The organism is Bacillus haimaensis (assembly GCF_048270625.1).
GTDB classification, from domain to species: Bacteria; Bacillota; Bacilli; order Bacillales; family Bacillaceae_I; genus Sutcliffiella_A; species Sutcliffiella_A haimaensis.
On sequence record NZ_CP158164.1, the window covers coordinates 3,398,580 to 3,513,922 of the forward strand.

Annotated in this window: 117 protein-coding genes, 1 pseudogene and 1 other annotated feature (2 of these 119 cut by a window edge); of the genes and pseudogenes, 27 read left to right on the forward strand and 91 right to left on the reverse strand. The window is 43.1% G+C overall.

Going from position 1 to position 115,343, the window contains the following annotated elements:
- Window positions 1-179, reverse strand: partial view of a DHA2 family efflux MFS transporter permease subunit gene (locus ABN702_RS17280; protein WP_417897999.1) — the 5' portion only. The gene continues 1,363 nt to the left of window position 1, outside the view; the window shows 179 of its 1,542 coding nt (coding positions 1-179); its start codon is at window positions 177-179; its stop codon lies off the left edge, out of view.
- A gap of 185 nt (window positions 180-364) precedes the next feature.
- Here ABN702_RS17280 and ABN702_RS17285 point away from each other — a divergent pair, with 185 nt between their 5' ends.
- On the forward strand, window positions 365-1,258 hold the full coding sequence (locus ABN702_RS17285) for a TetR/AcrR family transcriptional regulator (protein WP_417898000.1): 894 nt from the start codon (window positions 365-367) through the stop codon (window positions 1,256-1,258).
- Window positions 1,259-1,276: 18 nt separating this feature from the next.
- Here the strand turns inward: ABN702_RS17285 and ABN702_RS17290 are convergent, their stop codons facing one another.
- On the reverse strand, window positions 1,277-1,702 hold the full coding sequence (locus ABN702_RS17290; RefSeq protein ID WP_417898001.1) for a hypothetical protein: 426 nt from the start codon (window positions 1,700-1,702) through the stop codon (window positions 1,277-1,279).
- Window positions 1,703-1,911: 209 nt separating this feature from the next.
- On the opposite strand from ABN702_RS17290, the gene ABN702_RS17295 reads away from it, so the two are divergent.
- The 4 genes from ABN702_RS17295 (at window position 1,912) to ABN702_RS17310 (ending at window position 13,105) form a co-directional block, all read left to right on the forward strand.
- A complete protein-coding gene (locus ABN702_RS17295; protein ID WP_417898002.1) occupies window positions 1,912-2,979 on the forward strand; it encodes an AI-2E family transporter in 1,068 nt (355 codons plus the stop codon).
- Window positions 2,980-3,531: 552 nt separating this feature from the next.
- Window positions 3,532-7,272: a S8 family serine peptidase gene (locus ABN702_RS17300; protein WP_417898003.1), complete on the forward strand. Its 3,741-nt coding sequence runs from the start codon at window positions 3,532-3,534 to the stop codon at window positions 7,270-7,272.
- A gap of 42 nt (window positions 7,273-7,314) precedes the next feature.
- Window positions 7,315-8,541, forward strand: coding sequence for a helix-turn-helix domain-containing protein (locus ABN702_RS17305; protein ID WP_417898004.1), 1,227 nt, complete (start codon window positions 7,315-7,317; stop codon window positions 8,539-8,541).
- 814 nt (window positions 8,542-9,355) lie between these two features.
- Complete coding sequence (locus ABN702_RS17310; RefSeq protein WP_417898005.1) at window positions 9,356-13,105, forward strand: S8 family serine peptidase; 3,750 nt, start codon at window positions 9,356-9,358, stop codon at window positions 13,103-13,105.
- Window positions 13,106-13,160: 55 nt separating this feature from the next.
- On the opposite strand, the gene ABN702_RS17315 is transcribed toward ABN702_RS17310, so the two are convergent.
- From ABN702_RS17315 to ABN702_RS17330, 4 genes are all read right to left on the reverse strand, one after another.
- Window positions 13,161-14,405: a helix-turn-helix domain-containing protein gene (locus ABN702_RS17315; protein ID WP_417898006.1), complete on the reverse strand. Its 1,245-nt coding sequence runs from the start codon at window positions 14,403-14,405 to the stop codon at window positions 13,161-13,163.
- A gap of 166 nt (window positions 14,406-14,571) precedes the next feature.
- Window positions 14,572-15,357 (reverse strand): cupredoxin domain-containing protein, encoded by a 786-nt coding sequence (locus ABN702_RS17320; protein ID WP_417898007.1) that lies wholly within the window; start codon window positions 15,355-15,357, stop codon window positions 14,572-14,574.
- Between the two features lie 374 nt (window positions 15,358-15,731).
- Entirely contained in the window at window positions 15,732-16,547 is an 816-nt protein-coding gene (locus ABN702_RS17325; protein WP_417898008.1) for an EcsC family protein, read from the reverse strand.
- A gap of 190 nt (window positions 16,548-16,737) precedes the next feature.
- The gene (locus ABN702_RS17330; RefSeq protein ID WP_417898009.1) at window positions 16,738-18,027 is read right to left on the reverse strand and encodes an MFS transporter; all 1,290 of its coding nucleotides are present in this window, start codon (window positions 18,025-18,027) and stop codon (window positions 16,738-16,740) included.
- 128 nt (window positions 18,028-18,155) lie between these two features.
- Between ABN702_RS17330 and ABN702_RS17335 the strand changes: the two genes are divergently transcribed.
- On the forward strand, window positions 18,156-19,382 hold the full coding sequence (locus ABN702_RS17335) for a helix-turn-helix domain-containing protein (RefSeq protein WP_417898010.1): 1,227 nt from the start codon (window positions 18,156-18,158) through the stop codon (window positions 19,380-19,382).
- Window positions 19,383-19,487: 105 nt separating this feature from the next.
- On the opposite strand, the gene ABN702_RS17340 is transcribed toward ABN702_RS17335, so the two are convergent.
- The 11 genes from ABN702_RS17340 to ABN702_RS17390 form a co-directional block, all read right to left on the reverse strand.
- Entirely contained in the window at window positions 19,488-20,525 is a 1,038-nt protein-coding gene (locus ABN702_RS17340; RefSeq protein ID WP_417898011.1) for a helix-turn-helix domain-containing protein, read from the reverse strand.
- Between the two features lie 171 nt (window positions 20,526-20,696).
- Window positions 20,697-21,479, reverse strand: a complete 783-nt coding sequence (locus ABN702_RS17345; RefSeq protein ID WP_417898012.1) for an SDR family oxidoreductase — start codon at window positions 21,477-21,479, stop codon at window positions 20,697-20,699.
- 92 nt (window positions 21,480-21,571) lie between these two features.
- Window positions 21,572-22,546, reverse strand: a complete 975-nt coding sequence (locus ABN702_RS17350) for an exonuclease domain-containing protein (RefSeq protein ID WP_417898013.1) — start codon at window positions 22,544-22,546, stop codon at window positions 21,572-21,574.
- 88 nt (window positions 22,547-22,634) lie between these two features.
- Complete coding sequence (xylF, locus tag ABN702_RS17355) at window positions 22,635-23,699, reverse strand: D-xylose ABC transporter substrate-binding protein (RefSeq protein ID WP_417898014.1); 1,065 nt, start codon at window positions 23,697-23,699, stop codon at window positions 22,635-22,637.
- A gap of 24 nt (window positions 23,700-23,723) precedes the next feature.
- Window positions 23,724-25,265, reverse strand: a complete 1,542-nt coding sequence (locus ABN702_RS17360) for a response regulator (protein ID WP_417898015.1) — start codon at window positions 25,263-25,265, stop codon at window positions 23,724-23,726.
- The gene (locus ABN702_RS17365) at window positions 25,262-26,704 is read right to left on the reverse strand and encodes a sensor histidine kinase (protein ID WP_417898016.1); all 1,443 of its coding nucleotides are present in this window, start codon (window positions 26,702-26,704) and stop codon (window positions 25,262-25,264) included. The genes ABN702_RS17360 and ABN702_RS17365 overlap by 4 nt, the downstream gene beginning before the upstream one ends.
- Window positions 26,701-27,678: a sugar ABC transporter substrate-binding protein gene (locus ABN702_RS17370; protein WP_417898017.1), complete on the reverse strand. Its 978-nt coding sequence runs from the start codon at window positions 27,676-27,678 to the stop codon at window positions 26,701-26,703. Before ABN702_RS17370 ends, ABN702_RS17365 begins: the two co-directional genes overlap by 4 nt.
- Window positions 27,679-27,854: 176 nt before the next feature.
- Complete coding sequence (locus ABN702_RS17375) at window positions 27,855-29,027, reverse strand: sugar ABC transporter permease (protein ID WP_417898018.1); 1,173 nt, start codon at window positions 29,025-29,027, stop codon at window positions 27,855-27,857.
- A gap of 12 nt (window positions 29,028-29,039) precedes the next feature.
- Window positions 29,040-30,560, reverse strand: a complete 1,521-nt coding sequence (locus ABN702_RS17380) for an ATP-binding cassette domain-containing protein (protein WP_417898019.1) — start codon at window positions 30,558-30,560, stop codon at window positions 29,040-29,042.
- A gap of 104 nt (window positions 30,561-30,664) precedes the next feature.
- Entirely contained in the window at window positions 30,665-31,774 is a 1,110-nt protein-coding gene (locus ABN702_RS17385) for a sugar ABC transporter substrate-binding protein (RefSeq protein ID WP_417898020.1), read from the reverse strand.
- Between the two features lie 441 nt (window positions 31,775-32,215).
- The gene (locus ABN702_RS17390; RefSeq protein WP_417898021.1) at window positions 32,216-33,181 is read right to left on the reverse strand and encodes a DUF4145 domain-containing protein; all 966 of its coding nucleotides are present in this window, start codon (window positions 33,179-33,181) and stop codon (window positions 32,216-32,218) included.
- Between the two features lie 191 nt (window positions 33,182-33,372).
- Between ABN702_RS17390 and ABN702_RS17395 the strand changes: the two genes are divergently transcribed.
- On the forward strand, window positions 33,373-33,858 hold the full coding sequence (locus ABN702_RS17395; RefSeq protein ID WP_417898022.1) for a hypothetical protein: 486 nt from the start codon (window positions 33,373-33,375) through the stop codon (window positions 33,856-33,858).
- Window positions 33,859-33,908: 50 nt separating this feature from the next.
- Here the strand turns inward: ABN702_RS17395 and ABN702_RS17400 are convergent, their stop codons facing one another.
- Window positions 33,909-34,331, reverse strand: coding sequence for a VOC family protein (locus ABN702_RS17400; protein WP_417898023.1), 423 nt, complete (start codon window positions 34,329-34,331; stop codon window positions 33,909-33,911).
- 158 nt (window positions 34,332-34,489) lie between these two features.
- Here ABN702_RS17400 and ABN702_RS17405 point away from each other — a divergent pair, with 158 nt between their 5' ends.
- On the forward strand, window positions 34,490-34,765 hold the full coding sequence (locus ABN702_RS17405) for a hypothetical protein (RefSeq protein ID WP_417898024.1): 276 nt from the start codon (window positions 34,490-34,492) through the stop codon (window positions 34,763-34,765).
- 152 nt (window positions 34,766-34,917) lie between these two features.
- On the opposite strand, the gene ABN702_RS17410 is transcribed toward ABN702_RS17405, so the two are convergent.
- The 3 genes from ABN702_RS17410 to ABN702_RS17420 form a co-directional block, all read right to left on the reverse strand.
- Window positions 34,918-35,325 carry a hypothetical protein gene (locus ABN702_RS17410; RefSeq protein ID WP_417898025.1) on the reverse strand — a complete coding sequence of 136 codons (408 nt, stop codon included), beginning with the start codon at window positions 35,323-35,325 and terminating at the stop codon, window positions 34,918-34,920.
- A gap of 160 nt (window positions 35,326-35,485) precedes the next feature.
- Window positions 35,486-36,952 (reverse strand): protein adenylyltransferase SelO, encoded by a 1,467-nt coding sequence (locus ABN702_RS17415; RefSeq protein WP_417898026.1) that lies wholly within the window; start codon window positions 36,950-36,952, stop codon window positions 35,486-35,488.
- Window positions 36,953-37,069: 117 nt separating this feature from the next.
- Window positions 37,070-38,293, reverse strand: coding sequence for an NRAMP family divalent metal transporter (locus ABN702_RS17420; protein WP_417898027.1), 1,224 nt, complete (start codon window positions 38,291-38,293; stop codon window positions 37,070-37,072).
- Between the two features lie 165 nt (window positions 38,294-38,458).
- Here ABN702_RS17420 and ABN702_RS17425 point away from each other — a divergent pair, with 165 nt between their 5' ends.
- Window positions 38,459-38,950, forward strand: a complete 492-nt coding sequence (locus tag ABN702_RS17425) for a hypothetical protein (protein ID WP_417898028.1) — start codon at window positions 38,459-38,461, stop codon at window positions 38,948-38,950.
- A gap of 44 nt (window positions 38,951-38,994) precedes the next feature.
- Here the strand turns inward: ABN702_RS17425 and ABN702_RS17430 are convergent, their stop codons facing one another.
- The 6 genes from ABN702_RS17430 to ABN702_RS17455 form a co-directional block, all read right to left on the reverse strand.
- Complete coding sequence (locus ABN702_RS17430) at window positions 38,995-39,888, reverse strand: DMT family transporter (RefSeq protein ID WP_417898029.1); 894 nt, start codon at window positions 39,886-39,888, stop codon at window positions 38,995-38,997.
- 75 nt (window positions 39,889-39,963) lie between these two features.
- Window positions 39,964-40,680, reverse strand: a complete 717-nt coding sequence (locus ABN702_RS17435) for a helix-turn-helix domain-containing protein (RefSeq protein ID WP_417900948.1) — start codon at window positions 40,678-40,680, stop codon at window positions 39,964-39,966.
- A gap of 71 nt (window positions 40,681-40,751) precedes the next feature.
- Complete coding sequence (locus ABN702_RS17440; RefSeq protein ID WP_417898030.1) at window positions 40,752-41,825, reverse strand: Gfo/Idh/MocA family protein; 1,074 nt, start codon at window positions 41,823-41,825, stop codon at window positions 40,752-40,754.
- A 233-nt stretch (window positions 41,826-42,058) separates the two neighbouring features.
- Window positions 42,059-42,610 (reverse strand): hypothetical protein, encoded by a 552-nt coding sequence (locus tag ABN702_RS17445; protein ID WP_417898031.1) that lies wholly within the window; start codon window positions 42,608-42,610, stop codon window positions 42,059-42,061.
- 184 nt (window positions 42,611-42,794) lie between these two features.
- Window positions 42,795-44,540, reverse strand: coding sequence for a sensor histidine kinase (locus ABN702_RS17450; protein ID WP_417898032.1), 1,746 nt, complete (start codon window positions 44,538-44,540; stop codon window positions 42,795-42,797).
- Window positions 44,537-45,250, reverse strand: coding sequence for a response regulator transcription factor (locus ABN702_RS17455; RefSeq protein ID WP_417898033.1), 714 nt, complete (start codon window positions 45,248-45,250; stop codon window positions 44,537-44,539). The genes ABN702_RS17450 and ABN702_RS17455 overlap by 4 nt, the downstream gene beginning before the upstream one ends.
- A 152-nt stretch (window positions 45,251-45,402) precedes the next feature.
- Between ABN702_RS17455 and ABN702_RS17460 the strand changes: the two genes are divergently transcribed.
- Window positions 45,403-46,581: a DUF418 domain-containing protein gene (locus ABN702_RS17460; RefSeq protein ID WP_417898034.1), complete on the forward strand. Its 1,179-nt coding sequence runs from the start codon at window positions 45,403-45,405 to the stop codon at window positions 46,579-46,581.
- A gap of 54 nt (window positions 46,582-46,635) precedes the next feature.
- Here the strand turns inward: ABN702_RS17460 and ABN702_RS17465 are convergent, their stop codons facing one another.
- The 3 genes and pseudogenes from ABN702_RS17465 to lepB form a co-directional block, all read right to left on the reverse strand.
- On the reverse strand, window positions 46,636-47,157 hold the full coding sequence (locus ABN702_RS17465) for a DUF1456 family protein (RefSeq protein WP_417898035.1): 522 nt from the start codon (window positions 47,155-47,157) through the stop codon (window positions 46,636-46,638).
- A 108-nt stretch (window positions 47,158-47,265) separates the two neighbouring features.
- Window positions 47,266-47,646 (reverse strand): VOC family protein, encoded by a 381-nt coding sequence (locus ABN702_RS17470; RefSeq protein ID WP_417898036.1) that lies wholly within the window; start codon window positions 47,644-47,646, stop codon window positions 47,266-47,268.
- Window positions 47,647-47,805: 159 nt separating this feature from the next.
- Window positions 47,806-48,144, reverse strand: a pseudogene (gene lepB / locus ABN702_RS17475) (signal peptidase I); the annotation flags it as partial.
- A gap of 999 nt (window positions 48,145-49,143) precedes the next feature.
- On the opposite strand from lepB, the gene ABN702_RS17480 reads away from it, so the two are divergent.
- Both ABN702_RS17480 and ABN702_RS17485 read left to right on the forward strand, forming a co-directional pair.
- Window positions 49,144-50,046, forward strand: coding sequence for a macrolide 2'-phosphotransferase (locus tag ABN702_RS17480; RefSeq protein ID WP_417898037.1), 903 nt, complete (start codon window positions 49,144-49,146; stop codon window positions 50,044-50,046).
- A gap of 19 nt (window positions 50,047-50,065) precedes the next feature.
- Window positions 50,066-50,704 (forward strand): GNAT family N-acetyltransferase, encoded by a 639-nt coding sequence (locus ABN702_RS17485; RefSeq protein ID WP_417900949.1) that lies wholly within the window; start codon window positions 50,066-50,068, stop codon window positions 50,702-50,704.
- A gap of 62 nt (window positions 50,705-50,766) precedes the next feature.
- On the opposite strand, the gene ABN702_RS17490 is transcribed toward ABN702_RS17485, so the two are convergent.
- From ABN702_RS17490 to ABN702_RS17510, 5 genes are all read right to left on the reverse strand, one after another.
- A complete protein-coding gene (locus tag ABN702_RS17490; protein ID WP_417898038.1) occupies window positions 50,767-51,360 on the reverse strand; it encodes a YdeI/OmpD-associated family protein in 594 nt (197 codons plus the stop codon).
- An 82-nt stretch (window positions 51,361-51,442) separates the two neighbouring features.
- On the reverse strand, window positions 51,443-51,661 hold the full coding sequence (locus ABN702_RS17495) for a cyclase (RefSeq protein WP_417898039.1): 219 nt from the start codon (window positions 51,659-51,661) through the stop codon (window positions 51,443-51,445).
- A gap of 301 nt (window positions 51,662-51,962) precedes the next feature.
- Window positions 51,963-52,571 (reverse strand): TasA family protein, encoded by a 609-nt coding sequence (locus ABN702_RS17500; protein ID WP_417898040.1) that lies wholly within the window; start codon window positions 52,569-52,571, stop codon window positions 51,963-51,965.
- An 84-nt stretch (window positions 52,572-52,655) separates the two neighbouring features.
- Window positions 52,656-53,201, reverse strand: coding sequence for a signal peptidase I SipW (gene sipW, locus ABN702_RS17505; protein ID WP_417898041.1), 546 nt, complete (start codon window positions 53,199-53,201; stop codon window positions 52,656-52,658).
- Window positions 53,195-53,668 carry a DUF4047 domain-containing protein gene (locus ABN702_RS17510; protein WP_417898042.1) on the reverse strand — a complete coding sequence of 158 codons (474 nt, stop codon included), beginning with the start codon at window positions 53,666-53,668 and terminating at the stop codon, window positions 53,195-53,197. The genes sipW and ABN702_RS17510 overlap by 7 nt, the downstream gene beginning before the upstream one ends.
- 307 nt (window positions 53,669-53,975) lie before the next feature.
- Here ABN702_RS17510 and ABN702_RS17515 point away from each other — a divergent pair, with 307 nt between their 5' ends.
- Window positions 53,976-55,679 (forward strand): M4 family metallopeptidase, encoded by a 1,704-nt coding sequence (locus ABN702_RS17515; RefSeq protein ID WP_417898043.1) that lies wholly within the window; start codon window positions 53,976-53,978, stop codon window positions 55,677-55,679.
- Between the two features lie 102 nt (window positions 55,680-55,781).
- On the opposite strand, the gene ABN702_RS17520 is transcribed toward ABN702_RS17515, so the two are convergent.
- Together ABN702_RS17520 and ABN702_RS17525 are read right to left on the reverse strand one after the other, a co-directional pair.
- Window positions 55,782-57,020 carry a helix-turn-helix domain-containing protein gene (locus ABN702_RS17520; RefSeq protein WP_417898044.1) on the reverse strand — a complete coding sequence of 413 codons (1,239 nt, stop codon included), beginning with the start codon at window positions 57,018-57,020 and terminating at the stop codon, window positions 55,782-55,784.
- A gap of 338 nt (window positions 57,021-57,358) precedes the next feature.
- Entirely contained in the window at window positions 57,359-58,699 is a 1,341-nt protein-coding gene (locus ABN702_RS17525) for a sodium-dependent transporter (RefSeq protein ID WP_417900950.1), read from the reverse strand.
- A gap of 54 nt (window positions 58,700-58,753) precedes the next feature.
- Window positions 58,754-58,973, reverse strand: a binding site (T-box leader).
- A 277-nt stretch (window positions 58,974-59,250) separates the two neighbouring features.
- Between ABN702_RS17525 and ABN702_RS17530 the strand changes: the two genes are divergently transcribed.
- Together ABN702_RS17530 and ABN702_RS17535 are read left to right on the forward strand one after the other, a co-directional pair.
- Window positions 59,251-59,796 carry a PadR family transcriptional regulator gene (locus ABN702_RS17530; protein WP_417898045.1) on the forward strand — a complete coding sequence of 182 codons (546 nt, stop codon included), beginning with the start codon at window positions 59,251-59,253 and terminating at the stop codon, window positions 59,794-59,796.
- A gap of 2 nt (window positions 59,797-59,798) precedes the next feature.
- Entirely contained in the window at window positions 59,799-60,299 is a 501-nt protein-coding gene (locus ABN702_RS17535; protein WP_417898046.1) for a DUF4188 domain-containing protein, read from the forward strand.
- A gap of 77 nt (window positions 60,300-60,376) precedes the next feature.
- On the opposite strand, the gene ABN702_RS17540 is transcribed toward ABN702_RS17535, so the two are convergent.
- From ABN702_RS17540 to ABN702_RS17555, 4 genes are all read right to left on the reverse strand, one after another.
- Window positions 60,377-61,123, reverse strand: a complete 747-nt coding sequence (locus ABN702_RS17540; RefSeq protein WP_417898047.1) for a phosphotransferase family protein — start codon at window positions 61,121-61,123, stop codon at window positions 60,377-60,379.
- A 99-nt stretch (window positions 61,124-61,222) separates the two neighbouring features.
- Window positions 61,223-61,774, reverse strand: coding sequence for a thioredoxin family protein (locus ABN702_RS17545; RefSeq protein ID WP_417898048.1), 552 nt, complete (start codon window positions 61,772-61,774; stop codon window positions 61,223-61,225).
- A gap of 126 nt (window positions 61,775-61,900) precedes the next feature.
- Entirely contained in the window at window positions 61,901-63,151 is a 1,251-nt protein-coding gene (locus ABN702_RS17550) for an MFS transporter (protein ID WP_417898049.1), read from the reverse strand.
- A gap of 80 nt (window positions 63,152-63,231) precedes the next feature.
- Window positions 63,232-64,299, reverse strand: coding sequence for a P1 family peptidase (locus ABN702_RS17555; RefSeq protein WP_417898050.1), 1,068 nt, complete (start codon window positions 64,297-64,299; stop codon window positions 63,232-63,234).
- Between the two features lie 178 nt (window positions 64,300-64,477).
- Between ABN702_RS17555 and ABN702_RS17560 the strand changes: the two genes are divergently transcribed.
- Both ABN702_RS17560 and ABN702_RS17565 read left to right on the forward strand, forming a co-directional pair.
- Window positions 64,478-66,526, forward strand: coding sequence for a S9 family peptidase (locus ABN702_RS17560; protein WP_417898051.1), 2,049 nt, complete (start codon window positions 64,478-64,480; stop codon window positions 66,524-66,526).
- 546 nt (window positions 66,527-67,072) lie between these two features.
- Window positions 67,073-67,465: a RidA family protein gene (locus tag ABN702_RS17565; protein WP_417898052.1), complete on the forward strand. Its 393-nt coding sequence runs from the start codon at window positions 67,073-67,075 to the stop codon at window positions 67,463-67,465.
- Between the two features lie 56 nt (window positions 67,466-67,521).
- Here ABN702_RS17565 and yiaA read toward each other — a convergent pair whose 3' ends face one another.
- The 17 genes from yiaA to ABN702_RS17650 all read right to left on the reverse strand — a co-directional run bounded on the left by yiaA (window position 67,522) and on the right by ABN702_RS17650 (window position 82,028).
- Window positions 67,522-67,983, reverse strand: a complete 462-nt coding sequence (gene yiaA, locus ABN702_RS17570; protein WP_417898053.1) for an inner membrane protein YiaA — start codon at window positions 67,981-67,983, stop codon at window positions 67,522-67,524.
- Between the two features lie 137 nt (window positions 67,984-68,120).
- The gene (locus ABN702_RS17575; protein ID WP_417898054.1) at window positions 68,121-68,606 is read right to left on the reverse strand and encodes a methylated-DNA--[protein]-cysteine S-methyltransferase; all 486 of its coding nucleotides are present in this window, start codon (window positions 68,604-68,606) and stop codon (window positions 68,121-68,123) included.
- On the reverse strand, window positions 68,599-69,507 hold the full coding sequence (locus tag ABN702_RS17580) for a DNA-3-methyladenine glycosylase family protein (RefSeq protein ID WP_417898055.1): 909 nt from the start codon (window positions 69,505-69,507) through the stop codon (window positions 68,599-68,601). The genes ABN702_RS17575 and ABN702_RS17580 overlap by 8 nt, the downstream gene beginning before the upstream one ends.
- Window positions 69,504-70,079 (reverse strand): bifunctional transcriptional activator/DNA repair enzyme AdaA, encoded by a 576-nt coding sequence (locus tag ABN702_RS17585; RefSeq protein ID WP_417898056.1) that lies wholly within the window; start codon window positions 70,077-70,079, stop codon window positions 69,504-69,506. The genes ABN702_RS17580 and ABN702_RS17585 overlap by 4 nt, the downstream gene beginning before the upstream one ends.
- Before the next feature lie 178 nt (window positions 70,080-70,257).
- Window positions 70,258-70,653: a VOC family protein gene (locus tag ABN702_RS17590; protein WP_417898057.1), complete on the reverse strand. Its 396-nt coding sequence runs from the start codon at window positions 70,651-70,653 to the stop codon at window positions 70,258-70,260.
- 102 nt (window positions 70,654-70,755) lie between these two features.
- Entirely contained in the window at window positions 70,756-71,679 is a 924-nt protein-coding gene (locus tag ABN702_RS17595) for a VanW family protein (protein ID WP_417898058.1), read from the reverse strand.
- Between the two features lie 181 nt (window positions 71,680-71,860).
- Window positions 71,861-72,868, reverse strand: coding sequence for a DUF3231 family protein (locus tag ABN702_RS17600; RefSeq protein ID WP_417898059.1), 1,008 nt, complete (start codon window positions 72,866-72,868; stop codon window positions 71,861-71,863).
- A gap of 105 nt (window positions 72,869-72,973) precedes the next feature.
- The gene (locus ABN702_RS17605; RefSeq protein WP_417898060.1) at window positions 72,974-73,660 is read right to left on the reverse strand and encodes a DUF4386 domain-containing protein; all 687 of its coding nucleotides are present in this window, start codon (window positions 73,658-73,660) and stop codon (window positions 72,974-72,976) included.
- 219 nt (window positions 73,661-73,879) lie between these two features.
- Entirely contained in the window at window positions 73,880-74,779 is a 900-nt protein-coding gene (locus ABN702_RS17610; RefSeq protein ID WP_417898061.1) for an NAD(P)/FAD-dependent oxidoreductase, read from the reverse strand.
- 83 nt (window positions 74,780-74,862) lie between these two features.
- Window positions 74,863-75,288: an RrF2 family transcriptional regulator gene (locus tag ABN702_RS17615; protein WP_417900951.1), complete on the reverse strand. Its 426-nt coding sequence runs from the start codon at window positions 75,286-75,288 to the stop codon at window positions 74,863-74,865.
- 178 nt (window positions 75,289-75,466) lie between these two features.
- Window positions 75,467-75,649 (reverse strand): hypothetical protein, encoded by a 183-nt coding sequence (locus ABN702_RS17620; RefSeq protein ID WP_417898062.1) that lies wholly within the window; start codon window positions 75,647-75,649, stop codon window positions 75,467-75,469.
- Between the two features lie 99 nt (window positions 75,650-75,748).
- Window positions 75,749-75,937, reverse strand: coding sequence for a hypothetical protein (locus tag ABN702_RS17625; RefSeq protein WP_417898063.1), 189 nt, complete (start codon window positions 75,935-75,937; stop codon window positions 75,749-75,751).
- A gap of 155 nt (window positions 75,938-76,092) precedes the next feature.
- Window positions 76,093-76,650, reverse strand: a complete 558-nt coding sequence (locus ABN702_RS17630; RefSeq protein ID WP_417900952.1) for an isochorismatase family protein — start codon at window positions 76,648-76,650, stop codon at window positions 76,093-76,095.
- Window positions 76,651-76,903: 253 nt separating this feature from the next.
- Window positions 76,904-77,359, reverse strand: a complete 456-nt coding sequence (locus ABN702_RS17635; RefSeq protein WP_417900953.1) for a GNAT family N-acetyltransferase — start codon at window positions 77,357-77,359, stop codon at window positions 76,904-76,906.
- A 105-nt stretch (window positions 77,360-77,464) separates the two neighbouring features.
- Window positions 77,465-78,061, reverse strand: coding sequence for a class I SAM-dependent methyltransferase (locus tag ABN702_RS17640; RefSeq protein WP_417898064.1), 597 nt, complete (start codon window positions 78,059-78,061; stop codon window positions 77,465-77,467).
- 110 nt (window positions 78,062-78,171) lie between these two features.
- Window positions 78,172-79,971, reverse strand: a complete 1,800-nt coding sequence (locus ABN702_RS17645) for a YhgE/Pip domain-containing protein (RefSeq protein WP_417898065.1) — start codon at window positions 79,969-79,971, stop codon at window positions 78,172-78,174.
- Complete coding sequence (locus ABN702_RS17650) at window positions 79,971-82,028, reverse strand: efflux RND transporter permease subunit (RefSeq protein WP_417898066.1); 2,058 nt, start codon at window positions 82,026-82,028, stop codon at window positions 79,971-79,973. Before ABN702_RS17650 ends, ABN702_RS17645 begins: the two co-directional genes overlap by 1 nt.
- Before the next feature lie 256 nt (window positions 82,029-82,284).
- Between ABN702_RS17650 and ABN702_RS17655 the strand changes: the two genes are divergently transcribed.
- The gene (locus tag ABN702_RS17655; RefSeq protein WP_417898067.1) at window positions 82,285-82,839 is read left to right on the forward strand and encodes a TetR/AcrR family transcriptional regulator; all 555 of its coding nucleotides are present in this window, start codon (window positions 82,285-82,287) and stop codon (window positions 82,837-82,839) included.
- A 38-nt stretch (window positions 82,840-82,877) separates the two neighbouring features.
- Here ABN702_RS17655 and mscL read toward each other — a convergent pair whose 3' ends face one another.
- From mscL to ABN702_RS17670, 3 genes are all read right to left on the reverse strand, one after another.
- Entirely contained in the window at window positions 82,878-83,327 is a 450-nt protein-coding gene (gene mscL, locus ABN702_RS17660; RefSeq protein ID WP_417898068.1) for a large conductance mechanosensitive channel protein MscL, read from the reverse strand.
- Between the two features lie 559 nt (window positions 83,328-83,886).
- Window positions 83,887-84,354 carry a hypothetical protein gene (locus ABN702_RS17665; RefSeq protein WP_417898069.1) on the reverse strand — a complete coding sequence of 156 codons (468 nt, stop codon included), beginning with the start codon at window positions 84,352-84,354 and terminating at the stop codon, window positions 83,887-83,889.
- A 259-nt stretch (window positions 84,355-84,613) separates the two neighbouring features.
- Window positions 84,614-85,069 (reverse strand): hypothetical protein, encoded by a 456-nt coding sequence (locus ABN702_RS17670; RefSeq protein ID WP_417898070.1) that lies wholly within the window; start codon window positions 85,067-85,069, stop codon window positions 84,614-84,616.
- Window positions 85,070-85,329: 260 nt separating this feature from the next.
- Between ABN702_RS17670 and ABN702_RS17675 the strand changes: the two genes are divergently transcribed.
- On the forward strand, window positions 85,330-86,529 hold the full coding sequence (locus tag ABN702_RS17675; RefSeq protein WP_417898071.1) for an MFS transporter: 1,200 nt from the start codon (window positions 85,330-85,332) through the stop codon (window positions 86,527-86,529).
- A 139-nt stretch (window positions 86,530-86,668) separates the two neighbouring features.
- Here the strand turns inward: ABN702_RS17675 and ABN702_RS17680 are convergent, their stop codons facing one another.
- The 4 genes from ABN702_RS17680 to ABN702_RS17695 all read right to left on the reverse strand — a co-directional run bounded on the left by ABN702_RS17680 (window position 86,669) and on the right by ABN702_RS17695 (window position 90,050).
- Window positions 86,669-87,565 (reverse strand): sensor histidine kinase, encoded by an 897-nt coding sequence (locus tag ABN702_RS17680; protein ID WP_417898072.1) that lies wholly within the window; start codon window positions 87,563-87,565, stop codon window positions 86,669-86,671.
- A gap of 21 nt (window positions 87,566-87,586) precedes the next feature.
- A complete protein-coding gene (locus ABN702_RS17685; protein WP_417898073.1) occupies window positions 87,587-88,336 on the reverse strand; it encodes an ABC transporter permease in 750 nt (249 codons plus the stop codon).
- Window positions 88,329-89,252 (reverse strand): ATP-binding cassette domain-containing protein, encoded by a 924-nt coding sequence (locus ABN702_RS17690; RefSeq protein WP_417898074.1) that lies wholly within the window; start codon window positions 89,250-89,252, stop codon window positions 88,329-88,331. The genes ABN702_RS17685 and ABN702_RS17690 overlap by 8 nt, the downstream gene beginning before the upstream one ends.
- 105 nt (window positions 89,253-89,357) lie before the next feature.
- On the reverse strand, window positions 89,358-90,050 hold the full coding sequence (locus ABN702_RS17695; RefSeq protein ID WP_417900954.1) for a response regulator transcription factor: 693 nt from the start codon (window positions 90,048-90,050) through the stop codon (window positions 89,358-89,360).
- 169 nt (window positions 90,051-90,219) lie between these two features.
- Here ABN702_RS17695 and ABN702_RS17700 point away from each other — a divergent pair, with 169 nt between their 5' ends.
- Window positions 90,220-90,924, forward strand: a complete 705-nt coding sequence (locus tag ABN702_RS17700) for a DUF421 domain-containing protein (protein ID WP_417898075.1) — start codon at window positions 90,220-90,222, stop codon at window positions 90,922-90,924.
- Between the two features lie 48 nt (window positions 90,925-90,972).
- Here the strand turns inward: ABN702_RS17700 and ABN702_RS17705 are convergent, their stop codons facing one another.
- The 4 genes from ABN702_RS17705 to ABN702_RS17720 are packed head-to-tail and all read right to left on the reverse strand — an operon-like array spanning window position 90,973 to window position 92,337.
- Entirely contained in the window at window positions 90,973-91,227 is a 255-nt protein-coding gene (locus tag ABN702_RS17705; RefSeq protein ID WP_417898076.1) for a zinc ribbon domain-containing protein, read from the reverse strand.
- Between the two features lie 12 nt (window positions 91,228-91,239).
- Complete coding sequence (locus ABN702_RS17710; protein ID WP_417898077.1) at window positions 91,240-91,596, reverse strand: hypothetical protein; 357 nt, start codon at window positions 91,594-91,596, stop codon at window positions 91,240-91,242.
- The gene (locus ABN702_RS17715) at window positions 91,571-91,873 is read right to left on the reverse strand and encodes a hypothetical protein (RefSeq protein WP_417898078.1); all 303 of its coding nucleotides are present in this window, start codon (window positions 91,871-91,873) and stop codon (window positions 91,571-91,573) included. Before ABN702_RS17715 ends, ABN702_RS17710 begins: the two co-directional genes overlap by 26 nt.
- Before the next feature lie 8 nt (window positions 91,874-91,881).
- Window positions 91,882-92,337, reverse strand: coding sequence for an RNA helicase (locus ABN702_RS17720; RefSeq protein ID WP_417898079.1), 456 nt, complete (start codon window positions 92,335-92,337; stop codon window positions 91,882-91,884).
- A 148-nt stretch (window positions 92,338-92,485) separates the two neighbouring features.
- Here ABN702_RS17720 and ABN702_RS17725 point away from each other — a divergent pair, with 148 nt between their 5' ends.
- Genes ABN702_RS17725 through ABN702_RS17740 form a run of 4 tightly spaced genes read left to right on the forward strand, consistent with a single transcriptional unit; the run spans window position 92,486 to window position 94,486 of the window.
- Window positions 92,486-92,824, forward strand: coding sequence for an aminotransferase yhxA (locus ABN702_RS17725; protein WP_386640104.1), 339 nt, complete (start codon window positions 92,486-92,488; stop codon window positions 92,822-92,824).
- A 5-nt stretch (window positions 92,825-92,829) separates the two neighbouring features.
- Window positions 92,830-93,852 carry a glutathionylspermidine synthase family protein gene (locus ABN702_RS17730; protein ID WP_417898080.1) on the forward strand — a complete coding sequence of 341 codons (1,023 nt, stop codon included), beginning with the start codon at window positions 92,830-92,832 and terminating at the stop codon, window positions 93,850-93,852.
- Window positions 93,783-94,082, forward strand: a complete 300-nt coding sequence (locus ABN702_RS17735; protein WP_417898081.1) for a glutathionylspermidine synthase family protein — start codon at window positions 93,783-93,785, stop codon at window positions 94,080-94,082. Before ABN702_RS17730 ends, ABN702_RS17735 begins: the two co-directional genes overlap by 70 nt.
- 5 nt (window positions 94,083-94,087) lie before the next feature.
- A complete protein-coding gene (locus ABN702_RS17740; protein ID WP_417898082.1) occupies window positions 94,088-94,486 on the forward strand; it encodes a DUF350 domain-containing protein in 399 nt (132 codons plus the stop codon).
- Between the two features lie 212 nt (window positions 94,487-94,698).
- Here the strand turns inward: ABN702_RS17740 and ABN702_RS17745 are convergent, their stop codons facing one another.
- The 3 genes from ABN702_RS17745 to ABN702_RS17755 all read right to left on the reverse strand — a co-directional run bounded on the left by ABN702_RS17745 (window position 94,699) and on the right by ABN702_RS17755 (window position 97,594).
- Window positions 94,699-95,892, reverse strand: a complete 1,194-nt coding sequence (locus ABN702_RS17745; RefSeq protein WP_417898083.1) for a M14 family zinc carboxypeptidase — start codon at window positions 95,890-95,892, stop codon at window positions 94,699-94,701.
- Window positions 95,893-96,182: 290 nt separating this feature from the next.
- Window positions 96,183-96,842, reverse strand: coding sequence for a Type 1 glutamine amidotransferase-like domain-containing protein (locus ABN702_RS17750; RefSeq protein WP_417898084.1), 660 nt, complete (start codon window positions 96,840-96,842; stop codon window positions 96,183-96,185).
- A 221-nt stretch (window positions 96,843-97,063) separates the two neighbouring features.
- Window positions 97,064-97,594, reverse strand: coding sequence for a hypothetical protein (locus ABN702_RS17755; RefSeq protein ID WP_417898085.1), 531 nt, complete (start codon window positions 97,592-97,594; stop codon window positions 97,064-97,066).
- Between the two features lie 285 nt (window positions 97,595-97,879).
- Between ABN702_RS17755 and ABN702_RS17760 the strand changes: the two genes are divergently transcribed.
- Complete coding sequence (locus tag ABN702_RS17760; protein ID WP_417898086.1) at window positions 97,880-98,161, forward strand: hypothetical protein; 282 nt, start codon at window positions 97,880-97,882, stop codon at window positions 98,159-98,161.
- A gap of 90 nt (window positions 98,162-98,251) precedes the next feature.
- Here the strand turns inward: ABN702_RS17760 and ABN702_RS17765 are convergent, their stop codons facing one another.
- From ABN702_RS17765 to ABN702_RS17790, 6 genes are all read right to left on the reverse strand, one after another.
- On the reverse strand, window positions 98,252-98,722 hold the full coding sequence (locus ABN702_RS17765) for a peptide-methionine (S)-S-oxide reductase (protein ID WP_417898087.1): 471 nt from the start codon (window positions 98,720-98,722) through the stop codon (window positions 98,252-98,254).
- A gap of 37 nt (window positions 98,723-98,759) precedes the next feature.
- Window positions 98,760-99,746 carry an MBL fold metallo-hydrolase gene (locus tag ABN702_RS17770; RefSeq protein ID WP_417898088.1) on the reverse strand — a complete coding sequence of 329 codons (987 nt, stop codon included), beginning with the start codon at window positions 99,744-99,746 and terminating at the stop codon, window positions 98,760-98,762.
- Window positions 99,747-99,848: 102 nt separating this feature from the next.
- Window positions 99,849-100,232 carry a hypothetical protein gene (locus tag ABN702_RS17775; protein WP_417898089.1) on the reverse strand — a complete coding sequence of 128 codons (384 nt, stop codon included), beginning with the start codon at window positions 100,230-100,232 and terminating at the stop codon, window positions 99,849-99,851.
- A gap of 493 nt (window positions 100,233-100,725) precedes the next feature.
- The gene (locus ABN702_RS17780) at window positions 100,726-101,223 is read right to left on the reverse strand and encodes a CBO0543 family protein (RefSeq protein WP_417898090.1); all 498 of its coding nucleotides are present in this window, start codon (window positions 101,221-101,223) and stop codon (window positions 100,726-100,728) included.
- The gene (locus ABN702_RS17785) at window positions 101,220-101,702 is read right to left on the reverse strand and encodes a hypothetical protein (RefSeq protein ID WP_417898091.1); all 483 of its coding nucleotides are present in this window, start codon (window positions 101,700-101,702) and stop codon (window positions 101,220-101,222) included. Before ABN702_RS17785 ends, ABN702_RS17780 begins: the two co-directional genes overlap by 4 nt.
- Before the next feature lie 211 nt (window positions 101,703-101,913).
- Entirely contained in the window at window positions 101,914-102,342 is a 429-nt protein-coding gene (locus ABN702_RS17790) for a 2-oxoglutarate dehydrogenase E1 (RefSeq protein WP_417898092.1), read from the reverse strand.
- Between the two features lie 455 nt (window positions 102,343-102,797).
- Between ABN702_RS17790 and ABN702_RS17795 the strand changes: the two genes are divergently transcribed.
- Window positions 102,798-103,895, forward strand: coding sequence for an L-dopachrome tautomerase-related protein (locus tag ABN702_RS17795; RefSeq protein WP_417898093.1), 1,098 nt, complete (start codon window positions 102,798-102,800; stop codon window positions 103,893-103,895).
- A gap of 302 nt (window positions 103,896-104,197) precedes the next feature.
- Here the strand turns inward: ABN702_RS17795 and ABN702_RS17800 are convergent, their stop codons facing one another.
- The 5 genes from ABN702_RS17800 to ABN702_RS17820 all read right to left on the reverse strand — a co-directional run bounded on the left by ABN702_RS17800 (window position 104,198) and on the right by ABN702_RS17820 (window position 108,409).
- Entirely contained in the window at window positions 104,198-104,569 is a 372-nt protein-coding gene (locus ABN702_RS17800) for a hypothetical protein (protein ID WP_417898094.1), read from the reverse strand.
- 25 nt (window positions 104,570-104,594) lie between these two features.
- The gene (locus tag ABN702_RS17805; RefSeq protein ID WP_417898095.1) at window positions 104,595-105,110 is read right to left on the reverse strand and encodes an acyl-CoA thioesterase; all 516 of its coding nucleotides are present in this window, start codon (window positions 105,108-105,110) and stop codon (window positions 104,595-104,597) included.
- A gap of 215 nt (window positions 105,111-105,325) precedes the next feature.
- Window positions 105,326-106,228, reverse strand: a complete 903-nt coding sequence (locus tag ABN702_RS17810) for a LysR family transcriptional regulator (RefSeq protein WP_417898096.1) — start codon at window positions 106,226-106,228, stop codon at window positions 105,326-105,328.
- 174 nt (window positions 106,229-106,402) lie between these two features.
- On the reverse strand, window positions 106,403-107,536 hold the full coding sequence (locus ABN702_RS17815) for a zinc-dependent alcohol dehydrogenase (protein ID WP_417898097.1): 1,134 nt from the start codon (window positions 107,534-107,536) through the stop codon (window positions 106,403-106,405).
- Between the two features lie 27 nt (window positions 107,537-107,563).
- Window positions 107,564-108,409, reverse strand: a complete 846-nt coding sequence (locus tag ABN702_RS17820) for an MBL fold metallo-hydrolase (protein WP_417898098.1) — start codon at window positions 108,407-108,409, stop codon at window positions 107,564-107,566.
- A gap of 231 nt (window positions 108,410-108,640) precedes the next feature.
- Between ABN702_RS17820 and ABN702_RS17825 the strand changes: the two genes are divergently transcribed.
- Entirely contained in the window at window positions 108,641-109,006 is a 366-nt protein-coding gene (locus tag ABN702_RS17825) for a hypothetical protein (RefSeq protein ID WP_417900955.1), read from the forward strand.
- A gap of 104 nt (window positions 109,007-109,110) precedes the next feature.
- On the opposite strand, the gene ABN702_RS17830 is transcribed toward ABN702_RS17825, so the two are convergent.
- From ABN702_RS17830 to ABN702_RS17865, 8 genes are all read right to left on the reverse strand, one after another.
- On the reverse strand, window positions 109,111-109,410 hold the full coding sequence (locus ABN702_RS17830) for an iron-sulfur cluster assembly accessory protein (protein WP_386640171.1): 300 nt from the start codon (window positions 109,408-109,410) through the stop codon (window positions 109,111-109,113).
- 131 nt (window positions 109,411-109,541) lie between these two features.
- Window positions 109,542-110,564, reverse strand: a complete 1,023-nt coding sequence (locus tag ABN702_RS17835; protein ID WP_417898099.1) for an LLM class flavin-dependent oxidoreductase — start codon at window positions 110,562-110,564, stop codon at window positions 109,542-109,544.
- Between the two features lie 40 nt (window positions 110,565-110,604).
- A complete protein-coding gene (locus tag ABN702_RS17840; protein WP_417898100.1) occupies window positions 110,605-111,570 on the reverse strand; it encodes a TIGR03571 family LLM class oxidoreductase in 966 nt (321 codons plus the stop codon).
- 11 nt (window positions 111,571-111,581) lie between these two features.
- Window positions 111,582-111,833, reverse strand: a complete 252-nt coding sequence (locus ABN702_RS17845) for an ArsR/SmtB family transcription factor (protein WP_417900956.1) — start codon at window positions 111,831-111,833, stop codon at window positions 111,582-111,584.
- Between the two features lie 342 nt (window positions 111,834-112,175).
- Window positions 112,176-112,505 carry an MBL fold metallo-hydrolase gene (locus tag ABN702_RS17850; protein WP_417898101.1) on the reverse strand — a complete coding sequence of 110 codons (330 nt, stop codon included), beginning with the start codon at window positions 112,503-112,505 and terminating at the stop codon, window positions 112,176-112,178.
- Window positions 112,506-112,707: 202 nt separating this feature from the next.
- Complete coding sequence (locus ABN702_RS17855) at window positions 112,708-113,532, reverse strand: creatininase family protein (protein WP_417898102.1); 825 nt, start codon at window positions 113,530-113,532, stop codon at window positions 112,708-112,710.
- 119 nt (window positions 113,533-113,651) lie between these two features.
- The gene (locus tag ABN702_RS17860; RefSeq protein ID WP_417898103.1) at window positions 113,652-114,836 is read right to left on the reverse strand and encodes a M20 family metallopeptidase; all 1,185 of its coding nucleotides are present in this window, start codon (window positions 114,834-114,836) and stop codon (window positions 113,652-113,654) included.
- Window positions 114,837-114,846: 10 nt separating this feature from the next.
- Window positions 114,847-115,343, reverse strand: the end of a protein-coding gene (locus ABN702_RS17865; protein WP_417898104.1) for an ABC transporter ATP-binding protein. It continues 502 nt past the right edge of the window; 497 of the gene's 999 nt are visible here — the last part of the coding sequence; its start codon lies off the right edge, out of view — the gene reads right to left on this strand; it ends in the stop codon at window positions 114,847-114,849.

The window sequence follows — 115,343 nt, forward strand, 5'->3', positions numbered from 1 at the left end:
AGCATGAACCCTGTGGTGAGCCATTGGACGGTCGAAGGACCCACTTCAAGCTCCGTCATGATGGACGGCAGGGCTATATTCAGTAATGTATTATTTAAAAAAGCAATAAAAGCGCCAATCATCAGGATAGCCAATATCCCGTATGGCGGTCGCTGTGTGGATTCTGTTTGTTGTTGCATGTTGTTTCGCTTCCTCTCTCTTTATACTACAAGTTCATAATTTTGTACTATCGTTTCATAAAGTCCATCTTATACCATCGGTTCAATTTTTTCAATAAAAAGAAGCTGTTATTTATTGGGGGTTTGTGTAAGCTGCGAAAATAAGGTAGTATGAAAATTATACTATCAGTCTAAAAGGTGATAAGATGAATGAACGAAAATTACAGGTAATCAAGAAGGCCCATCAGCTGTTTATCGAAAAAGGATTCCAAGCTACATCCATCCAGGATATCCTCGATTTCAGCGGTATTTCAAAGGGCACCTTTTATAATTATTTTTCTTCCAAAAATGAACTGCTTATCGAGCTGTTCAAGACCATCTATACGAAGCTTGAAAAAGACCGGGCAGACCTTTTGATTGGAAAGGACCCAGCTGATATCAACATCTTCATCCAGCAAATCGAAATGCAGATGCATACAAACCGTACCAATAAGCTCATCTCGCTTTTTGAAGAGGTCTTTTTCTCCAAGGACGAAGAACTGAAGGAATTCATCAAGCGGGGGCAATTGCGGATGATTCGCTGGATCTATGAGCGCTTCATTGATCTTTTCGGAGAAGCAAAAAAGCCTTATCTCCTTGATTGTTCCATTATGTTCATGGGGATTTTGAACCACAATATCAAATTCAATTTGATGGGACAGGAAAGCGGAAACGCAAGCATTCATCGTGTGGTGAAATATAGCGTGGAGCGTATCGTACAGGTGGTAAACGAGGTCGCAGAAACGAAGGATCAGCTGATAGCACCGGAAAGACTGGAGCAGTGGTTTCCGGAAAACAGGGACGGCATCCTTGCACGCAAGCAGTCTCTTATCACGTTTCTCGATTCCTTGAAAAGTAAGCTCAGCGGAACACCGTATGTAGAGCTCTTGGATTTCATCCAGGAAGAGCTGCTGGAGGCTAAAAGCCCCCGAAGGTTTCTATTGGATAGCATGATCTGCTCGTTAAAAGAAAGTCCTTCCGTAACGGAGTCCGATATTTCCGAACTGGAAAACATGATACATTCGTTTTACAGCAAACCAGTACCACCTGCCGCTTCTTAGGGCAAGGTGGCACTGGTTTTATTTATGGTTTTGTTTGTTATGCTGGCTAATTCTGTTGCCTTTTTGTTGGTTGTTGCTGTGTTGGTGCATGTTTCTTTGCTGCTTGCTGCTCCCCGGATGGGATGGAGCTTTATGCGAAGGAGTGAATTCTTCGGCAATTTCGGTGACAGCAGCCATGTTCGTTGGATTCGCAAGACCTTTAGACTGGAGTGTCTTCATGATATCAGTAGCGGAACGATGCTTCTGCATAGGTCTTGATTGTTCCTTACCAGGCATTGCGTTTCCACCATTTCGACCATACATGATCGCCGCTGCACTTAAGCCTATCCCCAGCAAGGACGCGAACGTTCCCAAGTTTCTCTTCTTCCTCGGTTTGTAGCCGAACCTCTTCAAGAGATTTTGAGCTGTGGCCAACTTTAATATGGAATTTACCCAATTATTCATGGTTACACACTCCTTTTTAATGTCTTACTTTTGTATTTTGCTCCCTTTTTGATGCAAAAATGCTGGTAAACAGTGGGGTCAGGTCCCACGTGTTTCATCTGAAGTTTGTGCGTTTGTGCGTCCATTGGGATACTGTACCTGTCCCCATGTGTCAATTTCCGCTTGAAAGGGAATGAAAACTTATATTCTTTTTCATTGGGGGGATAATATTGTGGATTAGACATCCTTTTTTTAAGTATCTGACAGGGATTGTTTTGGTATTGTTGGTTATTTTTCTATTGACCGAGGTTCAGTTTCTGGTCAATCCTATCCTCAGTTTGATTGCGACGCTCTTTTTCCCGTTGATTTTTGCCGGATTTCTGTTTTATATTTTGAAACCGGTTGTGGAGTTTCTTTCGAGATCCAAATACATTCCCCGGGTTTTAGCCATTTTTATCGTTTTTTTCGTGATTATTGGGGGAGCAGTCTTGGGTGGGTTTACACTTGGCGGCAAAATTGAAGAACAGGTAATGCAGTTTGCGAAGGATGTTCCTTCTATTGTGGAAAAAAACGAAGAACAGACAAAGCAGGTTATTAATGAAAATAATTTCGGCCTGATGTCCTATGAAGAAGCAAAGCAAAAGCTCTTGACCTTCATGAAGGACCAAGGGGAACGGATTGGGAAAAATGTTGCTGTTATCATTTCTTCTATTACAAGCTTTGTAACGGTACTCGTAATTGTCCCGTTTATCGTATTTTATTTTTTGAAAGACGGGCACAAGCTTCTGCCTTTCATCCTGAAGTATTTACCTCAAAAACATCGGATAGAAGGACGGAGAATCCTGACTGATATTGATAAGGCGCTCTCCACCTATATAGGCGGGCAGATGATAGTGGCATTGGTGAACGGATTCCTGATGTATATCGGCTACCTGATAATCGGAGTCGAATACTCGTTAGTGTTGGCTTTATTCATTGTCATCACCGCGGTAGTCCCCATCATCGGACCGGCACTTGGGGTGCTCCCTGCGCTGGTTATCGGCCTGATGACCGATCCATTCATGGCAGTAAAAATCCTGATTCTCTTGACCATCGTCCAGCAGATCGAAGGAAATCTCGTCTCTCCTTTAATCATTGGGAACAAGCTGTCCATCCACCCGCTCACCGTCATCCTCCTGCTCCTTGTCGCTGGAAAGCTCTACGGATTCATCGGCATCTTGCTCGCAGTGCCACTCTACTCTGTGCTAAAAGTCCTGATAAAGAACTTTTACCGGCTGTATCAGCTGCGGCATGCGTGAGGGATGAAATGGTTGGGGCCTGACCCGCTCCCTATTAAAGTGGTAAAGGATTATTATATAGATATGTAAATGTAAGCAATTCTTCATTTGGAATAACCGGATTCGGTTATTCCTTTTGCTATGTTCAAATAGTTTTTCTGTTACCCTTTTTTTCTTAGGGGCCTGCCCCCCCTTTATCCCCATTCAAGCTCCAATAAACAAAACCCCAATTACTTTTATCCCTTTTCAGTAGTTTTAGATTATATTTTCGGCTTTTTACTCCCTTATTATCGGGTTTCGACACTCCTTTCTGGTTCCTAAGTCCCTATAAAAACACCATTTGTCAGAATATTTCGCCTGCCTTACAATTCTACTTACACAAGAATAACTTCAACATGAAACTACTTCACCTATGAGCAAAACCACTATATCAGGAGGTGATGACAAGTTTGATTCTGGTAGTCTTTTTAACATCAATAATATGAGACTACATATCTTCTTAATTTTTACCTCAGCATGAGTTTCCTCCGTATAGCAGACCAATTTATCATGAAACAGAATAGGAGAATGTAAATGAAGAAGTTGACCATGAAGACAGTTCTAGTTAGTTCCATTGCAGCCTCGATCGTTTCTGGATCCATTTTCCAGACAAATGCACTTGGGGCTTCCACCAATGGGACGCAAATTGATAATAATTCCATTGTTTCAATGAGTAAAAGTATAACCGGGGAACATGTCATTACTCTCATTACCGGGGATGTCGTCAAGGTGTCCACCTTGGGGAACGGAAAGCATATCATCAATGTTGAGCCAGCCCAAAAGAATGGCGATGGAGTCAGAGTCATAACAGCCGGGGAAGATACTTTCGTATACCCGAACTCTGCCATGCCTTATCTAGCAGCTGGAAAGCTCGATCAGGACTTATTCAATATTACTAAATTAATCGAATACGGCTATGATGACAAGAACTTGAAAGCCCTGCCGGTCATTGTCGAATATGACCAGACTAAAGCACGTTCCCTTTCATCAAAAGGCAGCCAAGCTCCAAAAGGATCCAAAAAGCTAAGGGAATTGGAAAGCATTCATGCAGCGGCACTATCAGCTGACAAAAAATCTGCCGAAGCATTCTGGGAGGACGTCACTGTCACTCAAGAAGACTCCGATATAAAGGACCCGGAATCCGCCCTATTCGAATATGGTGTGGAAAAAATCTGGCTGGATGGACGTGTTGACGCGGCACTTCATCAAAGTGTCCCTCAAATCGGATCACACACCGCATGGGAAGCAGGTTTTACCGGGGAAGGTGTGAAGGTTGCCGTGCTTGATACCGGAATTGACGCGCAGCACCCGGACATTGCACCTCAACTTGATGAAGCGGTGAGCTTCGTACCCGGAGAAGAAGTAAATGACAAGAACGGCCACGGTACACACGTTGCCTCCACTGTACTTGGTACTGGTGCGGGTGATGGAAAGTCAAAAGGCGTTGCTCCAGATGCACGCTTATTGGTAGGGAAAGTACTGAGTGATGAAGGATTTGGAATGGACTCCTGGATCATTGACGGAATGGAGTGGGCATCCGAGAATGCAAAAATCGTCAATATGAGTCTAGGAAGCTCAGAGCCTAGTGACGGTACAGACCCGATGGCACAAGCTGTTGAAAGGCTCAGTGAAGAGAATGGCACTTTATTCGTCATCGCTGCCGGCAATAGTGGCGGGGAAGGCACGATCGGTTCTCCAGGTGCTGCTGAATCAGCATTGACAGTCGGAGCTGTGGATAAGACGGACGAGCTTGCCTGGTTCTCTTCCAAAGGACCTCGATACGGAGATATGGGCTTGAAGCCTGACTTAACGGCTCCAGGTGTAGGGATCAATGCAGCCCGTTCCCAATATTCTCCTGGCAGCGGACAATACAAAAGTTTGGATGGTACTTCCATGGCTACCCCGCATGTTGCCGGTGCAGCAGCCATCTTAGCAGAGAAATATCCGGAATGGAACGGACAGCAAATTAAAGAGGCTTTAATGAACACCACGCAGAAGCTGGAAGGTTACCAGCCTTACCACGTGGGAACAGGACGTGTGGATATTGCTGCTGCCTTGGAAACTAAGGTAAGAGCAACTGGCTCAGTTTCATTCGGCTTCTTCCAATGGCCGCATGACGAGGCTGCTCCTGTAGAAAAAACAGTAACGTATTCAAATGATAGCGACGAAGCTATCACACTGGAATTGGAAGCGACATTTACAAATGCTGAAGGTGAAGCTGCTCCTGCAGGAATCCTGAATCTATCTGCAAATTCTATCACAGTACCAGCTGGTGGGACTGCGGATGTAAACATTACACTCGATTCCAAGCTTGGAGAAACCGGCTCCCGCTATCAAGGATTTTTAACAGCAAAAGCTAACGGTGATGCGGTTGTACACACTACCATGTCCATGATAAAGGAAGAAGAAAGATATCCTTTGACATTGAATGCCACAGACCGTGACGGCTCCCCTGGACTTGCCTATGTAGTAGTATTCAGCGAGAAAATGGATCCATGGGTTTATACAGTCAATGGCACATTAGAACTTCGCCTGCCACCGGGAACCTATTCCGCCATGTCCCTGATGGATGTGGATGTAAATACAGACCACGCTGGTGCAGCCCTTGTGGGTGATCCCGAAGTGAAGCTTAATGGTCCAAAAACAGTGGAACTCGATGCAAGTAAAGCAAAAGAAATTTCTGTAGAGGTACCAAAGAAAGCAGAGGCCAATTATCAGAGATTGGAATATCATCGCACACTTGGAGATATGCCAATGACCAGCCTTTATTTAATGCCGGTTTGGATCGATAAGATGTACGCTGTTCCGACTAAACAGGTCAAAGAAGGAAACTTTGAACAACTTACCCGCTGGCGCCTTGCGAAACCACTCTTGACTATCAACTTTAATGGCAAGGAACTCGATGATATTCCATTTGCAGGAAGCACATTATTGAATGGAAAATTCAATCTATCCACCGTCTATGCAGGCAAAGGCAGTGCAGCTGACTTCGACCGCCTTAAAGCAAAAGGAAAGGCCGTTGTAGTAGATAGAAATGATGAGGTAACAGTGTCCGAGCAGGCTACTGCTGCTGCAGCCGCCGGTGCAAAGCTATTAATCATCGCGAACAATGAAGATAAAGAATTCAGTGTTTACGCCGGTACTTCCGAATATACAGACAACCCGATTGCTGTTGCGGGGATCAGCAAAAAAGAGGGAGACAAGCTTATTAAAGCAGTCCGTTCCGGCAATGTGAAGCTGAAAGTAGAAGGAGCAACCGACTCCCCATTCGTCTATGATCTGATGGATGTCCATGTCGGTTCTATACCAAAATCTTTATCCTACGCACCTAAGGGTAAAGATTTAGCAGTCATCGATACTCGCTACAATTCCCATATTGGAACAGATGGCGGGGAATTCCGATACGACTTGCGTCCACATACCTTCGGAGCTGTTGGCTTCCTACAAAGGCTATCCTTACCAAGTGCCCGCACGGAGTATGTTTCGGCACTTGAGGATACTAGATGGTATCATCAGGCAAATGTGCTGGATGCAACGTGGGAGATCCGTCAAGATGTGGCTACTTATACAAAAGGGCAAAAATTAACAGAGAACTGGTTCTCTCCAGTTGTACGTCCAAGCTTGGGTAATGGCTACTGGGCTCCATACCGCCAAGGCAACTCCTTAAGCATCAACTTACCTGCCTGGGCTGATGCCGGAACAGGCAACACCGGTGGAACCGATTGGAATACTTCTTTTGAAAATCAGACGATCAAGTTGTACCAAGGCAATACATTATTGAAAGAAGGCAAAAGTCAAGCGCTTAATGCTTGGGACGTGGCACCAGCGGAACGTACGCAATTCCGTGTCGTGACCGAGGCAAAGCGTGATCCTGAACGCTGGAATACTTCGGTCCGTACAAATACAGAATGGACCTTCTGGACTCAAGCATCCGAAACTTGGGGTGAGGAACTTCCATTCCTTTCTTTAGATTACAAAGTGGACACCGATGTGAATGGGGATGCATTGGCAAACCGTCCTACTGATCTTAAGTTATCCGTTACCAAAGTTGAAACAGGAGTAGGATATGGAAATGTGGAAGGCGCTACTTTAGAAGTATCATTTAATGAAGGAAAAACATGGAAGAAAGTAAAACTTACTAAAGATGGCGACTCTTTTGCAGCAACTATTCAAAATGCAAAGAATGCTGAATCCGTTTCACTCAGAGCAAGCGCTTGGGATGATGAAGGAAATAAAATCACTCAAGAAATCATTAAGGCTTACGGTTTAAGATAAGCTTAATTGAAGACTTCCTTACTAACCAGAGGAGAGGTAATTGTGACAACAGGGGAAATTATCAGATTCTATCGAATAATGGCCGGGCTGACACAGTCGCAATTGGGAGATGGAATCTGTACAACTACACATATTAGCAAGATCGAAAGAGGAAAAACAGCTTGTTCCGAAGACATGATTGCCATGTTTTCGGAACGGCTGAATATTAACTTCCAAAAGGAAATGGCTTATCTGCGCGAGCTCAAGCATCGTCTCAGGGATTGGCATAATGCCATGATCATGCAGTGTGCACTTCAAGTGGAAGCATTGAAAAAAGAGCTTGAACAATCCACGATTGTTCAAGCTTCAAAATTTGCAGTGCGTTATCAATTACTGACTGCAAGATACCACCTGTTTCGCAAAGAAGTCAATAAGGCGAATCAACTTTTAATGAAAATGGATGCAGATGATAAGGATTTAATATCGTTTGACCGTCATTTGCGTCTTCACGTTCTAGGGATTTATTACATAGAAACATCAAAAAATGATTCCTTTCACAAAGCGATTCAAGTCCTAAATCAGATTAACATGATGGAATACGGGAACAAGGAATATTACTATCATCTTTCACTTGCCTATTATTATAGTGGTTCAAAAGTGAAAGCATTCTTTTATATCGATAAAGCCCTCCGCTATTTCAAAGAAACCAACAACCATGTACAGGCTATCAATGCGGAGTCGATGGTACTGCAACAGCTGAGCAAGGATAGCCATATGGACTTTGATTATATTGTTCAGCGGTATCAGAGCTTGATAAATAAATGCGAACAGTTTGGGGATACGGAGAGCAAGGGGTTCCTGTTAAATAGTCTTGGTTGTGAGTACTATGATAGGAAAAGATTCTGGGAAGCGCATCCGTATTTTGAAAAAGCTGTAGAGCTTGCCGGCAAAGATTCCAAAGAATACTTGATCAGACTGTATAACTTTATTGACTGTAGCATTGAAGGGGATTTTTCCAAGAAAAGATTCTTGCAAAGAAAAGTGAAAGAAGGATATCTGTTAGCCAAGGAAAATCACAACACCCTGCATCAAACATTGTTCAAACTCCTTGATTACCGTCTAGGAAAAGATCCCGAGGCCTATTACCAGTTTCTCGAGGAAGTGGCCATCCCTCATTTCCTTTCAGGGAAGCACCTTGATTTGATAAGGCGCTACGGGAAGCTTTTGTTTATTTATTATGTTGAATGCAAACAGCATGAGAAGGCTGCGGCGGTATCTGTGTATATTTGATTAGCTAATAGGAGAAATCTCGTCGCCTCTTCCACTCCAGCTCGTTGGAAACTTTTAAAAAAGATGCCCAGCTTTTTCACGATAAAAGCTGGGCATCTTTTTATCGTTTCTGGAAGATTACTGCATCCGAAAGACCACCTTCCACCCGCTTCAATCCGATCGGCTCCTCCGCTTTATCTCCCTGCTTAAAGTCCTATCCAAGAACTTTTACCGTTTGTATTAATTGCGACACATAAAAAAGAAATTTCATTGTGGCCTGACCCTCACTTTACTAAAGCGGTAAAGGCTTGTTATAGCAGTATGTTTACGAAATGTCGCTTTACCAGGAATAATTGAATTAGGCTATTCCTTTTGTTATGTCTGTATAGTGATGTTGACGCCACATTTATGGAGAGGGTCTGACCCCCATCATTTTACCATCACTCCCCCATCGTCTCCTTATTATCTGCTTTCGCTCAAAACCCCAACTCCCCGCATTCTTTTTTGGGATTATCGGAGTATTCCTACATGTTTTTTCGTCATGCCTTAAGGTTTCATCATTCACGAACTAGTCCTAAAGACCTTAACAAAACACCAATTGTCATAATACTTTGCCGGCCTTACAATTCAACTAAATCCGCTGTACATCCATCCATAGAGTTTTTATCACCGTATAAGGAAAAGCCACTTTTCCAGGAGGTGAAGGAACGTCGAATCTCGTAATCTTTTTCACCAAGATTAAGAACCACGTAGTAATATTTGTTTTTACTTCAGCAAGATTCACCTCAGATAAGGCATGAGCAATTTATCTCGAAACAGAATAGGAGAATGCTAATTGAAGAAGTTGACCATGAAAACGGTATTGGCCGGATCGATTGCCGCCTCTTTACTATCTGGATCCCTATACCAGGTACAAGCACTCGGGGCTTCGACCGATAATGCCTCAAAAGAAAATCCATCCATCGTATCCTTTGACAGCAGCATAACAGGAGATCATACCATCACCCTTATCACCGGAGACGTTGTAAAGGTTTCCACTCTTTCGGACGGCAAGTATGTCATCAACGTCGAGCCTGCCCAAAAGAATGGGGACGGGGTCCGGATCATCACCACAGAAGAGGATACCTTTGTATTCCCGAACACCGCCATGCCCTATCTTGCAGCCGGGAAGCTGGATCATGACTTATTTAATATTACTAAATTAATAGAGTACGGATATGACGATAAAAGCCTCGCTTCCCTGCCGGTGATTGTCGAATACGAAGAGAGCAAGGCAAGATCTTTTTCCTCAAAGGGTGCACCTGCTCCTAAAGGCTCAACAAAAACAAAAGAACTTGAAAGTATCAACGCTGCCGCCCTGTCTGCAGATAAAAAATCAGCTGAAGTATTCTGGGAGGATGTTATTGTCCAAACAGCCGCTTCCAGCATAGAAAAGCCGGAAGATGCCCTCTTCCAGCATGGTGTGGAAAAAATCTGGCTAGATGGACGTGTGGAAGCATCCCTTCATCAATCCGTTCCACAGATTGGAACTAACACAGCCTGGGAATCCGGCTTTACAGGTGAAGGCGTAAAGGTCGCCGTGCTAGACACAGGAATTGACGCCCAGCACCCAGACATTGCCCCTCAACTGGACGGAGCGGTGAGCTTTGTACCCGGCGAAGAAGTAACGGATAAAAATGGTCACGGAACACACGTAGCCTCTACGGTGCTTGGAACAGGTGCTGCAGACGGAAAGTCAAAGGGTGTGGCTCCCGATGCTCGTTTACTTGTCGGAAAAGTATTGAGCGATGCTGGATCCGGCCTTGAATCATGGATCATCGACGGCATGGAATGGGCATCCGAGAATGCGAAAATCGTTAATATGAGTCTTGGAAGCTCTGAGCCTAGTGATGGAACGGATCCGATGGCACAGGCAGTCGATAGACTCACAGAAGAAAATGGCACATTATTCGTCATCGCTGCAGGAAATCGAGGCGGCGAAGGAACGATTGGTTCCCCAGGTGCAGCTGATGCGGCATTGACAGTCGGGGCTGTAGACAAGGCGGACAAGCTTGCCTACTTCTCTTCCAAGGGACCGCGCTATAAGGACATGGGATTGAAGCCTGACTTATCCGCTCCTGGTGTAAGTATCAACGCAGCTCGCTCCCAGTTCTCTCCTGGCAGCGGAAGCTACAAAAGCTTGAATGGAACATCCATGGCTACCCCTCACGTAGCAGGTGCAGCAGCCATCCTGGCACAAAAATATCCGGAATGGTCCGGGCAACAAATCAAAGAGGTGTTGATGAACACAACAAAAAAACTTGATGGCTATCAGCCGTACCATGTCGGGACAGGTCGTGTGGACATCGCAGCTGCCCTTGAGACTCAAGTAAGGGCCACGGGCTCCATCTCATTCGGCTTCTTCCAATGGCCGCATGACAATGCAGCCCCTGTCGAGAAAACCGTGACGTATACCAATGACAGCGAAGCAGATATTACGCTGGATTTGGAATCAACGTTTACAAATGCAGAAGGAAAAGCTGCTCCATCCGACATGCTGACTCTATCGGAAAATACCATCACCATTCCAGCAGGCGGGACTGCAGATGTACACGTGACCCTCGATTCCAAGCTTGCTGAAACTGGTTCCCGCTACCAAGGCTTTATTACGGCAAAAGCTGCTGGAGAAGCAGTCGTTCACACTACGATGGCGATGGTGAAGGAAGAGGAAAGATACACCCTCACTTTAAACGCCAAAGACCGTAAAGGCGAACCGACAACTGCCTATGCTGTACTTTTCAGCGAAACCATGCAACCTTGGGTATATGCTGTCAATGGCACGTTGGAGCTCCGCCTTCCACCTGGAACCTATTCCGCCATGTCCCTGATGGATGTGGATATGGACACAGACCATGCCGGTGTGGCACTCGTAGGAAATCCTGAAGTGAAGCTCAATGAGGCGAAAACCGTTGAACTGGACGCAAGTAAAGCAAAAGAAATAACTGTAGAAGTACCGAAAAAAGCCGAACCGATGTTCCAACGTATGGAGTATCACCAAACAATCGGTAATATGCCGGTGACAAGCCTGTATGTGATGCCTGTCTGGATCGATAAACTGTATGCTGTCCCAACGAAAGAAACCAAGTCCGGATATTTTGAGATGCTCACTCGTTGGCGCTTGACCAAGCCTATGTTGACCATTAACTTCAATGGCAAGGAATTGGATGATATCCCGTTGGCAGGAAGCACCCGATTGGATGGAAAATACAATCTTTCCACTGTCTATGCAGGGAAAGGTGCTCCAGCTGACTTTGAACGCCTTAAAGCAAAAGGCAAAGCGGTTGTTGTAGACCTTAACAGCGAGGTATCCGTATCCGCTCAGGCTACTGCTGCTGCAGCCGCCGGAGTAAAGCTTCTTATCATCGTCAACAATGAAAATAAAGAATTCAGTGTCTATGCCGGTACTCCGGAGTATACGGACAATCCTATTGCCGTTGCCGGTATCAGCAAACAGGAAGGCGACAAGCTTGTAAAAGCTGTACGCTCAGGTAATGTCAAGCTTCAAGTCGAAGGTGTAGTGGATACTCCTTATGTATACGACCTTGTGGATGCGCATGTAGGCTCCATACCAAAAGACTTGAAGTACGCTCCAAAGAACAAGGAATTAGTGACAATCGACACCCGCTATAATTCCCATGTCGAAGCGGCAGGTGGCGAATTCCGATATGACCTACGTCCTCACACAAGAGGCGCTGTCGGGTTCCTTTTCAAAGTAAATTACCCGACAGCCCGTACGGAATACGTATCCGCAACCGAGGGTACCAGCTGGTATCACATGGCAAAGTTCCTGGATACCCCTTGGGAAATCCGCCAGCCGCTTGCCACATACACTGGCGGACAGAAAGTGGTGGAAAACTGGTTCTCCCCTGTTGTCCGTCCAAGTCTTGGTACAGGATACTGGGGTCCACACCGCCAAGGAAATTATCTTCAATTCAATTTCCCTGCATTTGCTGATGGCGGTGTTGGAAATACCGGAGGGGCAGACTATAACTACTCCGTCCAAAATCAGACAATAAAGCTCTACAATGGCGATACATTAGTGAAGGAAGGCAAGGGCCAAGCGTTACAGTCCGGGATTATCGCTCCTGTTGAGCGCACCCAGCTCCGTGTCGTGACAGAAGCGAAGCGTGATGCAGAACGCTTCAGGACTTCCACCCTCACCAATACGGAATGGGTCTTCTGGACCAAGAATAAAGAGGGAGAGAACCTCTGGAAGCACGATCTTCCATTCCTGTCGCTCAACTACAAGGTGGACACAGATGTAAATGGGGATGCATTGGCAAACCGTCCAACCGACCTTGAGATTTCCGTGACAAAATTGGAAACTGCACTGGACTATGGAAATGTCGAAAATGCAACATTAGAAGTTTCCTTCAACGAAGGGAAAACATGGAAGAAAGTGAAGCTCACTCGCGAGGGAGACTCATTTACAACTTCCATTCAAAATCCTAAGAATGCAAAATTTGTCTCCCTAAGAGCAAGCGCATGGGATGATGAAGGGAACAAGATCACGCAAGAAATCATTAAGGCATACGGATTAAGATAAATCTCAAAAAGGAAGCCGCCTGCATAAAGGGGATGCGGGCGGCTTTGCTTTTATCTCAAACAAATTGATTGTTTCTCCTGAATTTCTCGACGAGCGCACCCGCATAGCGGTTTGCATTCGCCATATCGTTTTTGGACATGTAATAATCAAACAGCTTCACAGCATAATGCTCCTTCGTCATGACATAGCCCTTTTTATCAAAATGCGGGAAAGCCCGCGACTCGAGATAGTGATAATACTGCTCTTCTTCCCCTAAAATGGAAAACTGGTGCATCGTAAAGAGATGATTAAAGGTCGAATCCGTAAAATTCCTGCATAACGCCAGACCCTCTTCCACCAGCTTCAGCAGCTTTTCCTTCGTCGTCTTCCCTTCTTTTGTCAAGGAATTGATGTACCCTTCGAGCGAACCGAGGTATCTTGAATCAGAGGTATCCCGCGAATCCATTGATTTTTTGTAATATCGGCCCGCCTCCGTGAAAAAGCCATGACGCAGATTCAGATAGCCAAGATTATGATGCAGCATCGCTTTCTGATGCTCCAGGCCATAGTCCCCTGTCATATCGATCAAACGATGATATTCACTGCTTAGAAATTGATAATCTTCCGACTGCTCCAACTGAATGAGCATCAGCATTTCCGCCTCCACAATCCGGGAAAAGCTTCTTATTTTAGTGAAAAATGCCAGCGCCTTATTCGCATTGAAAAATGCAAGCACCTTTGAATTGAGGGAACTGTATGCTAAGGCGAGATCAAAGTAATATTCCTGATTCGGGTAATGCTCCAGACTGATTCGGTCAAGAAAAGAAATAGCCGTGACGTAATCGTATTTTACGCCTAAGTGATAGATCCCCTTAATGTGCAAAAGCATATTTTCCTCATAATCGGATAGACCGGTCCATACGTCCATTTCCGCTAGCAACGCCTGTGCTGCGTCGGACTTTCCGATAGACAAATAATACCTAGTGAGCACGAGTGTATAGGAACGGTAGAAATCCTGGCTATGCAATAGATGGATGCCATCCAACTGCTCTTTGATGGAGTCCGCTTTGGATTTGAGCTTCTTTACGATCGCGGCATGCCAGTCTTTTAACAGCAATTCGACCCTTCGATAGTTCTCCAGCTCCTCCTCCATCCTGATGCCCAATCTTTTCGATAACAATAGAATGGTTTCCTCAGAGACCTCTGTGAGACCCCTCTCAATTTTGCTGATATGTGTACTTGAACAAATCCCTTCTCCTAAATCCTTCTGTTTTATTTCATTTAGCTCACGATAGAATTTGATTATCTTACCTTCCAGCATGATTCCCATCCCCTATGTTCTATCAAACTAATTTTTTCTTATCCTACCATAATTTCCGCCTAAAAAACCTTGAAAAAAATAATATTTTAGGAGTAGTTTTATTGCGCAAAATATGATAGAAACCTGAAAAACCCAACCTGGAAGTGGGCTGGATTTCCCGAAAGAATTATTTTGGGTGGACAGTCAGCATCCCTTTAATGTTTTCGTTCACATAATCATGGTGTGGCTTGCATTGGTACGTATAGGTTCCCGGCTCCGGATCGATGACAAGCAGCCCGGTACGATCCCGTTCCATATGCACACTTGCATCAAGCTCCGGAAAGCTGAAAATATGACAGGCGTTGTCGGATTCGTTGATGATACGGAGAACAAGCGGCTCACCTTCTGTTATTTCCATCGTCGCAGGTTCGGCTGAGTCCGGCTTCATGACGATAGTCGGCAGTTGCTCGATGGTAGAGGCATTAACACCGGTGACCCAATGCAATTGAAGGTAAATACTTGCAAGAAGTGCCATGGTGGTAGCTCCATATAGAGCAGCCTTTAGCTTAGGAAACCATGACGGATCTTCAGTCATTCTGCCCTGGTTGGCAAGGAGCCCGGCAATAGAGCTTATCAGGACTGTGAGAACGAGCAATGCCGTCAAAAAGCTGATACCGAAGAACGGATTGCTTGCCTCCCTCATCGCATTGTACTCCGGGTCGATACTGCGGAACATCGAGATGATGAAACTTGGCACAGTAAGAATAGAAAATAAAAGTCCATAGAGAATGCCAAAGATCGGGGTCCACTTCCATTTTGCTTTTAGTAAAACGGCAGCAATGATGATGGCAATGACTCCATTCATCACATGGATGGGCGGAAAATGTTTCAGCACGAACGCGCCGGAGATTGCAATGGTTACAACTTGTAGCATGAGGACCGTCGCGGCGAACCTTGTGTAGCTGTTTATCATGTTATACTTTCTCCTCCTTTTTTGGTGATGTGAAAATATTCCTCCTTCTTAGCTATATTACTCACCGAGCAAAACATTTCCTTTTTTAGTAAATCTTCTTGATGGAGAGTGCATTCCTTGTCTTTCTTGATATTATTTATGTCGATTTTTATCGAATGTTGCGTTTTGTGCATAGAAGCTCATTTTTTCATCGCAAAAAAAGTTTTTGTGCATAATTTTTTTTTGCACGAAAACCTGTCAGAATTCATCGTATATCCAAATTTTTGAGCACAACGATATTTGCTGTCTTACGTAACGGTGAGAAAATACGGTAAGCCTAGGAAAAATCAGGGACCAAAAAAAATCCCCATCAATTGGACGGGGATTTTCCTCTTTTATTCGCTCACTGGACTCGAAACCTTCTCAAGCCTCTCCAAAATTCTTCTCTTTTGATATAGCATCGTCCCGGTTTCGGACAAATCACTGATCATTGATCGATTGGCAAACGCACCGAAAAGTATTCCGGCAACCGGTACCATCTGAAAAAGCTTCTTCCAGCCGAAGGACTCCGTAAAAGTCAATGTCACCTCTCGCCAGCCCTGGAGCTGGGAAATGACTTCGCTTGATTTCCGTTCGTCGTTTCTGAAATCTGCCAACTCATTTAGAATGGCACTCTTCCCGACATAATCAGCTGTGGAAAACTGAAGGCATTTTAGAATGAAGACCCTCTCCTTTTTGTCGTTAGGGTCGTACCCATGAATGACCGCAATCTCCTGAAGGGTCTTCAAGGATATCGCAAGGATTGCCGGAATGTCGATGGCAAGTGTAAAAAAACCACCTATTCCGGTGCTTGCCCCCTGTAGCGTGGCAGCCGTCTTTCTTCTACTTGAGAGCTCAAGTGACACCTGTTTCATCTCGCTGACAGGTGCAGCTTGAATGTCCGATAGCTCATTTGTATTGCGCCCCGTTTTCTTTTCATAAAATTGCAGCACCGACTTTTCACTCGTCAAATACTGCCCGCCATTTTGGATATAGCTCCCAAGCTCATCCAGGAGGCTCCCGATCTTCGTTTGGATAAATTTCGGCGTCACCTTATCAAGCAGCTTGAATGGCAGACGAGTCAACCGTTCCCAAAACCATATGCCCTTTTGATCTTTTTCCCATTTCTCGATAACCTTCAATTCATTCAAAAGGAAGTCCCTTGTTTCCATCTTTTCATCACCTATCGCCATTAATAATTTATATATATTATACACCAGAGGGACAGGTCGGATGGTCCTTAACTAGGTGGCGGGGTCTGTCCCCTGTATTCATGTTTGGAATAGAAAAACGCCTGCTCACATTGCTATTATGCAAGGAGCTGGCGTTCATAGTGTGGATGGGACAAGGGACCTGTCCCCGTCAGGCGACGCTTTCCCTGTTTTTGACCATCACTTCTGGGTGTGCTTTGCGGATGACGGATGGTCTTGCCATGATGAGTACGACGGTTACGAGCATGCTTGCCGAAAGGAGCAGTACCCATTGTCCTGGAAAGATGTCATAGAGTATGCCATAGATGACCATGCCGAGTGGGATGAGTGCCATTGCCATTGTTTCGATGATGGAAAAGACCCGTCCTTTGTATTCGTCGTCGATCGTTTTTTGCAGCATGACTTGAATTGGGGTGTTGACGACTATAATCATGGAACCAAAGCAGAACATGAGCAGCATATAGTAAGAAAATTGTATCCAATATGACATGGACAGTACAAGTGGCAGAGAAATGCCTCCCATGATGACGCCAAGTCCGACTATCCCCCATTTGGAGACTATAAGTGGATAGCGAACTTCTTTTCTGGCAGAAAAATAGATGGACAGGAGCAGCATTCCAAGGGAGAACGCCCCCTGGGTCAAGCCGAAGTGCTGGGACTCCACACTCAATTTTTCAATCAGGATATAGGAGTACCCGACTTCAAATGCCCCAAAAAGGAAATTGATGAGCAAACTGATCCAAAGCATGATCATGATGACAGGCTTCAGGCGCAGATAGCCTATTCCAGCTTTTATGCTTTGCCACATGGTCTCTTTCACGGTTTCTTCAGCTTCCTTTTTCTGTCCGGCAGTGAATAGTCGGAAATTCATCGTTGATTCAAGGATGACGGCAATGATGGAAGCCATGATATAAATAATTAGAAATACCGGAATGGATACGGTCCCATACAATAATCCGCCTACCGCAGGGCTACCGATCGCGGCAAAGGAGATGGACATTTGATTAAGGGCCATTGCCTTCTGGATTCGATCTTTATCAATGAGTCCTGTAATGGATGAAGTGAATGCAATACCGGAAAACATGGAGGTAAGCGACAAAATACATGTAGTGACATAAACAGCCGGGAGGGAGAGTCCTGATGCAAGGATAAAAATAAGAAGACCTGTTATCGCCAAGGTGGTGGCAATCTGCGAGACGATGACAATCTTTTTTCTAGAATATCGGTCTGTGATGACTCCGGCAAATGGAGCTGCCAGTGTACGGGGGAAAATATTGCATATCAGGTTCGCCGCAAAGCTCGTTGCCGATCCCGTTGTCTGTAAAATGTAAAAACTGATTGCGAATGTATAGACCTGAGCACCAAATGAAGCAACAAGCTTACTGATCATAAACGTATAAAGATGATAGGTTGCCCTTTTTAATTTATAGCTTTCCTCCATTAACAACACCCCAATTTTCAAAAAGTTTAATTTCATTAAACAAATCATATCACAAACCGCTCTTCCCTTTCAAGCAAAAGTTTAATATAATTAAACAAAATAGGCGATAGAAGGAGTGCTTCATCCGAATGCTTGGAGATCGAATACGAAAAATTCGTAAACAGAAGAAAATGACCCTGGATACACTAGCTGGGACAGGACTTACAAAGGGAATGCTCAGCTTGATTGAAAATAATAAGGCGAACCCTTCCATGGAGAGCCTCACCTATATTGCCGTGCAGCTTGGCGTGGAAATGACAGATCTCTTGGAGGAAGTAAGTTCCGAGGAGCTGAGAAGTGTTTTGGAGCAAGCGGAGAAAATCCATAATACACCGCTTGCTGTTCTACCAGATAAATCTATGCAATTGATCGAACTGATAGCACCAATCGTTGACAAGTTAACGCAAGGGTTCGAAGGTGCCCGACTATTGGAGATTTATAGCTATGCCCTTCAACGTGAAAAGAAGCCAGACTGGCAGAAACATTTGAAAAGGGCAACTGACCTTTTTGATCAGATGAATATCTCCTCCAACCGGACCGCAATCGGGATATTCCTATCGAATATTTCGTTTCAAGAGCATGACTACAAAAAGGCTCTCGAAACTTTCATGACCGAAAGGAAGGAAATCGAAAAGAATCATGTCTATATTGAACCATTGGCAAGGCTTGATTTGGACTATCATGAAGCAATCCTGTTGTTTGCTGTCGGGGAATACGAAGCTGCTGTAGGCGCAATGGAAAAAGCGCTCTCCTTCTCCAAGGAAAAGCGGATTTTCTATCTGATCGACGACCTGTACCGGCTTGCTGCGGCACATGCATGGATGGACGGTAATAAAAGAAAGATGGACTATTATTTAAAAAAGCTGAAGCAATACGGGGAATTTGCTGATCACTCATCCTCCATCTACTTTTACAGATTGTTTCAAATCATTGAACTGATATCGGAAAAAAAGGAATACAACAAAGCGCTCGATAAAGCAGAGAGCTTCCTATCCGATCCCAAACGAGTGAAGGACTATGATACATGGTTCAACCTAGAAAAAGGAAAGGCCCTCTATTATCTCGGGCGTTATGACGAGGCCCTGCAAGCAATAGAAAAGGTGGGCTCCATAGATAACCACCACCCAATCGACCTGACCAACCACTATATCAAGGACACCTTCAAAGCACTGATCCTAGCGGAACTAGGCAGTCCCAAAGAAGCCATCACCGCTGCAGAAAAAGCTGTAGAGAACCTTGACCCAATGCCAGACTCACAGCTGAAGAGATTCAGTCAGGAGGCTTTGGGGAAAGTGCGAGGGGACAGGTTTCTGTGACCCTACTAAAGAAGGGGCCAGACCCCCGTTACGTTAATGCGTTAACGCAGCGAGGGTCAGGCCCCTGTGAATTCGTTTAGTGGGCACTGGACCTGTCCCCACTAATCATTTCTGCTGTAAAAATGGGGCAAGTCTAGTCATTTGCACCGGATCTACTTCTTCTATTTCCATGGCCTTGATGACTAATTCTGATAGTTTTGTTTTTTCTAGAAAGGGACCAAGCTTCACCAGGTGCTCGATTCTGACAGATTGGAAATCCAGCTTCTCGAGTAATTCACCGAGTATTTCCCTTTTTACAAAAGGAGCTATTTTCACCACATCAGATCCATCTGAACCTGTGACATTTAGACGCGCTGCGACTTTATGGCTGTTCTCCCCTAAAAATGGTGCGATTGACTTGAATTGCTGCAGGGAAATTCCTTCCTCTTCTGTTCTTTCAATGAGGATGAATAGACCTTCCTCGGACAGGAACGGTGCAAGAATCTTCACATGCTCCCAGGTCACATCAGCAAGATCCGTCCTCTCTACCAGCTCATCCACACCGCTACCGATAAATGGCGCAAGAGTTATCACATCCTGGATGCTTGGAGGGTTTTCACTGCTAGCCATCAGCTTTTGTAGAAGCTCTTTTTCAACAAAAGGTGCCAAGGAACGGATCTGCTTCCAGGTAACGTTCTCTATTTGCATTTTTCCGGCAGCCTCAGTGAAGGTTTCTTTTTCCAGAAAAGGAGCTAGGCCAATCAGGTGGTCCAACGAAAACTTATTCCCATCCACTTTGCTGATGACTTTTTCCATCAAGCTTCCTTTTACGATTGGTGCAATGGAGACCAAGCCCTCGAGGTCGGATTCCCCCTGGTTGATCAGGTCTGCGGCAGCTGCCGGTTCATTGAAGGACAGCCTCTCTACCACTCCTCCTATTCTCGATTGCCCGTTATCTCCACCTTCCAGGATCCTATCGACACTTGTATCAAATATTCTGCTGAGCTCCACAAGCGTCCCGATATCCGGAATGCTTTCTCCGCGTTCCCATTTTGAAACCGCCTGATGGGATACGTTGACCTTATCCGCCAGCTCCACCTGTGTAAAATCCCTCTCCTTGCGCAAAGATGAAATAAAACTCCCAATCAACTGTGTATTCAACATTACCTATCCAACAACCCCCTTCAATTCGAATTACAGAGCGCCCTGTTACAATCATCATAGCATCAGGGTGGATTTTAGCATATCAACTCTTGGTTGAATAGAAGGGGCCTGACCCCCGCCACGTTAAAGCATTAACGCACCGGGGGTCAGGCCCCTTCTTTATTTATTCATTCAAATCTCCATTCCCCACCGCTCCTGCTCTGTTTCCTTCAGATGCTTTTCTGTTTCTTCCGGATGGACGGTGCGGAATTTGTGGTGATCTGCTGGGATGATTTCCACCATGACATCGATCATATCCTGTGGATCGAATTCTTTTAGTTGTTTTTCCTGTTCTTTCATATCTTCTTTTCTGGTAAAATGCTTCTCTTCCTCGTACCATTTCCATTTTTCTTCTGCTGCCCTTTTATTGAAGCCAGTTGCGTATGGACCTGGATTGATGGTTGCCACCTTAACCCCGAACTCTGCAAGCTCCGATTTCATCGTTTGGGCAATCCCTTCAATCGCATGCTTGGTTGCCGTATACGGCCCTACATATGGGGTTGCAGAAATGCCGGCCATGGAGCTCATGAAGACAATCTTCCCAGATCCTTTTTTCACCAGCTTACGGGCCGCATACTGAACAGTCTCAAGGGTGGCAAATACATTCACCTCAAACAACGCGCGAAACCTTTCCATCGGCACTTCCCCAAGCGGTCCACCTTCATTGATTGCAGCGTTGGCCACAAATACATCAAAATCATACTTATCGATCTCCTCCAAGTCGAGCCGGTTCGTGATATCGAGCTTAAAAACCTCCATATCCAGCCCCTTTTCTTCCGCCTCGCGCATAAGATCCGTCTTCTGGGAAGTCAGCTCCGTCGTCGCAATCACACGATGGCCGTTCCTGGCAAGGACAAGTGCAGCTCCCCTGCCAAGGCCTGTACCGGCACCTGTTATGAAAATCGTTTTGCTCATATTGTTTTCCTCCTCACAAAGTTCGCTATCGTTCTTTGTTCCCGCTAGGAGGATGTATCAAACGTAATTTGGGGACAGGTCACTCGTCCCATTCAGTGGGACACGGAACCTGTCCCTATCAACTTCAAAAACTCTTCTTCTTGTAAAATTTTTATCTTGCTTTCCTTTTTCATCAATTCGTGGGCTTTTCTTTCCTTCGTGCTGAGTCCGTCAGGGCCAACGATCGTAGGGTCCTGCTGTCCTACAATGAGGTAGTCGGTCTTGCCGCTGACTCCGCTTTTGATGACGGCACCTTTATCAACCACCAGTTGCATGGCCTCCGCACGGTCAATGCTGGTCAGTTCGCCCGTGAAGACGAGGTTCTTTTCAAAAAGCGGATGCTTGTCATCAAATGCAGTGGCGGTAGGGGTGATATCACTTACCGAAACAGCGTTGAATGTTTTCCTCACATTCGACCTTCTTGTTCTTGTTTTTGTGTAAAAACTCGTCTGAGGTTTCAACTCTACAAAGCTCTTAACCGGAATCGATGAGTACGTGCTGCAGAAGCTTTGGAGCGACTTCCGTTTTTTCATGTCCACACATCGCAAGACCACTTCCGCACATGCCCTTGCATCGGACAGGGCATTATGATGATGGTCAAGCTCCACACCAAAATGCTCGGCTCTTGCCTTCAGCGATCCCCCCACCTTGAATCCGTTCAATCCGCGCGTGCTTATCGGAATGCTGCAGGCATATTTGAATTCCGGCATCTCCAAGGAGTAGTGAAGCAGGGTGGTTTTTAAAACACTCATGTCAAAATAGGCGTTGTGTGCAACAACCAAGGTATCCGAATGAAAGAACCCGCTGATTTCAGCCCATACTTCATCGAATGTCGGCGCATCCTTCAAATCCTCTTCCGTCAATCCGTGCACCTTCGAGAAGGATTTATCCACCTTCATCCCTGGTGGTTGAATCAAAAAGTACTTCTCGTCCACAATCCTGTTCTGATCCACAAACACCATCCCAATGGAACAGGCACTGCTCAAATCATTGTTTGCTATCTCAAAATCAAGCGCAATAAAGTCCATTGTCGTCTCCTCCTTTTCCCACTATCATAACACGGGGACAGGTCCCTCGTCCCGGCCTAGGGCGGGACATGGGACCTGTCCCCCTGTCTCATCGATACACGTCTTCACGCGTGTGAAATCCGTCTCGGATGACCGTTTCATCCATATTCTTTTTGTCCACCGCTATCGGTGCGAGCAGGACGGATGGGACTTCTATCTTGCCGTTGTTGACTTTACGGTCGGTGTCGATGTATTCGCCTTTGGCCATGCGCACTGACAGCTCGGCAACCTCTTGGGCCAATGTTTGGATTGGCTTGTAAACAGTCATCGTCTGTGTTCCTTGGACGATCCGCTGCGCCGCCATGAGCTCCGCATCCTGGCCGGCAACAGGAATCTTGCCTGCGAGTCCCTGTTTTTCCAGTGCTTCAATGACCTTTCCAGCTGTGGCGTCATTGGCGGCAATGACGGCGTCAATGTCATTATTGTTGGCTGCTAGCGCCGCTTCCATGTTGGCAAAGGCGTTTTCAGGCAGCCAGTTTTTCGTCCACTGGTCATACACCACCGTAATGTCGCCCTTGTTAATCAGTGGCTGCAACACATTAAAGACGCCTTTTTTGAACAGATGTGCATTGTTGTCCGTCTCCGCCCCGCCAATGTAGACATATTTGCCTTTAGGGACGAGCTTCGTGATCGCCTCTGCCTGCAGCTCTCCCACCTTTTCATTGTCAAAAGAAACATACAGGTCGATATCCGAGTTTTTCACCAAGCGATCGTAGGAGATAACCCTTATACCGGCGAGATGCGCCTTGTTGACGATGGCTGCGGTCGCCTCGGCATTATGCGGCACCACCACTAGCAAGTCGACACCTTCTGCGATTAGCTTTTCGGCCTGCAGCACCTGTTCGGCGTCATCCCCGTTTGCCGCGAGTATCTTCACTTCCGCTCCCAAGGCCTCCACCGCCGCCTTGAACAGATCCCTATCCCTCAGCCAACGTTCTTCCTCAAGTGTATCCATCGAGAAACCGATTTTGATTTTGCCATCATCGACCGTTTCTTTTTCAGAAAGCTTAGTAGGAACCACCGGCTTCAATGTTGTCACTGTATTTTCGCAAGCAGAGGCAACACTGACAAGCGCCAGTGCCAACATGAAAAATAAAACACGCCAAAAACCCATTTGCCTCTCCTCCTTTTATCCTGATCACACTTTATTGCCAAGCAATGTTTTCCTATATTCCTTCGGAGACATTTGGCACATTTTCTTGAACACCTTAGAAAAATAGTTCGGATCGTGATAGCCGACCTCAAAGGTGATTTCCTTGATGCTTCTCTCCGGATCCCCCATCAGCCTCTTCGCTTTTTCGATGCGGCATTCTGTAAGAAAATCAATATAGTTGACGCCTAGCTTTTCCTTGAACATTTTACTGATATAGATCGGGCTGAGTCCTACTTTATCCGCCAGGGCATCAAGTGTGATGTCCTCATGGGAGTGTTCCATGATAAACTGCTTCAATTGGTGCATCGTGTCCGCTTCCATGCGAGCGTAATGCCCGATATAGGCCTGCCTCATACGATCCAGAAGCTGCCCCGTTTCTGTCCGAAGTTGACGGTAGTCCAATAGGTTAAAAGAATACATCGGCGTACCGATCTCCATCCCCATTTCACTCAGCACTCGTGAGGCCACCCATAGCACCTCCTGCACCCGTTGCTGTGTATGCAATAGCTCAGCCCGCTCCTTCTCCAAGCATTGAATCATGTTCGTTACATAAGAACGGATCTCGTCCCACTGTCCAAGCCTGACTTCATCGGCAAATTCTTTTTTCTGATGCCTGTTCAGGTCCGCCTCACTGACTGCCCCCATGACCGGAACATCCGAAAAAAACCGATACTTCACAGGCAGTCCTGTATTGACTGTTGCCATGAGCGCATCATGATAGGATTCCCGTATCCGATTCAGCGAGTCACACACGCTTCCGATCCCCACAAACAAGCCTTTTCCGGGATCGGCACTTCCTAAAGCCAGGATTTCTCGAGCAAGTGCTGTCGCCTGCGTCCGGTACGACCTCGACCGATCACGAAATACGATAACCGGAAGCTGCAAACCGTACAATGCTCCGATCCATCCGCTCTTTGTCGCCCTCACCTTTTCCTTCACAGATGGATAAAGATACTCTGAACCTTCAGGCAGCATCAAGAGCATCACAAACATCTCATCTGTCGACGGCGTATCTAGCATCTCGACCAGCATATCCAGATGTACTTCATGCACATGGTCGAACAGGAGCTGAGTCACGACGTCCGTTTCTACAAGCGACAGGGTTTTCTGCAACGCTTCCTGCTGCACCCTGCTTTCTGCCAGCTTTGTCTGCTCCTCTTTGATCTGGCCGATCACTTTTCCGACTGTCACCACGATTTCGCTTGCTTTGCTCGGTTTTAGTACATAGTCCTTTACACCAAGCTTGATTGCCTGCTTCATATAGTCAAAGGTGTCGAACGCGGTGACCATGATGAATTTCACTGCAGGATGGTCGGCACTGATCAGCTCCACCGCCTCAAGTCCGTTCATTCCTGGCATTTTTATATCCATTAATATCAAATCAGGCTGGAATTCCACCGCCATCTCCACTGCCATTCTACCGTTTTTGGCCTGCCTGATTACAATTCCGGGAAACCCTTTTTCCAGAATGGCTTGCATACCTTCGCGTTCTATTTGTTCATCATCCACGATCAGGAGTTTTATCATGCCGCATCGACTCCTTGTTTTTTTATTTTCAAAATGACCTTCGTACCCCGGCCTTCCGTGCTTTCGATATCGATGACATCCTCATAGCCGTAGAAAAGGCGGAGGCGTTTGACGACGTTGCTGAAGCCGATTCCTGTTGAATGGCCTTCTGATAGGACCGGCGTTTCGTTGATAATCTGCAGTCTTTTTTCTTCCGACATTCCCATTCCATCGTCCTCGATTTCAATGCGGACGTGGTCCACTTCATCCATCACTCTAAACCAGATGACGCCACCGTCCTCTTTCGGCTCGACTGCATGAATGACGGCATTTTCGATAATCGGTTGAAGTGTCAGCGCGGGAATATTCATTCCGAGACAAGTTGGATCGACTTCCATATGCAAGTGGAGTCGGTCTGTGAACCTGGCTTTTTGGATATCCATGTACTGCTTTAGAACGACCACTTCTTCATGTAGCGTCACCGAACGATCCAATTGCTTCAGGTTGTAGCGCAGGATGCCCGCCACACTCACCAGGAGATCGCTCGTTTCCTCCGAGCCTTCGAGGTACGCCTTTTTTGACAAGGTATTTAATGTGTTAAAAAGAAAGTGCGGGTTGATCTGGCTTTGCAGGCTGCGAAATTGGCTTTCCTGCAGGAGCAACTTGCTCTCCTGGAGTTCGCGCTCGAGCTGGGCCTTATGCTTGATCTCCGAAATTAGATTGTTGATGTTGATCCGCATCCGGTCGAAGGTTTTTGCCAAAAAGGCGATTTCATCATTCGTATCGACCTTGACCGGCTGGCCGAAATTCCCCTTGGAGAGCTCATTGGCCGCTTTCGTCAGCTTGTATACCGGCCTCGTAATACTCAACGAAAACCAGTACGTCACAAGCAGAAGTACGCATGCAATCAAAAGTAACACCCAAATTCCGAGCTTCATGACCTCTCCCGATTGCTCGATAATCCCTCTGTAAAAGCGGTTGTACGTCTTCAGCTCCGTATCAAGGAGTGCGAGTGACATTTCCGACATATATGTGGAGATTCGCGTCGCTTCGGTAAATTCATTTGCTGAGGCTTCACTGTCATTTTCCGAGTGGAACAGAAGCAGGCGGTCGGTCGTTTCTATAAAGCTATCAATCAGGTTGATGTAGTTCGTCAGGGTAAAATTGTTTTCCGTGTTCCGCAGCTTGGAGACGTCATTTTTCGCCTGTTGGATCTTCTCCTTGCTCTCGTCCAGCCGCTCTCGGTTCCCTCTGGAGGGCTGTATCATATAGTTGTTGAGATCGGTAATGACCTGCTGGCTCGCGGTCGTCACCTCGTTCATGCTTAAATACCGCTGCAGGATCTCATTGTACTGCTGTTGGGTTTTATGGTTGTAGTATGTAAGCGCTAACCAAATTACCGACATGATGACCAGTACAACCGAGGTGAGCGTCAATATTTTCTTTTGGATACTGGTCATTGCACATCCGCCGCTTTCAGGATTGTAATCTCCGTTAAATATCCGCTTTTATCAAGTGGCACGGTCACGCCATTCAGCCATTCCATCATCAGCTGCACACTGACCTGCCCCATCATTTCCGGCGACTGCTCGATCATTCCGTCAAGCTTCCCCTGCCTCAGCAAAGTCAATGACTCCGGTCCATCGTCAAAGGAATAGATGTGATACGGTTCAACCTGAGAGCGCTTACCAATTTCCTTGATCATGGCCCCCGCCACATTGGCATTGACCGCAATGAAGGCTTTTGCATCCGGTTCCTTGTTCAGCACGTCCCTGGTGGAAGCGGTGATATGCTCCCGGGTATCTTCGGTTGCTGCATGAACCATCTCGATGTCAGGGTAATACTGCAGTACTTCCTCGATTCCTTTCAAACGCTCCTGTTGGTAAAATTCCTCCTGTCTGTCGTACATGAGCACGACACTGCCTTCCTCTCCCATCTCGGCTAAAAGCTCGCGGGCTATCATTTTTCCGGCCAGATATTGATCCGAACCGACATACGTTCTGCGAAGGCTCTCATTCATCGGCACATCATTCGCAACTGTGATGATGGGAATACCATAAAAGGAGGCCTTGATTTTCGTGAGGTCCTTGAACTCCTCGGTGTCGAGTCCTTGTATGATAATGCCATCCACTTTTGACTGAATGGCTATTTCGATGCTTTTCAAAAATTCTTCCTCGTTCTTTCCGTAGCTTCCCCAGACCTCCAGGCTTGCCCCTTCCATCTGGGCTTGCCTCATCGCACCGCTCGCGACCTCATCCCAGAAGGGTGTCTCCCTATCTTGCGTAATGATGACGAGGCGATGCTGCTCCTCGCTCTCGGTTACCTTCGGAGGCATTTTCCAATCCGAGCGAAAAACTTTGTTGGCGGATACGAGGGTAAAATTACATAGAATTGCAATCAAAATGCATAGCACAATAATACTAGTTTTCCGCAAGAGATCTGTCTCCTTCCCCTCCATGATGCTAATTTCATCATATCATCTATTCAAAATTGCACAATACTTGCTGATAGAACCAATGATTGGCAGATTAAAAGTTTTTGTAGGATATTTTGCTAGAGGAAACGAAGGAGATAAAAAAGCAGAGGGACCAGTTACAGCCCCTCAAACTATTAACGTTTTTTACGAGTCATCACATCAAAGATTACTGCTCCAGCAAGCACTCCACCACGGATCATATACTGATACGAGATGCCGACACCAAGCAGGTTCATCCCGCTTGATAAGGACGCCATTACGATTGCACCGATAATGGCACCTGTCACTTTTCCGACTCCCCCTGCAGAGGATACGCCCCCAACATAGGCTGCCGCGATGGCATCAAGCTCGAAAAGCGTTCCTGCAGTAGTTGTTGCCGATTGCAGACGTGCCGTGAAAAGGATACCGGAAAGTGCAGCAAGCATTCCCATCGAACCGAACACGATGTAAGTAATCTTTTTCACGTTGATCCCACTAAGGTGAGCAGCTTCCGGATTGCTTCCGACCGCATAGATATGGCGGCCAAGCACTGTTTTCGTAGTAAGGAAATGGTAGACGATAACGACCAATAACATGATAATAACAGTCCAGGAGAAGCCGTTATAGCCTGCCAAGATCCACGTAATGTAACCAATGATTCCGGAAACAAACAACAGTTTTAATGCGAAAATCGGCTTTGACACCACTTCAAAGTTATATTTAATCTTATTTTTACGATTTGAGAATTCACTGTAAATGTATAATAGAATACCAACAACTCCAACGAGCAAGGTTAATAAGTGCAGACCGTTCACCTGCACAAGGGAAGGTATAAAGCCGTTCCCGATCGCATTGAATTTGTCATCCTGGATGATGATGGTTCCTGTCTTTTCCGTCACCTGCAGGAGGGCACCTCGGAAAATGAGCATCCCCGCAAGCGTGGCAACGAAGGAAGGAATTCCGATCTTCGCAACCAGCACCCCGTTGAACAGTCCGATTGCCACACCTAATACTAGAATGATAGGAATCGTCACAAATACCGGTACACCATTTTGTGTCAAAAGAATAGCGGCAATCGCCCCGAGGAACCCGGCAGCATACCCCACAGACAAATCGATATGACGGATGACGATGACGAGGGTCATCCCGACCGCAAGCACTGCGATATAACCTGCAGAATCAAGCAGGTTACTGATATTACGGGAACTCATGAAGAGTCCGTCCGTCATGATGGAAAAAGTAAGAATAATAACGAATAGCGCGATGTACATGCCATAGTCGCGAATATTTTCATGGATCAACGTTCTTGCTTCTTGTATTACTTTCATTCTATTAACCTCCTAAAGCGTTGCGAGCTGCATGATTCTTTCCTGATCAGCATCCGCAATCGCAAGCTCCCCTTTTATTTCTCCCTGTGCCATGACATACACCCTGTCACTCATACCAAGCACTTCTCCAAGCTCGGATGAAATCATGATGATGCTAAGGCCAGTATCGATCAGCTTGTTCATCACGGTATAGATTTCAAACTTCGCCCCAACGTCGATACCGCGAGTCGGCTCATCGAGGATCAGCAGCTTCGGTCCGACAAAAAGCCATTTTCCGATCGACACCTTCTGCTGGTTTCCACCGCTCAGGTTTCCAACAAGCTGTTCGAGCGAGGAAGCTTTAATATGAAGGGAATCCTTATACCCATCGGCCACCTTGATCTCCTCGTTATCATTGATGACTCCGCTTGAAGCGATGCCCTTCAGATTGGCAGCGGTAATGTTACTCTTTATATCCTGTAAAAGAAACAGCCCATCACCCTTCCGATCCTCTGTTACGTAGGCGATTCCCGCTTTGATGGCATCACTCGTATGCTTCAGCATCGAGGAATTGCCGTCCCAGACTATATCCCCCTGCAATTTATAGCCCTTGGCATTGCCGAAAATGCTCAAGGCAAGCTCTGTTCTTCCCGAGCCCATCAACCCTGCGATTCCGACAATCTCGCCTTTTTTTACATGCATATTCACGTTTTTCACTACTTGTCTGCCAAGCTGCGGATCATAGGCGGACCAGTTGTGCAGCTCGAGAATTTTCTCACCAATTACCTGGTCGGGTCGTTTCGGATAGATATCCGCAATCTCGCGTCCCACCATGTTTTTGATGATGACACTTTCGGTGATTTCCCCTTTTGCCCCGTCAAGCGTACAAATGGTCTTTCCATCGCGGATAACGGTCGCCTTGTCAGCAATCGAGATGACCTCTTTCAGCTTGTGGGAGATCATGATGCAGGTGATTCCCTGCTTTTTCAAATCTCTCAATAGGTCAAGCAGGTTTTCGCTGTCGTCCTCATTAAGTGCGGCAGTCGGCTCATCCAGAATCAATAGTTTGACGTCCTTACTGAGTGCCTTTGCAATTTCGACCAGCTGACGCTTTCCGACACTCAAATCCTTCACAAGCGTGTCCGGTGTAATGTCCAGCTTCACTTTTTCAAGGAGCTTTTTCGCTTCGACAATCGTCTTGTTCCAATCGATAAAGCCGCCATGCTTCACTTCATTTCCGGCAAAAATGTTCTCATACACCGTCAGGTCCGGAAACAGAGCCAGCTCCTGATAGATGATGGCGATGCCTGTTTTCACACTGTCACTGATTTTGTTAAACTGCTGTACATCGCCTTCAAACACGATATCGCCCTCATAGGTTCCATACGGATACACCCCGCTCAGCACCTTCATCAGCGTGGACTTGCCCGCACCGTTCTCCCCTATCAAGCAATGAATTTCGCCTGTTCCCACCTTGAAATTCACATCGCTAAGCGCCTTCACTCCCGTAAATTCCTTCGAGATCTGATTCATCTCCAAAATAAATTCACTCATGCTTATCCCCCCTTAACAAAAGCCCATTTTCTTGTGAAAAGAGCCTAACAAAAGCACTGACAATGACGGGATAGCGGTTAAGAACCACTATCCCGCAACCTATCTTATAGTCCAGTAAACTCGCTTGCTTCGTAGTACTCGGAATCGATCAGTTCCTTCTTCACATTCTCCTGATCCACCACGATAACATCCGTCTGCTTCGCTTTAACTTCTTTATTTCCGTTATCATAAGCACCAGTTGTTTCCGGAGTTTTTCCGTCAAGGATCTCAATAGCGATTCCCATTGCATCCTTCACCAACGTACGAACATCCTTGAATACTGTCATGGATTGCTTGCCATCAATTACATATTGGATGGAAGCTTTTTCCGCATCCTGACCTGTTACAAGGAAGCTTGATATGTCGCCATCTGTTTCAAATACGTCCGCGATTGAACGAGCTGTTCCATCATTCGGAGCAAGTACTGCCACATCACCTTTAAGATCTGCACCAGCAGCAGTCAAGTGAGTTTGCGCTTTGTTCTTCGCTTCGTTTGGATCCCAGTTAGTTGTTACCTGACCTAAGATCTTACCCATTTCATCGCGAGTAAGCTCCGCTTTACCTTTTAGCTTTTCCGCTTCACTGGAGTTGGCAATCTTGAAAGTACCATCCGCGATCTTCGGTTGAAGCACGCTCCATGCACCCTCGAAGAATAGGAATGCGTTATTATCAGAAGCTGCACCAGCGTACAGGTACAATGGAACATCCTTGCCTTCTGAGTTATCGATCAAGTATTGCCCTTGTGCCGCACCAACTGCCACACTATCAAACGTTACATAATAATCCACTGCATCTGTGTTCGTAATCAGACGGTCGTAAGAGATAACCGTTACGCCTTCTTTTTTCGCCGCTTCCACAGCAGAAGCTGCCGCAGCACCATCATGAGGAGTGATAATCAATACCTCAATCCCTTTATTCAACAATGTTTCCACGTTCTCTTTTTCCTTAGCGGAAGAACCTTGGCTGAACAGAATCTCCGTTGTATATTTCGAATCGGACAAAGCATCCTTGAAACGTTGCTCATCCTGAACCCATCTAGGCTCGTCCTTCGTAGGCAAAACAATCCCGACACTCACCTTACTGCTACCCCCACTGCTGTCGCTGCATGCTGCCATCAAAGCCGTGACCAGCATCACAACAAGTAAAACCGATAAAGACTTCCACGTTCTCTTCATCACTTAAATCCCCCTTTAAATTGTCATCCATATGATTACAACTTAATTATATTGCTGGGATGATTGTATTGTAAGCGCTATCACTAGCACTCTTTTGGTATGTTCTGTACTTTTTTAAGGTATCTATTCTTTGTTACCGTCACAGGACTTTTTTCCTCTTGCTCGCGGTACGATTCCTTCGCTTTTGTGACGTCACCGCACCTTTTTCTGCTTACTCGCGGTACGATTCCTCCGCTTTTGTGCCGTCACTTCACCTTTTTCCTCTTGCTCGCGATACGATTCCTTTGCTTTTGTGACGTCACCGCACCTTTTTCCTCTTGCTCGCGGTACGATTCCTTTGCTTTCATACCGTCACAGGACCTTTTTCAACTTGCTTTAGGTAGACAAGGGGACAGGTCCGTCGTCCCACTAAGTGGGACGAGGAACCTGTCCCCATCGGTTTCAAACCAGATTATTCACTTTCTGCAAAATCTCATTCAACTCATTCGCCTGTTCGACTTTAAATGGGTATCCAAAGTTAGATGTCTGTTTCCCGTCCTTTTGTCCTCTTGGAAATCGTCTAAGTGCTGTGCTGGCACGCGGCTTTTCTGGAATATTAAATGAATCTGAATTTGCTTGGACCAATTCAGGGTGAAGCACGATGGTTGGAACTGAGTTATCCAGAAGATAGATCACCTGATTATTCTCCTCGTGCACAAACTCCACTGCTTTTTTGGTCGTGTTCGTTTTCTCGTAGTTGTTCTGTTGAAACACAGCCAGGATTTCTTCACTTAAAGGTACTGTGCGGTTCACTGTTTTCTTGGTATGTACTTGCAAATCTGATGTGGCAGCCACTTCAGACTCCGCTACTGCATCAGCCGCTTTCTCCTGCTTCAGCAAATCCAATTGCTCCTGGATATCCAACAACTTATTAAGAGTATCTTGGAGATACGGCTCCATTAATTTCTTCAGCTCATCCTCTTTCAAGACCTTTTCTTCTTGCACCTGTTTAACAGGAAGCTGATAGACTGGAGCTTCAAACTCATGGCTTACATAGATTTCCGCATACCAGACACTTAGGTCAAAAAGAAATTTGTGAGCTTGAACAGCTTCCCCTAGCTCCACTTCTTTTACCTGATGTGTGGCTACATTCCCTTTCTTTCTGAGCCATTCCAGCTTGGTATATACCTCATCCGTAATAAGGTCCTGTTTATATAATCTATTAATCTTCTCAAATGGCTTAAGTGGATAGACCTCCTCAACCCCCTCTTCCTCACAGATCATTTTCACCAAAATCTCGCTATAAAGTCGAGCTTGTGTCAACGTAGCTTGAGGCTGCTCCATCAATAAAGCCTCCACACGTCCAGCCAGCTCACCCAGCACAGCAGAAAATTTCCCTACAAAATCAAACAAAGTAGAATTACTCATCAGCTTCAATCTCCTATGTATGTAGTTTTCTATTAGTTTAGCATAAAACAATGGGGACAGGTCCGTCGTCCCACATATGAAACGAGGAACCTGTCCCCTTGTAAATAGACCAACTTGTGTGTCGACTGGCACCCAACCAATACGCCAGCATATGATATCTCATCCACAAACACCCAGGAGGATGAGCAAATATGTTTTCGAATCATTACCCCTACCAGTATCAGTACATCAACCAATACCGCCAGACTCTCGATACTTATGGTGCAAAGGGGGCATTAAATGCTACCTCTTTAACACTGCGTGAAATGCTTACCTATGCCCTTCAGGATGAATACCTGGCACAAACAAGATACAACAAGATACTTGGCACCTTTGGCTATATCCGGACTTTCGCAAGAATACAGGAAGCGGAACTCAGACATATTTCCGCATTGCTTCAACTTTTTAATCGATATCAAGTACCAGTACCACAAGACATATCACCACAATTCGTCACTCCCCCTGCAACGATAAAGAATGCATATGCAGCAGGTGTAGAAGGAGAAATAGAAAATATCGCGATGTATGAAAAATTCCTTGATTTTGATATACCTACTGACATCCGAAATGTATTTACCAGATTAAAAGATGCTTCCTTGAATCACTTAGCCGCATTTGAGAGAGGGCTGGCTAGATAATTATAGGGACAGGTTCCTCGTCCCACAATGGGACGAAGAAACTGTCCCCGTTAATTCGGTCCTATCCCCGCCGTATTCTGCAACACTACGCGCCACCCATCCGGATCCTCAAATGTAATCCCTCTCTTGCCCCAATAAGGATTTTCAGGCTCAACCGGCAAATAACCCATCGTCTCCAAGTTCCCTGCAATCCGGTCTCTCGCTTCTCTGTCGGGAATATAAAACACCAAAAGATTATCCTCGGTTGGCGCTGGGCACGGGCTTCCATCCTTATGCTGGGTGAACTCCAAGTGATAAGCAAAACCAGGCAACCCAAGCATCACCCCGTCATAACCGTCGTGCTCATTAAAGGAGCCGATAACCTTCAACCCCACCCCTTTCATATAAAACTCCACAACTTTATCCAGCTGATCTGTCGGTCTTGCAATGCGGAACTGCACGACAGGCATTTCTTCAGACCACTTTTGTCTCATTTTGAACTCCTCCTCATATGTCTATTGACCAATTCGTCAAAGGTCGCAAAAATCCTTCCGGGGACAGGTCACGTGCCCCATCCAGTTCTTTTCACCGTCCCATGAACATACGAATATAGCGTTGATTTCTTTTATGGCACACCCAAGGAGCGTGCATCATGGAGAAACGGCAACAATTGGGTAATGCGCCTTCAAGTTATGAGATGGATTGGTACTGGGTTGGATTTCTGGTATTGGTTGGGCTTTGGATTATCAGTTTTGGATTTGCCAGTTTGATTGAACCATTAGAACTTCTGCAGCTTCGTTTGGCGCTAAATGGAGTGGCCGTTGCCTATTTTCTGGTCGTCCACATCATCTACCAATATTTATCCTGGAAAAATTCATCGACATACGTTATTATTCGGTTCAACGGAAAAGAGGTCGGGAGAATGTAATCTCCCGACCTCTTTTTTCTTTAACAGTCTAATACCCATGGAATCAGGGCTAAGTTCCTATCATGATGAAATTAGTGAAATGATCTAAACCTGCAGTGTTATGTGGATTTAAAATGGAGTTTTAAGATATGAGTATTCTATAAACCTGTGGATTAGACATCGGTGTTTTGTAGCTCAAATTGCTTTTTGAAAACCGCAAATTCCCTTTCATTTTTAACGGTTTTCTCCCATGTGTGTTCGTGGTCCGCTTCTAATGTGTGAAAGCGATTCATAACCTCTGAATGCCGTTTTTCATTTTCTACCCGCATTAACTTCATTTCTTCTTTCATAATAAAAGTTTCTGTCTTCATCTCTACTTGTTCTGCTTTCATTTCGGAGATATCTTTTTTCATTTCTGAAATATCTTTCTTCATTTCCATTTGCTCAGTTTTTATTTCAGAAATGTCTTCCTTCATCTCCATTTGCTCAGCCTTCATCAATTTTTGTTCACTGTTAATATTCCCAACTATAGAGATTAGACTAGTAAGCATTTCCTCCATACGGTCCAATTGTTGTTGCATCTTTTCCCACCTCTTTCAACATAATCTTACATCTTTCTGCCCAAAAAGCCAATGAGTTTTACGGTGAGGGGTAAGGGGCCAAGTGCAGCTTTCCCCTTGGCCAAAACTTTGTCCCTCCGACCTGACCGCGCCCGCAGCAAGCGGGACAACGGACCTGTCCCTACGTCCCACAATAAGTCCGATAATCCCCCGCCGAATCTCCAGGCACCGCACAATAATCTTCCTGCTCTTCCGTATGCGCAAATGGATATTTCAGAATCTTTAGCAGATTCTCCATCACTCCATAGTTCCCGAACTCCACCGCTGCTTCAAGTGCTGCCTCGACCCGGTGGTTGCGCGGTATTACCGCAGGATTGCTGCGCTTCATCAGCGTATGAACAGCTTCTTTCGATTCCTGTTGTCTTTCAAGCCTAGTTTGCCATTTCCCATGCCACGCATCAAACTCAGGTTTCCCGGACAACGCATCCATTGTGTTATCTAACGTCAACATCCGGAACGTATTCGTAAAGTCAGCAGAATGCTCCTTCATCAAACCGAGCAATTCATCAATTAGTGCTTCGTCTTCTTTCTCTTCATTAAAAATTCCCAACTTCGCTCTCATACCCGCAAGCCAATGACTCTTATACAGTCCGGAATATTCATATAGTGCCTCTTGAGCAATCTCCACCGCTTTTTCCTGTTCCTGGTGAAGCAACGGCAAAAGCGCTTCCGCAAAGCGCGCCAGATTCCACCCGCCAATACGAGGCTGGTTCTCATACGCATAACGCCCTTGAGCATCAATGGAACTGAAAACTGTCTTCGGGTCATACACATCCATGAATGCGCAAGGTCCATAATCAATCGTATCTCCGCTGATTGTCATATTGTCCGTGTTCATTACCCCATGGATAAAACCGACCAGTTGCCATTTTGCAATCAGTGCAGCCTGACGCTTCATCACCGCCTTGAAAAAGTCCAGGTAACGCTCTTCCACTTTTCCTATCTCCGGATAATGCCGCTCTATTGCATAATCAGCCAAGGCCCGAAGCTCCTCCACAGAACCCCAGTTCGCCGCATACTGGAATGTCCCGACTCGCAAATGACTGGAAGCCACCCTTGTCATGATCGCACCAGGCAGCAACCGTTCCCGCATGATTCTTTCTCCAGTAGTCACGACAGCCAGACTGCGTGTCGTCGGAATGCCAAGTCCATGCATCGCTTCACTGATGATATACTCCCGAAGCATCGGTCCCAGTGCCGCTCGACCGTCTCCCCCACGGGAATATGGCGTCCGCCCCGATCCCTTCAATTGGATGTCAAACCGTTCGCCACCAGGAGTGATCTGCTCCCCTATCAACAAAGCGCGACCGTCACCAAGCATCGTAAAGCCTCCAAATTGATGACCTGCGTAGGCCTGCGCCAATGATGCCCCTTCTGGAGGAACTTCATTTCCAGCTAAAACCGCCAATCCCTCTTCTTCCTGTAGCGCTTCCCCATTTAACCCGAGAGATTCCGCCAAAGAGTGATTGAAAATAATCATCTTAGCCGAAGATACAGGATTTGGATCTATCGTAGAATATAACTTTTCCGGCAGTCGGCTATACGTATTGTCGAAATTCCAGCCTAATTTTGCAGTATCGATTGTCATTTTATCCCCTTCTTATTCAGTAGTACCTTTATTATAACCTTATCTACACGGCATAATCTAATTCCCGGCACCACTTCTCCAAGCAAATAAAGAGAGCTAAGATCAGCTCTCCTACATTTACGAAAATAATTTGGGCACCTGATTTATTAACGTCACGCCCGCAAGATACGCAGTTGCCAAAAAGACGATACCCCCAAAAATGGTCAGCCACAACGGATGCTTATAATCGCCCACAATGGATTTTTTATAGGCCGCAATCAGCAAGGTCCCTAGCGCAATCGGTAGAATCAATCCGTTAAAGGCACCTGCTAAGATAAGAAGTAACACCGGTTCTCCAATTAGTACAAAAATAATGGTGGAAACAACTATGAAGCCGATAATTACCTTCGTATTATTACGGTCGATTTTATCTGATAAGGTTCGTAAAAAGGATACCGAGGTGTAAGCGGCACCGACAACGGAAGTAATACCTGCTGCCCAAAGGACTAGCCCGAACATTTTATACCCGATAATCCCTGCTGCCTGCTGAAAAACAGATGCCGCAGGATTTTTCGGATCCAGCTCAAATCCTGTAACCACTACCCCTAATACGGCTAGGAAAAGAAATATCCGCATGATGGAGGCGATAACAATTCCGGAAACCGAGCTCTTGGTCACTTGATGGAGGTTTTCTTTACCGCTGATCCCAGCATCAAGCAGGCGGTGCCCTCCCGCAAACGTGATGTAACCACCCACCGTCCCTCCGACTAGTGTAATAATGGCGAACACATCTATCGTTTCAGGCGCAAAGGTGCGCATCACCGCTTCCCCAATCGGCGGATTGCTTTGGAATGCTACAAAGAGTGTCAGCAGGACCATCATCAGCCCCAATACCCTGGCAATCAGGTCCATCGCCACCCCTGCTTCTTTCGATAGGAAGATCCCGATGGCAATGGCCGCAGTGATAATCGCGCCAATGCGCACATCCAGCCCAAACAGCACATTCATCCCAAGGCCCGCTCCACCTATGTTACCTATATTAAAAGCTAGGCCACCTAACGAGACGGCAAACGCCAAAAAATAGCCCAGACCCGGTAGCACCATATTCGCAATGTCCTGTCCCCGCTTTTTCGAGACTGCAATAATCCTCCAAACATTTACCTGAACCCCGATATCCAAAATAATGGACATCAAGATGACAAAACCGAAGCTTGCCAATAACTGTTCCGTAAAAACGGCAGTCTGCGTAAGAAATCCTGGACCGATTGCCGAAGCTCCCATTAAGAAAGCGGCCCCAAGCAGGACACTCCAATTGCTTTTTTGCTTATCCAGCGTATTGTATGTATTCTTTTGTTTTGACATTTCCGTCACCACCCTATGTATTATGATTCAATAATCAAAATGCAATTATTCCACAATAGTATCAGAAAAGAGGATGAAGTGTTACCTACTTCAGACCTGTTCTCATTTTGGCGCTAAATGAATATGAATATAGTTGAAGAATTATGTAATCTTGGAGGAATGCATATGATAAGCTTTGCTTTTTTCCGTGGAATCGTCACCATGATCAGCGATTTTCCCATCAGTCCGAATGGCGAAGGAGAAGGCTGCTATAAATTGTTTTCCGTAGAAGATGGTGCAGGTGCAATGGTCAATTTTGTCGTGGCCCCCACCACTTATTTCATCGATCAATCACGAGTATCAGTAGGAGATGCCATTACAGGCTATTATGACGCAAATGCTCCGGTCCCTTTTATCTACCCTCCCCAATACAACGCTATTATTATTGTAAAAGATAACAATAGCCAGAATGTTAAAGTCGACTACTTCAACGACCAGCTGGTGAGCAGTGACGGACAGTTGAAACTGAACCTCTCCCCGTACACCCAGATCCTATTAGCCAACGGTCAGCCTTTTACAGGAAATCCTGCCAACCGCAACCTGATAGTGATCTACGGCCCCGCCACGAAAAGCATTCCAGCACAGACCATGCCTTATAAAGTAATTGTTTGGTGCTGAGCAAGAAATCGAAAAAAGAAGCAGGCTACCAGGTTAGCCTGCTTCTATTTACTTCCAATGGTATGGCCAAGGGGCTCTTTTTTTCTAGGAAAACCAATCAACAACGCAATCCCTAGCATGAGCAGGGAAATACCAATCCAAGAAGTGAAATCGAGCTTTTCCTTCAATATGAACACTCCGAATATTGCTGCGGTTAAAGGCTCCCCCAATGAGAGGGTCACAGCCGTGGAGGAAGGGACAGTTGCGAGTCCTTTGGCAAAAAGCAGATAGGCGATACCGGTCGTCACGATTCCTAAGTGGAGCGTTACCACAACACCACTGAATTCCATCATCCAAGACATGTCATAGATGAACAGAAATGGAGATAGGCATATGGCACTGAGAGTGAACACGACGGCAACGACGGATAGGGAAGAGTGATTTTCAATCAGTTTTCTGCTGACTAATGCATAAAAAGCAAACGCAAGCCCTGCTCCAAGTGCCATAAGGATTCCATATGGATCAACATGGACAGATCCTTTGTTTAGAGAAAGCAGGAGACATCCAATAATGGATAGGCCAGTCGAGTACCTCCATATTTTTGAAGGGCTTTTTTTCAAAAAGAGCCACTCCAGGATGCCGGAAAGAATCGGGGCGCTTCCGATTGTGATCACTGTCCCAATCGCCACCCCGGTGATGGTAACGGCCGAAAAAAACAACGGCTGAAAAATCGCCATACTGATGGACGCCACTAAAGTCTCCTTAATCGGCCAATTTTTCATGTTCCATTTTCCAAAGAGGAGCACAATGAGTAACAAAGAGATTCCTCCGACCGCCAAACGGGCGGCGCCTATCGCAATGGGATGGGCGGTTTCCGGTGCAAAGGTTTGTGCAGTCCCGGTGGTACCCCAGAGGAATGCTGCGAGTAAAATCCAAAGTGCACCCCACGATGGTTTCATAGGATTTCCCCCTATCAAAATAAAGAACCTGTAACATGAGTATAGAAAAATCCAGCCGACTTTTCTTTACCATGTTTAAGGTTCTTTTTTTCCATTATTCATCATTCTGTATTTTTGCGGTGGCATGCACTCGGATTTCACAAACCATCTCGTAAAGGAGGAGGAGTTTTCAAAACCAACCTCTTCACTGATGCGTGAAATCGACCAGGTGGAGGTTATCAGCAATTGCTTGGCATATTTCAAGCGCAAATCCGCGATATATACTTTCGGGCTTTTCCCCGTTTTCCGTTTAAACCAAGAGGAGTAATAGACCGGATGGTAGTGCTCCATTTCCGCCAAGGTCTGCAAGCTGATGGGTTCCTTGAAATGGCGATGAATATAGTCAATGGAAGCTGATACGGAGATCTGCAGCTTACTCGTCACATACCTGGTCAAATCCATTAAAGCTGCAGAATCATTCCCTTTACTACCCGCTTCTTCCAAAAGCAGAAATCGAATGGAAGACCATTGTTGATCTAACAGTGAATACATACTTTCTGTATCCTCCGGTAAAAAGTGAGTGGGAATATCCAAAATAAGAAATTCATTCCGATCCCTAGAGTGGAATACATGATTATGCCTAGGTGGAAGGTAAAAGCAGTGATCCGGTTCAAGCATGATGTCTTGGCTCGCTGTTTGCATTTGCAGGGAGCCTTGCAACGGAAAAAGAAGCTGACCGAAATCATGATCGTGAGACAAAAGCTCTCTCGTATACGACCTTTTTTCACAAACTACCCTATTCAGACTTTTCACCATCACCCATCCCCCTCTCTAACATCCATTATATAGGGAAGTGACGAGAGGATAAAGAGTCTGAAGAAGGACTATCCGATAACAATCCTTCTTCCTTCCTCATGAGACTGCTTGATCGCATCCAGTATCACCTGTACATGATGACCATCCTCAAAAACAGGCAGATCCGCATGCATGTCACCATTCGCCACTGCATGATATACCTGGTCAAGTGATCGGTAGAAAGCATTATAATAGCCGGCAGCAATCTGATTCATCCCCTCCGGAATGTCGAGTGCTCTCTCAATCTCCACTTCTTCCATTGGTTCGTTTCCTACTCCAAGAAGTACTTTGTTGTCCTGTGACATCTTCAGCGTGCCTTCCGTTCCGTAAATCTCAAGCTCCCAGCCGAACGCGTGACGCACTGCGATGTTTGAGCCGATCGTGAATGTTCCTCCACCGACAAAATTCCCCATAGCCTGGAATGCATCATCTGCCGTGCGGACTTCCTTTACCCCATTTTCATCTGTGAACTCCGGTACGTGCGTGGTCAACTGACCGGAAATGGACTCCACCCGTGTACCCGTCCACCAAAGAAGCGAATCAATCAGATGCGAGCCGACCGCTCCAAGCATTCCTCCTGCCTGGTCCTTTTGGCTGAGCCATCCTCTTTTTGCGGTAGCGTAACGCTCATAGCCAGCAATATTTAATGAAAAGTTTACATGCATCACCTTTCCGATTTTCCCGCTCGCAACGATTTCTTTTACTTTTTGTCTTGCAGGCAGGAAACGGTATTCAAAATTGATCAAACCCAATTTTCCCGCTTCATCCCTTGCCTTGATCATATTTTCTGCCTCTCTTGCATCAAAGGACATCGGCTTTTCACATAATACGTGACGGCCTTTTTCAAACGCCTTCACTACCATGTCATGATGAAGTAAAGGTGCGGACGCAACCGCAACCAGGTCCAGTTCCTCCTGATCCAGCATGTCCTGCCAATTGGCATACACATTAGACACACCGGTCTCTTCTTTGATTTCATCCAGTCTACCTCTTGCTACACTTGAAATCGAAACAACTTCAAAGCCCGGATGACTCTGCATAACCGGTGCATGCACTTTCGCTCCGAACCCTGTTCCGATGATTCCTACTTTGATTTTGTTCATGATAGTAGATCCCCTTTTTCTATGAGTTTAAAGTTATGTACTCTCCATCATTTCGACAAAAAACAGCACTATTCCTTCTTGGGGGAATGTGCTGTATTAGTTCAAAGATTGAGGAAACCACTGTTCAGTTACTGTTTTTACCTCTTTACCAAAGAGTAATATATTTAATAAAAATAACACCTGACTATCTAGCAATCCTTAATCCCTTAGCAGAAGTTCTTTTCCTGTGATCATCACAGATTATTAATTACTTTTTTCAAAGTTTCATACGTACTCGGTTTTGCTATTCTTTTTAATGAAGATAAAGAAACTGTTTTTTGGTGGGGGAAATACTGATCCAATTCTGTCGTTAAGGTCACGTAAAATTCCCATTGTGTTAGATTTAACGGGTCTATTAATTCTATATTTTTTTCTTTATGCACACAAAAGACATATATATCAGCTTGCCGCTTTACTGTTGGGCTGAATTGATTCGTTTCATAATCATATTCTCTTGTTGCCCCAATACCAAAGCTGATGTTCGAGAATTTATCTTTATGCCAGGCTTGGATATACGCAGAAGATTTCACTTCCACTTTCATCTCATTATAGATTAGATCAAAAGCATCCCATTCCACACGAGGTTGGTTAAGGCACCCAAGAGCTGTTCCAACAATAAATTCAGCAAGTATTCCCCTTAGATTGTTAGTTCGTAAATTCGAAAATCCCCACTGCCAAAAATCCAATATGGTCTGATTTGTTCCCATTATTTTGCTTTCCGGTTTAAGCAGAAATTCATCACTCACTTTATTCTCACTTCCTAACAAATATTTTAGGAGATCTAGCTAAGTTCCTATATATTTTTAGCTTCCCAATTATTGATCATTTAAACCAAAGCCACGTTACTCTAGATAGAGATTGTACAATGTTAACACTCCTAATTTCTCTTATTAAATTGCTTGCTTTAAAGATGGGACATTATTGTATACCTTACTCCCCCCCAACAGGCAACACAATCTCCACAACCGTCCATCTGCCAACAACTGATTCCACCGACACTGAGCCTTTATGCAGCTTGGCGATTTGCATGGCGATGCTCATGCCAAGGCCGGAACCTTCTGTGCGGGCTTCGGTATGGGTTCCGCGGTAGTAGCGGTTGAACAGATTTTTACGGGTTTCCTCGTCCATTCCTATTCCATCGTCCTCAATCACAATTTTCAGGTGTGAAGGGTCTGCTGTTTCCAGCTTCACTTTGATTGTGGTACCGGCCGGGTTATGGTTAATCGCGTTGTAAATCAGATTATCCACCATCCGCTCGAACCATCTCTTGGCTATTGGCAATTTAAAAGAATAGCCCAGGGGCTCCAATGATAGATGATAGTCTGATAGGGTTCGATCCTCGTGAAACTTTTCTAAGATAGTCTCCATCACACCATTGATTTCCGTTGGCTCGAAATTGGCGATGCTGGTGTCATTTTTCAATTGAAAGCTTAGGGAAAAATCCTCTATCAGACTTAACATATACTTGCTCTTGTCATCGATTGTCTTCCCTATTTCCTCGAGCTCCTGCTTGGACCAATCGTATTGCCCGCTCTCCAATAAGGTCCCATAGCCCTGCATCGTGGTTAAAGGTGTGCGCAGGTCATGCGAAAGGCCGGTCATCCATTCCTCTCTTGTCTTTTCCAGTCTTTCTCTTTCTTTTTTAGATTGATCCAGCTTTTCCGCCATATCATAGAATGCCTGGAAAACCTCGGCATAGAGCCTGTACTTCATTCTGACCTTGCCGTTTTTCTTGAAAATCAACTTCTTCTCTTTCTCGGTCAAGACCTCTTCATACTGTCCGTTCCCCATTCGGCTGAGCCAGCTGGTGAAAATGAACAGCGGATTCCCGTATCGGAAGCCGTTCCAGAAGGAGAGCATGATGGCCAACAGGAGAAAGATCGCGACCGAAATGGCAAAGGCCATGATTATTTCCTGAAGCGAAGTCAATTGAAGCTCTTTTTTGTGCTCATTAGGTGTATAGAGCACCCATAAATGTCCTGTTTCCTGATCTCGATGGAACGAAGCTTTTGAAGAATAAGTATCAGGTTTGATGTTCCGGATATAGATATCAAGCGGAAGATCCTCTTTTGCGTTCGAGCTTTTCCCTATGGATTGCAGGAGCTGATTATTCTCATCCCATATTTCCAGATAGCCGTCCATCGGCTGTAACTTTTCCGCTATTTCCCCAACTCGTGCTTGATCAACGATATCTTCAGAGCTGTAGTCATCTTTAAGCTGCTGCAAGAGCGTGTGCGCTTTTTCTTTTTTCCCCAATACAAACAGGTGAGGCTCATCATAGGTGGTTTCCAGATAAAAATAGAGGGAGTATCCCAGCAGCTCCTTGTCGTGCTGCATCCTGTATAGATCATGCTGGCCGTAAGAATCAGGAAAATCGGATGGCACATTGCTTGCATCAATCACTTCCCCATGATCATTGATGATTTGCACCCAAACCTCCTCTTCCGCTAAATTTTCATCCCAACCCTCTGCCATTTTCAATATGTTGATGCTATTCCCGGTATCCATGGCCACACTTTCCACTTTCGCCTGGTAGTAGTTGACCTCCGCTTCATGTTTAGTCATCACCCCAACCAGGATCAGCATAAGCAGCACGAAAAGAACGATCATCCCCACTGCAAGGGAAATGAACTGAAAGGAAAAGTGGAGAAATAGCCTTCTTCTTAAGCGCTTCATGATGCGCTTCCCTTCACAAGCTTATAACCCAGTCCTCTCACTGTGACCAAATACTCAGGATTGCTTGGATTTCTTTCGATTCGTTCTCTTATTCTCCTAATATGTACAGATACCGTATTGTCATCTACATAATGGTCAAATCCCCAGACCGCTTCAAGAAGACGGGTTTTGGAAAGCACCATATTCGGATGTTTACAAAAATAGAGCAGAAGCAAATAGACCTGTGTCGGACACGGCACCGATTGGCCATCGACAATCAGATCTCCAGCTTCTTCATTTAACATAAACCTGCCGAAGTCGTACTTTTTTTCCGTTTTGGTTGGAGCAGGGATTTCCATACTTGGGGTACGTCGAAGATAAGCTTTGATTCTTGCGGCAATTTCCAGAGGGTTAAAAGGCTTGGTGACATAGTCATCTCCACCTGTCGCGAACCCTGTCAGCACATCCAGGTCTGATACCTTTGCCGTCAAAAACAGGATATAAGCGGATGATATCTGCCGGATCTTCGGACAAAGGTCAAAGCCGCTGCAGTCGGGAAGCATGACATCAAGAACAATGACATCCACCTTCACCTTTTCCAAGATCGTAAGCGCCTGTTCGCCATTATGTGCCGTATATATATGTTGAAAGCCTTCTTTGTTCAGCATGATTTCGAGCATCTTCACAATTGCCTTTTCATCATCCACGATCATGATGTTTTTATTTTCCATGTATATCCACCTCGTACATATCTTAGCATAGCAACTTTACGAACAGTTGAACAAATACGAAATTATTTATCTATTCGTAAAGTAGCGGTAAAACGTCAGACACGAGCCTCAGATATAGTGAAACTATGAAAAGAGTGAGAGGAGAAAACAAGATGAGCACAAGAGTAAAACTGATAGATGGGATGCGGGGCTTCAGCCTGATCGGGATCCTGATGGCGAATATGCTTATTTTTCAATATGGGATGTGGGGAAAGGATGATCTTCAGCATTTTCAGCTATTTTCAGGAGATAGCGTCGCAAACACCTGGTTGAGGATTTTCGTGGAGAGCAGCTTTATGCCGATCTTCATGTTCCTGTTCGGATATTCGATGATCAAATTCAAGGAAAAGCTCGAATGTGACCGCAAGAAAGTGAAACGCCATTTTGTGCGCCGTTCCTTCCTGCTTCTGGGACTCGGATTGCTCCATTCCATTTATATCTGGGAAGGGGATATATTGTTTACGTATGGCTTTATCGGACTGATCATGCTGATTTTCATCAATAGAAAAAAGAAAACGATGCTAGTTTGGGCTTCGGTGCTGCTCGTTTTGACCTCCCTTTTAGGTCTCGGTACGATGGAGCCGACAAAGGAAGAAGCGCAGAACATGACCTCCTATGTGGAAAAGGCAACTGAAATATATGCAACTGGAAGCTACACAGATATCAAGGAATTCCGAAACAGTGCAGAGGATCCACTTGGACTTCCTCCTGCAGCATACTTCCTGCTTTTCCTGCTTTCACCGTTTATCCTATGCCCGATTTTCCTGCTTGGTATGTATGCGGCAAAAAGCAACTGGTTCACCAATCCTCAGCAGGAAAGAAGAGGATATATCCTCGGCTCGATCGTGTTGGTGCCGCTAGGCCTCTTATTGAAAAGCGTAGCATATGCGCTGCCGGAAGCCTACTTCTCAGGAGTGGCCGGGATGTTCGGGGCTCCATTGCTTTCCTTGGGCTATATCTTTTCCTTTGCCCTTCTGTACACGATGGAATTCAACCCACTCCTGGCACTATTTGAAAAAGTCGGGCGCCTGTCCCTAAGCAACTATCTGCTCCAAAGTGTCATCTGTACGACCATTTTCTACGGCTACGGATTTGGCCTGTTCGGTAAAATCGGAATCTTGAACGGAATCCTGCTTGCTATTGTCATCTACAGCACCCAAGTGGCCCTGAGTCATTGGTACCTGAAATATCGCAAGGCCGGACCAGTCGAAACGCTGATGCGGATCGGCACATATTGGAAATGGAAGAAAAACAAGAAACAGGCAGTGGCACCTGGAGTAATGGCGAAATAAGTAAAGGGGTCGGGCACCACGGCTCAATGCCGCAGTGCCCGACCCCTTTACTATTCAATGACGGTATTTAAAAGCCAATCCTTTCAAAAAGTTCCTGGCGTACTTATCCATGAAGACTTTATAGTTTTTATGGCCGTTTTTTCTTAGAAATGCGCCGAGCTCACTTTTGGAAATGGTGACTCCCGCTTCATCCAATATGTCTATGATATCCTCTGTCGTAAGGCTGAGGGCAATCTTCATCTTCTTCAGCAGGATGTTATTGGCCGGTTCATTGGAAAAAGGCGGCTTCTCAGGCTGTCCAGACTTCGGCTCCTGTCTACCCCTTTTGAAAATGATGAAGCCATTAAGAAAGGCCTCCAGCTTGTTGTTATTGATTGGAAGGATTTCTTCCTTCTCAAGCGCTTGCTCATACTCTTCTTCGGAATCAAAATCGTAGCTTTCCACCGGCTTGGTGAGTATTTTCTGCACGTCTTCCTTTGTCATATCCACGTCCCCAAGCTGAAATATCTCCACCATATCGTTATCTTTGATATCCAGGGCGTACCTCAGTCTGATCAGAATATCGTTGTTCGTCATCTATTATCCTCCTAGAACACATGCTATATAAGTTCATCTAGTATATCATATTTGAAAAATAAAAATAAAAAGCCCAACTTCTCAACAGAACTTGGACTTTCACAAAACCTATTCACTCTTTTCCATCACTGCAAAATAGTTCTCTTCCCCATCGGCAAAGTTGAAAACCTTCATCGGCCCCATATTCACCATTTCCCCTACCTTTACCCCTTTTTCAGATAGATGGCGGTAAAACTGCTCCAGATCTGGCGTAGAGAACATGAGAGAAGGAGTGCCAAGGTTCAATTCCGGCGACATTTTTGCAATAACTTCCTTATCATGCAGGATAATGCTCGTTTCTCTTTCTTTAGCAGGCGCTACTTCAATCCATCTCATATGACCGTTGTTTTCTTCTGCAATGACCTCAAAACCGACCTTTTCCGTCCAGAATTTCACTGCCCCATCCTGATCGTCGACATACAGCATGACTTGCGAAAGCTTATTGATCATGATTATTCCCTCCTGAATTGGGTATCGTGTTCCTTCATTACTTCTACAAGGGGGACAGATTTTCCTTTCTATAGGAAGGAATTGGGGTCAGAGCCCCTTTGACGCACAGGATGTAATGGTGAATGCAATTATCATCAAGAACGCCTCACCCTTATCCGTTTATTTCCCTATTATCCTCATCTCACTTAATGGCCAGTACACTACATTTGTTGTTCCAATTACTTTATCCATGGGAATCGCCCCAATGTCCCGGCTATCATCACTAATTCTCCTATTGTCACCCATCACAAAAATATGCCCTTCAGGAACTGTTTCACTCTTCACCGCCTTATCCAAGAGAGTAAATGACTCCGTTAACGGAGCATCTATTATGCCGGCTTTTTGTTCATCCAGATAGGGTTCCTCATATGCTATACCATTCACATATAAGATATCGTCCTTATATTCAATGCGGTCCCCCGGCAAACCTATCACTCTTTTTATGTAGTCCTTCTCCTCGGTTTACATATACGACATAGCAAGCAATAATCCTGTAAAGATAAATTGGGACAGGCCCCTCGTCCCCATGGCCTTAAACAGCTGAACGAAGCAATGAAATGCTTCAACTGGGAGCCCGAGCTCCGACCCACAGACACCCGCTCCATTTGGCCGACCAAGCTCTATTTAGAGCTGGGGGAGGAAGAGGAATTAAAATCCTATCAGTATAAGTATGATAATCTGCAGAAGGGCTCTTGAGGATTGGTTCTAAATGAAAAAACTCGTCAATTTGACGAGTTTTTTCCGTTTCAGGCTATGTTACAAACGTATTTTTGTGTCCCGAAGTGGGATATCAACGAAAATTTTAATATATCGATGAATCCGTTCACGATATCAACGAAAATTTGCAAATATCAATGAAAATTTTAATATATCAACGAAAACAGGGCAAATATCGATAAAACGCATATTTCGACAAAAACCATCAGCTCGGGCTAAAAAAGTTTGCGGAGTCTGTCCCCATGAACTTCCTCATCTTGGTTGTTCACATACACCATCACTTGTCCGAGCTTATTGATCATGGTTTTTCCCTCCTGATTTCAATTCCTCTACAAGTTCTACCTGGACTGTACGTTATCCTTTTTAATCTTGAACACTCCCTTCATCCATGTTAGACTATACCTAACTTTTAAAGAAATGGAGGTTTTCCTAGTGACTGCAAGTATGCGACTTCGTTCCCAAGCTTTGAACCGTTAATTGAATACGGTCAATGGCTCTGCCTGTGTGCAGGGTAAATGGGATTGGTCTGCCTACTTTTAGGAAACCTTTATTTTACGATATGTGATGTGAAAAAGAGGGGGGACTTAGTCTGTCCTCTTTTTTGTTGTGTTTTTTTATTTCAAAGCTATTGCTAAGAATCCGACCATTTCTAGGCTTCTTTTGCATACCCATTTACTTCGTTGCACAGGTAGGGCGCCTGTGCTTTTTTGCATTTAAAATTAATATTGAGGAGAATGTGAAATGAAAATTACAAATGATCAAGTAATCAATATCGCCAAACAGAACGGAATTGAGATAAAGCGCGACTCTCTTGCATTCAACGAGTCGGGCTTGGATTTTCTCGTAGTTTTCGCAACTGATATAAATGAGGAAAAGTGGGTGTTACGCTTCCCAAGAAGGATAGACGTGATGGACTCCACCCAAAAGGAAAAGCAAACATTAGATGTAGTCGGAGATAATCTTTGCGTGCAGGCTCCGCGATGGTTGGTGTACTCAGATCAGTTAATTGCATACAAAAGATTGAATGGTGTACCTGCTGGAACGATTGATCATGCCGCTCAGGCCTACGTGTGGGAACTCGATGAAAAGAATGTTCCTGCCCTCTTCAACCGAACCTTAGCAGAAGCGATGGTTTCCCTGCATCAGATTGATCAGGAGAAGGTAAAGATGGCCGGCTTGCCTGTAGAAACGGCGGTTCAAGCAAGGGCCAATATGAAGAAGCGAATGGAAAAAGTGAAAGCTGAGTTTAATGTCCACGACGAACTATGGGCAAGATGGCAGGCCTGGGTGACTGATGATTCCCTTTGGCCAAAGAGGACTGGACTTGTCCATGGTGATTTGCATGCAGGACATATCCTGATTGATGAGGATGCCAGAGTGACCGGATTCATCGATTGGACAGAAGCGTCCGTTACAGATATCGCCAACGACTTTGTTTCACACTACCGAACTTTTGGGGAAGAAGCTTTAATAGAATTAGTAAAACTCTATAATAAGGCGGGCGGCTATGTGTGGCCGAATATGGTACAGCATGTCATCGAACTTGCAGCAGCCTATCCCATTGCCATTGCAGAGTTTGCAATCAAGTCGGGCTTGGATGAGTATAAAGAGATGGCAAAGCATGTATTGAGTGTGAACGAATAATGGAGGAGGAGATAAAGTGATGGAAGAAATACCTGATTTAAATATATTTATGATGTGTCCATCCATAAACAGAGAGGCTCTCACAGACCTGCCAGAAGGCTTCCATGTAAGAAATTTGAGAAAGGAGGAATTAGATATCTGGATGGCCATGCCCTTTGATGACCCTGAAACTGCGAAAGAATACAAACCTTTTATGGAGGATTTCTTCCACACGACGTATGGCGGCCAGGATGAGCTGTTTTTTGAGAAAACATTGGTTGTATGTGATAAATACGGGGAACCTGTTGCCACCTGCCTGCTGTGGAAGGCTTACGGACGGTTTAGCACCATTCATTGGTTTAAGGTTCTACCATCTTATGAAGGAAAGGGAATCGGGCGTGCCCTGCTCTCGATCATTATGAAAGACCTGAAGCAGGAGGATTACCCGGTCTATCTTCATACGCAGCCTGGAAGCTACCGGGCGATCAAGCTCTATTCCGACTTCGGATTCGATCTATTGTCCGGCGATCGATTCGGCAGCAGAAAGAATGAATTGGAGGAAAGTCTGGCTATTTTGGAAAAATGTATGCCGAAGCAGGAATTTTACAAGCTAAAAATTACGGAAGCACCAGAAGACTTTAAAGAAGCACTAGAGTCTGTTACGACGGTACAGTTTTAATGATTAGCAGCGGGACAGTTGGCTGGTTGGGCCGTCCCGCTGTTTATCTTCTGGTAGAAATCCTATTCATTCAATCCCTTTCCATCAAGAATCTGTTCCATACATTTTTCAACTCTCGACACTCTGGTTTTGGATTGTTTTGGTTTGGAGAAATGAAGAATGTATGCTCTTTGCCTTCCAGGAGTCAATGCTTCAAAAGCTGTTTTCAGAGCAGGCATTTCATCAAATTTATATTGAAGCTCTTCAGGAATGATGTATTCTGCATGTTTTTTATACTCCACTTCCAAGCCGGCTTTTTCAACTTCAATGGCTTCTTTAATATAGGCTTTCAGGATGTTTTCCATTTCAACTATTTTCTGAACATTGGTGAACCGAATCTGGCGCGCCGCCTGTACATTCTCCGTTTGTTGGATCAGTATCCCATGTTCGTCCTTTAATAAGGCACCTTTGTGGAACAAAAGCGCACAATATTCTTTGAATCCATGTATTAAAACGATGTTTTTATCCTCAAATGTGTAACAGGGATGCATCCACTTAAAATCTTCGGTTAGCTCACAGTCAAGAACAATCTCTCTCAGCTTTTCATATTCCTCCTTCCACGTTTTGGTTTTCTTTAAAAATCCATCAACCTTACGATTCAATTTACTATTTGTCATCAAGAAACACCCTCCATCATTTTTTCACTTAACTGACCGTCTAGAATGAACATTCTCCATCACTAAAATAAATTCTAAAGTGTTACTGTTCGGATGTCCTTTTATGTTTTTCACTAATTATTTTTTTGTTAAGTATCCTTACTTCACCAACCATCAGTAACCTCATATCCTCTACAATATATTTTGCTAGCTCTTGGTCGGTTATATCATCTCCCACAATGTCAAGACGGAATTCCTGCCCTTGAATTCCACCGCCATTTGTAAACTCTATTTCAAAGTCAAACTGAACTCTTTTATCCATTAGAATCCTCCTTAAAATAAGTTGATACCTATATTATGTGAATTCAACAAAAAGAGCGTTAATCCTTTTAAGATTAACGCTCCTAAATAAGGGCTGTTTAGAATAAAATATTATACACCAAGTAGCGATTTATTATGCCGTATTATTTTGCTAATTTTTCTTCCTCTGCTCATATCCCTTGAATGATTATAAACGGGGTTGGGGTCTAATGGACACAAAAAAACCGAATAACGGACTTTTTTCAAAGTGTCCATTATTCGGGATACATTTCACATCCTTGCGATTCCTTCTTTTAATCTATTTAGTTACTATTTTCATCAGTATCATCATAGTAAGATCCGGCACCTTGTTCTGCATTAAATGTCCAGTCAACCTTCAGTGAATCTCCTTGGAATTGATTTTGATCTTGTCCATTGTCTTCAAATTGAAACAACACAAAGATTTTCTCCTTTTCTCCAGCAGGAATGCCGTCTGGAATACGGTCTGTCAATCGATCAATTGCCGTTAAATCTGGTTGCTGCGTCTGTAAGTCATACAGCGTGGTTTCCACAATCGGATTTGTTGCTGAACTGGTATTATACATAATCGTTACTTTGATGTGTTTTGCAAAATCATCCGTATTATCTTGATTCATATCTTCCACACTGTAATTGGTATTTAATAATACTTTGTAAATATCTAAAGAACCATTGTTTTCAAGAGTAAATTCACGATAAATTTCATCACCCGGCTTAATGTTATTAATATTTACCACTACATTAGGATTCACATTTAAATCCAAGGTACCTGCTGCAAAGGTGTTCTGTGTTTCAATTGTATCACTAAAGTAGGCAAATGTTCCTCCTCCTATCAGTGATAACCCCAACGCTGCACTCATAACACCTTGACTTACCTTCTTTGTAAAACTCATCTCCATTTCCCCCTTAAATAAATTGAAATATTATAAGACTCTTATGTATTTTTTAGTATATACATAGGAGAGCTAACCAAAATTTTAGGCTTTGCTTGCTTCCAGTTCCTTTTTTGCCCCAATGATGGAACTGAACGCAGAAATCAATAAAATTAATCCAGGTACAATCAATAATAACGCTGACCCCAATTTCGACCCCGCGAAATTTAGGGCATAACCTACATAAGGGATTGTGACCCCTGTATACTTACCTATTACATTTTGCTTTGAAATCGTCCAAAGGTCAGGACCATCGTTGTTATCACCTTTAGTTTTATAAACAGCTTGTCCATTCTTATTGTTGAGTTCGATAATTCTATGAGTGATTAATTTTCCATCTAAATGAAAGGTGATTACGTCCCCCACATCGTAGGAAGTTTGTTTATCATCTAACTTGATTGCAATGATTGATCCCGTTAAAAAGGCAGGTTCCATTGATCCTGATAACACAGCTTTGACCTGATAACCCATAAAGGCTGATTCTCCCCCACTCATTCTTGAAGAGAGAACAATAAAGGCTAATAAACATAGCACCATAATGAAAATAATCCTTGTGATACTACTTACTAATTTCAAGAGTTTCTTTACCATGTTTGATCACCTGCTTTTTGTTTCGCTTCCAGCTCATTGATCTGCATTTCGATTGCAGCACGAATATCTGCAATTTTTGAAAAATCAATGGCTGTTTGCACTTCCCTCATCACATTTTCAATTTTTTCAAAACCTTCACGGACATAAGCAAATGAAGTTGGATCCGTTTGGTTTGGAATTCGATTAATATAATCCAACATTTGAAAATGGATGCTTTGCAGCTCATCGAATTGGCTTTTCAGTTCCTGAGTTTTAATTGTGACTTCAAAAAGCCTATCATTTGACTCCTGTGACGATTCACCTGGTGAAGACAAAAGAATGGTTTGATACTGACTGCACATACTGTCTGCTAACCCCTCAGCCTGATTCTCTAATTGTTGAATGGCGGCTGGAAAAACAAACGCAGTTGATACCTCGAAAGTGTCCATTTTTTCCTGGCTAGAAAAAGACGCTTCTGTTTCTCCCACAATTAAATTTCCAGTATAGAAGGATATACAGCATAGACTTGAAAACAGGAACACTTTATGAAAAGTACGTTTCATTTTTATTTATCACCCCCGCTGAAAACTCTAACTTCCCCCATTATTACAGAATTATCAGAAAGCTGGTATTGGTTTAATTTCATCGGAAAACCAGAAAGAATTTTGTCGAATTTTCCGCTGAATGAGAAAAACCCGTTAGAAACCGCAAAACTTTTTACCCAATTGATTTAAATCAAAATTTTTGCAATAATTCGAATTGTTCTACGATAATTACAAGGAAAGGGTGGTTTTTTTGGGGAAGAAATGGAATAAAAATAGGAGGCAAAAAGCAGCGATTCCTGCTGTATTGGCTCTGTCGTTGGCATTTGGAGGATTTTCACCATCTGTATTGGCAACTGAATCAACTAGTAGCGCGACCGTTCTTTTTCAAGCTGAAGGATTAAGTAAACAAGATGTAGTAAAAGCGTATCTTCAATCACAGGTGCAATCAGTAATGACAAAACTTACAGATCCCGGTGAGCAGTTTAAAATTATCAGCGAGGTGAATGATAGCAACACAGGTACATACCATGTACGTACTATCGAGCAATACAAAGGAATTCCAATATACGGTTCTGGTCAAACCGTAGCATTAGATTCAAGCAACAATGTATATGCATCATTAGGAAAGGTCACACAAAGCTTAGCACGTACTCTTATTCCAACGGAAGCAGCCATTTCAAAAGATGACGCTATTGCGATTGTCCAAGAAGATGTTGAATCAGAAATTGGTAAAGTTAAACACTACGATGGAATCGATGCTAACTTAATGGTTTATCCTTACAAAGGGAAATATTATCTCACTTACCTGGTTAAAGCATCTACTTCAAGTCCACAGCCTGGATACTACCATTACTTTGTTGATGCAACAAATGGAGAAGTCATTAATAGCTTTAATAAGATACACCACGTTGACACGGAAACACTTTCCCCAGTAACCGGAAGAGGGTTGGACTTATATGGTAAGATGCAATCCTTCCCAGTCGGAAAGGATTTGACCACTGGGACTAGTTATTTATATGGTGCTTCCGTTGCTGCTGGAAAAACAGTACCGATGGCCACTTTCACTGCTAAACGCATGGAAGAATTCGTCTATTTGCTAGGTGCCGCCTTCGGATTCACTGGATATGAAGTATCGACAACTAATTCCACCAACTTTTTCTATGATCCTGCAGCTATTTCAGCGCATTATAACTCTGATAAAGTAAACAAATACTATCAAGTCATACACAGGAGAAACAGCTTAGATAATGAGGGAATGCCCATAATCAGCACGGTCCATATTGGAGTAAAATGGAATAACGCTGCTTGGAATGGAAAACAAATGATGTATGGAGATGGGGATGGAATCAAATTTAACTCCTTGGCAGGCGGGCTGGATGTTGCCGGTCACGAAATGACCCATGGTGTCATTGAACACTCAGCAGACTTAATTTATGAGAATGAATCTGGCGCCATCAATGAATCCTTGGCAGACATTTTAGGAAACTTTGCTGAGATGTATGCTACAGGCGAGGTAGAGTGGGAACTGGGTGAGGATATCACCACTCCTAACATTCCTGGTGACGGGGGACTCCGTTCCATGAGCAACCCTGCTTCTAAGAAGACATCATTAACAGAGTCCGGATACTATCCAGATCACTATGATGATCGCTACTTGGGAACTGCAGACAAGGGCGGCGTACACATTAACAGCGGAATCAACAATAAAGCTGCCTACTTAATTTCACAAGGCGGTACCAACAATGACATTACTATCAATGGAATTGGCAAAAGCAAAACAGAAAAAATCTACTACCGTGCTCTTACACTCTACTTAACATCTACTTCTGGATTCCATGATATGCGTGAAGCTGCCATCCATGCAGCCCGTGATCTGTACCCAGACAAAAACGGTGCACCATCTCTAGAAACACAAGCGGTAATGGATGCCTACGCTTCTGTAGGAATAAACTAATTTCCATAAATCAGCATTTCAGCTTTGCAAATCCCAAAAGCCATGAATGAGCTCCATAGCCGTTCATGGCTTTTTTCGACAAAACTCGGTTGTGACAGGTACCTATAGAAGGATATCTGCTATTTTAACTGCCTTTTCAAATTGTTCGTTTTTCACGTAGTATTCATATAATTCTTTACCATACCTTTTTTTAGTGGTGTCGCTATTGCTGGAAACGAAGTATGGAATGGCTACCTCCTCAAGGAAAAGGTAATACTTCTCATCATTTTCTTCAATCTTATAAACGAGAAGCTTGAAAACAATTTTATAAATTGAGTTATCCAGTCCCCTTGCCATTCTTAGGCCTTCACGTGCTTTTTTCAACAACTCTGTTTTACGCATTAGCTTTCCTTCAAAACAGCATTTAAGATAATTGTGCCACCGTTGAAGATATAATGGAGAAGGCTTAGGTACTAGGCTAAGCGCCTCTTGAAAAGCATTTTTAGCTGGAACATAATCTTTTCTCATAAAGTATTGATACCCTAAATTATTTAATAGAAGTGTTTTTTTATCAGGTGTATTGAGCATTTCACTGTTATAGATCAAACGCTTATAAGTGGCTTCCACCTCATTGAAATCTTGTTCATTATCGCTGCTAGTAGCTATGAGCATAACGGATTCTGCTAAAATAGCCCCTATGAAATGATCAATTTCCTTAAAATATCTGAGGGCTTTTTCAGCATATGAATAAGACATCACCGGGGAATTCACCCATTGATAGGCCGCTGCTAGGTGATAATAGTATTCGAGATTCCCGTACTCCTCCCTATTAATCTTCTTCAATAATTGAATGGCCGCTTGATAACTGCCTATATTCGCTTTCCGATAGTCAATCATGTAAGAGATGCCCTTTACATGCCGGAGCATGTTTTTCTCATATGGATCCAGTTCTGGATAATCCCTTTGAACCTGTAACAAAATCATTTTTGCCTTTTCATAATCACTAGTCAGCATATAATACCTCGCAAGCAGTAAAAGGTACAGTGCTGCATATTGAGAGCTCATGATAATTGGCATAGTATCCAATTCTCTTTTGATTTCCTCCACTTCCTTCATTCTTTGCAAAATGATGAGCTTATGCATAAGGTGAAGTTGATCCCCAAGATTCTCTAAACGATTTACTTCTTTTTCAATATCAATGTGCAGCCTCTCGGAAAACAAATGGATGATTTCAGCAGAAAATGGAGTTTTTCCACTTTCGATTTTACTCACATGAGTAACAGAACAAATCCCTCTACCTAACTCTTCTTGTGTAAGGCCAGCTCTTTGCCGGTAATATTTGATGATTTCTCCTACTAACATATGATTCTCCCCTTAGCTTTGAAGGTGATAAATGACTATTTTTTAGTGTATAGCTGACTTAATTCGCTGCCAATTGGTACAAATTCTTAATTTTATGAATTTATAAAAAATAATCCAGGAAAAAAGTCCTGTTAAGGAAAAAAAATTAAACCTCATTCGTTAAATATGATTAGTAATAATATTGCTAGGCAAAACGAATTTGATGGAAGGCTGACGATACAATACCAAGAGAAAGGGGGGCGGCTTATTTGCCGTCCCCCTCTCTCCTTCCTATTTATAACGGTGGTAGAAATCTCACTGCTACATAATGATTTTGAACTTTTGAATCGGAAATCCGCTTAAATTACACCCACCACATTTAAAAACACAACCACAATCACAACCGGCACCACATACCTCATCAACAGGTACCAAACCGAAAATAACCCATTCAACCCTTTTGCCCCTTGGATAACCTCACTTCTCAGGATGTCCTTCTTCATCTTATAGGAAACGAAAATCGAAATGAGTAAGGCCCCTACAGGCATCAGGATGTTGCTCACCAGGAAATCGGCGCTGTCGAAGATCGTTTTGCCAAAGATGGTAAAGTCCCCTAACACACTATAGGATAGGGCGGATGGAATGCCGACAAGGAAGATTCCAAGTCCCGTCAACCAGGCCGCTTTACCTCGGGAGCCGCCTTTGTTCTTTGTCAGAGCCGCCACGACAATCTCCAGCATCGAAAACGCCGAAGTTAGGGTTGCAAAAAGAAACAGAGACAGAAATAGGAACAGGAATACTTTTCCGAACATAATCTGGTCAAACACTGACGGCAATACGATAAACAATAAGCCAGGTCCTTCTGCCGGCTCAAACCCCAAGGAGAAGACTGCCGGGAAAATGGCAAGGCCGGCAAGAATGGAGATGAAAAGATTCACGCCGACAACTGAAACAGCCGGCTGCACAAGGCTCTCCTTTTTCGATAAGTAGGAGCTATAGGTGACCATCACCGAAACCCCGACACTTAAGGAGAAAAATGACTGTCCCATCGCAAACAGCACGCTTTCTGCAGTAATATTTGAAAAGTCAGGGTATAAAAAGAACGAGACACCCTCCATCGCATTGTCGAGAGATAGTGAGCGAACAATCAACACGATGAATAAAATAAATAACGCAGGCATCATGATTTTATTCATCTTCTCGATACCGTTTTGCACTCCTTTTGCCACTACGAGAATGGTCAAGAGTAAAAATGCACCCTGTGCAGCAACCGACGGGATCGGATTGGACACCGCTTCCGTAAATAGCCCCTCATAACCGCCCGCAAAACTACCCATCATTCCTGTTACACCATAGAATAAGTACTGGACAATCCAGCCGCCAATCACACTATAGAACGACAACAGGATAAAGCAGGTAAACACACCAAGATATCCGATCCAATGCCATTTCGAGCCTGGCGCTATTTTCTTGTAGGCAGAAACCGCTTCTTTCCCTGTGCTTCTTCCCACGATAAACTCACCGAGAAGAAGAGGAAAACCAATCAGTACAGAAAAGAGTAAGAATAATAGAATAAATGCTCCTCCGCCGCTAACACCTGTTACATACGGCAGCTTCCAGATCGCCCCAAGTCCAATTGCAGACCCCGCAGACGCTAATACAAACCCCAACTTCGATGACCATTGTTCCTCTTGCTGCATCATTAATTCCTCCCCAAAATAAAAGACTATAACACAAAAAAGCCGCATGTTTTCCGAAGGGACGTGATCTATTCACGCGGTACCACCCTTCTTGAAAGCATGCGACTTTCCACTCTAAATATAACGGTTAAAAACCGCTTTGCCAATTTGCGTACGCAGGCAAAGTAAAGCTCCAAGATTGAAATTCCTCTTACCTTTGTACCGGACTTTCACCAAACGCCGGCTCTCTACAACAGGGAGATAAGACTTAATAGATTCTCTTCATAGCTTCATTTCAATATGCTTTTAAAAGTATTAAGTGTGATTATAGTATGGGAACATAAAAATAGTCAATGAGAATTTTTTTACTTAAAAAGAAACCTGCCATGCCATAAACCATTTTCCCCTGCTCCAAACAGGTAAGGAACAATTTGTCCAGCCTGCCTCTTTTTTCATTTGCTCTAACACTCCTTGTTTTTATTGCATTTAATTTTATCCATCTATTGACAAAAGTACCACTTATGTATCAAAATGATATATATCATAAAGATATATGGAAGCGAGGTGTCATAATGACAAAAGAAAACACGCAGTTTGCCATTCTCGGACTTCTCACATCCGGTTGCAATACCGGCTACTCCATCAAACAGATGATGGATGGCAGCCTGACTCACTTCTGGAAAATCAGCTATGGACAAATCTATCCCATTTTAAAAGGGCTCGTAGATCAAGGATACGCATCTGTACGTGAAACGTCCCAGGAAGGAAAGCCGGATAAGAAGGAATATCAGATTACTGACATGGGCAGGGACGCACTCAGAAAGTGGCTCGAACATCCCATTAAAGAACTAGAAACAACCAAGAACGAGCTGCTGCTAAAACTGTTCTTCAGCAGACATCAGGAATCCCAGGTGACAATAAGGCACATCCTTCAATACCAGCAAAAGCTAGAGGACCGCTACCACACCTACCACACCATCAAAAACAATATATCAGCTCGTCACATGAGCCAGGCGGATGCTTTGTATTGGATTATTACATTGGATTATGGATTAGCGACAACCAAAGCCGCCATCGGGTGGTGCGGGGAAACGATTTCTAAACTCAAGGGGGAATAGGAATGGGGCAAAAACTTTATCCTGGACGTTATACAGTAGAAAATGGAACGGATATTGTCGTATTCACCATCGGGATGAGAATCAATAAATGGTGGGCAATCCACAAATGGTTTCCAGTCTTTTTGGCAATGCCAGGAATGATTAAAGAGCTATACACAAATAAAGAACTCGGCTTCCTTTCCATGGAGAGCTTTATTGGTCTGCGTACCACCTTCATGATGCAATACTGGCAATCGGAACAGCAACTAATAGATTATGCCCGTGGACCAAAGCATCTGAAAGCCTGGAAAGCCTTTAATAAAAAAGTCGGCAACAACGACGCGGTCGGAATCTATCACGAAACCTACCTTGTCCAAAAAGGGCACTATGAATCTATCTACGGAAATATGCCTAAATTCGGATTGGGGAAAGTGTTGGGAACGGTACCTGTAACCGCAGCAAGAAAAACTGCGGCACAACGACTTAAACATGAAGACCTCACTAGCCGGGCGGAAGTAGACTAGGGTTATTCAGGGGGGGTTGGACTTTAAATCGGCATACAAAGTGACCTTACCCCCTTTTGGAGCAATCATTAAATCAGTTAATAAGTTATGTCATTTACAATCCCCATCAACCGCCCCACATCCTCCGTCGCCACATTCTCCGCCAGCCTCGCTGCTGCCACAATCGGTGCCCAGGCAAAAATCTCCTCTTTGACGAGTCCGCTCTTCTCGCAATAGAGCTTCACATACATTTGTGCCAGTTCCTCAGAAACCTGAGAATAAAGCAGATAGCTCCGATACACATCCGCCCGGATATCCCCGGAACTAGCATCGACCCAGTCTATGATCGCAACCCCATCATCCGTCTGAATCAGGTTATAAAGATGATAATCACCATGGCAGAGTCTGCTTTCAAAAGTCATCGATCCAATCTTCTCCAACAATGCAGCCTTCACTTCTGCATCCAGGCAACCCACAGACTGAATTTGACGCACAAGCTTCTCCTTCATAGGCTCCAACGAATCTATCTTTTTGCTATGTATCTCCCTCTGGATATCAACGGAGAGTCCCATATAATACTCCAACCGCTCCCTATTCTCTGTCACCAGCTGCCCGAGGGTCTTTCCATTCACATACTCCATGACAAGCGCATGCCTCCCTTCAACCTTGGTGACCTCCAACACCTTTGGCACACGAAGGCCAGAATCATAGGCGAGTTGCTGCTTATTCGCCTCATTCATAGGTGCTGAGGCGGGCAGGTGATCACGGAATATTTTTATTGCATTGTTTTCCTGAAGATAGATGACGGCGGTGTTGCCGGTTGCGATCGGTTTGTCGTTGATCATGAAAAAATGCTCCTTCTTTCTTTATTGGAAAGTCTTGATACAGCATGAAACCCTGCCAAAAAATCATTACAGGCAGGGTTTGGGTGCATAGTGAATAGTTTAAACGCGCTCTCTCAGCTTCCCTAATATGCTTTCGGAAACTATGTTCCATAAAGATGGATTACTTACATACGACTCTTTTAGTTGTTTAAAAGCTGCCGATTGCTTTTCTTTAAAATCAGGGGCATCTGCTGGTGGAAGGGTAGCTTTGACCTGGTTCACCATTTTTTGGAGTTCCGCTGCTCTAGGTCCCCAGACAGCTACCTCTTCACCCTCTTGATTGATAAAGATAAAGATAGGGATCGAACGGGCTGTTCCATTCGTCAGATACTGATCCATCAGCTCCAAATTTTGATCACGAAGGATAAACCGGACATCCATTAGGGCAGCATCAGCAATCTTCATCAGGATGGGATTATTTAAAAGCGCATCGCCGCACCAATCCTCTGTCAATACAATGACTCTAAGCTGTCGGCCTTTTACAAACTCGACCTTCTCTTCATCTAGGGAAAATTCATTAAATATGGCTTCCATTTCTTCCTTGTTTACCGTCATCCCCTCTGCATATTGTCCATACGTAAGCGCACTATCAAACCAGTCATTCAAATTCATTCCCAGCACCTCACATCAATTAGTACTACTAACGTACCAGATATTGAAAAATTACACCTAGTAAAATGCTCTAACGAAGCACAAAAAAATGGGACAGTTGCATATCCGCCCCAATTTTTTCATCCTCTATACCTTCAATTCCTCCGCTACAGGCCTTCCTGCTTCCATCAATACGGTGTTTCGCCCTAAAAGTATTGCAAGGATAATGATCAATACTCCCGTTCCGATTAAAAGCCATTCTATCGGGATAAAATCAGCTATCGGACCGAATATCAGCATTCCAAGCGGCATCATCGAAGTGGAGATCATCCCAAATACGCCAAATACTCTGCCCAGATAATCCTCTTCCACTTTCTCTTGCAGCAGGACGGTGGCTGGGGTATTGAATATAGGCACTGCAAGACCGAACAACGTCATGAGGCCTAAGTAAAACCAAAACTGCGGAACAACGCCGAGTGCAAACGTACAGACACCCATGATGATGCTCGCAAGTCCCATCGTTTTCACTTTATTTGAAAACCCGCCCCAAGATGCAATGACAGCTCCCCCTACCATCATGCCAATGGAAAAGGCAATTTCAATTGCGGTAAGCCGCCACACATCCTCTCCAAAGCTGCGTGTTACTTGTAATGGGGTCAAAAAGGCTGCTGGCGCCATCAAAACAAAGAACACCGCAAAGAATAGGAAAAACTGCTTCAGAAAGGCATTTTGTTTCACATATTGTAATCCTTGCTTGAAATCACTGATGTAGCTGGTTGTTTGTTTTACAGATGCCTTTTCATGAACGGCGATATTCAAAAAGGTGAACAGTGTAAAGATTGCAATAACTGCAGTTACGACATCGATAAAGAAAATAACCTCAATCGAAGTCAACGCCAAGAGTGCTGCACTGACCATCGGAGACACGAACATGATAATTGCATGAATACTGCCATTTATTCCGTTTATCTTTGTCAGTTTATCTTTTGGTACAATTTGCGGTAAAATAGCGCCAACAGCCGGTGTCTGAATTCCTGTACCAAATGCCCGGACCGCCGCCATCACAAAAAGCAGCCAGATCGAATCAAAGCCCATCAAAAAGAGAACTGCAAGAATCAGCGTGGCAATGGCTATGAGACTGTCCGCAAGGATGATCAGCATTTTTCGGTTATACCGATCTGCCCACACCCCCGCAACAGGCGATAAAATAAAGGACGGGATAAAGCCACAAATGATGAATAACGTCATCATCAAACCCGAACCCGTTGTGAGCGTTATGTACCACATAATGGCATATTGAACCAGGGACGAGCCAAACAGGGAAATCGTCTGACTGCTAAGAAAGAGGATGATGTTCCTCAGCCAATTCTCCTCAAGATTGTTCTTCACTTCAGTCACAGCTTACCACTCATTTCTACAAATAATAGTTGCTCCACCTACATTATAAACATCGCATCGCCTGTTCACACTTGTTTTTATCACTGAATTAAAGAAAGAGTAAACTCCTCGATTAAATCCTTCAATGCCGGCCGCACATTGCCATCCCGTCCCACCACAGACTCTGCGGTAACAAGTGAATTCAAAATTGCCTCTTCCGTCGCTTCCCCCACTGCCCTAAAGGCCAAATCGATATCCTCTTCATGAATCATCGGCAATGATAGGCAGTGCTCCGGTTTTTCATGGGGGATCCTGGTTGCAGTCGAGAAGCCTATGACAACTTCGCCACTTCCGGTTGTAATGATGGAACCTGTCCTCGATAACCCGGTGACAGACCGCTTGATGATCCGATTCAGCTGCCTTTCCGATACTGGGAGGTCGGTTGCAACGATTATCATGATGGAGCCTTCATCCTTACCCTTGTAAGACCGTTCCATTACATCTGCCAACTCTTGGCCGACTGCCTTGCCATTAATCCTGAGATCCTCCAAAATCCCAAAATTCGTTAACACTAGAACACCCATTGTGTACTTTCCATGCTTCATTTCCATGATACGGGATGCAGAACCGATGCCCCCTTTCATGGAGTAGCAGAGCATGCCTGTCCCAGCACCCACCGCTCCCTCCTTGAATTCCGTTGAGGCATTCTCAAGTGCTTGAAGAACATGCCCAGCCTTCACGAACTTTTCCCTTATATCATTCAAAAACATATCGTTGCATTCCCCGACGATGGGATTGACGGTTCCGGTAGTCCGGCCGATTTCCGGGTTTCGCTCCAGCGTGTAGTCGATCAACGCATCTGCCGCTGCCCCGACATTTAATGTATTGGTCAGAATAATCGGTGTTTCCAATGTGCCGAGCTCCGCCATTTGAATCGTCCCCATCGTTTTTCCGAATCCGTTTATCACATGGCTTGAGGCAATCAGTTTTTCTTTGAAGATGTTTCCTTGATGCGGCAAAATGGCGGTGACTCCTGTTTGCATCTTTCCATCGCACAGGGTCACATGGCCGACTGTCACACCTTCTACATCTGTAATGGCGTTATTGGACCCCGGGTCCATTCGTCCAATTTTGACTCCGTAATCTCGTATTCTTTTTTGATTGAGCATGAAATCTCTCCTATCAGCTAGATTTTCCTACTTACGTTATTCGACAAGGATTTTTAAAATACTTCTAACACTCCGATCTATTTTTCTAAAATACTGAAATATCTAAAATTAATATTTTATTTCGCCCCACGAAATGATATGATAGACTCATAGATTGCTAAAAATGGAGGAATGTACAATGACGAAACGTCCTATTACAGCAGAGGACCTATGTAAATTCAAGTTTGCCGGAGATCCGAAGGTATCCCCCAACAAGGACAAGGTGGCTTATGTCCTGACTCAGGTGGATAAGGAGAAGGATGGCTATTATTCTTCCATCTATGTTTCTGATTTAAAAGGTGAAGGCAGACAGTTCACTTCTCATTATTCCAAGGATAGTCTCATAAAAGATGTGGCTCCGAAGTGGTCACCGGATGGAAAGGCGATCGCCTTCCGCTCTAACCGTACAGGGAAGAATCAGGTTTGGCTTTTACATACGGACGGCGGCGAAGCGGTTCAGCTGACAGACGTCAAGCAAGGTATCGGGGATTTTGTCTGGTCTCCGGATGGTAAGCAGCTTGCGCTTACCATCAGCGGCGAGTTGAAGCTATCCACCGATAAGGAAGAGAAAAAGGAAGAAAAAAAGGAAGAAAAAAGCGACGTAAAGGTGATTACAAGACTTCGCTATAAAGGGGACGGCGTCGGAATCTATAATGAGGACCGCAAGCATGTGTATCTTTACGATATCGAAGCGAAATCCTATACGAAAATCACGGATGGCGAGCATGATTTCGGCCAGCCTCGTTTCACTCCGGACGGGAAAAACCTGTTCTATATCGGAACAAAAGCAGAGGACAAAGAATGGGGCTACCTTCCTGCAATCTGGAAGTACGATATTGAAGCAAAAGTGGAGGAGCTTTTCTATCAGGCAAACGGCTATGTGATGGCTCCTTCCGTTTCACCGGACGGCAGATGGCTTGCTGTAGCTGGTCATGACCGCGGCGAAAGAAGCCAGGGGAATGCGAATGTTCTTCTGATTTCTGTAGAATCCGGTGCTGTCAAAAACCTGACTGAAAGCTTCGATTACACAGTTGGAAATCTCGTTGGGGTCGATGCGAAGTATGACACGGCAGAGCCAAGGTTGGTGTGGGACGCTAACAGCGCGAATATCTTCTTCCATGCTACAGTCGGCGGGGATTGCCAGCTGTTCAAAGTAAGCCTTGAAGGAGAGGTTTCAGCAGCCCTTTCCCCTGCTGTCGGAGTGGTCACTTCCTACGATATCGTGAATGATGATCAAGCTGTATTGGTTCTTGCTACTCCTCACTCCACAGGTGACGTGGTGGTTCAGGACCTGAATGATGTGGCAAACGTAGAGAAGTTAACGGATTGGAACGAAGCGCTCTTTAGTGAGGTTCATTTAAGCACGCCAGAAAACTTCAAATATCCAAGCACAGATGGCAAGGAAATCGAAGGCTGGGTGTTAAAGCCTTATGGATTTGAAGAAGGCAAGAAATATCCGATGATCCTCCAGATCCATGGTGGACCGGCAACAGCATATGGAAACGGCCTACACCATGAAATGCAGCTAATGGCTTCAAAAGGATATTTAGTCCTTTACACAAATCCACGAGGCAGCCATGGCTATGGCCACGACTTCGTGAACGCGGTTATCGGGGATTACGGCGGGATGGATTATGAAGATATCATGGCAGGAGCAGACTACGCCCTCGCAAACTTCGACTACATCGATCACGATCAGCAATTCGTGACAGGCGGAAGCTACGGAGGCTATATGACGAACGTCATCGTCACCCGCACAGACCGTTTCAAAGCGGCCGTCACCCAGCGCAGCATCTGCAACTGGCACAGCTTCTACGGAACAAGCGACATCGGCTTCTTCTTCACCGAATGGCAGCACGGACATGCGGACCTATGGGAGGATGCAGTAAAACTGCTGGAAATCTCCCCGCTTCACCATGCGCGTAATGTCAAAACGCCGACACTGATCCTGCACAGCGAACAGGACCTACGTTGCCCGATGGAGCAGGCGGAGCAATGGTATATCGCCCTGAAACGTCTAGGTGTTGATACCAAGCTGGTTCGCTTCCCGGATGAGAATCATGATTTGTCACGTTCCGGTAAGCCGAAGCACCGCTTGGAGCGCTTGCAGCATTTGATCGGGTGGTTTGATGATAGACTGGTTCAACAAGAGGGTTCGGTTAAAGAGACAGTTGGTTCTGCGGAATAACCGGCAGACTGAGGCTGTCCAACAAAGCAATGAAATGAAAGCAGGATGGGAAAACTGGTCGTTTTTCCGTCCTGTTTTTTAGATGGTCTTATTTGGAGGAAAGGTTCTTTGATAGCAAGGGCGTGGTACGTGTTTTGGGCGTTTGGAGCGTGTAGGGTGTGTCGTGTCGGATGTGTCGGATGTGTCGAAATCTGTCATATCCTGCGAATTTTTCATAAATCCGAATTTTTCACCGCAAAATCGGATTTTTGTGCATAAATTGAAATTTTTCACCGAATGACCATGGTTTTTCTACACAAATCAAATTTTTTGTGCATATTGCATTTTCCCGCCCCCTCATACAAACCGCAAACATGGTATTCCCATATAAAAGCAAGCAAATAATGTTGCATTCTCCTCTGCAGGAACCTTTTTGAAAATAAAAGTCCTTTGCTCCTTTGATTTTTTACCAAAACCCAGCAAAAACACCACCCGAAAAGCATAGGGACGGTTCTCTGCTTCCAAATCAGAGAAACGTCCCACTAAATTGTTAAAAGGATTGATGAGATGAAAACCGCTAGAAACCCAGAAACCATTCACCCACCGGTCGGCTCCTATGTCCACCAAATGGAAGTGACCGGATCAAACAGATGGCTGACCATATCCGGACAAATCGGCATGAACCTTGATGGATCCGTCCCGGAAGAGCCATTGGAGCAATTCGAATTGGCATTGAACAATATAAAAAGGAATCTTGAAGCCGCCAATATGGGAATTCAAGATCTGACTAAACTGGTCTTTTTCCTCGTTGGAGATTTTGACACGGACAAGAGAAGAAAAATAGTCAAAGACTTTCTTGGCGACCACATTCCTTGTACGACATTGCTTTATGTCGTCGCATTGGCTGCTTCGTCACTTAGAGTTGAAATTGATGCGTGGGCATGCAAGGAAATCGGTTAAAATAGCAAAAAGGTTCCTGCACCATACGGAGTGCGGGAACCTTTTGTATACCTATCTTAATCCTTCTCCCTCGCCAATTGCGTGTCCCGAATGTTTTTCTGGATCGTGATAGCAGCAAATAAACTCAGCACAAACGCCATCGCATAAAACCCTTTTTCACTCAATATAATACTTCCCGCATTATATAAGCCAATCGCCATCAAGGAGATAGCAATAATAACGGCGAACCAACTAAGGCCGTAATAAATACCGGTTACAGCTATCCCTTCCTCTTTATCCCTTACTGCTTTTTGCAGGGATACTGCTGCATAGAGTCCGAATACCAATACAGCGAAGTAATATCCTTTTTCGTTCAGCTCCATGGTGGCATTGAACAGGCCGATCAGATAAGCAGAAACACCTACCGCTAGTGCCGCCCAACTGGCCCCTTTAAAGGCCGCAGTTGGCTCCCCTTCTTTTCTTTCCTCCTTCATCTTTGCCGTCTTTTCATTGTTTTTAATTAATGGGTTTTCCTCCATTTGACTCTCCCCTTTATTGTCAATACATTCAGATTTATTATAGCAATTTTTTACATTGTTGTAATATTAAATATATTTCGCAACAAAGCAAGGGGACGGTTCTCTGCTTCCGAAGCAGAGAACCGTCCCCTTGTTTGTTATTCCTTATGAAAAGTCCTTTCATGATTCAGGAGCCACTCTTTTCTCCATAAACCACCTGCATAACCTGTCAGTTTTCCATTTGAACCGATAATTCGATGACAAGGAATCACAATACTTAACTTATTTTTTCCATTTGCACTTCCGACAGCTCTGATGGCTTTTTCATTTCCGATTGTAACAGCAATATCCCTATAGGATCCCGTTTCAGCGTAGGATATCCCATTTAATGCGTTCCACACTGTTTTTTGAAAGGCTGTTCCTTCAAGTATGTAGGGAAATGTAAATTCACTCCGCTCCCCTTTGAAATACTCATCAAGTTGATTACAGCAAAGTACTAAAACCTCTGGTGTGTCGCCTTGAATTGGATTTACTGTTCTCTCACGCTCGTCAAACATGATTGAACAGATAGCTTCTTCTGTGCCGATTATTTCAAGAACGCCAATCGGTGATTCGTAATCTATTTTATGTAACCTGCTATTCATATAAAGACCTCCATAGATAAAAAGTGACATATGCTTGCCACCCCTCCCAATTTGTTGACATCTCCTCCAACTCCTCCAATGTCGGTTTACGTTCAATCCCCAACTGACGCTTTATTGCCTGATGAAGACCGACATCCGCTACCGGAAATGCAGCAGGTTGGTGTAAGCATTTCATCATCACATAATCGGCCGTCCAAGCTCCGACACCTCTGATTGCCAATAAAGATTTTTTCACTTGGTGATAATCTTGCTGTTGAAGCAGTGCTTCTTTGGTTATGTGGCCGCTTGCCATCGCTTTTGCAACTCCAGTAATATATTCCGCTTTTCGGGTTGTAAACTGGAGTTTTCTTAATTCATCTATATCTATATGTGCTATTGTTTCGAATTCGGGAAATAACCAGTACGTGTTTCCTTCAAAAGTGAGACATTCTCCGAAATGCTCAACAAATCGTTTTTTTAACGTATAAGCAAATGTTAAATTGATTTGCTGTCCCATAATCGCCCAAGTCAGCGCTTCAAATAGATCGGGAATACAAATAATCCGTAAGCCACGATATTTTGGGACGATTTTCTGTAAAACCTTATCTTTATCAGCCATTTCATAAAAGCTTCCCAACTCTTGATTCATATCAAAGTATTCCCATACATAGGATGCCGCTTTTTCACTTACTCCTGGAGTTGGGCTATTGATTGGAAATTCAACTTGAATGAAATGTTTGGTGTCCCAAATTTTCAACAAAACCAATTCGCCATCTATTTTTAACAATTTATAAAAATAACCATCTCTAATTTGATGCAATATTTCTTGCTCAGACCTTCCTAAAAACACGAGACACTCTTTAAAATTGAAATCCATTGGTGGATAAATTTCAATAGATGAGCCATTATCGATCCAATTCATTGCTGCATCTCTTTTCTTATCAGGGTTCGATATTCACTGGGTGAACAATTTTGCAAACGGCGGAACACTTTATAAAAATTGGAAGGAGTTTGAAATCCAACCTCATAGCAGATTTCAAGATTCGTTCGATCTGTGTTTTTTAGAAGATGAACCGCTTTATCAATTCTGATTTTCTCCAGATAGGAACGGGGAGTTTCTGAAGTTGCCTGTTTAAATTGCCGCTCAAGGTAAAAGGCACTAACACCTGCATGATTCGCAATATCCTGTAATTCCAGCTTTTGTTTATAATGATTTACCAGGAAGGAAACGACCTTTCTGACAAGTTCAATTTGTGGAGAATGATCAGATTTTGGCTGACATCTTTTACAGGCACGAAAGCCCGCCTTTTCCACTTCATCGATGTCATGGAAAAATTCCACGTTTATTTTCTTCGGCTTCCTCGATCTACAGGAAGGGCGGCAGTAGATTTTGGTTGTTTTCACTGCCGTAAAAAACAGCCCATCATATTTACTGTCACAGGCCATAATTTTCTCCCACATTTCTTCAAAAGATAGATTTATATTAGCCGCCATCCTACATCCCGTCCTTCCTGGTTCATTTCTCACCGTTTATTTTATCTCTTCCGCTTTTACTCATTTTAACCAAGTATTAATACAGATTCGACCTCATTCTTGCTCTTATGGTCTAAGAAACAAAGAAGCAAGGGGACGGTTCTCTGCTTCCGAAGCAGAGAACCGTCCCCTTGTTTGCTTATTTCGCATTCTCATCCGGCTGATGAACCCCAAAGACATTCCCTTCTGTATCCAGGTAGTACCCTTGCCACGCCATTCCAGGAAGGGCATACTTTGGAAGGGCCACCTTACCGCCATGCTCGAGAATCAGCTTCTCTGTTGCGTCGTAATCTGTCACACCCATTGTGCAGGAATATCCATTCATAGGCTGATTGGCTTCAGGAGCAGGACCTCTCCGCTGCATCAGGGCACCGTTGACACCCGGCTCATTCGCATCACCCGTCACTGCACCGAAATATGGCATTCCCGCATAATCCGTCCAGTCTTCAAACTTCCAGCCGAACACTTCTCCATAAAATTTCTTTGCACGCTCCATGTTCTCTACATGGACTTCAAAATGTACCAGTCTTCCCATGAAAAATCCCTCCACATCAGTTCATATTTTCTTCACTAGAAGTATTCTTTTCAAAGGGAGGGATATCCTTCTTTTTGTTTGGAGAGTGCTATCTTTCAGTGCTTACCTCTTCTCTTGCTCTACATTAATTTCTTTTGGCAACTGAGAATCGGCACTCGGAACCACACGAGGTTCATAATTGATCACATCAGAAGAGTAAAGCTTCACAATCATGGAACCCCCATATCGTTTTGCGCGAATCAATATCGGTTGATTGTATTGGTTTTTAAAACGAAAGTCAGGTCCGTACCAGCTTACCGTGGCATCCCGTCCTGACGGAACATAAGGCACGTTCCTGCTATGGGAGTAGCGCTCGACAATTTTGAGCCCGGCACGATCGACAGCATTGAACAATGTGGATGACACCTGGCAGATACCTCCCCCTACACCCTCCGACAATTCCCCTCTCACAATGATCGGAGCACGTAGGTACCCTTTCTCCAGCGTTCTTTTGCCTACCACCTTGTTAAAAGAAAACGTCTCATTTGGGAAAATAACATGATTGTCTATTGCTTCTGCGGCAAGAAATATATTATGAGACCGACTTTTATTGTACGAATTAAAATATGTAACATATTGTCCGATCTGTTTTATTCGAATATCAGCAAGCAGCTCACTATCGACCTTTGGATATACCTCCAATAGGGGCACTTCCACCTCTGAAGGGCCATTGCTATAAAAGTATTCATAATACTTTTTCTTAAACACCTGTCGATCTAGTCTGTATCCTACCTTTTCCGGGTCGATTCCGCCTTGATCGTTAATCACCGCATTTTGGGGAGCACGGTATATTTTCCGATCCAATTTTTCGATATATTCATCGTATTTTTTATCGTTAATCAGTGGTGTCCCCGGAAGAGGCATCGTGAAATTCTCACGGTTCATAATAGAAATTTCCTGCCCCTGTTGAGTGACAGTTAAACTGTTGTCAGAAATCTCGACAGGTTGAGCCAATAATAAAAGACCAACTAACCAAATTTGTATCATAAGTCGCTCTACCTCCCAAAATTAGTATGGGCAAGAGCGGATACTTTAATGAATTAAAAAAAGCATTCTTCTTTAGAAATGCAAAATAAAAAGCCTGTGAAGCAAAGGGACGGTTCCCTTGCTTCAGAAGCAGTAGAACCGTCCCCTTGCCTTCCTTGGTTATATATTTAAGTGTAATTTTTTAGAGTTTTATTTTATCTTGCTGGGGTGGCTGTTCTTTCCAGCTATTATTAATCATTATGTTTTCAGCTTTTTTTGCTAATTTTACTGTATCATCTATCAAATCCATGTAATGTCTTTTTAAGTCATTCCTTTGACTAGTAGCCAATGAAGTAGCATAATCAGAAAGTCCAGCTGCCGATAAAGTAGTGATTTGATACATCATCAATCTATCTGAAAACGAGGGGTGAGAGGAATTATATACTTGTGTATCGGAAGGCATTGGTGCAGGCAATTGACTTCCTGATAAAAATTGAGTGAGTAGATTGATTATTTTTTCTGATAACCCCCCTGCATTCTCCATGAATTCACGAACTTCTTTTAAATCTGCAGTTTGACCAAAACCTTTTGTTAATGCATTACCTATCACATTTGCTTCAATGTTTCCGAAAACATGAGATATTTCAATTGCATTTAAGAATCTTTGGTCTCCAAATAAATTTATTCCATTTAGATAATCTTTATCTTCAACAAAGTCTGATTTTTTGGGAGGTTCAATAACTGGAGGCCTAGTATATAGACCTTTATTTAACAAGACGTCACTTACATTATCAAAGACAGTAGATGACTTAGACAAACATTCTTTAAAATGCTCCCTCATATCTTTGCGAGTGGACATTGTAAACATTAAACCGCATGACGCTACCATTACCCTAGACAAATTTTTTATGTACAACAGAAAAAAGGAATCTGAAAAAAGTCGTGGTGCATTAACATCCACATCTTGACTACTAAACCCCATAGGAATAGGTACATTTTCCGACTCTAATATTCGCTTAGTATTATCCTTTGAAATTTCTATAATTTGATAGGTCTTATTCAGGACCTCTAATACTTCATCATCTTCTGCTTTTGCAATAAAGTATTCTAACATACAACTACTGTGAGTGTGGTTGATATATTCTGACCACAGGGATGCCATTTCGGAAGAAGTAAGTCTTACCCTATTTGAGGAACTCAAATAAATCACTCCATGTCTAATTCGTTTATTTATAAGATTTCCTTTATATAAGGTAATATACCTATAACTATGCTTTAACTGTTGGAGAGATGGGTGTTCAAAAGACGATGATGCCTATTCCCGCACCGTTGGTTTGAAACCTTTACCGATTAGCCATATAGCCAAAACCAATTGTTGAAAGGCTATTGGAATGTTCAACATCATATAGGCTGCATCCAGACCGATGAAGCGAATCATAAATAATAAACTTGCCAATATGGACAATGCAGATCCAATAATACCCCAAACCGACAACCAACGTGGAACTAGTTTTGTTTCGTAAAATATGCAATTAAACAAGAGCATAGCCAAAACAAATCCCAGCGTCATTGCCACATGGTTAACCAAATCACGTCCTGCCTGTAACAATTCACCTAATGTCTGAAAATACGATAGATCCAGCGTTCCAATTTCTGCAAATTCGCGACTTAATGTCAACAGCAACAGTAGAATAATGACACCAATAATAATGAACACTCCCGCAATAATCCCAAAAGCAACAGATCCAAGAGCTAAACCTTTATTATGCTTACTTAAAATTGGATACATCAAAATAGGAATACCGACATATGCAACAACCATTAACAGCTGGAAAAACGCTCCTATGAATACCTGATTTTCATATGTAACAGCCTTGACAATATAGTCTGCTCCATCTATAACAGGAACAACACTAAATATACCTGCAACCATACCGGCTATTAATAACACTCCAGTAATCACCGCAGACCTTCTACCTGAATTTGTACTCTTCCTCAGCATATTTAACCTCCCTATAATACCTACTTTTTAAAACAATATGCCTGGAAAAGATAAGATACTACAGATACTTCGTATGATTAGACGCCTGATTCGATCTTGTCTAACAAAAAAGAAGCAGAAAACCATTATCTGGTTACCTGCTTCTTTTTACTCTATCGACAACTAATCATAGTTTTTCATCTTCGGGCTTCCGAAGCAGTAGAACCGTCTCCCAGCTTTTCAAAAATCTTCATTAACTAAGTCACTGATTACTCCCATGGCAGCCTTACTGCCCTCACTTGCAGCAATTATTAATTGAGCAGGTGATGTTATAGAAATATCTCCACTAGCATAGACTCCTTGAATATTTGTCCGCCCAAAATTATCTGTTTTAATTCCACCCATCTGATTTATAGCACAGCCTAATGTTTGAGCTAATGAAGATGCTTGTTCTAGCCCTGTAGTGACAAACCCTCCTTCCCTTTCAATTTCTTTTCCATTCTTAAATTTGATCGTTTGTAAGTGGCCATTTTTCCCTTGTAGGATTTCTATTTCATCTCCAATGACCTTTATATTCTTCTTAGTTAATAACTCTTTCTGCTCCTCAGTGAAGATCATTCTCCCATTTGTACAAACAACAAGGTCTTTACTCCAATTTGCAATCATTTTTGTCATATGAAAAGCACGTTCATTTTCTGAAATAACAACTAATGCACGATCTTTTAATTCCCACCCATCACAAAATGGACAGTTAAACAAGCTCGTTCCAAAGAAATTATTAATCCCTTCTATTCGAGGCAAAACATCTTTAAGACCTGTTGATAAAATAACCTTTCTTGAGTGGTAAGAATTCCCCTCATCTGTATGAATAATAAATGATTGCTTTTCCTTTATAATAGCTATCACCCGATGATTTTGTATTGAAATACCAGGGTAATTCCTTAACTCTTCTTTAGCAATTCGTTTGAATTCTGAAGGTTTGATACCATCTCTTGTTATAAAACCGTGAGACTCATATGTTACAGCATTTCTAGGTTTATTTTCATCAAACAGAACGATATTCTTTTTTGCTCTCCCCAGGACAAGAGAAGCGTTTAAGCCTGATGGACCTCCGCCAATAACTACACAATCTAGTACCATGTTATCTTCCTCCTAGAATAAGATACATTAAAGACTCTTAATATCTATAATTGAAAGAAAAAAATAAGGAGAATGCCCAAAGTTTATTTTTTTTGATCGTTTTTCTTTTCAATTTCTCTTGCTATATCAATAATATACTTTTTGTCCAATTCACTTCTCATTTTTCTTTCTGCGTCTATCATCACATTTTCAATTAAGCATTCTCCATTTTTCAAATCATCATGTTCTAGTGAACAACTAAATAATGTTGTGTTCCCTTCAATAGCAAGTATTACATCTAAAAATGAAATTTCACGAGAATGCTTAGCAATACTATAGCCTCCATTAACACCTGGAGTTGATTCAATCAGCCCTGCTTTGACAAGTTTGGTTAATATCTTAGATAAGTATGTTGGGGAAAGATCTTGTATTTTAGCTAATTGATCCACGCCAACAGCCTTTCCCTTTGGTGTTAAGGTTAAATATACCATTGTGTGTAAAGCGTAATTGGTGGCTCTAGAATATTTCATCATGATTCTCCTTACAGATATATTAAAGACCCTTAATGTCTATAATTAATCATAAACCAAATGGAAACCAATCACAAGGTATTTACTTATATACCTATCAATAAAAGATAAAAAGCTTCCATTCCCGTCTTGTTGAGAATGAAAGCTTTTTTCTCTTATGGAGAATCCTGAATGAAAATCAATTCATTCCGTTCCATTCTCCTTGGTTCTTGGATGCTTTTTCTTCTTTGGCTTTCTCTTTATGCGCTCGGTTGGCAGCTGCACTGCCTAATTCCTTGGAGAATTCCGAATCCGTTTTGCTTGAGTCGAAGCCTTTTTTATTCTTTTGAGCTGCGTCTGTTTTGCCATTTCGTTTAGCCATAAGTATCCCTCCTTTTCAACTTTTAGTATGAAATTTGGAAGGAGAAATATACGTTATAGCTTTTTTTTATGTCATTTTCTGTTATCCCAGCTTCATTGTTTAGCTATTACTGCCACCATCACTTCCACCATTACTGTGGTAAAACTGATTCCTTGTTGTTTCCGTCTCTATGCCATGATTCCCTTTATTAACATCAGGCGCACTGCCCAACCCTTTATTCTTCTTATCCATATAAACCACGATACCCAAAAGGATCACTACAGGAACTATGATAAATAACCAGATCATCGAATCCCTCCTTATATTTAATTAATTATACGTAATAGCAATGTAAAAAGTTTCATTGCCCCCTTTTAATACCATCCTTTCAAAAAAGCTATCATTCCACATGTACTTGGGGGATGATAGCTTGATATTAATAACTATAATAATCATTCGAATTTTTACCGATATGAATCGTGAGTTGGTTGAAACAAATCTTCCTCTGCATTTCTGACAACTGAAAAATGCTCTACATTATAATGGCCATTAAGCGTTTTATTATGATGCTGTATTATTAGTTCTGCACATAAAGTGTCATTGCCTGTTGTTGAATGTCCATCACCAACTAATGTGACATCCAAACCACTAATAGTCGCAGTTCTAACAGCACTATCTATACAATGCTGTGTTTCACATCCCATAATAACTGTATGCTTGATATTTTGTGACCGTAAGTAATCTAATAATCCTGTTCCATGGAAAGCATTCGTTGCAGATTTATCATAAATCTTAACACCCTTTGGAACCTTGATTTCATTGTGGATCTGAAATCCTTTTCCTTTCCCTTCAGCAACATCCAAATCCCTGACAAAGACAACTTCCACACTAGATTCTGCTGCTTTTTCAATCACTATATTTATATTCCTGATTAGTTGCTCTTTATTAAAAACCGCCGCTCTTTCTTGATTCCCATCCATTAATTCCTGTTGGGCATCAATAATTAATAACATCTGTTTCAACATGGTTTTCCCCTTTCAAATGTGGGGAAACGTTGTACTATAAATTTAGTTAGACGTTTTCCCCTTAATATTTTTTCCGTCGACTAATTTCTTGTTTAGCATAATATCTACCACCTATATTTCATTTGATAAAATATTATAATTTTCTCACAATTAAAATTTAGCACAATTTTTCAACAAAAGATAGAGGTGTTAATACGACAAAAAAGCCCTGGCTATACATTCAGCCAAAGCTTTATGGATTAAATCTCAATCAAAGTTTCATCTTTAATCCTTCATGTGTGGCTTCAAATCCTAGTCGTTCATAAAACCTCAATGCATCATCCCGTTGTTTATCCGTTGTAAGTTGGATCAAATGACAGCCACGTTCTTTTGCTCGTTGAATGGCGTAACGGATCAGTTCAGAGCCTATCCCTTTGCCACGTTCAGTAGATAAAGTTCTAACCCCTTCAACGGTAGCTCTCCAACCACCTTGATGTGTTAGATAAGGAGTGAAGGTGATTTGTTGGACACCTATAATCTCGTTGTTGTGACAAGCAACTATCAGCTCATTATTGGGGTCAGAAGTTATCGCCTGAAACGCATTTTTGTAGCTTTCCGGAATGGGCTGTTCGTATCGCTCTCTTTTACTGCCCAAAGGATCATTGGCAAGCATTTTCACGATTGTATCCAAATCATGTTCAGCAGCTATCCTAAATGAAATTTCCATCATACTCCCTCCCCTAAATTCCCCTTTATACTAGCTTATCGAGGACCATATGTTAATTACAAATTCTTTATCGCAAGGCATTATCAAATCTTATTAAAAGAGACATCACTTAACACAACTGCATATAAACATGGAGGCATCCTGTTTCATAAAAATACCATTGCCATGATAGAAAGTCTTCATTTCAATTGAGTTGAATCCAACTTCGGATAATCTATTTTTCAGGTCATCATGTGAAAAACCGTTATGTACTTTTGGATGATATATTTGATCGTTTTTGTCAAAATCAATAATGATGAGCTTGCCATCATCATTTAAAATGTTGAACAATTCCTGTAAAATTTTATTTGTATCGGGAATATGTAGAAGGACCAGGGACAGTAAAACGATATCCGACTTGAGTTCAGGAGTTTCCTGGGTGAAATCTGAATAAAGCACTTTTGAGTTGGTGATTCCTCTGTGAGAAATTTTAGCTTTCGCAACCTCCAACATTTGTTCTGATGAATCCACCAATAAAATAGAATCTACTAGATCTGATAATTCCAGGCTGACCAGGCCGGTACCACTTCCATAGTCTATGAAGGATTTTGATAGACTATTTTGTAATTCCGGTCTTACTTCCATCACAATAACTTTAGCCAATTCCATTCTTTCTTCTGTATCATATCTTTTTGCCATCTGTTCAAAAACGTTATTTTCCATCCATATTGCACTCCCCTATATAGCTATTTAGTGGTGATTATATAACAAGAACGCATGGAATCTAAAATCCAAGCGTTCTTGTTTTGTGTTTTTTAGTTATTTTTCATTTTCTATTTGAACAGTTCCTTCAATAGCGTCCAGAACCCTTTCTTCTTTTCCGGTTCCGCCTGTTTGGTCGGCTGCTCTTCTATTTTAATGCTTTCCGTTTTAATCACGAACTGCACCGAGGAGACCTTTTCATTTTTCGGTGATACGAAGGATACCGGTTTAAAATCGGATTTATCGTATTCCTGGATCATTTTATCAATTTCTACCTGCATCTGTGCGGGCAGGTCTTTAGTTTCCTCATACAGATCAGCTGTGCCGTTCTGAAGCTCGCCGACACCGTTTTCCAGTTCGCCTGTACCTTCACTCAGATCTACAAGACCACTGTGCAGTTTTCCATAAGAGGTGGATAACTCACTCACGCCACCTGTGTAGCTCACCAGTCCGGAATGGAAGGCGCCGTAGTTGGAGGAAAGTCCCGCAATACCTTTTTGCAACTCAGTTAGCCCGCTGAGATCTGTTTCTTTAAGCGAAGCAGATAGCTCGTCAGCAATCGATGTCAGCGACCCGCTCATACCTCTCACTGCTTCTTCCATCTGGTTCAAGGATGGTTCCACCGCTGCAAAGGCCTGCCCTGTCTGGCCATAGATACCCCTCACCTTTTGGGCAGCGGAATAAGAAGCTACCAGTTTATCAAGCGTCTCGGGATCCGCACCACTGGCATATAACGAAGCAATCTCTTCCTCGGAAAGCTGTTGCGCCGGTATTTCCTTGATTGCACCATCCAATGCACCATAGGCTTTCGCATAGTTTTCCTTTAGTGTAGCCATACCATTGGCTGTCTCCTTCAAGCCATCCGCCAATTGCGTCAGACCTGCAGGCAGTTCCGCCAACTCGGATAGATCTACCTGTGCCGCATCACCAGATAGTCCGGCATTAATCTTATTGAGTGCATCCTGGATTGAGCTCGATGCATTCACAAGCTCAGCCGAGGAGCCGTTCAATTGGTTCATTCCGTTTTTATACTTGGAGGACCCATCACGAAGCTGCCCTATCCCGATATGCAGTTGGGACACTCCTTCTTCGAGTTCTTCCACGCCCTCGTTCAGTTGCTTGATGGCGTCACTTAACTGTCCCATGTCCTCTGTCATGCCTTCCGTTCCGGTCGTATCAATCGGCAAGGTCGAAGGGACAGCGGCAATCTGCACGCCATCAAATTCAAAGTCCTTCACCTCTGCTGCCACCGTCATTTCCTCCTCCTCGCCAGGCATGACCGTGAATGTAATCTGCTTGTTCTTCCCTGCATTGGCAATCATGCCGTCCGCCGCTTTGATATCCTGATAGGTGTTCGGCAACATCAGTGAAACCTGCAACAGATAGTTCTCATAAAAGACCGATTCGACTTCCTTGTTTTCAGAAGTCTCAATATGTATCTCGAGCTTACCTGACTTTCCAGCCAATTCCGCAGGCTTCACTTCCTTGCCATCGAGCACGTATGTCACCGTGACATCCCATGGCAGTTCCGTCCCCTCCGGCAGGTTCCCCTGGTAAAAGAACTTCCCTTCCTCGGAGGCATCCAGACGGACACCTTCCTTCTTTGCATCAAGCTCCGACAAATCTGTCAGGTTTTTCACACTGCTGTAGGATCCATAGTCCAGAATCTCACCAGGCCGGGCAACGTCGAGCGTATTGACCACATAGATCGGCCCTAGTTCCCCGTTCGCCTTCAGCGTGGCATACACCACTTCATCCTTGGATGCGACCTTGCCACTTGTCTCCGCAACCGCTCCAGATGCATGCCCAATGAATGTTGGCACGACAAGCATTCCGGCGAGCACTGTATATTGTAATTGTTTTCTCATCATCACTTCTCCTTATAGTAGTCAGCTTTATAGGTCGTTTTCCTGATCAGTTTATCGGACAACAGCAACAGGGCCGGCAGGAAGAATAACACCATTACAAAAGAAAGCAAGGTCCCTCTTCCAAGCAATAGCCCGATGGCCCCGACAATCGGGTTCGAAGAGGTGATCCATAGAATGAACCCGACACTGGACAGTATCCCTGCTGAAATCGAAATCGAAAACGTCTTTTCATCCAGTGTTTTCACCATCGCTTTAACTGCAGGCATTTCCTTGCGGTGATGCTGATAGGCTTCTGTGAAAAGTATTCCGTAATCGACGGTTGCTGCAAGCTGTACCGTACTGATGATCAGATACCCGACAAACACAAGCGAGGTCTCCGTGAAGTATGGAATTGACAGGTTGATCCATACAGCGGACTGGATCGTCACAAGCAGCACGATAGGAATCGTGATCGACCGGAAACCTATCAGGAGCACAATTGCAATCGTTACAACAGTCAATATGTTTACAAGCAGATTATCTTTGGTGACGGTATTTTTAATATCATACAAGGTCACGCTCTCCCCTAAGCCGAGGGCCTCTTTTCCATAATAGTCGGCAGCGGCTTTCTCCACCTTTTCTACAATGGAAAACGGAATGTCGCCCTCTGTTCCCTGATTCGTATTGATTACGATACGGGCGTAATTTTCCGAGTAGAATTCATTGGTTATCGATTCATCCAGGTACTCCGGCGGAATCACCGCATCCACCGCATTCACATAAGCGATGACACTTGTGACATAATCAAGCTCTTCCAGTTCAGAGACTAGCTCTTCTTCCTTTGCCACATCACCCTTTGGTACAAGCAGCACAAGTGGTGTATTTTCCCCGAAGGTCTCGTTGATCTTCTTGAAATCCGAACCGGAACGGGTATCCTCCGGTATTTCTCCGAATCCGTACGTAAAGGACGTGTTACTCTGGGCCATGAACGCCGGAATGAGGAGGGCAAATACAAGAATCAGACTGGGAACCTTGAACTTCAGCACAAAGTTTCCGATTCCCTTAAAGCTTGGAACAAAGCTCTTATGCTTTGTTTTATCCATCCATTTATAAAAATAAAGTGTCAATGCAGGCAGGAACACCATCACACTGATGAAGCTCAGCACAATCCCCTTCACAAGGTTCACCCCAAGATCAGCGCCGATCTCAAAGTTCATGAAAGTCAGGGCGATGAATCCGAAGAATGTCGTGGCAGCACTTGCCGTAATAGCCGGAAACGACTTCTTCATCGCCAGCTCCATCGCCTCTTCCGGGTTATCCGTCTTTTTCCGGTATTCTGCAAAGCTATGCAGCAAAAATACCGCATAATCGAGCGATACCGCGAGCTGCAGGATCGGTGCCACCGACTGGGTAACAAAAGAAACCTCTCCAATAAAGATGTTCGTTCCAAGATTGATCAGCACCGACACCCCGATCGCCGTCAGGAAAAAGATCGGCTCTACCCAGGAAGTCGTGGAAAGGACCAATATCAAAATGATGATCGGTACCAGTAAAATGGCCGCATACATCGATTCATTCCCGGCCATCTTCTGGGAGGTAGCGGTGTTGATCGCCTCTCCGGCAATCGCTCCATCATCCCCGATCAGTTCATAGATATTATCGGTAACAGCCACTTCATCCCCATCACGGACACTGATAGAATAGAGCGCATTGCCATCCTTATAGTAGGTATCCACCATCTCGGCATCCGCCATCTCAAGCGGGGTTTTCAGATCGACCACATCATCGAGCCATAGCACATCTCCAACGCCGTCAATCGCCGAAAGTTTCTCCTTATAGGAGACAGCCTCCTGTAGCGAAACATCAGGAACCATGACCCGCGTGTTCGGAACCGCACCGGTGAACTCCTCTTCCATGACTTCCATTGCACGGGTCGACTGTGCATCATCCGGCAGATAATCGACCATATTGTAATTGACCGAAACAAAAAACTGCGCAACCATGGAAATGATCGTAACCAATGTAAACGCAAGTAACACAGCCTTTTTATGTTTAATGATACGTGATGCAATATTTATCATCGTTCATCCTCTCTTGTGTCTTTCACCTTTTCATTTTATTATTATAAAAGACACGGTGTTGGACATTCAACAAGCAGTTGCTTTCGAAATGTTGGTTGCACAACACTATTGAGCGTAATGTTGGGAAACAAGCACATTCAGGAGCAGGGGGCGGTTCTCGGTTTCCAAAATGATTAATAGCTAATCTGCCACTTTTAACGAAAATGATGCAGAGCACCGTCCCCACGCTTCATTTCGAGGAAAGGAAAGATGTAATATGGATAGACGAAAGAAATATACACGCATGGTACTAAAAGAAAGCCTGTTGGAGCTCCTGAAGGAAAAGTCCATCGCCACCATCACCATCAAGGAAATCTGTGAACATGCCGACATCAACCGCTCCACCTTCTACGCCCACTACTCAAGCCAATACGACCTGCTCGATTCGATCGATGAAGCGTTCACCGAGGATATGGTACAGACGCTCAACCAATACAACTTCTCCAAGGAGGAAGAAGCTTACCAGATGACCGAGAAGATCTTCGAGTACATCGCAGCCAAAAGCGACATCTGCAAAATACTGTTCAGCGAACACACAGAGGTCCAATTCCAGAAAAAAGGCATGAGCATCGCCAAGGAGTTTATCTTCAAAAACTGGCTCATTGATAAACAGCTCGACCGGGAAACCTACGACTATCTGAGTATCTTCTATGTAAGTGGTAGTATCTACATGATTAAGAGTTGGCTGGAAAACGGCATGAAAAAAAAACCTAAGGAAATGGCGGAGCTGCTTCACCATTTTATTAATCGGGGATTGTCGGATATGCGGTAGGGAAGCAGGGGACGGTCCTGTTGCTTCCTTTATGCTTGCTATTTTAATTTTTTCCTCAATCGGATAACTGTCTCATCAGGTTCTTCTTTTACTTTATCACTTTTGACAGTTTCCTCTTGCCTTTTCAATATGTCACGAATCTCAGTCAACAATTCTACATTCGTTATCGCCTTTACCTTGAATACTTTCTTTTCGTCTTTTTTTCGACGGTATGTATTAAAAATCTTGATGACCGTAAATATGGCAATAGATACGAGAAGGAAATCCATCAATGATTGAATAAATTTCCCATAATAGACGAAAGCTCCTCCAACTCTAAAATAAAGTGCTTCTAAATTTATCCCCCCAACAATTATCCCGATAACCGGCATGATTATATCTTCCACAAGAGAATTGACAATATTATTGAAAGCAGCACCAATGATAACGGCCACGGCCAATTCGAGAACGTTTCCCCTTGAGATGAATTCTTTAAATTCGGACCACATATTGCAACCCTCACAATAAGCTTTTACTTCTAATTTATGTAGGACCTGGTTAGATATGTCCCATTTAACAAAGTACGGGGCCGGTTCTCTGCTTCGAAAGCAAGCGACTGGCCCCGTGATTTCTCTAGTTCTTCAATCTAACTCCCATTAACTGAAAGAGAAAAAGCTGAAGATTCCCCTGGCTTACCTTCAGCTATACCCCCTCAAAATGTTTAAATCCAAAGAAATCCAATGCATACTTATTTCAGTAATATAACCTTCCATATCATGTTAGAAATCTATCCTGATATACATAAAAACACTGTCGATATTTCCCGAACAACAATAAACCCTCGTATAACAATGACATAATAACAATTAAACAAACGTTCGTTTAATAATTGCTATATAAACATAACTTGAAGAAAGGCAAACAAACGACTATCACTTAAAGATCCCACTACTGATCCCATAGAAAAATGCAGGGGATCTTTTAAATGACCTCCTGCACTTTTACCTTACTCCGCATATAGCCTCTATCTTCTTAACAGTAGAACTGCAACTATGCTTTGATATAAATTTATTCGCTTGCTTGTATAAGTTCTCTCGATTTAGGATCGAAAATTTTATAACCAATTCCAAATTCATGGTCCTTTGTGGCAGTAACCTCACAATAGTAGGAAACTGCCCTACCATAAGAATCTAAGTCAGGAATATTTCTAAAATCAAATATTTCATCAGTATCGACCATTCTTATTGTTACGGAACTGGATCTACCGGAAGAATCTATCTCTATTGTGCAGTTACCTTTTACAACATCATACTCTTTAAATAACATATATTTTAGGCTAGGGAGGGTTATTACCAGCAATAATCCGCTTAGTATAAATGATAATAGAGCTTTAAATATATTGGAAATAGTAAATGCTTTTTCCTTGCACATATAAACAGACCAAAAAACTCCAATGAATAATAACACCACGCCTAATATCAACATAACATAATACATTTGCATCATCATTCCCATACTGTATGTAATTTCATTCATTTTTCCTTTTGATGAATATACGTTGAAACTGATTAAAATGTTTCGTAAGGAATGCTATTTAAAACTTCTTTGCTACCGAGTATATCCTAATTGCACAGAAACGCGAAACAAGCCTTCTTTCAATCAAAAGAGACTTGTTTTTGCTTTTTTATTTTCAAGATTCATAACGCTTGTGGCTGGCATGAAATAATAGTAAGTATTCAATCGATAATGCAATGGGGAAGCAGAGAACCGTCCTTATGCTTCCACCCAGCAATCCTCAAATCCCCACCACTACCGTAATCTCCCCTTCCCCCACCTTATAACTCTTGATCTTTCCGACCGGAATCTTACGGATAATCTCCCAACCATTAAAATCAATCCTGATATGACCGCTTTTGTAGGTAAGGTGTGGCGGTTTATCGAAAATACGTTTATTCAGGATACTAAGGTTCAATGGTTTTAGTTTGGCAAGCTTGAAGACCAGCTCCCTTCCTTCCATCCGGACCGGCTCTAGGGTGATGGAGAATGATAGTTCCTTCTTGGTTACCTTAAGGTCGGCCTCCGCTTTTCCAGAGACAATGATTTCCCCGTCTGTGATTTCCACTCCAACATCCTGCAGCTTATCATTTCGCCGAAGCACCTCCTGCAGCATGTTAGCTGTGACCGGGAAGGGTATGCCCTTTCCTTCCTTGATATTGTTGACACCGCTCTTTATTTTATCGAAAAAATTCATGGTCGATCCCCTGCTTTCCTGGAATTTATCTCTATGGGTCCATACCCCAATCTATACGGAATTCCTCCTAGACAAGCCAAATCCAGCTCGCTCTCCCTGGTAATGAAGTTGGACATATAGAGGGGAATAATAGTTGTTGCATTAATAAATCCTAGTATTGGAAGCAGAGAACCGTCCCCACGCTTTCCCGGATTATGATATGATGTGTAGGTTGTTTATCTACCATATGACACATTACAGCGAAGAAATGAGAGATATTTATGCATTCTGATACATTGACGAGGCAGCATTGGCTGCTTATTTTTACACTTAGTTTATTAACCTTTGTTCTTGGGACAAGCGAGTTTGTGATTGTCGGGATCTTGACGGATATTTCCTCGAGCCTTTCTATGTCCAATGCAAAAGCGGGTACACTCGTTTCTGCGTTTGCGATTACTTTTGCCATAGCCACGCCGCTAGTGATGTCGGCCACGAGCCATTTTCCAAAGCGTAAATGGATGCTGGCATTGATTGCGGCTTTCATTTTATTCAATGCATTGTGTGCCGTATCGACATCCTATGCGATGCTGCTTACATTTAGGATCTTGACGGCGATTGTGACAGGCGTGCTGATCTCCCTGGCCATGATTGTGGCGAGTGAAACCATGCCAGCTAAAAAGCGGGGACTTGCCATCTCTTTCGTGTTCGGCGGCTTCACCCTTGCGAATGTGGTCGGTGTGCCGATCGGGACGGTCGTGTCTTCGTGGTTCGGCTGGAATGCCACTTTTATGCTGACCACCATAATCGGTGGAGTGGCATTTCTGGCTTCCTATTTCGTCCTGCCAGGCGGACTCAGTCAGGTTCGCAGCTCGATTCGGGATCAGTTCGCTCTACTGACCAACCCGAGAATCTTGATTGCCTTTTTCATTCCCGCCCTCGGATTTGGGGCAACCTATGCCGTATTCACATACCTGGTTCCTATCTTAAAAGGAATGGGAGCACCGGACTATTCCATCAGTTTGATCTTGTTCGTCTACGGCTTCATTTCGATTTTCAGCAACATCCTGGCAGGTAAAATTGCGAGCCACAACGCAATTGGTCGCCTGCGGTTCGTCTTTCTTGTGCAGGCAGCGATTCTGGCAAGCCTATACTTTACGACAGGTCATTTTACATTGGGACTGATCAACATCGGACTGATGTCGTTAACGGCGATTCTCCTGACCACATCCACCCAGCTCTATCTGATAGACCTTGCCAAAATCTATCAACCGAATGCAACCGGACTCGCTGCATCGCTCATGCCTGTCGCAAGCAACGTCGGCATTGCCTTCGGTTCAGCCTTGGGTGGATTCGTCTACCATCAGGGCGGCCTCATTCATGTAACGTGGGTCGGCGGGATCGTGGCAGTCTGCGCTAGCTTGCTTACATTCCTGAGTTATAGGTTGGATAAGAAAACAGTGGGTCGGTTCTCTGCTTCCTAGGATAATTGAAGCGTACAAAAATCATGAAATAAGTCTTCTTCCAGCCGGAAGAAGACTTATTTTTTCTTATCCAATATTCACGTTTCAATACCCTTTTAACTTACAGCAATGAGGATGCAGAGCACCGTCCCCTTGCTTCCTAAAATCCCCATTCGCAAATCATTGTTAATTGATTATCTTTTAACTCCGCATAAATATTTCCGTTCATTTTTTCCATCAGGCTTTTAGCAATCGGTAAACCTAGCCCGGTACCTTTCCCAGTCCTTGTCAGGTCAGCCTTGTAAAAACGGTCAAACATTTGATTTACTTCTTGTTCACTTAGCGCATCAACAGAGTTGGAAACCTTAAGTTGAATGGAAGTATTAGATTTTTGAAGCTGAATAATAACTTCACCACTAGAGTATCTAATTGCATTAACCACTAAGTTCTCTATTACTCTTTTGGCAGCCGAAGAATCGAGCAACAAGATAATATCATCCTCTTGAATATGGATTGCTGGCTCAATGTTACGCTTATTAAACTCCTCATAAAAGCCGAATAGTACTTCTAAAACTAGCTCATTAAACCTAACCTTCTCCATTTTTAATGGATAATCTGCTTGTTCAATAATCGACAGCTCGAAAAAATCCTCTAGTAAAACCTTTAGCCGCCTTGCGCTATTTTTTATCGTTGCGATGTATTCCTTTTTCATCTCACTACTTATTTCTTCCGATTCCAGAAATTGAATATACCCCATTATCGAGGTCATCGGAGTACGAATATCATGAGAAATATGAGAAATGGCCTGCTTTAACTCGTTTTCAGTCGAGCGTTTTTCTGCCTCTTTCTTTTTCGTTAAATCAATCTGGTTATTTATTTCCTTTGCTAATTCCTCAAAATCACTATCATGGTAGCTAATATCAATCTTCTTAGCTGTTTTATTTTCGTTTAATTGATGGAGTTGCCGGGTTGTATTTTTTATTTCCCTTTTCAATAGATACAAACGGGCGAGAACATATACGAAAGCTATCATAACAGTTAGGAATAAATAGAGCATATGACCTCACCCACTTCATCATTACTTAATTTCTTTTCTTTGAAAAATAAAGCTTCCTAAAGCACCAAATGCAAAAAATGTCACAATCGGAACAACTACAATGGTTAAAAGTTCACCACTTTGCAAGGTGTTAACAACGATAATATCGTAAATTAACTTAAAAACAGAATGATTTATAATAGGTTCAAAAAATGGCACTTTTGCTGCTAAAACTTGCAGTGGCCAGTCAACAAATATAAAAAACAGAAGTAGAAATCCAATCGTTTTCCCACTGTCAGTGAACAGGATAGAAAAGACTGCCATAATTGACGCAAAGGCTGCCCCGAACAATATGATAAGTCCTACCGTTTGGAAGTAATATGTCCATTCAGGCATCTCTAGAAAACCAAAATAAATGGCGCTGGCACCAGTCATAAAAATCGGTAATATCAATGAGATCAGAATTGTTCCAACTGAGAATATCAAAAGTTTAGCAAAATATATCTGGACCCTGCTATTCCCAGAGGAAACGATGCTTTTCATTGTGCCCATGGAGTATTCGCTTGAAATAAAAAATCCAGCTAAAATACTAGGAATTAGCTTGACGATATTCCCATGGGTACCAAGAACACTTTCCAAATAGTAATCCTTTACCGTAGGCAGTCCAACAGAACCATTATCAAATTCAACTAGGGGAAACAAAACTGCAGCAGCGAGTAACATCCATGTCAGGAACCGAAATGATCGATCCTTCTTCAATTTATACCATTCTGTTTTCAGTAAATTACCCATGATGCAACCCTCCAATGCGATTGCTAAAGTACGTCTCTAAATCTTCTCCCATTGGCATAAATTCCTCGATTACCAACCCTTCATCTGTTAAGATTTTGGAGACTTTACCTGGTACATCTACATAGGCAAACAGCTTCATGGTTCCATCTGGCATCACTTCAAACTCTTGTGTTGCCAAAAGGCTCTCTATAACGGTTGCAGCTTTGTTTGGATTATCTACTTTTATATGCAAATACTGCTGACACTTCTCCTTCAGTTCTTTTGCGGATAATTGCTCTAACAATTCCCCTTTATGAATAATCCCATAATGTGTAGCTAATAAATGTAGTTCACTTAAAATATGACTTGAAATTAAGATGGTAATACTATACTCTTGGTTAAGCTTTTTTAATAATTCCCGAATTTCAACTACTCCCATTGGGTCTAATCCATTGATAGGTTCATCAAGAATCAAAAATTCCGGATCTCCTAATAAAGCGATCGCAAGCCCTAGACGCTGTTTCATCCCTAAAGAAAAATTCTTTGCTTTCATTTTCCCGGTATCATGTAATCCTACTATCTTAAGAGTTTTATCAATACATTCTTTCCCTGGTATTCCTTTTAAAAGCCGATGCGCTTCCAAATTTTCAGCGGCTGTCATTTGTGGGTATAAAGCAGGTCCTTCAATTATTGTTCCAATTCGCTTTCTTGCCTCAATTAAATCTCGTTCACTATTATCTCCAAACAATTCAAATGTACCTGTTGTTGGATAGGCAAGGCCTGTAATCAATCGAATCAACGTGGATTTTCCAGCACCATTTTGACCAATAAAACCATAAATAGATCCGTTTTTTATCGCTACACTCACTTTATTAAGCGCCATTTTATTTTGATATTTTTTAGACAATTGATTAGTTCTTAATACATAATCATTCATTAAGTTTTCCCTCCTTAGAAACTTGTCCATAAAGTTCACTTTGAACACTCTTATACTTTAAGAAGGAAAACATAAGAAAGTCTTAAGTTAATTCTTAAGAAAACCTTAAGTTTTAACCTTGTACCCCATTCCCCATATCGTTTCAATGTATACTTCATTTGGATTTGCCTTAAAGAGCTTATTCCTGATATTACTCAAATGGACATTAATCGTATTGTCGTCTCCATAATACTTTTCATTCCATACACTCTCGAACAAATTAGCTTTTGAAAAGACCTTATTCGGGGAAGTCATCATTAATAGTAATATCTCATATTCCCGCGCCGTTAATTTGAGTACCTTCCCATTCACCTTCACTACTTTTGTATCCGAATCCAACACAATATCTTTATGGCAAACCTGATTCCCTGTTGGTACAGCCCTTAAAACGCGATATCTTCTTAGGCAAGAATCAATTCTGGCAGAAACCTCTTCGATTTCGAAGGGTTTAGTAATGTAGTCATCCGCACCAGCCCTTAAGGCGTTGATTTTTGATTGTGTTTCAAGCTTTGCCGAAATAATAATGACTGGTACATTACTCTTTCTTGTTACCCTCTCCAAAACCTCTTCACCTGATAATCCAGGAAGCATAAGATCAATGAGGACCATATCCCATTTCTCATTTTCAAGATAAATCATTGCCTCCGTACCTGAATATGCTGGCTTAGGCGAGTACCCATTCTTGCTCACAATATTACAAAGCAAACGACTAATATCTTCATCATCTTCAATTATTAAAATATTTATCGAATCCTGCATATTATCATCCTCACATTTATTATGGCAAGCAGCCGGACGGTTCTCTGCTTCCATAGATATCCCAACCGCCAACCGTACAGTATTTAAATTTCTCATTAAGTATTTCGGTTATTAATATTACTTGAGTGATAAACTATGTGATAGCAATTTGGTAAAGGATGTGCCATATATGGATTTTTTCCAAAGCCAGGAAACACTGACTGCCAATGAATGGATTCTTCGAGCTATTGTAGCCTTTTTCTTTTTATTAATAGTTGCCCGGATATTGGGACAGCGTGCCATCTCTCAATTGAGACCACTTGATTTTGCCATTGTATTAGTCATCGGAAACATTATTGCCCACCCACTATCCGACGAACAACTTGGTTTAAAAGGATCTATCATTACAACCATTGTATTGGTGGTCTTGTATCTTATTGGGATTTATGTCATCCTCAAATGGCCCTGGTTCAGAAAGCTTATTACCCCTTCCCCTATTACCATTGTCCAGAATGGGGAAATCCTTCATAAAGGATTAAAAAAAGCAAGAATCTCCATTGATGTGTTATTGGAGGAATTACGGGAAGAAAAAATTGAAGATGTGAAGAAAGTAGCCTTAGCAATCTGGGAGGCAGACGGAAAGTTCTCGGTTTTTCTCGATCCAAAATACGAACCATTAACACCTTCAACCATGCAAATGGAAACAGAAACTTTCGATTTTCCAAAAACCATCATTAAGGAAGGCAGAATACTTATCGATGAATTGAGTCACACTCAAAAGAGCGAGGGGTGGGTGGTTTCCCGGTTAGAAAGTCTATATCAGGCTGAAGTAAAAAACGTCTTGCTTGCGACCCTTGATAGTAAAGATACTCTTAAGATCTTCTTATATAAATGAACGGAAGCAGCGGGACGGTTCTCTGCTTCCGAAGATATCTTGTATTGTCTACTTCCACCTCTCCAATTTGTGTAGGTTTTTCACAAACATTCCTGCCAAAAACTTCGGAAAACCCATTTTGATGCATTTATCTTTTACAAATTGTTTCATTTCATCTACAGAAATGTCCTTTTGCGAGAATGCCCCTTCTTGATAACAATGCTTACAGTACATAGAACTTTTATCTAAATTCTTCTCTGTCCCGCGATCTTCCATTTTCTTTAATGGCATGGCACAGCTTTGGCATTTTTTATTTTCTTTCATGCTATCACCTCATTAAGCTTCTAATGTTTTATAGATCTTTTTAACTCTTTTTTGTTGAGGAGCTGTTAGGTATTCTTCTCTTTTTCGTAATACGTTCAATAATTCCTCTTTATTTTCCTCTGTTACGGCTAAAAGCGTACTTTCCGAGTGTTGAGGAATTTCCTTTGGTCTGCAATTCTCAAGGTGATGGAGTAAGAATGGAAAAATCGCATCATTGTTTTCCTTACTGACGGCTGCTAGCTTCGCAAGAGTTAGGACACCTTTATCAATTGTAATAACCGAACCAACTTTCATGGCACTTCTTAATGTGTCAAGATGAGCCATAATGGTTTCTGATGCAATCTCAGCAATCGTCGCTAATGCCGTCATTTCCCCCCCACACTAAACGATTATTACGGCTTTTTAATAACTCAATAAAAGTCAGCGCATACTTACTTATGAGTTCTGGTTTAACTTGTCCAATTTCGTACGCAACTTTTATACAATCGTATTGAATCTTTTTATCTTTGCTAGATAGGTTTTCCATGATTTCTTCTACACCTGCAAGATTTTCATCATTAGCTATTTCATGTGCCAGCTCTATATTTGGCACTTCATCATTTCGACCTAGTTGAGAAGCTAGCAGGCTCACTACTGACACTGACATGATAATCCCTACCCTTCTTTCACGATTTTCGATATGTAAATGACATAGCATTGGCGATCTTCATCTATTTCCTTAGAGTCTATGTGACATTCGCCAATGCCAGGCAGATGAATGATATCCTTCAGCAAATATTTGATGGCTGTCCAATGACTTTCTAATTCTTCTGTATGGAGAAGAGGCATATCCTGAAGGTATCGATATTCGCGGATTTCCAGGTGGATGCCCTCCGGATACGTTTTTTGCTTATAAAAATCCCTTGCCAGATCATCTCTTTCCACTGTCAGTGTTTCGGTGCTGTTATTTAGAGTTCCTTCATTGCATATTAATTTATATTGCACACCATTTTTAATGAAAAAGGTACAAAGCTGCCTTGCGTAAATTTCATCCTCGCTGACAGTCCCTTTTTTATATTCATAAATGGGTTTGTAGCTTCCTCGATCGTGTAAATAATAGATCAGTTCCAATGCGTGCACCTGCCTTCAATTGTTATTTACTGACATCATATCAAAATTAAAAATATTTATCTTATCTATTTTTTAAAACTCTCTCCTTTTTATTTCCTTTTTTTGTTACTATTAGCTTAGTTGATTTTGCAGGAAAGGAGTAGGCTCCATGACAAAGACGAAAAAAGTATTAACAAGCGTTTCTGCCACGATTTTCGCTTTAGGTATGACTGGATGTGGGTCAGAAGAAGAAAGCACCCTGCCGCCAGCACCGACAGATGATCGTTGTGATGAGTATGAATGGAATAACGAAGAAGGCGTGTATCAATGTGATGATGATTCCTCCAGTTATTATCGCAGTTACTATTACGGCGGAGGTTTCTTTGGAAGTAAATCCTCCTTAAAAAACGATTCATCCTATAAGAATTATCGAAATAGCCCGACCTTTGAATCAAATACGAAGCCAAGCAAGGGCTTTGGCAGCGGCTCCTCTTATACGGGAGGATGAGATAGATGGGTAAGCAAGCCAATCAGACACCACGAGATACCTTTTATGCAAAATACCCTACTTTCTGGAGTTATTTATACGGCCAGGAGTATGCACTTTACACATGCCATGAGATTGAACAAGCAGAAGCAGCGCATATTCGGACGGTGACAAAACGGGTAGGCAGGATATTTTCAAAAACGACCAGGCTACTGCGGGAGCTTGATGAGGATACGCTTCTTGAACTGGGTTATCCGAAAGAAACGATTCCCTTCTTGAAAATCAAGAACATCGAGGCAGAGTCGATTATCTCGCGTGTGGATCTGGTCAAAACAAACCATACATATAAAGTATTGGAGATTAATAGCGACACCCCTACCTTTATCAAAGAATTATTTCTTATGAATGGGGAAGTATGCGAAGAGTTTCAGCGCCTTAATCCTAATGACAACGAAGAGGAACGTCTAGGAAGAGCCGTAAAGAATGCAATTTTTGAGAGCTATCAGGCATTGGGCAAAAAAGAGTTCCCAAACATCGTGTTTACGTCTCATGATGAAAACTTCGAGGACAAACAAACGGTGTTGTACTTAAAGGAGCTTTGCAAGCTTCCTTCGCGGTATGTGCCCTTGGATAAGTTGCAGATCGTTGAAGGGGAAGCACTGCTGGATGAGGAAGGCAGAAGGATCGATGTCCTGTACCGGCAAACATTCCCGATTGAATCCCTCATTCTTGATAAGGATGGGGCTACCGGGGCGAATGTCGGGCTGCAATTACTCGAACTCGTCCGCCAAAAAAAGCTTAGCATCATCAATCCATTAAGTGCCTTTTTGCTTCAATCAAAGGCAGTTCAAGCCATTATTTGGGGCCTCCATGAGCAGAACAGCGACTATTTTACCCGGAGGAGCACCAGTGGATCGGCGAATATTTTCTCGCCACCTACTTGGAGTCAGCGCCTTTTCTTGCTGCAGGGAAAAAGTATGTGGAGAAGCCGACATTCGGCAGAGAAGGCGATTCCGTCAAAATCTACGCTCCATCAGGGGAAAAGGTAGAGGAAGACCCGAACAACAGCTATGTTGATTATGTACAGGTGTACCAGGAGTATATTGACTTACCGAAAATCTTTTTTCAGACAAACACCGGAGAAAAAGAAGGCCATATGATGATTGGTTGTTTTCTCATCAATGAACAAGCAAGTGCATTTGGATATCGTTTAGGAAAGCAAATTATAGATAATTTATCTTATTTTATGCCTGTAGGGTTTAAAGATACGAAGGAGTGAGTGAAATGGGCAGCTATTTAGCGTCGTTTGGAATCTACGCAGGAACAGCATTTGTTCTACTATTTGTTGGATTATTTTTGTTTGATCTGACTTCCCGTAATGAAAAAATCAAAAAGGTGTCACAAGGAAATACAACCGCAGCACTTGTTATGGGCGGAAAGCTTCTCGGTCTAGCATTCGTCATCGGATCGGCCATCGCACATTCCGTATCATTCTTGGATATGGTTATCTGGGGCGTAATAGGGATCATCGCACAAATCGTCTTCTATATATTGGCAGAAGTCGTGACCATCAACTACAGCATTAAGGATGCCATCAATGAGGACCGCGTCTCTGTGGGGATTTTACTTATGATGTTCTCGTTGTCTATTGGATGGATTATTGCCAGTTCGTTGACTTACTAAAAAACGGAGCTCAAAGGAAGCAGGGGACGGTTCTCTGTTTCCAAAAATATTCATCGTATACTGAAATCGTCAAAAAGTCTTCTCCCAACCGGAAGAAGACTTTTTCTTTTACTTACATTTCAGTGGGATTTGGAGAACCCGTCCACTTGCTTCATGCCGGGCGCACAATAAAAAGCCACCAACTGTTATTGGTGGCTAAATGAATCATTTTATTAAAACCCGGGAGTCCGTGAACTTAGAGGAATGTCCTCATATCTTTCTGGATCTAGTTCGTTAACAGAGCCATCGGCTACGCCGTTAATGATTCCCATCAGGCCTGTTTCCACTGTTTTTACCAGCTGGCCTTTTTTCTTTTGCCCGAAATTCTGCGTTTGACCGCTTACTTCGAATAGGACGGTTCCGCTTCCATTTAATGCAAAGGATCCGAGGGCTGTTCCAGGCAGATCAATATTTTGATCATATAGGGAAATATCGGTGAAGCCCGATTCACCTTTCGCCTGCAGGGCATCATAGAGTGCCAGGTTCAATTGGCGGGAGAAATTGTAGTCATAGTTATCTGCATAGGCATCATATTTTTCGCCGCCAGGACTGTTTGGATCAGTGACAAACTTTCCAGAAATCGACATGGTCACCCTGTCATCTGTTCCTTCGATATAAGGGAATCCTTGGTGATGAAGATCAACGAATACATCCACATTTCCGAACTCCGCCTTTAAGTCCTTGTACACATCTCTTACTGTTTGGGCTTCAGGTGTAATATACCAGCCATAGGCATTGGACGCTCCAGGAAAATCTTCCGCTTGTGGAACATAGTCCAGGTCGGGGTTGAAGTCGCGGTTCACGTCAAAGCCTGGGTTCTGGTCATAATTCCAGATTCCAGGGTAGGAATAATAGTTCCATGCTGGCGAGACCTCAGCAAGCTGAGGGAATGCAGCAACCACCTCTGCCCATTCCATTTCATTTGCACGGCGGCTCAACTCGGAACCATCCACGTTCAGCATAGGAATGACCACAATCGTAAGCTCATCCAAAACTCTTTTTACTTCAGGAGAGTTGCTAGATCCAAGGTTTTGTAAAATGTTCAGAAGCGCAACCGTACCTGTTTTCTCGTTACCGTGGATTTCACTTTGAACTAGAACTACCTTATCGCCATGCCCCACAGACGCCTTATAAATACCGCGTCCCTGATTCGTATAGCCGGCAGTCTCCACCGTTACTTTCCCCTGGCTAGTATGTTGAATCTGCTCTAATCTTTTTCCAAGTTCTTCATAATCGATGAACCCTTTAATGGATAGATTTTCTCCCTGCTGCGGACTCGGCCCCGGATCAGCAGAACCCATGGTCGGTACAGCCAGTAAAGAAGCTGCTAAAGCTGTTGAACTTAAAATTTTCCAAACCTTATTCATTCTAAATCCCTCCATGCTTTTATGTAGTTGCAAGGAAGGATTTCTACATTTTACACTCTATTCCTTTCGGTTTCCGAAAAATGAATAGATAAGACTAAACAGGTAAAAAAAGAGATGGGAACTAGTATTCATATTTTTCTGACGAATTAAAAGATACACCTTCTAACGAACTATTTAGACATACGAAATTTTCGCGTTACGGAAGCAGGGGGAAGCAGGGGAACGGTTCTCCTGCTTCCTTCGAAGTTCGAAGGAAGCGCAAGAACCGTCCCTGTTGTGCTTGACCCAGCTTAATTTAATTTCCGCAAAACCCCATCCTCCACCGTGTATACCCCATTCCCTTCCATGGCTTCAAGCTCTCCATCCAACAGATATACACCCGTGTTCTCATCGATCCCATAATTCTTGGATTCTTTGCACCTACTGACCGCCTTCCTCAAATGATCCTCATCATCCCACTCGGAAAAGTGCACGGCAACGACTACATCCGTGGCCAATCCCAAGCCTTTTCTTGATTGGAATTCGCTCTGCTCATTATCCTTAGGGGAAATCACACAAACCTCCGGACTGATTAATGCCCCCGCAGAAAAGCCCGCAACCGGGATGCCTGCATCATTTCTCTCCTTGATAGCCTGCGAAATAGGAGTGTCCACGATGTAATCCGCATACAAATTCGTATCCCCGCCACCGATGACAATCCCAGAACTGTCCCTCACACTATCGATCACCACTTTAATCGGAGTCGAAGGCAGAGGCAAATAATTGAATTCCCTGACCCCAAACCGCTCCAATTCCTGCGTGTACCAGGGCATATACTCCTCCCAGCCCTCCCGCTCCACAAACAAGATCGAGACCGGAGAACCCGCAACCAATGCTTTAAATGCAAACTGTTTTGCCATATTCGCTGTAAAAGGAGGACCTCCTCCGAAAAGATAAAGATGTCTGTTCATATATAATCACCTTCACTATTGCTGATTTTTTCACTATAGAAATTATGATAGCATAGCATTTTAAAACGTTAGTTTGTATGTATCCGGGCGTTTCCTTTAAGCTGCCTGTTTTTGAAAATTTTTTAATCAAACGTTTGTGTAAAAATTACTATCCTAGTAATTCATCCTCTGAGCTTAGAAAACCTAGTCACTCTACATTCCCCACATATTGCTTGAAGAATTTATAGGTTGATATTTTCCTCCTTGCTCAAATGGATATTCTTTTGATTCGAAATGGAATCGATCAAGAGTAGCTTGGGAGAGCTGATTAAATCAAGCGGAGTAACGTCACCTGTTACGCGTTGTTCTACAAGATCGATTCCTAAATGCTGATATGCTTTATCAATAATTTCGGAACTAATATACCGTTCGGGTGAATGAATAATAATGTTTTGTCGAAAGTATTTCTGAAGCAAGAGCGAAACAATTCTCCACCAGTCATAGCCTCTAGAGGAATCGCATCTCTTTCTTATAAAACTTACTAATTCCTCTTTTTGCTGTTCCGACAAATCCCCCTTCAATCGATACAAATCAAATTCAGTATACGGATTCTGAATGACTTCCATTTTAGTAAATAGATCCACTTCACAAATATGCTTTTCATCAAGCGCTATCGTGACATGGGTGTAATTCGACTTTAAGAAAGATCGGATAAACGGGCTAGCATAGCAATCCCCTTTAACAAAAATTAAATCTCCAGCTTCTATTTTCAACTTATTATCACACCTTTTCATACACGAATTCAGAAAGTACGTGGAGTGGTTCTATTGCTTCAGAAGCAACCGTCCCTCTGTTTTCCCTGTTTTCACTTTTCTACAGAGGTTAAATAAATCCCTTTTTTCCCGTAGTGTGCCTAGAGATACTCACCGTCCATATTTAAAGTCCTTGATATCTTTTATGTTAAAATAAATCTGGCCGGATATCTTAACAACCAGAATAAAAAACTTTATAAATGCAATCATGTTAAGAATGAAAAATATTATTTTCGGAGGTAACCCATGGAAAATGAAAAATGTGACCTTGTTCACCAAAATGGTGTGAAGGAAAAAGAGCTTGAAGTGATAGATGGATACACGATCAAATACCACGCCAACGGGAAAACAATCTGGTCAAAGGGAAAAATGATAAACGATCAGCCCGACGGCTATTGGGAATGGTATCGTAACGATGGGACAATTAAGCGATCAGGATATTTTGAAAAGGGTGAGCCTGTCGGTGAATGGATCACTTACAATGGCGAAGGGGAGAAATATAAAAGTACCAATCGGGATAAAAACTAATTGGGACGAAGGGGCAGGCTGTCCCCACACCTACTATATTTCATGTAAAAGAGACAGGAAGCAGCAGGACGGTTCTCTGCTTCCATTTACTTACTTATATTTACTCAATATCTCTTCTGGAATATGGCAATAATCATCCGGACATCTAGCTAACCTATCTTGATGTTCTTCTGCACTTCTCACATAGTTTGTTAGTGGTAACACTTCCACGACGATACGTTCATAATCGCTTCTCTTACTAATAAACGCCCTCGCCTCTTCCAAATGTTTACCCTCTTCACTATACACTCCGGTTCTGTATTTCTCCCCAACATCAGCTCCTTGTTGATTCAGACTATATGGATCGATTATTTCAAAGTAGTATTCCATTAATCTCTCAACTGTTACAACACTAGGATCAAATTCTGTTTTTACACATTCCGCATAGCCATCATACTCACCCTCAAGCGTATTACTTGTTCCATTAGCTCTTCCCGCTTCCGTAAACGTAACACCAGGTAACGTTTTTATAAATGCTTGTACTCCCCAGAGACATCCACCTGCAAAATATACTACTTCCATTTTGTCTCTCCTCTATGTATAAATTCTGCTAAATTCATCATACTCGGTAACCGTCCCCCCGCTTCCATTCCCTCGGCATCACATGCTTGTCCATCCACTCTTTTGGTGGTGCTTGGTGTGGGGTGTTGGCGACTAATCTTTCTCCGTGCCAGCTCGCTGCTTTGGAGCGGATCATTTCGTGGAGGAGGATTGGGATAAATTCTTCGGGTTGGAGCTTGAATGCGTGTCGTGCATAATCCTGGAACCAGCCACAGCTTAAGAGATAGGGATGTATTTCTTCTCTGGCCAAGCCATTTTTGATAATTAATGCGAATGAAAGTATTCTTTTGCAGGCATGCCAGGATACTTTTTCCGGAGCACTAATCCATTTTTCCAGCCGGCCTCTAGCTGCATCAATAGCCTTCATTGGATTTTCCATTTGCGATCCATGACCTGAATATACCTTCCTGATCCTCAGTCCCGAAAGTCTATCCAAGCTTTCCAACGACCGCTGGATAGAGGAAACACCCTCCCTAAAAGTATTTAACCACCCAACATCATGTTGTTGAAAGAGGTCGCCACAAACCAATATTTCTTCTTCCGGTTCATATAAAGAAATATGCCCCAATGTATGACCTGGCGTGTGCAAGACGTTCAAGGTTCGGGTTCCTGTATGTATCTCATCGTTATCTGATAGCATGCTATCAACCCGATAAGGCTCCACAGGCTGATCTAGCCATTCTGCACTGCAGGCTTCCGGGTCACAAGCATTGATTACACACCCTTCCCACTTATGCGCAGCAATCGGAATCCCATAGGTATTTTGAAAATGAAAATTACCACCTACATGATCACTATGATAGTGCGTGTTCACAATAAGCTGTATTTCTTCTGGGGCAACCCCTGCCTCTTTCACTAATTGCTCCGTTTCTATTACATCTCTACCAAACCCAGTATCGATAAGGGTCGGGAGCTCATCCTTGATCACAATTATATTCGCACTAGGAAACTTTCTTTCGAGGAAAATAAACTTCGAACCTTTCACGGCTACTCCTCCTTAACTACCTCCATTTATGTGGAATCAGAGGTGGAAGCAGAGGGAAGGTTCTCTGCTTCCACAGGCATGAAATCTCTCTTCCTACCAACTTTACGGGTTATGAACATCCCGCACAATTGCATACAAAAGCCATTCCCCTTCGTGTTCCTGATAAACGAACCGAAGCGACTGCCAATCGTACTCCCTATCGGTTGCCGGAGAAAATCTGGCATACGGGAAGTCGGTTGGAATATTGTAGATGACACCGCCACCTGGTGCTGATGACTCATTATAGTTCACTGTTTGGTAGGTAACTTTATCACCATAGCCTGTTTGAAAAAGGTATTGATCCACGAATCTATTCTTCGTAGCAACAATTTCCCTGTCCGCAAGATTCTTTCTCCACAGGACCTCTTCCTCTGATTCTGCTACCAGCTCTACCAAACTAAAGGATGCTTCATTGGAACCTCCCAAGTTGGAGAATAGCGGAATCACTACTGTTAATCGCTTGTATGAAAGAGGCTAGGATGGGAGGCTTTTTATAGTGAAGACTGTGTTTATGAAAATTCTACACATTTAGACAGAACCCCTTTATTTATCACACAAAAAAAATGGACTATCTTAAAAATTGGGCAGTAATGTTTTGGGACAATGGACCGGTCCCTCCGTCCCAGTTTGAAAAGTCGTTAAGTAAATATTTATAATAATTGTAAGAAAAGGCGAACGTAAAATGGAATTTGTAAGTGAGAAGATGAAAATCAAAGGTTAAATAACAATACCAAGAGCACTTAGAGACACCCTTCTTTCCTCTCCCTCGTATTAACCATCCCTAACAAGAAACCGGGGAATAAACATATAGAAAAATAAAAAGCAAGATACAGGACTGTACCTTGCTCGACTATATTATTGGTTATTAATGAACTGCAACACTTTTTTATTGAACTCTTGAACGTTCCGAGACATTTTACTGGTAGATTCTAGTTGAAGTCTATTTGTAAGGGTCTTTCTTTTCAATAAAGTTCGAAAGCCAAATGGTAGCAGCAAATACAACCAAATAAGTGATAAAGGATAAATACAATTTCCAACCTGTATATGTAAAAACTTGAAACTTTACTGCAATCCATTCTAGAGCAATCGCTACCCCAGCCCAAAAAATAATATAAAATAGATACTTTAGGCCTTTTGGTTTTTTATATTGATAGAAGTTTACTACAAAGTAAGAAAGAGTAGGGTAAGTTACAAAGTGCAATAATACATCAAATAATTCATGCTTTTTATGATCAATCGTAAAATATAATTCATATGGTTTTACACTAAGGGTGATATCAGCTAACAAAGCAAGAAAAACATTAAATGTCCAAATAATAGTGATGGTAGCAGCAGGCAAGCGTCTAGGTAATATAAACATGAGGACCCAAGTAAGTATTGTGGAAAAGATAATAAATATTTCATTCGAATCAAATTTCTCGGGAAGAGGTAACATCATGACGTATTCACCTCTTTGTCTCTATAAATAAGTTTTTCTAAATAAAAAGAGTAAATAGCCAATAATAAAATAATCAGAGTGTATCTCAAATATGAATAAAATACATTCCAATTTACCCATTCCAAATATCCAATATGAACGAAAAATATTTCAATTGAAATGAGTGCTGTTAAGAAGATGAAGAGATGAATAAGTTTACTAAAAATAGTTCTTTTAGAGAACAAAATATAAATAACCCATAAAAGTAACACTGGCTTGAGTGACAACTCAGGAATTTTTTGTGTCCAAAAAATTAACTGACTTGGATCTTGCTTTGTAAGTTCTAAATTTAAATTAATGATTAGACCTGTATTTGTAATAAGAATATTGGAGAAAAAATAACAGCCCAAGATGTTAGTGACGTTCATTTTCTTCTTCAAGATGTATAAGGAAGTAAAGGATAATATCGCTAAAATTAGAAAAAGCCATAATGTTTTCATATCAGCCACCATTTTCATATTATCTACATTATTCTGTACATATAATGTCAAAATAATACTGCATCTATAGAAAACAAACAGTAAACGGAAAGCTGAATTCATATTTATACTAGCTAATAGGATGTCAACTTTTTAGGAATAGAAAATCTTATGCTTGATGATATAATTAAAAATGAACATAGCAAATAACCTTCCCTACCTCCATCGCTTTTCATAATAAATCAGTTTCCCATAACCCAAGCTGGCCTTTTGCTGGGATACGTTCATTCAAGATCTTCATGTCTTGAACCTCCCAAGCATATCCTCCCACATTAAAGTCTCCTAAAAAATAATCATTTCCTGATACGATTTGTCCATTTTCCAGGACTGCTGATGTCTGATTATTTTCTGTTATCTTCAGACAATTTTCAAGCCGGCCTACAGCAATAATCATTCCGGTCGGAAGGGTCTCTTCTGTATATCCATGCTTACCGAGCAGCGAACGGATGGCCACATGCCTGCAGACTGCCTTATCGATTTTTTTACTTGTATGAATAGCCAGCGGACCGCGATAATTTGTTTTCCATGACCTTGTTTCAAACTCATTCTCTCGAAGGACAAAAAGACTTGCCCAAGGCTGAATCATAGATAATACCTTCATTCTCCCGGCCACCAATCTATAAAGTTTCGTTTGTCTTATCGTGTCCGTAGAGAAGAATATTATAGCAAAAAGGTTTAATTGGAATTCTGAAACCAGATTTTAATGAAAATTCACATTTTGCCGTCCTTCAATATTATCCCTGTCCTAGACACATTTATGAATATTTACTGTAAAGAATTATAATTCATAAACAAAAAGGATTTACTTGTTTTATTCTCTTCACTATACAATTGTATTGAATGTTCCTATTCTGTAACACAAAACTGCATGTGATTTTTCTTTGAATAGTCCTAGGGATAATTAGTAAACATGCTTGGAGTTTAACGTTATTTATGGTACGGTTCAGATTGGTTTTTCTAAATGAGTTTGTTTTTAGCCAATTAAGAACCAGGCACTAAAAAAAATTAAAATCATATATAGGTGATATCCCGTGCGAAATTATTGAGGAGGATACCATGAAACATATGTTACCTATGGAAAAATATTTCGGTAAGTTTGAACTAGTCCATGTATTTTATGGGGCTATGCCGACAGGCGTTAGTGTATCAGAAACCGGTCGAATTTTCATTTGCTTTCCGAAATGGGGAGACGACGTTAAATTCACAGTGGCGGAAATTGTTGGGGATACTTTGCAGCCTTATCCTAGTTTAGAAACCAATTTGAGTAATCAAGGTAATATCACAATGTCTTTCATCAGTGTCCAAAGTGTAGTTGCCGATGGAAGGGGAACACTTTGGGTATTAGATACAGCGGCACCGAATTTTTCTGTACCAATTAAAGGTGGGGCAAAATTAGTCGCTGTTGATTTAAAAACCAATACAATAAGAAAAGTATATACCTTTACAGAAGATGTTGTCCTGCCAACAACTTATCTGAATGATGTCCGATTTGATTTTCGTGTAGGAAAAGCGGGTTATGCATATATAACGGATTCATCTTCCAAAGGACCAGGAGCTATTATCGTTGTAGATTTAGAAAATGGAAATGCGTTTAGACGGTTAAATGGAGCAAATTCAACTTCACCGGACCCTTATTTTTTACCGAAAGTAGAAGGGGAAATTTTGATGAACCGAAACAAAGATGGCTCAACATCTCCATTTAGATTGGCGTCTGATGGTATAGCGATTTCTCATGATGGAAAGATTTTATTTTATTGTCCACTTTCCAGTCGGCATTTGTATTCGATCTCTACAGAAGCTCTAAGAGACAGAACGATACCTGACAGGGATTTACTTTATCAGGTGGAATATTGGGGAGAAAAAGGGGCGTCTGATGGAATGATCACTGGGGCAAAAGGAACTGTTTATGCCGGCGACTATGAAAACAACAGTATTCGAAAGATATTGCCGAATGGCATAATGGAAACAATTGCTCATGATCCGAGAATTTTATGGCCAGATACTTTTTCAATTGGGCCGGATCAATACTTATATGTCATTGTGAACCAATTACATCGGCAGGCAAGATTTCATTATGGAAAAGACCTGCGACAGAAGCCTTATAGTTTAATTCGTATGAGGATTGATGAATTCCCTGCTCCGACCTTTTCGTAAAAAAAATGGTTGAATAATTTTCACATTACGTCAGGAGAGATTTAATGTTTAATCGGTTATTAGTTTTTATCCGGGAATTAGCTGACGATTGTACCTTCAATATAAAACCCATATATTACCGACCATTTCACAAAAAAAGGTTTTTAGGAACAGTTTTATTGGTCATTTTTAAACTGTTCCTAGAAATTTTCTATAGATTAGGTAAGTTTAATGTTGTATTAATATTATCGATACTCTTTGCTTTACCACTATTTATGGTACGGTTCACATAAAAGTTCTAAGTGAAAGGTTTCCTTCAGCTACTAACGGACTAAGGTTGGACCAACTAATGCTTCTGGTTTTTCCCCCAATGCCAACTTGCTAATATTAGCATAGCTGAGTTGTTTATACGTTTTGAGTAACTGCTTTAAATCAAGGAATTTATTATCTGTTTTTAAATTTTCGATTTCCCGATAATAGACAGACAATACATAATCATCTTTTGACGTTGAATTGAATTCACCTGGGTCTTCATCCATAATTAATGCGCCCATATATTGATATCCAAACTGTAATTGACGAGTCAGTTTAATGATATTAATAAATTTTCTATAAATAGATGGTTTTGCGGCATTTAATTTTTCGAAAGCCATTTGTGCATTTTTCAATTGGTTGTAACTTGATGTTGTCAGCATTATATCTCCTCCTTTTTGATTCGTATTAGTCCCATGGTTTATCCAGTGAAAGTTTGGACACGAGTTCTTTATTTTTTTGTCTTTTTAGCTTGCGAACTCTTTCACGTTCTTTTCCCGTTTCATAGAGAAATATTTCTTCCTCTGTTTCTGGAATAACAGTTGGCACTTCTATAGGTTTTTTATCTTGATCTAAAGGAACAAAAGTTAAGAATGCAGTAGCTGCGAGTCTACGGTTTCCGGTTTCAAGATTTTCTGCAATTACTTTACAGAAAATTTCCATTGACTTTTTACCTGTATAGCTGACAAATGATTCAATACAGACCGAATCACTTTGTCGAATCGGTTCGAGGAAATTTACTGAGTCGGTGGAAGCAGTAACACATTCCTTTACCCGTGAATGCCTGCGAGCGGAAAGCGTCGCACAAGCATCCATCTTCATCATTAGAACTCCACCAAATAATGTATGATAGTTGTTCAAATCATTAATGAGTACTTGATCCGTCTGAACAACACGCGTTTCTTTAACTTTTTTTACTTCCATGAATTACCACCCTATTATAAAATATTGAAGCGTTCGCCTCATATTCATTAGCTTTTTCACATGGACAATTATAATATGACTATAGTGGAAAGATACAATGCCAATCCCATATACAATTCATAACAAAACAGTATGTAAGCGCTCTTTAGCCTATACAATTAAAAAAGCTTCCTCTTAAACAAGGGGAAGCCTTCTAATATTTGACTTATTCTAGATTATGAATCATGGTTATGATTAGCTGTCGACAGCTTTACTTTGGCAAATCGGATAAATTCTTTCGCAACCTGTGATAAGTAAGCATCTTTTTTCCAGATCATCGCTAGATTCCATTCGATTGTCGGATTGGTTACGGTTATAGTCCGAAAATCGTTTGCTAGTTCTAAACATGTATTCTCAGGCAGCAATGTAATACCTATATTGTAAGCAACTAATTCTTGAATAAAATCTAATTGTGATGTTTCCGAAATAATTTTCGGTTGAAAACCAACTTCTCTGCAAGCAGTGGTGACAAGGTTTCTTAACTCAAAATCTCGGTTGAACATAATAAAGCTCTCTTCTTTAAGTTCTTCCAATGACACTTCCTGTTTCCCTGCAAGACGATGAGACGAGGGTACAACTAATTTTAATTCCTCATTAACAAACATATAATAGTCGAAATCCTCATTTTTTTCAGGAAGAACGACAACCCCAAAATCTAGCAAGCCATTGATAACCTTCTCTTCAATCGGCTTAGATCCATGCTCCTCCAATTGAAATGTAACCTCTGGATATTTTTCATGAAACGAGGCAATCAGTTGTGAGAAGAAAATGGAATTGGTAATCGCAGGGAGCCCAATACGGACATGGCTCTTTTTTAGCATGAACATCTTACCAAGTTCCGCATCCAATAGCTGCAACTGATTTTCAATTATTAATGCATGTTTTTTTAGAATAAGTCCTGCATCTGTTAATATCAGCTTTTTTCTTGTACGAATAAATAGCTGTGTACCAAGTTCACCTTCTAATGATTTGACAATTCTACTGAGGGCAGGCTGCGTAATGAACAGATTTTCAGCTGCAATGGTAAAATTGCCAGTACGTGTAACTTCAATAAAACACTCCAAATGTTTAATCTCCATTTTCATCAAACACCTTATATACTTTTTAAAAGACAATTTATTCTACCACACTTTTTACTTTTGCAACCTCGCTTGAGATTTATCAAAAAGGCAAATCAATATTTTTTAAAAACCTCATTTACTTATGATACGGTTCACCTTAACATCACCTAAAAGGTCTAATACTCTAACCAACTACGCCTTCAACACCACCTTCACACACCCATCCTCCTTCTCATTAAATATCCGATACCCATGCGCCGCTTCATCCAATGACATCGAATGCGTAATAATCTTCCTCGGATCAACCCTTCCTTCCTTTATCTGCTCATATAAATACGGCATATAATGACGTGCCGGAGCCTGCCCCATTCTTATATTAATGTTCCTCGCAAAAAACGGCCCAAGTGGGAACATGTTATACAACCCACCGTATACACCTGTGATCTGCAGTGTTCCAGCTTTCCGCACGGCTTTCGTGGCAATCTGGATTGGTCCGAGTGTACCTCCTTGTAACTTTAATTTTTGTTCTACCCATTCCACCGGTGATTTCTTTCCGTCCATGCCTACGCAGTCAATGACGACGTCGGCGCCGCCTTTTGTTAGTTCCTTTAGGGTTTCGCCCATGTCGTCGTATTCGGTGAAGTTGAATACTTCTGTTTGGTTTATTTTTCTTGAAAGCTCGAGTCTGTTGGCAATGTAGTCGACGGCGATGACGCGTTCGGCGCCTTTTTGCCAGGCGAATTGCTGGGTCATGAGGCCGACTGGGCCGCATCCTAGGACGATGACGGTGTCGCCTTTTTTCACACCGGCATTATCGACGCTCCAGTAGGCAGTGGGAAGTACGTCCGATAGGAGCAAAAGGGATTCGTCCTCCAGCTCACAGTCCTGTGGGATGTGAAAAGGCGTATAGTTGCCAAATGGCACACGTAAGTATTCCGCTTGTCCGCCCGGGTAGTTGCCGAATTTCTCGGAATAGCCGAAGTAGCCTCCGGAATCGTAGTGCGGGTTGGCATTATCACATTGGCTTTCAAGGTCGTGCGCGCAGTAATGGCAGGTGCCGCATGCCACGGTAAATGGGATGACGACCCGGTCGCCTTTTTTCACCTTCGTTACATCAGGTCCCACCTCTTCCACGATGCCCATTGGCTCATGCCCGATGACATAGCCGATTGGCAGAGGAAAGTTTCCCTGGTACAAGTGAAGGTCTGACCCACATATAGAAGTGGAGGTGACTTTAATAATGACATCTTCACGGTCCTGGATTCTTGGTGCTTCTACCTTTTTTACTGCTACTGTATTCTTTCCTTGATAAGTGACTGCTTTCATAATGTCCTCCTCGATTTGAATGGAATGTTAAATATATCGTCCGTAATCTGGGATTGCGACGCTTTCGAAATCTTGCACGAGTTTTGTTAACCCTGCAGCCAATTCTTCGCCATCCATTGGGGTGCCATGTCCCGTTACAGCCACCCTAGGATTTAACGCTGCCAGTTTCTTTACCGATTCCCAAGCTGCTTGCCAATCGGTGGTGAAGTAACGTGGTGGCCCGCAGACTTCCATTTGTTGAACTAGCACCTTATACAGGGAGTCCTGTCTCACGGTGACAAAGGCATCGCCGGCAATCAGCGACCGGTCCTCCTCCCGAAACAAGGAAATATGACCAGGTGAGTGGCCTGGTGTATGAATCCATTTCCAGCCGTTCATGCCTGGAACGATTCCGTCAGCAGGAAGCGGTTGTACATGGCCTCCCAGGTTCGTTGCTTCATTTGGGAAGTATGAAGACACTTTTGCGACCATGCCACCCTCCACTGATGGATCGGGTTCGGGATAACTGCTTTTCCCTGTTAAGTAGGGGAGCTCGAGCTCATGGGCATACACCGGAATATCCCAATGCCTGACGAGATCCACAGATGCTCCCACATGATCAAAATGCCCGTGTGTCAAAATAATCGCTTTTGGACGGCTGTCCGGACCAAACCTCTCTTCCACCACAGAAAGAATCTCCTTGGCCGACTTCGGCATCCCCGTATCAATCAGCACCCACCCATCCTTTTGCTCCGGGCTGCCGTAAAGACAAATATTCACCACCTGATTGGTGTAATAAAACAGGTCCCTTGCCACCTCTTCTCCTGTATGAGCCGAGATCGATGTGACAGGTATAAATTTATTGTCCTTGCTGTAGTCCATTAAATTTTCCAATTGTGAACACCTCTGTTCATTCGGTCTTTATAGTACGTTGGATAGTATTTGTTAAGGGGGTGGAAGATAAACATCTTTTAGAAAGAGAAAAACCCCGACGAACCTTTTGACGAGGGTTCTCGGGGTTTGATGAAATATACGGTTTTTACTTCTCTAAGTAGTGTAGAATTGGTATTCTTAATAGAATTCATGGGTTGCAAAATTTCAAAAGCAAAGAGAGGTCAGCACGAAATGGAAAACGTATCAAATGAAGTAAAATTGGAATCAATTTCAGCCTTCCAATCAGCCATCCGCAAATCGGAAAACGCCTTAGCTAGTATGATGCAACAAGGTGCGAACACTATCTTACTAACTAAACGACTCAAAGCTCTTCAAATCGGCTTAACCATACTGGAAACTGCTTGGAACCAAAGACCTCATCATTACACCGGTGACGAAATAGCAGATGCTCGCAAGGTTTTGACCGGTTTATTCCCATCCCTTCAGAACAGTTATGCTAAAGCTAAACTGGGCAGCCCGCAAAGAACGCTTTTAGAAAGAAGAATCAAAGCAATAGAGCTGGCTGTTGAAGCAATGGATCATCTTGATAGTAGATAACCCTGCCTCAAATGGGACAAGGGACCTGTCTCCTTACCTTTTAGTATATGTTACTGATAGATATATGGGAGTATAAAAACAATTAGTATCGCTCTGTCACGAGTTTAATGATGGTGATGCATTTTGGAAGAATTCGTGATTTCAAATCCTGCTTGCGGCACATAGAAATACTTGATCCAAACCCCATCTAAAAACGGTTCCCTTTTATCAAGTAAAACATCAATGCCTTTGTCTGTTTTCACAATTTCATCATGGTCCGTGGGCGTATCAAGTTTTACATCATAATGGGCATGGTCCCCATGGTCCAATGTAACGTAGACACGAACCATTTTCCCTTCAGCCTCTTCACTTTCCAACATTTGTTTCAGCACTTTAGCAGCATTTCGATTAATTTTGCAGTTCATATCATTGTCTCCTATTCTCTTTTTAATTAAGGAATCCTGTAAACAACCTCATAACCTGATCTCACGGTTTCATCCATATTCAATGCCTTAGAAAAATCATCAAGAAGTTTTCCTTGCTGATGTCCTCCTTTTCACCTTTCGCTTTTTGTAATTTCTGCCAGAAGCTCGTATGAATGCAGGCGAGCTTTGTGGTCGTAAACTTGGGCAATAGCCATGATTTCATCAGCCTGGCTCTCTTCCAAAAATGTATGCAGCTTGTCCTTTATCGTATGCTGGCTGCCAACAATCGATGAGCCTAATTGCTGCTCAAGAGCCTTTAATTGGTAGCTGCTAGCCACTTCGGATATGTCATCTACCGGTGGTTGAAGCGGTGTAAGGTTGCCGCTCATCAGATTCAAAAATTGCTGCTGCAGGGTTGTGAAAAGGAGTTTTGCCTCTTTATCCGTTTCTGCTGCAATGATATTCAATGCCACCATCGCATACGGCTTATCGAGAACATTCGAAGGCTTAAACGCCTTGCGATAGATCTGTAGAGCACCTAGCGTGTTAAGTGGCGAGAAATGGGCGGCAAACGCGAATGGCAAACCCAGTTCTCCGGCCAGCTGCGCACTGAAGCCGCTTGAACCCAACAGCCAGATTGGAATATTCAAACCTTCACCTGGAATCGCTTTTATAGGGTTTCCTTGGGCCAAGGATGGATCAAAGTAACCGCGGAGTTCCGCTAATTGCTCAGGAAAGTCATCTCCGGTACTTCTCAAGTCGCGTCTCAATGCACGAGCGGTCCCCTGATCTGTACCGGGTGCCCGCCCCAGACCAAGGTCAATTCGCCCAGGATATAAGGATTCAAGAGTGCCAAACTGCTCAGCGATGACGAGCGGAGCATGATTCGGCAGCATGATTCCTCCTGAACCAATCCGGATTTGTGATGTACCGGCTGCCACATGGGAAATCACCACAGAAGTGGCGGAACTGGCAATAAACGGCATATTGTGGTGTTCAGCGAGCCAAAAACGGTTGTAGTCAAGTTTTTCAGCATGCTGTGCGAGTTCCAATGTATGGCGGAAAGAATCAGCAGGAGTACTTCCGGCTGTTATCGGTGAAAGATCCAGCACCGAGAATGGAATTTCGTTTAGTTTAATTGCATGTTTAGACATAAGTTGTTCATCTTCTTCCCTTATCTAATTTTATTAAATACTAATCTCCTACTGTAATTTCATGAGTCGGAAAGTAAGGCAGCACAAACTCTCCAAGCTCCTGTATCACTTCCTCGGGAGGGCGCTTTGAAAAATACAATACAAAAGCCAGGTGATTGACACCAACGGATTGAAATTGATATAAAATTTCTAATAACTGTTTGCGCCCTACACGAAATCCTAAAGGAATCGGAACAGGTAACGCATCGGGATTTTCCGATAAATCGATAAATAAAGTCTGAGTAAAAGGTTTAAACACTCCTGGGGCGTGAATTTCCGACATCTCACGATACTCGCTAATCAATTGAGTTTGTTGTGGGATAATCCTCGGATAATTGATCCAGCCGTCCCCATTCTGGGCGATCCATTCAATCGATTGATTACTGAATCCTGTCACCATGGTCGGAATCGAAGAAAAAGGCTTGGGGATCATTCTCATATCCCTTCCATCGATGACGCCAAAATCGCTGTTGATTGTCGGACTGTCCTCCTTTAATAGCCGTTCAAGGAATGCATAATTCTTCTTAAACAACCCTCCACTTTCGAGCTTTGATATTCCCAAAGCTGTGAAATCTTTATCCCGGTCTCCTGAAGCCACTCCCATGATCAGCCGTTCGGGAAACAACCGGTCAATAGATGATGCTTCCTTTGCAACTCTGACAGGATGGCGCAGAGGGAGGACCACACTAGCCGTCCCAAGTGCAATATCCTTGGTATGGGCCGCAAGATAGGTCAAATAAATCCATACATCATACATTTGACCATTATCATCAATATTCAAATTCTGAATCGTAACGTCCCGAAGCCACAATGCCGCGAAACCATGGTCTTCAATTTTGCGGGCAAGTGACAGCTGATTTTCCATAATCGGATATTTGGACATCCTTGCCGTCGGAATCGCGAAACCAAGCGTCATTTTATCCTTTTGGTACAATCTGTTATATGCTCGATGCTGTAATAAACTCACTACAATTCTCCTTAAATTTGTGTACCAATGTATTTTTCGAACTTTCTAATCGTCTCCTCATTACGGCGATAATACGTCCATTGTCCGATTCGCTTTATTTCAACAAGTCCGCTTTGCAGCAGAATCGATAAATACTGTGAAGTAGTGGATTGCGAAATCCCCGCCTTGCTTCGGATATCCCCTACGCAAACCCCGCCTTTAAATCCTTCATCAGCAATAATATGGGCTTGCGGTGAAAAATGACTGTGGGGATCTTTTAACATTTGAAGAATGCTCACCCTCGTCTGGTTCGACAATGCCTTAAAAATTTCAACGGCTTGTTCATCATTTAAGCGTTCCAATTCCTGCTTCAATGTCATTTGCCTCTTTCTATATCTATTATCACTATCCCAATGGAAGCTAGATTGATCATCTGAAAGCATCATGCCAAATCGGTAATTACCGATATAAATATATTAGCCATCTGGTCCCTCTAATTCAAATGATTTGTTTCGAAGGAGATACGGCGAAAAGCTCCCATCATAAAAAAGACCACTAAAAAAACTGCAAATAACAGGTTTTTTCGACGTTTCCGCCACTCCATCTTTGAACTTATTCCATTATTTTCAGCTTATACACTTCTCAATTTGATGCAAAGTATCCACAGATGCACCAACATGATCAAAATGCCCGTGCGTCAGAATGATCGCATTGGGACGGCTGTATGGACCAAACCTTTCTTCCACCACAGAAAGTATCTCATCGGCCGATTCCGGCATCCCCGTATCATTCAGCACCCACCCATCCTTTTGCTCCGGGCTGCCGTAAAGACATATATTCACCACCTGATTGGTGTAATAATTCAGGTCCCTTGCCACTTCTTCTCCTGTATGAGCCGGAATCGATGTGACAGGAATAAATTTATTGTCCCTGCTGTAGTTCATTCCGTTTTCCAACTGTGAACACCTCTGTTCATTCGGTCTGTTGAGTACCTTGGATAGTATTTGTTAAGGGGGAGGAAGATAAACATCAATTCGGAAGATAAAAACCCCGACGAACCTTGGTGAATAAAGGTTCGTCGGGGTTTGAAGAAATATTATTTTTCACAGCTTTAAGTAGTGTTAAATGGTATTCTTATTTTAGAATTACTCTCCCCTCTCACAAATGATGATTAACCCGGGGATGATTCGGCTCTCTTTCTCTAAAGATCTGGATAAATTCTACTAATCCCTCGACAGCTGCGTTCATTAATCTTTCTCCTTTTTCTCTCGTCGCCTGTGTAGGGTCACCTAGTGTTCCCGTTTCAGAGATGGAGCTCCAGTAGGGCACCATGACGACTGGTCTGCCTTCTCCTTTTCCAACCAGGTCTAGCCAGAAGTATTTGGACATTTGGTATTTGTCGATGTCGCGCACTGCTTTGTCCATTTGTACCAAATCTTCTTTTATTGCGAGGTACATCGATGTTTCCAGCTCGCAGGCGTGGTTGATTCCGCCGGGGCTTTCGGAGTCACGGATCTGCTCGGTTAGCTGGACGACGGGCTCAAGGTCCCAATGAGAGATGGAGGTACATTGCACATCTGGATAATGTAACATCGTCTGTCTTGCCGCTACTTTTAGGAGCGAAACATTACTGCCATGGCCATTCATCAGTAAAATCTTCTTAAAGCCTTGGTGGGCCAGGCTGTTGCAGACGTCGACGACATAGTTAATGAACGTTTCACTGCTGATGGAAATCACGCCTGGAAAGTCCATTTGGTGGGGGGCGTACCCATGGTTGATGGGAGGGATGATGACCATGCTTTCCGGTGATTTCGCTCCAGCGCGATAGCAGATTTCGGATGCAAGGACGAGATCGGTATCTATTGGTAGATGGTGGCCATGCTCTTCAATCATGGCAACGGGGACGACCGCTACTCGTTCTTCTTTTACCGCTTCCTTTACCTCCGGCCACGTCATTTCTCCAAAAAGATGTTTTTTTGTCATTTCGAAAAAACCCTTCTTTCCTTATTGGTATAGCTCTTGCCTAGCTTAAATCTTCTTTGGTGGAAGCTTCTAACAGTCATTTTTACTTTTCTGTTTACTGTCTTGCTTCTCGACTTCTCTTATGTTGGAATACGTGAACCGTCCAGAGACATAAACTCTTCTTTTATTTTTTGCTGCAGTTCCTTGCTTTGAATCACCTTCCAGCACGTGTGGGCCATTGTTTTTCCTGCCAGCACCATCATGTCATAGGCTTGAGGCGTGTTGCACATATCTGCAAATTCCTTTGTGTGGCCCGGGACAAGCTTATCTGTCAAGGATAAAACCGGATGGATCGAGGGAACCTTCAGGCTCACATTGCCCATGTCGATGGAGCCCATTCCTTCGTGATGCTTTGACCTATCCACATACTCAAATGCATCTAGACTTTCCTGATACAAGTCTACCAACGTTTGATTACTCACCATCGCTGCATACGGGTGACCAATTTCGTTGATTTCGACCTCCGTTCCACTCATAAGGGCGGCACCCTTTGCAATGTTTAGGACCTGCTCGCAGACCTCTTCTAAATAATCGTTATCAACCGAGCGAACACAAAATTCTGCAACTGCCCGATGAGGGACGATGTTCGTTGCTTTTCCACCTTCCTTGATGATGCCATGAATTCGTACATCCGGTTTCACATGCTGGCGTAACGCATTCACACCACTGAACAGGTGAAGCACGCCATCCAGCGCATTTTTTCCTAGCCACGGTTCCGACGCAGCGTGGGCATTTTCCCCGTGAAAGATAAAGTCATAGCTATGAAACGCCAGCGATTTGACGTCGATAATCGTGGAATATCCCGGGTGGAACATCATCGCGATATCAACGCCTTCAAACGCACCTTCATTGATTAGATCGATTTTCCCGCCGACCCCTTCTTCATCATGCGTACCGATAACGGTCACTTCAAAAGGTTCATCCACCTCCAGCTTGGCCAGTGCCAATCCGGCTGCTGCACTGGCAACACCAATGAGATGGTGACCACAGGCATGGCCCACATCTGGCAGGGCATCGTATTCCGCGCAGAACGCGATATGTGGACCGCCCTCTCCTTTTTTCATATTGGCGATAAACGCTGTATCGAAAGGTCCAACTCCTCGTTGAACGGTGAAACCTTTTTGCTCTAAATAATCACATAAGGCTTTGGAGGATTTAAATTCTTCTCCTCCCAGCTCCGGATTTTGCTGGATATATTGACTTAAGGCTACTAAGCCTTCTTTTTCCCGTTCCAGGATCGCATCTATTTGTTCTTTTGCCATCATCCTTCACTCCTTACATCAGCTTCTCTGCAAAATGGCAGGCTGCAAAATGGTTCTCGCTGTATTCGACTAATGTCGGTTCCTCCACCTTGCATTTTTCCTCCGCAAACGGGCATCTTGTATGGAACCGGCATCCGCTTGGGACATTGCTCGGGTTTGGTGTTTCGCCTTTCAGGATCATCCGCTTCCGTTTTTCACCGGACACTTTTGGTTTCGGCATGACATTGATCAATGCTTTGGTGTAAGGATGGAGACTGGATGAGATCACTTTATCGACTTCGCCAATCTCGACGATTTTTCCTAAATACATGATCGCGATCCGGTCGGAAATCAACCATGCCAGGGAGATATCATGGGTAATGAATAAGTAGGAAATACCTTTTTTATCACGTAAATCCACCATCAACCTTAATATATCGGCCCGGACAGAAACGTCCAGCATGGATACCGGTTCATCTGCCACAATAAATTGCGGGTTCAAGATCAGTGCTGCTGCAATGACGACTCTTT

Excerpts from the sequence above, each read along its gene's own strand:
- ABN702_RS17285 (WP_417898000.1), top strand. The coding sequence starts at position 365 with ATGAATGAACGAAAATTACAGGTAATCAAGAAGGCCCATCAGCTGTTT.
- ABN702_RS17290 (WP_417898001.1), bottom strand. The coding sequence starts at position 1,702 with ATGAATAATTGGGTAAATTCCATATTAAAGTTGGCCACAGCTCAAAAT.
- ABN702_RS17300 (WP_417898003.1), top strand. The coding sequence starts at position 3,532 with ATGAAGAAGTTGACCATGAAGACAGTTCTAGTTAGTTCCATTGCAGCC.
- ABN702_RS17315 (WP_417898006.1), bottom strand. The coding sequence starts at position 14,405 with ATGCTGGAAGGTAAGATAATCAAATTCTATCGTGAGCTAAATGAAATA.
- ABN702_RS17320 (WP_417898007.1), bottom strand. The coding sequence starts at position 15,357 with ATGATAAACAGCTACACAAGGTTCGCCGCGACGGTCCTCATGCTACAA.
- ABN702_RS17325 (WP_417898008.1), bottom strand. The coding sequence starts at position 16,547 with ATGGAAACAAGGGACTTCCTTTTGAATGAATTGAAGGTTATCGAGAAA.
- ABN702_RS17330 (WP_417898009.1), bottom strand. The coding sequence starts at position 18,027 with ATGGAGGAAAGCTATAAATTAAAAAGGGCAACCTATCATCTTTATACG.
- ABN702_RS17335 (WP_417898010.1), top strand. The coding sequence starts at position 18,156 with ATGCTTGGAGATCGAATACGAAAAATTCGTAAACAGAAGAAAATGACC.
- ABN702_RS17340 (WP_417898011.1), bottom strand. The coding sequence starts at position 20,525 with ATGTTGAATACACAGTTGATTGGGAGTTTTATTTCATCTTTGCGCAAG.
- ABN702_RS17345 (WP_417898012.1), bottom strand. The coding sequence starts at position 21,479 with ATGAGCAAAACGATTTTCATAACAGGTGCCGGTACAGGCCTTGGCAGG.
- ABN702_RS17350 (WP_417898013.1), bottom strand. The coding sequence starts at position 22,546 with ATGGACTTTATTGCGCTTGATTTTGAGATAGCAAACAATGATTTGAGC.
- xylF (WP_417898014.1), bottom strand. The coding sequence starts at position 23,699 with ATGGGTTTTTGGCGTGTTTTATTTTTCATGTTGGCACTGGCGCTTGTC.
- ABN702_RS17360 (WP_417898015.1), bottom strand. The coding sequence starts at position 25,265 with ATGATAAAACTCCTGATCGTGGATGATGAACAAATAGAACGCGAAGGT.
- ABN702_RS17365 (WP_417898016.1), bottom strand. The coding sequence starts at position 26,704 with ATGACCAGTATCCAAAAGAAAATATTGACGCTCACCTCGGTTGTACTG.
- ABN702_RS17375 (WP_417898018.1), bottom strand. The coding sequence starts at position 29,027 with ATGAAAGTAATACAAGAAGCAAGAACGTTGATCCATGAAAATATTCGC.
- ABN702_RS17380 (WP_417898019.1), bottom strand. The coding sequence starts at position 30,560 with ATGAGTGAATTTATTTTGGAGATGAATCAGATCTCGAAGGAATTTACG.
- ABN702_RS17385 (WP_417898020.1), bottom strand. The coding sequence starts at position 31,774 with ATGAAGAGAACGTGGAAGTCTTTATCGGTTTTACTTGTTGTGATGCTG.
- ABN702_RS17390 (WP_417898021.1), bottom strand. The coding sequence starts at position 33,181 with ATGAGTAATTCTACTTTGTTTGATTTTGTAGGGAAATTTTCTGCTGTG.
- ABN702_RS17395 (WP_417898022.1), top strand. The coding sequence starts at position 33,373 with ATGTTTTCGAATCATTACCCCTACCAGTATCAGTACATCAACCAATAC.
- ABN702_RS17400 (WP_417898023.1), bottom strand. The coding sequence starts at position 34,331 with ATGAGACAAAAGTGGTCTGAAGAAATGCCTGTCGTGCAGTTCCGCATT.
- ABN702_RS17405 (WP_417898024.1), top strand. The coding sequence starts at position 34,490 with ATGGAGAAACGGCAACAATTGGGTAATGCGCCTTCAAGTTATGAGATG.
- ABN702_RS17410 (WP_417898025.1), bottom strand. The coding sequence starts at position 35,325 with ATGCAACAACAATTGGACCGTATGGAGGAAATGCTTACTAGTCTAATC.
- ABN702_RS17415 (WP_417898026.1), bottom strand. The coding sequence starts at position 36,952 with ATGACAATCGATACTGCAAAATTAGGCTGGAATTTCGACAATACGTAT.
- ABN702_RS17420 (WP_417898027.1), bottom strand. The coding sequence starts at position 38,293 with ATGTCAAAACAAAAGAATACATACAATACGCTGGATAAGCAAAAAAGC.
- ABN702_RS17425 (WP_417898028.1), top strand. The coding sequence starts at position 38,459 with ATGATAAGCTTTGCTTTTTTCCGTGGAATCGTCACCATGATCAGCGAT.
- ABN702_RS17430 (WP_417898029.1), bottom strand. The coding sequence starts at position 39,888 with ATGAAACCATCGTGGGGTGCACTTTGGATTTTACTCGCAGCATTCCTC.
- ABN702_RS17440 (WP_417898030.1), bottom strand. The coding sequence starts at position 41,825 with ATGAACAAAATCAAAGTAGGAATCATCGGAACAGGGTTCGGAGCGAAA.
- ABN702_RS17450 (WP_417898032.1), bottom strand. The coding sequence starts at position 44,540 with ATGAAGCGCTTAAGAAGAAGGCTATTTCTCCACTTTTCCTTTCAGTTC.
- ABN702_RS17455 (WP_417898033.1), bottom strand. The coding sequence starts at position 45,250 with ATGGAAAATAAAAACATCATGATCGTGGATGATGAAAAGGCAATTGTG.
- ABN702_RS17460 (WP_417898034.1), top strand. The coding sequence starts at position 45,403 with ATGAGCACAAGAGTAAAACTGATAGATGGGATGCGGGGCTTCAGCCTG.
- ABN702_RS17465 (WP_417898035.1), bottom strand. The coding sequence starts at position 47,157 with ATGACGAACAACGATATTCTGATCAGACTGAGGTACGCCCTGGATATC.
- ABN702_RS17470 (WP_417898036.1), bottom strand. The coding sequence starts at position 47,646 with ATGATCAATAAGCTTTCGCAAGTCATGCTGTATGTCGACGATCAGGAT.
- ABN702_RS17480 (WP_417898037.1), top strand. The coding sequence starts at position 49,144 with ATGAAAATTACAAATGATCAAGTAATCAATATCGCCAAACAGAACGGA.
- ABN702_RS17485 (WP_417900949.1), top strand. The coding sequence starts at position 50,066 with ATGGAAGAAATACCTGATTTAAATATATTTATGATGTGTCCATCCATA.
- ABN702_RS17490 (WP_417898038.1), bottom strand. The coding sequence starts at position 51,360 with ATGACAAATAGTAAATTGAATCGTAAGGTTGATGGATTTTTAAAGAAA.
- ABN702_RS17495 (WP_417898039.1), bottom strand. The coding sequence starts at position 51,661 with ATGGATAAAAGAGTTCAGTTTGACTTTGAAATAGAGTTTACAAATGGC.
- ABN702_RS17500 (WP_417898040.1), bottom strand. The coding sequence starts at position 52,571 with ATGAGTTTTACAAAGAAGGTAAGTCAAGGTGTTATGAGTGCAGCGTTG.
- sipW (WP_417898041.1), bottom strand. The coding sequence starts at position 53,201 with ATGGTAAAGAAACTCTTGAAATTAGTAAGTAGTATCACAAGGATTATT.
- ABN702_RS17520 (WP_417898044.1), bottom strand. The coding sequence starts at position 57,020 with ATGTTAGTAGGAGAAATCATCAAATATTACCGGCAAAGAGCTGGCCTT.
- ABN702_RS17525 (WP_417900950.1), bottom strand. The coding sequence starts at position 58,699 with ATGCAGCAAGAGGAACAATGGTCATCGAAGTTGGGGTTTGTATTAGCG.
- ABN702_RS17530 (WP_417898045.1), top strand. The coding sequence starts at position 59,251 with ATGACAAAAGAAAACACGCAGTTTGCCATTCTCGGACTTCTCACATCC.
- ABN702_RS17535 (WP_417898046.1), top strand. The coding sequence starts at position 59,799 with ATGGGGCAAAAACTTTATCCTGGACGTTATACAGTAGAAAATGGAACG.
- ABN702_RS17540 (WP_417898047.1), bottom strand. The coding sequence starts at position 61,123 with ATGATCAACGACAAACCGATCGCAACCGGCAACACCGCCGTCATCTAT.
- ABN702_RS17545 (WP_417898048.1), bottom strand. The coding sequence starts at position 61,774 with ATGAATTTGAATGACTGGTTTGATAGTGCGCTTACGTATGGACAATAT.
- ABN702_RS17555 (WP_417898050.1), bottom strand. The coding sequence starts at position 64,299 with ATGCTCAATCAAAAAAGAATACGAGATTACGGAGTCAAAATTGGACGA.
- ABN702_RS17560 (WP_417898051.1), top strand. The coding sequence starts at position 64,478 with ATGACGAAACGTCCTATTACAGCAGAGGACCTATGTAAATTCAAGTTT.
- ABN702_RS17565 (WP_417898052.1), top strand. The coding sequence starts at position 67,073 with ATGAAAACCGCTAGAAACCCAGAAACCATTCACCCACCGGTCGGCTCC.
- yiaA (WP_417898053.1), bottom strand. The coding sequence starts at position 67,983 with ATGGAGGAAAACCCATTAATTAAAAACAATGAAAAGACGGCAAAGATG.
- ABN702_RS17575 (WP_417898054.1), bottom strand. The coding sequence starts at position 68,606 with ATGAATAGCAGGTTACATAAAATAGATTACGAATCACCGATTGGCGTT.
- ABN702_RS17580 (WP_417898055.1), bottom strand. The coding sequence starts at position 69,507 with ATGAATTGGATCGATAATGGCTCATCTATTGAAATTTATCCACCAATG.
- ABN702_RS17585 (WP_417898056.1), bottom strand. The coding sequence starts at position 70,079 with ATGGCGGCTAATATAAATCTATCTTTTGAAGAAATGTGGGAGAAAATT.
- ABN702_RS17590 (WP_417898057.1), bottom strand. The coding sequence starts at position 70,653 with ATGGGAAGACTGGTACATTTTGAAGTCCATGTAGAGAACATGGAGCGT.
- ABN702_RS17595 (WP_417898058.1), bottom strand. The coding sequence starts at position 71,679 with ATGATACAAATTTGGTTAGTTGGTCTTTTATTATTGGCTCAACCTGTC.
- ABN702_RS17605 (WP_417898060.1), bottom strand. The coding sequence starts at position 73,660 with ATGCTGAGGAAGAGTACAAATTCAGGTAGAAGGTCTGCGGTGATTACT.
- ABN702_RS17610 (WP_417898061.1), bottom strand. The coding sequence starts at position 74,779 with ATGGTACTAGATTGTGTAGTTATTGGCGGAGGTCCATCAGGCTTAAAC.
- ABN702_RS17615 (WP_417900951.1), bottom strand. The coding sequence starts at position 75,288 with ATGAAATATTCTAGAGCCACCAATTACGCTTTACACACAATGGTATAT.
- ABN702_RS17620 (WP_417898062.1), bottom strand. The coding sequence starts at position 75,649 with ATGGCTAAACGAAATGGCAAAACAGACGCAGCTCAAAAGAATAAAAAA.
- ABN702_RS17625 (WP_417898063.1), bottom strand. The coding sequence starts at position 75,937 with ATGATCTGGTTATTTATCATAGTTCCTGTAGTGATCCTTTTGGGTATC.
- ABN702_RS17635 (WP_417900953.1), bottom strand. The coding sequence starts at position 77,359 with ATGGAAATTTCATTTAGGATAGCTGCTGAACATGATTTGGATACAATC.
- ABN702_RS17640 (WP_417898064.1), bottom strand. The coding sequence starts at position 78,061 with ATGGAAAATAACGTTTTTGAACAGATGGCAAAAAGATATGATACAGAA.
- ABN702_RS17645 (WP_417898065.1), bottom strand. The coding sequence starts at position 79,971 with ATGATGAGAAAACAATTACAATATACAGTGCTCGCCGGAATGCTTGTC.
- ABN702_RS17650 (WP_417898066.1), bottom strand. The coding sequence starts at position 82,028 with ATGATAAATATTGCATCACGTATCATTAAACATAAAAAGGCTGTGTTA.
- ABN702_RS17655 (WP_417898067.1), top strand. The coding sequence starts at position 82,285 with ATGGATAGACGAAAGAAATATACACGCATGGTACTAAAAGAAAGCCTG.
- mscL (WP_417898068.1), bottom strand. The coding sequence starts at position 83,327 with ATGTGGTCCGAATTTAAAGAATTCATCTCAAGGGGAAACGTTCTCGAA.
- ABN702_RS17665 (WP_417898069.1), bottom strand. The coding sequence starts at position 84,354 with ATGAATGAAATTACATACAGTATGGGAATGATGATGCAAATGTATTAT.
- ABN702_RS17670 (WP_417898070.1), bottom strand. The coding sequence starts at position 85,069 with ATGAATTTTTTCGATAAAATAAAGAGCGGTGTCAACAATATCAAGGAA.
- ABN702_RS17675 (WP_417898071.1), top strand. The coding sequence starts at position 85,330 with ATGCATTCTGATACATTGACGAGGCAGCATTGGCTGCTTATTTTTACA.
- ABN702_RS17680 (WP_417898072.1), bottom strand. The coding sequence starts at position 87,565 with ATGCTCTATTTATTCCTAACTGTTATGATAGCTTTCGTATATGTTCTC.
- ABN702_RS17685 (WP_417898073.1), bottom strand. The coding sequence starts at position 88,336 with ATGGGTAATTTACTGAAAACAGAATGGTATAAATTGAAGAAGGATCGA.
- ABN702_RS17690 (WP_417898074.1), bottom strand. The coding sequence starts at position 89,252 with ATGAATGATTATGTATTAAGAACTAATCAATTGTCTAAAAAATATCAA.
- ABN702_RS17695 (WP_417900954.1), bottom strand. The coding sequence starts at position 90,050 with ATGCAGGATTCGATAAATATTTTAATAATTGAAGATGATGAAGATATT.
- ABN702_RS17700 (WP_417898075.1), top strand. The coding sequence starts at position 90,220 with ATGGATTTTTTCCAAAGCCAGGAAACACTGACTGCCAATGAATGGATT.
- ABN702_RS17705 (WP_417898076.1), bottom strand. The coding sequence starts at position 91,227 with ATGAAAGAAAATAAAAAATGCCAAAGCTGTGCCATGCCATTAAAGAAA.
- ABN702_RS17710 (WP_417898077.1), bottom strand. The coding sequence starts at position 91,596 with ATGACGGCATTAGCGACGATTGCTGAGATTGCATCAGAAACCATTATG.
- ABN702_RS17715 (WP_417898078.1), bottom strand. The coding sequence starts at position 91,873 with ATGTCAGTGTCAGTAGTGAGCCTGCTAGCTTCTCAACTAGGTCGAAAT.
- ABN702_RS17725 (WP_386640104.1), top strand. The coding sequence starts at position 92,486 with ATGACAAAGACGAAAAAAGTATTAACAAGCGTTTCTGCCACGATTTTC.
- ABN702_RS17730 (WP_417898080.1), top strand. The coding sequence starts at position 92,830 with ATGGGTAAGCAAGCCAATCAGACACCACGAGATACCTTTTATGCAAAA.
- ABN702_RS17740 (WP_417898082.1), top strand. The coding sequence starts at position 94,088 with ATGGGCAGCTATTTAGCGTCGTTTGGAATCTACGCAGGAACAGCATTT.
- ABN702_RS17745 (WP_417898083.1), bottom strand. The coding sequence starts at position 95,892 with ATGAATAAGGTTTGGAAAATTTTAAGTTCAACAGCTTTAGCAGCTTCT.
- ABN702_RS17750 (WP_417898084.1), bottom strand. The coding sequence starts at position 96,842 with ATGAACAGACATCTTTATCTTTTCGGAGGAGGTCCTCCTTTTACAGCG.
- ABN702_RS17760 (WP_417898086.1), top strand. The coding sequence starts at position 97,880 with ATGGAAAATGAAAAATGTGACCTTGTTCACCAAAATGGTGTGAAGGAA.
- ABN702_RS17765 (WP_417898087.1), bottom strand. The coding sequence starts at position 98,722 with ATGGAAGTAGTATATTTTGCAGGTGGATGTCTCTGGGGAGTACAAGCA.
- ABN702_RS17780 (WP_417898090.1), bottom strand. The coding sequence starts at position 101,223 with ATGATGTTACCTCTTCCCGAGAAATTTGATTCGAATGAAATATTTATT.
- ABN702_RS17785 (WP_417898091.1), bottom strand. The coding sequence starts at position 101,702 with ATGAAAACATTATGGCTTTTTCTAATTTTAGCGATATTATCCTTTACT.
- ABN702_RS17790 (WP_417898092.1), bottom strand. The coding sequence starts at position 102,342 with ATGAAGGTATTATCTATGATTCAGCCTTGGGCAAGTCTTTTTGTCCTT.
- ABN702_RS17795 (WP_417898093.1), top strand. The coding sequence starts at position 102,798 with ATGAAACATATGTTACCTATGGAAAAATATTTCGGTAAGTTTGAACTA.
- ABN702_RS17800 (WP_417898094.1), bottom strand. The coding sequence starts at position 104,569 with ATGCTGACAACATCAAGTTACAACCAATTGAAAAATGCACAAATGGCT.
- ABN702_RS17805 (WP_417898095.1), bottom strand. The coding sequence starts at position 105,110 with ATGGAAGTAAAAAAAGTTAAAGAAACGCGTGTTGTTCAGACGGATCAA.
- ABN702_RS17810 (WP_417898096.1), bottom strand. The coding sequence starts at position 106,228 with ATGGAGATTAAACATTTGGAGTGTTTTATTGAAGTTACACGTACTGGC.
- ABN702_RS17815 (WP_417898097.1), bottom strand. The coding sequence starts at position 107,536 with ATGAAAGCAGTCACTTATCAAGGAAAGAATACAGTAGCAGTAAAAAAG.
- ABN702_RS17825 (WP_417900955.1), top strand. The coding sequence starts at position 108,641 with ATGGAAAACGTATCAAATGAAGTAAAATTGGAATCAATTTCAGCCTTC.
- ABN702_RS17830 (WP_386640171.1), bottom strand. The coding sequence starts at position 109,410 with ATGAACTGCAAAATTAATCGAAATGCTGCTAAAGTGCTGAAACAAATG.
- ABN702_RS17835 (WP_417898099.1), bottom strand. The coding sequence starts at position 110,564 with ATGTCTAAACATGCAATTAAACTAAACGAAATTCCATTCTCGGTGCTG.
- ABN702_RS17845 (WP_417900956.1), bottom strand. The coding sequence starts at position 111,833 with ATGTTAAAAGATCCCCACAGTCATTTTTCACCGCAAGCCCATATTATT.
- ABN702_RS17855 (WP_417898102.1), bottom strand. The coding sequence starts at position 113,532 with ATGACAAAAAAACATCTTTTTGGAGAAATGACGTGGCCGGAGGTAAAG.
- ABN702_RS17860 (WP_417898103.1), bottom strand. The coding sequence starts at position 114,836 with ATGATGGCAAAAGAACAAATAGATGCGATCCTGGAACGGGAAAAAGAA.